A 114,262-nucleotide genomic window follows, 5' to 3' on the forward strand; every position below is an offset into this window, starting at 1 on the left:
AACATTATTATCAGTACGATAGCGCCATCGAGGTGCTTTTGGCGTTTCGGCCACATGCGCTCGGTGCTACGACTGTGCTACTTTTTGCAAGCCGTGCGCGAACTGGAAGCACTGTGGAAGCAGCCGCAATGACATCCCAAACCGAACCGACGCTCAAATAATAGCGTCCGTTCAACCGACTGTGCTGCCAGCACTGTCAGACAAACCCCAAAAACATATCTATGAAATCGTATAAGAGACCAAAGCCCAGCTAAAGATCGCGCAACAGACGCAAAATTGACGGCGTTGCCTTGGGCGCAGAGGTTGTCTCTAATTGCCAAGCGTAAAGGCGTTGGCTGTGCTTGTGATGGTCAAAACATCCGTTTAATTGGCGACGGTGCCCCTTCAAAGCTGAGTTTGATACGCCGGAAACCTATCGGTCAAAGTGTCAGCAAGAGTTAGAGTTGGGGGGTGCTGCCACTTCGCGTAGGGACGAACAAGCTCCACTATGTTTGATATCATGTGCTCCCCCCCCCTCTGTCTCGGTCCGGAGCCGCTTGGCTGCGGCACCTGGTGCTGTGCCCCAAACAGCGACCCAACGATAGAAGATCGGCGTCAGGAACAGCGTGAACACGGTCGCAAATCCCAGCCCGCCGACGATCACCCAGCCCACAGCGATGCGTGCCTCTGCGCCCGCGCCCGATGTCAGGATGAGGGGCAATCCGCCAAAGACCGTTGAGACCATCGTCATCATCACAGGTCGAATACGCAAACGCAGGGCGTTGCGGATGGCGCTGTCGATGTCTTCGCCGGCTTCCCGCAATTGGTTGGCAAATTCGACAATCAAGATGCCATTTTTTGCCATGACCCCAATGAGCATCACAAGACCAATCTGACTATAATAGTTCAGAGACCCACCCGTCAGCGAGATTGCCAACAAAGCGGCAGCAAGGCCGAATGGCACCGTCATCATGATGACAACTGCACTGGCAAAACTCTCGAATTGTGCGGCAAGCACCAAAAGAACGACAACTAAGGCAACGCCAAAGACAGCATACATACCAGCCGCTGTATCATCCAATGTTGCGGCCTCTCCGGTAAAAATAATGCCCATGCCGTCAGGCAACACCTCGTCGGCGATGACCAGCAATTGATCCATGGCGGTCGACAGGTCGACATTGTCGCCCAAATTGGCCTGCATCGATACCGCCAAAGCCCCGCCAAAGCGTTCGATCTGCGCTTCGCTGACGACCGTTTCTAGCGAAGCAACGGCGGACAACGGAATATAGGCGCCGCTGTCCAAACGTATAGACATAGAGGCAATGTCAGAGGGATCATCAATGGGTGGTCCGCCGGGAACAACATTGACGTCGATTTCAGTGTCGTCGGAAAAGACGCTAACGGCAACGTCGCCCTGCACCAAGGCGCGCACAAGGCTTGTGATGTCCGCGCTGTTCAATCCCATGTCGCTCGCAGCGATGTTATCCACAGTGACTTCCAATTGTGCATCAACGCTATCGTTGGACAGCTGCGGGTTCACAAAGGTGTCGTCTTGCGACATTGCCGCGACTAGGCTGTCGGCGGCCTCGGTCATGTTCGCAAGGTTTGTACCTGTGACGGCAAAGCCAAGCCCGCTACCTGCCCCGCGAATGTTGAGGCTGTTGGAGGATCGTGCGCTGACCTGCACACCGGGCACCGACGACAGCTGGCCGCTGATCTGTGCGACTAGTTCCTGTTGGCTAAAGTCGCGCTCGCCCCAATCGGGCAGACGTACGACAATAAACGCGCTGGTGCCGCCACCCACGCCAATAATGCTCTGCACTGCTTCGATCTGGCCGTTTTCCAGATAGGGCGCAAGGATATCTTCGACCAGTAAAACCTGCGTGTCGAGATAATCGACAGTCGTGTCCGATGCGCCCCGCGCTTGCACAAGGAAAAAGCCACGGTCTTCATCTGGCGTTACCGTTGAGGGCAACGTCATCGCCGCGCCGACGGCAATCATGGCAAAGCTAAGGGCAACGGTGAGAACGATGAGAGGCGTGCGAATAGCGGAATCCATCACATAGTCAAAACCACGGGCAAGACGGCTTGGCTTTGCGTCTTTGGTGTTGAGCTGTGATTTCCCTGGGTCGAGTAAAGCCGCCAATACCGGCGCAAGCGTTAACGCCGTGATCGAGGACAATGTCACGGCAAACGCCAGCACAAAACCAAACTCTGAAAACACCCCCCCCGCCTGTCCAGGCAAGAACGAGATAGGAATGAAAACAGCGGCCAATGTTGCTGTTGTCGAAATCACTGCAAAGAACACTTCGTTCGTGCCCGATGCAGCGGCGGCAAATGCCCCCATCCCCATCTTGCGTTTGCGTACGATGTTTTCAATCACAACAATCGCATCATCCACAACCATCCCCGTCGCGAGAACAAGTGCTAAAAGGCTGATGGTGTTGACCGAAAAACCGGTAATCCAAATCGCGGCAAGCGTGCCGATCAACGCCACAGGGATCGTGATGGCAGGGATCAGTGTCGCCCGTGGTGAACGCAGAAATAAGAAAATAACAGCGACCACAATCACAGTCGCCAGCAGGATTGATTTCACAACCTCGTTGATAGATCCTTCGATGAAAATCCCGTCGTCTGACGTCACGAGAAGCTGCACACCTTCGGGCAGTTGGGGGCGCAATTCTTCGACGGCGACGGCGACATCGCGCGAAATTTCAAGCGTATTACCAACCGATTGTCGCGTGATATCAAGGCCGACGGCTGTTTCACCATTCACCCGCGCATAAACACTCGTGTCTTCTGGGATCAGTTGAACAAAGGCAATGTCGGCCACCTGAGTCGTGTCATTAATTGGCAATTCATTGATCATCGCGACGGTGACCTGTTCGTTGCCAACCCGCAACGAGAGGGTCTGGGATTGCGTCGAGAGCGAGCCCAAAGCAGTGTCGTCGCGCAGCTGTTCCAATGCCGTGGAGACATCAAAGATCGTCAATCCTCGGCTTAACAACGACGGCATATTCACCGCCACGCGAAATTCGTTGGCCCGGTTACCGCGCACTGTGACTTCGGCAATACCATCGATCAGGGATAACCGTTCGTAGACTGCGCCTTCGGCAATCTGGGTGAGCTCGTCAAAACTGGCGTCCCCCAGCAAAGCAAGGCGGATAATCGCGTCCGAATTGCTGTCGCTTTTGCTTACGCTGGGATCATCGATATCATCAGGCAGGGACCGCAGAGTGTCCGATACGATTTCGCGTGCTTCATTGGCTGCAATGTCAACATCCGTCCCGTCAGATAGGTCAATCGTGATGCGGCTCGACCCTGTGCTAGACGTCGATTCAATATAGGACATGCCCTCAAGGGCGCTCAGCGCGTCCTCAAGAACTTGGGTGACTTCGGTGTCCACGGTTGCCGCCACCGCGCCATCATAAGAGGTGCGCACGGATAAAACGGGTTGGTCCACATCGGGCATTTCGCGAATATCAACACTGGTCAACGCCGCAAGACCGGCAATAATAATCAGAAGATTCAGAACAATACCAAGGATCGGTCGCGCGACGAAAACGTCGGCGAAACCCGCCTTATGCGCTCTCTTTTCAAAACTCATGCGCCTTGGCCCTCACCAGTTTGTCCTGTCGAGATTTGCGCACCGTCCCGCAATTTCGCGGCGCCCTCGATCACGATTTGCGCGCCCACAGGTGCATCCGTTTCAATCCAGACTTGATCGCCATCGCGATACCGAATGGTCACGGGGACACGACTTGCCTTACCATCCTGCGCGACCCAAATACCCGCGCCAGCGCGGTCCCATGTGATCGCGGTAGATGTCACGACGGGCAATGGATCGGTTTCTTCGGACATGCGGGTTGTAAAGGTCATACCCGATAGCAACAGGCCATCGGAATTGTCTATTTCGGCCTGCACCGTGGCGCTGCGCGTAACGCTGTCGAGACGGCTGTCAAATGCTTTGATACGGCCCTCGAATACGCGCCCAACATAGGTCGGAGTTGATACGAAAACTGGTTTGCCTTCAGCCAACAATCCGATCGAGCGTTCAGGGACTTCAAATTCTGCCAATAGGGTCGTGGACTCGTCAATCGTCACGATTATGTCTCCGCTGGACAATCGATCCCCGATGTCGACATCGCTCAACCCGAGGCGGCCAGAAATCGGTGCGACAATCGTACGGCTTTCCAGCGCGACCTCGGCCAACCCGACATTGGCCTGTGCCAACCGCAGCGCCACTTCGGCTTCGGAAAGAGCAACGTCAGTGATAACAGAGTTGCCTGTGTTGCGAAGCCCTTCGTAGCGCGTGACGGTGGCCTGCGCCAAGTCGCGGTTGGCTTGTGCGATTTCAAGGGACAGACGCTCAGTACGGTCATCCAGACGCAGAATAACATCACCCTTTTCAATCAGAGTGTTGGCATGCAGTGCAGCTTCGACAACCTCGCCAGTTTCCGTCGTAACCACATCGGCGCGGCGCAATGAAACTGCACTGCCGACCGTGCGCAAAACAAGCCTGTATGTACGTTCCTCAAGAGGTGCGAGAACAACAGTCGTCGCCCGGCCCTGCCCACGCGAGCCAGAAGTTTGGCCGCGCGCCGAGGCCGCATTCTCAGTTGGTGCGCTGCCCCATATCTGTGTGATCTGTTCGGGAACTCCGAAAACGATACCATAGGTGCCCGCAAGGACACCCAACGAGAGAGTAACAATGATCATTTTTTTCAAAGTCTTCTTAGCTCCTAAACTCGGATCGCCCTATGGGCCACATTCAGCGAGAAATCTGTATTCAGTCTATTGTGTCACATCATACGCTTAAGCACATCATCACGTTGGATGAAACGATGCCAAACAGTTGCCATGACAATATGCCCAAGCACCACAGCCGCGAGAATCCATCCCATTTCGCCATGCCATTCAGCAACAGCTTGTGTCCAAGCGATCGCCGCTTCCCGCACTGGAAAAACCGATATACCAAAGTAACTAAGCCCGCGCGCACCTCCTGCAGCAGCAATAATTCTGACAGCGGGTACGATGACCATAAAGACATATAGCGCGATATGTCCTGCCTTAGCTGCCTGCCCCATAAGACCCGCATCAGCGGGCCGCTTGCCGAGGTTCAAAAGCCCCCACGCGCCCCGCAGTAGGACTAACATGAACAGGGTCATACCTAGGTTTGCGTGATAACTCCAAAGCGTTTCGCGTAGGGGGTTTGCACGGGGCAAGGCCCAATGTGCCGCTGCAGAAAGGAATTGCAGGGCAAATAACACGGCCATGCTCCAGTGAAATACGCGACTAACGAGACCAAATCGGTCTGGAGTGTCTGATAAATTGGTCATGAAGATATCCCGCTCATGAATGTGTTCCTTTTCATACGGGCTCATCGGCTTATTCCGTCGCTTTTGTTTGAATTTTTTTGCAATGGCTGGACCGTCTGTCGACCGACGCCCAGAGTATCCCTGGGCTGGCTGTTGCAGGACTGTCTTCACATTGATCAGTGCCCCAAGGTTTCTCCAGCTTGTGTGGTGCCCTTGGGGTTAAATCTTTGACGTTTGGCGGCTACACGAAATACGCTTTACACGGCTCTGGCTGGCGGATGTTGGTCATCAAAATACCCGATAGCCTACGGCCTCTGAGTCACTGTGCGGTGTCTGGGAATTTATAGCCGAAGTTATCAAAATCGCGTTGATAGATACGCTCTACAAGCGCCCGAGATTCTGGGCAATAAAATGCGTCTAACGCCCTGTTTTTTGTCATATTTTGATAGGGTAGTTCAGTATAGGGAATATCCAATTCACTACACAGCTTACTGAAGCTGATATTCAGCATCTCAAATCTAAGTATTTGATCCACAAGCAATTTACCGGATCGATCCACGAGAAAACTTGATTGATCCATCGGTGTCGCATTATGTGCCCTATGCTCGAGGAACTGAACGAAGGTTAGGTCTGCCGTTCTCTTGTGGTGTCGGTGACCGGTGCGTTGACATAAAAAGCGGTAATACGATGCAGCATGTTCATAGGGGTTACGAACAACTGCGAATTTATACAGGTCTTCGAATTGTATGCGCCCGAGTTTTCGTCTGATATGCAGGGCAGTATCATGCTGGCGTAGATAAACTTTGTCTGCAGCTTCCGGAAACGGAATATGAGATGTAATTTTGCGGCTTAAAGGTTTGTTTTTTGGCAATGAATACGGCGCTAAGGTCGTCGTTATAGACGATCCAGCTGTTTTTGGCACATGTATGAACAAAAACTTTTTTTCGAGCGATAATAACATGCGCGCTCTATAGCAAAAGCCAAGCGCGTAAATCAACTGTTATGATCTGGGTGTTTCGATATGATGGTAGGCTTTGATTTTTTGATTTTTGCTGGCAACACGATACTTTAGCAGAGATAGTCTGCTGCGTGATTTTCGTGATGGGCACGTCACTAGAGTTTGAAGTTGGTGGGGGCGAGTGCTCAATGCAGGTACGCATTTTGCGGTCAAAGAATGATCCCGTCAGCTTTCAGTTTTTCAATCTCTATTGCGACGATGTCGGAAAACGCTTGACCAATCCGGCTTAGCACGCGTTCTTTGGGTACGAATTGCGCAATATCCCAGCTAATTGTAGGCAACAGTTGGTGATCGGAAATCGTATCTGGGTTGCACAGCAGGCGAGCCACAGGATCGACAATTGCGACACCCAATCCCGCCTCAACAAGCCCGACCACATTGTGCAAAGTGCGGCACTCGGCAGCGATATTGCGTTCGAATTCTATTGTTTGCATCAGATAATCAATCCGCATCCGCAGCGGGCTACCCGTTGACAGATCTATGAATGGCTCGTCGCGGATGCGTGGCAAAGGAATACCTCCAGGTGTACTGAGAGGATGCCCCTTTGGCAAAAGACAGCGCGCTTCGCAGGTCGCAAGACGTGTCACATGCGCGCCATAAGGGTCGGCGTCGAGTGTGATGCCAATCGCCATGTCACAGCTGCGCTCACTGATCATCCGCAACATTTCACTCATGCCAACATCTAGCAAACGGACACTGACACGAGGATGGGTTTTTCTAAACGTCTTCAAAGCACTGATTAAAAACGTATCGCAAAATATCGGTTGGGCCGCGATGACAAGGTGTCCGCGTTGATTGTTGGCAATCGCCCGTGCTTCTTCTGACAAAGCGCGGAAACTTGTTAGGCTTCGGATGACTGTTTGATGCAGTTGAAATGCCTCAGGTGTCGGCACCAAATTGTTGCGTTTGCGGAAAAATAGGGCGAACCCAACTTTTTCTTCAAGCGACGTCAGTAGTCGACTGATTGCGGGCTGACTCAAATCGTTTTCTTCAGCCGCACTTTTCATCGCGCCAAGGCGCATATAGGCGTCAAACGCCTCCATTTCACGGATTTTTATCATCTCTCAACCCTCAGTATGCGATTTATGCATACTAGAGTATTTTATTGTTAAAAATAGAATACTGTGAATTGTTGCAAATATTCCAACAGGTCTTCAGGACCAAAAACTAGAGGTTCTCAAAAATGAAAAAACTTATCTCTACACTCGCTATTGCAGCGTCTGTTGTCGTTGGCGCGGCGCAGGCTGATGGGACGTACCCAGACAGAGCAGTGACTTTGGTTATTCCATATGGTCCAGGTGGTGCATCTGATCTTGCTGGGCGTGCCTTGGCAGAATCCGCAAAGCCATTTCTTGGCCAGCCAATCACTGCGGTGAACAAACCCGGTGCTGGCGGTATGGTTGGTGCGCGGTCCGTTGTTGATGCAGACGCTGATGGTTACACTTTGTTGTTGGCACGCGTTGGCATGGCTTTGACGCCAGCCGTGAACCCACAGGCAACGGTCGACTGGGATTCTTACACTTTCGTGGCAGCGCTTGAAGCTTCACCTATGATTTTGGCTGTTAAGGGTGATGCGCCTTACGAGACAACCGAAGAGCTTTTGGCTGCGATCAAAGACAGCAATGGGGCGATGTCCTATGCTGCGTCTGGCGCGACTGCCATCGATGGGTTTTCCACACAGTCATTGCTGTCTGATGCCGGCTTAGACCCGCTCACGGCAGCGACACTCGTGCCCTACAAAGGCGGTGGTGCTTTGGCGACTGCGCTTTTGGGTGGGCATGTTGATTTCCTAGCGATTTCTGCTGGGTCTTTGATCCCGCACATCGAAAGCGGCGACATGAAAGCACTTATGGTTTTTGCTCCCGCGCGTATGGAAAAGCTTCCAGATGTGCCGACAGCAGCAGAGCTTGGCTATAAACAAGCTGGTCAAGTGACGGGTTGGAGCGCGCTATACGGTCCTAAAAATCTGCCTGAAGATGTACTTGCGAAATGGCAAAGTGTTCTGGCCGAAGTTGCGACTGATGAGACATGGTTGACACTCGCGGAACGTCGCGGATCGATTTCCACTGTCGGTAAAATCGATATGCCTGTGTATGCTCAAGAGCAATATGAGCTGTTCAATGGTCTTGCCAAAAAGTTTGGGTACCTACCAGCTGAATAATCTCCCGTTGAATTGTGGATCGCGGTCCTGAACGGTCGCGATCCATACATGAGGATTCCTGTCATGAAGCTTCCCTTAAATCGCGGTCCATTGTTGCAGGGCCTCGCGATTATAGCGTTTTTTACGTTCGTTGTTTTGGTTCTTATTCCGGCATATGTGCCACGCCCTGCGTTTATTCCCGGCTTCGCGCCTCCCCCGGATATGTGGCCACGCACCGTATCGATTATTGGTGCGGTGATTGGACTTATAACTGTGGTCGGGGCGTTGTTTGGTCGGGGTGTTCCTACTGAGCAAATCACCACAGATGGCGCATCGTCTAAGATTCATTTCCTGCGATTTCTTGCTGTACTGCTGTGTTTTGCAGGATTTCTCATTTTAGTGCCTTTGATCGGATTTTTGCTGTCGGCCGTTGTGCTGATTGGTGTCGCGATCTTTTTGGCGGGCGAACGCAAGCATTGGGTTTGGGCCGCAGGCATCACACTTGTAGGACCTTTTCTTCTGGTGAGCTTTTTCCATTCTGTGCTTGGAACGCAGTTCCCTGTGGGCGCACTGACCAAATCACTTGGCTTTTGATCGGACGATACAATGCTAAACGAAATTCTTTTCGCGCTTGAAGCCGTTGCTACGTGGCAAAACCTTCTCATCATGGCCGCAGGTATTTGGGGTGGGGTGATCGTTGGCGCGATCCCCGGCATGACAGGAACTATGGCAGTCACACTTGCACTGCCCTTTACATTTTATATGGCACCTGTGCCTTCGATCCTGTTGCTTGTCGCGCTTTACAAAGGGTCGACTTATGGCGGGTCTGTGTCTGCGATCTTGATCAAAACCCCTGGCACCGCATCTGCAGCTTGTACCGCACTGGATGGATATCCGTTGGCTCAACAAGGCAAGGCGGGCAAGGCGCTTAATATGGCGCTGTATTCATCCGTTACAGGGGATTTCATCTCCAATCTATCGTTGATTTTCTTGGCTGCCCCGCTGGCTGTTTTGGCGCTGCGCGTCGGGCCTCCAGAGTATTTCATGTTGATGCTTTTCGCCTTGTCGACCGTGGCAGGTGTGTCAGGCAATTCACTATTGCTTGGGTTAATCTCGGCTGCTTTGGGTCTTCTGCTCGCAACCGTCGGCGAGGATTTATACGGGTCATTCCGGTTTGCTTTTACCGACAATATGCAAGCAGGGCTGTCAGTCGCCCCTGTTTTGATCGGCTTGTTTGCACTGCCTGAACTGATAAAGCTTATTGTTTTCCGTGCCGCCAGTCGCGATATCGCGGCAAAGCTGGGGGATCAAAGTGTCACCCGCGCCGAATTTATGGGTTCGCTCAAATCCATCCTGCGCGGGTCAAGTATTGGTGTTGTCTTGGGGGCTATTCCTGGGATCGGGCCATCAGCCGCCGCGTTCTTTTCTTATGGTGAAGCGCAACGCAGCTCAAAGAATGGCGAAAACTTTGGTAAAGGCGAATTGGAAGGCATCGCAGCGTCCGAATCTGCCAACAACGGTGCTTGTGGTGCGACGATGATCCCGCTTTTGGCGCTGGGCGTGCCCGGTGATGTGATCACTGGCGTGATGCTTGGGGCGTTCATGATCCAAGGCCTGACGCCAGGGCCACTGTTGTTCCAGACCAATATTCACGAAGTTTACATGCTGTTTATCGGCATGTTGATGTCATCAGTTTTGTTGTTTGGGGCCGGGAAAATGACCATGCGCATGTTTTCCTATGTGTCGCATATTCCGCAAACGCTTTTGACGCCCGTGGTCTTGTTGCTGTGCTTGTTTGGGATTTATTCGATTTCCTCAAGCATGTTCGATGTTGCTATTTTGCTCATCATGGGCGTCGTGGGCTTTGGCATGTTCTTGATGAATATCCCCGCTGCGCCGTTCCTTATTGCCTTTATCCTTGGGCCGATGATCGAAGAAAATCTGCGCCGTGCTCTCGCGATTTCACGCGGAGACCCTGCGGTCTTGTTGTCTTCTCCAATCACATGGATTTTCGCTGTGCTGATTGTGTTTGTGATCGGGCTCACCGTCCGCCGCGAAATTCAAAAATCAAAAATTAGAAAGGCCTAATGAAATGAGCCTCCCTCTTGAAACCCCCACAGTCCACTCTGATTTGGGCACTGCCAAAGTGCATCTGGGGGCGTTGATCGGCTTTGACACAGTGTCGAAACATTCAAACCATGCGTTGATCGACCACATGGCAGCTCATTTTAATGCGCTTGGTGGAGACGTCACGATCTTGCTGGATGAAACAGGACAAAAATCCAACCTCGTTGCGCGGTTCGGCCCCGCAGATGTCCCAGGGGTGGTTTTGTCGGGGCATACGGATGTGGTGCCCGCTGATGAAGGCAGCTGGATCACGCCACCTTTTGAAATGGATGAACGCGACAATCGCCTTTACGGGCGTGGCACTTGTGACATGAAGGGGTTTGGGGCTTGCGTCATGACGGCGGCAGAAACATTTTCCCAGATGGATCTCAAGCGCCCTATTTGGCTGTGTTTTTCTCATGACGAAGAAGTTGGGTGTCTGGGTGCCCCTGCGATTGCGCATTATCTTGCAACACAACCTGCGCCACCCGAGTTGGCCATCATCGGTGAGCCGTCAAACATGCGATTGGTTACGGGGCAAAAAGGAAAAATTGCGATGCGTGCTCATGTCAAAGGTACGTCTGGTCATTCGTCCTTTGCCCCAGATCACGTGAATGCCGTGGAATATGCAGGCCGGATCATTGCCATGATTGCTGCGCGCGCGAAACGCTATGGCATTGAAGGGCCGTTTGATGCAGATTTTACTGTACCACATGCGACCATGCTCACCACGATGATCTCAGGAGGCGTTGCCACGAACGTGACACCTGATGCATGCCATTTTACCTTTGAGTTGCGGTCTATCAGCGGGATGGATCCCGAGGCAGATATGGCGGCACTTCTTGCAGAGATCGATACTGAAATTTCAGCAGAGATGACGGCAAAAACCGATTCTTGTGGCGTGGAATGGGAACGTATTTTTGCCTACCCTGCCATGGGTGACGCGCGCCATACAGCCGGTTTTGAACGTTATGCAGGTCTGATGCCGAACTGGGGTGGAAAAGTTTCTTATGGGTCTGAAGGAGGCGTTTTTGAGACCATTGGCCAAATACCGTCTGTCATCATTGGCCCAGGTTCGATTGATCAGGCACATAAGCCAAACGAATTTGTCGATTTGACACAGTTGTCGGACTGTCTGTCCTTTCTCGATCGTTTGTCTGAAGCCATGAGCACGGCCGCATAAAGGAGCAACGAACGAACAAGCCGAGCCAAACTTAGCGTTGCTCTAAGGCTCGGTTGCGGGCGCTAATGATATGTTTGCGCATCAATGTGGTGGTCTGGTCGCAATCGCGCGCTTCCAAAGCGTCGATAACGCGCATGTGTTCTTGCATTGTGGGCAGCAAAACGGACAGGCTTAGCTGGGTTTGTTCCTGTTTGATCAAGCGAATTTTGATCATGTTGACGCGGTACGCATCACTGATAATCCGGTTGCCTAGGGCATCAACGATTGTTGTGTGAAAGCCCCAGTCCACAGCTTGCGCTTGGGCAATTATGTCTTCGGGAATGTCTGAGGTGTTGGTGGGATCTTGGCATTGCTCAATGATAATTTGATGCTTGGCACGAATTTCTTCGATTTGGTCATTCGGGGCCTCTCGCGTAAATCTCGCGATGGCTTCCGTTTCTATACAGAGGCGAAATTCAAACGCATCGCGGATCAAATTGAGATCAACATGGGCAATCTGCATACCGCGTTTGGGGATGGTTTTGATCAAGCCTTCCGTTTCAAGACGCGGGATCAGCTCTCGGATTGCACTGAGGCCAAGCCCTGTCAGCTCAACCAATTCACGTTGCGAAACAAACTGACCGGGACGTAAAGTGTGAGCCAAAAGATGTTGGGTGAAACTGCCATACGCTTGCTCGCGCTGGCTGTCGGGCTTTGCCGCCTGCAAGGGTGTCTTTGGGTTTGTAAGTGGCATCCGTTGTCTCCAGCATTGTGAGGTTGCGGGTGATCCATGCGCATCGCGCCGCTACCTTGCTTGTTCAGATATGTCACAGCTGCATCAAACAAAAAAGTCTCTGACCACGCTTATAACATATATTGCGCGTGGTCAGAAAGCTGTGGTCGTATTGTTATGCAGAAGCCATCACTGCATCAAACGCTTCGATCAAAACCAAAGCATCTGCGTCAGGTAAAGGTATCAACGGCGGGCGTGGTGCTACAAAAGATGCATCGCCATTGACGTGCGCAGTGAGAACTTTGACCGCTGGAATGATCGGGCGAGATACGACCATTTCAACGATTTTGGTCACGGCTGCCCCATCGCTGCCACCATGGATGATATCGCGCAACAGGCTTGGCATAAAGTTGGCTGTGCCGCAGATCGATCCTTGGGCTCCATGCGCCATAGCACGTGGCAATTGGCGCTCGTCGCCAACCAAAATTGCGATATCACCGTGCGCTGCCAAATACGCTTCGGTCGAGCCCCAATCGCCTGAGCTATCTTTGATGCCTGTGACAATGCCAGGATATGCGGCGCGGATGCGGGACACCAAAGACACCGAAATCGGCACGGCAGTTTGACCGGGGATGTGGTACAAGATCACATCTTTCAAAGGCGTGCCAATTTTGTCGAAAACGGCGCTGAACCAATTGAACAGCCCGTCATCGCAGATGCCTTTCATAAAAAACGGTGGCGCCAACAAAAGACCACAGGCACCGTCTTCATAAGCTGCGCAGGCCAGTGCCGCGGCATCGTCAATGCCAGACGCGATGACGCCCGCATGGATGCGTGCGGTGTCAGGCAAAGCTTTGGCAACTTCTGTCATCATCGCACGACGATCTGAAAGACTAATCCCGTACCCTTCGCTGGTGGTGCCAAACAATGTGACGCCATCGCAGCCATTGGCCAGCATGGTTTTCGCGTGCTGAACGGTTTTCATAAGGTCGACATTGCCGTCTTTATCAAACGGCGTGACCATAGCGGCTGACAAACCAAAGATACTGGAAGTGTTTGTGGATGGCTGAGACATGTAAATGCTTTCTATAGCGATGGGGTTGGCGTTGCCGCGTGATTTGCGGCGTGACATGTGAAAATAAATTGGCAAAAGCACAGCCCGTGACAGGCTGGCTTGATCTATGCAAAAGGCGTCAAAGCGGGGTGCCACACCACGATACAAGGATGCCCAATTCAGCAGCAAGTGCCGCTTTGGTCAGGGCTGCATCGCGTGCGTCTTGCGGGGTGTTGGCGTAGGCAACTTGAATGTGGTTGGCTTTGTGGCGGGCCATCAATTGATCGCGGTCCACGCCGTGCAAAACCGCATGCATGATCGGCCATTGTGGCGTTGTGGCCTGACTGCGACGTTCGGTTTCGGCGTCGGGCAGCGCCACGACGGACCCCAATCCAATATCCATGCGCAACACATCTCCATCGACGAACAGCCGCGACCACACGATGTCGCCAGGTTTGGCGGTGCCTTTCAATGTACCGCCACCAAGTTTGAAATACATTTCAGGTTGGCGCAGACTTTCAGTGCCGCGCCATCCGTCGATGTGGTGTGCTGGCGGGGTCGCACCAGATATTTCAAATACCCAAACAAAGTCATCCACTGTGCCGCTGCGATCCATATCGCCCCAGCGAATGTCATGCAGCGTGGTTTCCACAGGTTGACCAAGCGCGCGGTGCACGCGGTTCGTCAAAATGCCATCAATACCAGCGCATTCATCGACTTCATTGAAATGCACAATGGCCTGACCCGAACGGATTGGAACACCCGAGCGGGACGGCGCATCAGGGCGGTCGTCATTGTTCAGCATGCCTTCGACCAAATCGGACGCTGGCAGTAAATCTTTGAGCCCTTGTTGGTACTGAATGCCAATCGCTTCGCAGTCGAAATCTTGGGCTAGGCGGCACGCTGCAATATACATGCGGCATTGGTCCAACACCTGCGCGCGGGTCAGTTCCGTGGCTGGATCGTTGCCGAAATGGAATGTCATGCCAGTATTTTCAAGCCACGCCAAAACGGTTTCAGCCTCAGCATCCGTGACTTGGGTGGTTTCATAATAAAGCGTTGATTGGGAGAGGCGTTCTTTGAACATCCCCAAAGGTGCCATCAAAGCATCGGGCACAATCGCGTTGTACATGCCCATGCACCCTTCGTCGAAAACGCCCAAGATCACTTTGTTACGGCGAATATCTGTGGCGATGTCTTTTGCCAATTTGCTTTGCGCCGCAGCTGTTGCCGGATCGAACTCTCGCACATGCGATGTGTCATGGGTGACTGTGCCTGTGGCAAGCCATTCATCGAGTTTGTCCAAAAAGAACGCGTCGTCAAAGTTTTCGCTCCACAGCGTTGAATACGGCACGCCAGCTTTTGTCAACGATCCGTTCAGGTTTAACATGCCGACCAAACCAGGCCACTGGCCAGACCAATTGGCCACGGTCAAAATCGGTCCGCGATGGTGCATTAAGCCGGGCAAAACATGGTGAGAGTATTGCCAGACCGCTTCGGACACAATCACTGGGGCATCGGGATCGATCCCTGCAAAGGCATTCATGCCCGCGCGCTGCGATGATAAAAAACCATGCTCGGACTCTGCATTATACGGGTGCGCACGGCGCAAAGTGCGACCCCGCGCTTCTACCGCTTTGGTCAGAGATTTTTCCAACTCAGCTTGCGCAGGCCAGCAGATTTTATTGGCGCTTTCACGCAGATCGCCACTGGCGAACAAGAGGATTTCTGGGGTGTTCATTTAAGTATCTCCTGCTGAAGTCATGAGTGTGCGATACGCGGCAAAATCCGCCTGCATTTTTAAAAAGACGGCATATTTGGCATCGTGATAACGCTGAACACCATCACTGCGCGGGGTAATCGTGGCGGCGGGGCCGCTCATGTCGCGCATGGCATCTTGTAGCGTGGTGAACTGCCCCGCAGCTGTGGCCCCCAACATGGCGCTGCCCAACAGCACAGGTTCCTGTGTGGCAGGTTGCAAGATTTTCAGCCCAGTCGCATCGGCATGTTCACGTAAATACAACGCATTGCGCGCAAGGCCGCCGCTGACAACGATTGTATCAATGTTAGCACCCTTGTCGTTCATCGCATCAATGATTTGCCGCGTGCCGTAGGCCAACGCTTGGATCGTTGCTAGATATTGCAGAGCCAGATCAAGCGTGCCGCATTCTTTGGATAGACCCGTGATTGCACCTTTGCGCGACGGATCCGCCAGCGGCGCTCGATTGCCGTGAAAATCGGGTTGTACATGTACGTGCCGCGTCAACGCGTGTGTGTCCGTGGCTCCACCTGCTTGCTCGATCAATACGTCTTCTAAAAGATCATAGATGGTCTTGTCTGTGGTTTTGGCTTGCAAACGCAAATCTGCGGTGGCGGAATGTCCATCCAACACGCGATCAATCAACGCACCAGCCATGGATTGGCCAGCTTCATTAACCCATTGCTGCGTGCCCATGACTGAAAAATATGGTCCCCATACACCAGAGACAAAAGTGGGCTCTTGGGTGACTGCAATGTGGCAGGCTGAGGTGCCGCTGATCAATGCTAAACGTGCGCTATTGTCGGATTGATTGGTGTCGACTGACGCAATGCCCAGCGTGCCCAAAGCACCCGCATAGGCGTCAATCATGCTCGCTGCAACTGGTGTGCCTTGCAGTAATCCCAATTCTGCCGCAGCGGCTTTTGTCAGACCTGCATCAATAGCGGCGCCAGGGGCTGCGAATTGATTGCCAATTTTGCCAGCATTGTTTTCCAGCAGGCTTCCAAGGCCGATGGAGTTAAAGAAACCATCATCCCAACCTTGGCCTTCGCAACCATTTTTGCCCTGATAGGTCCATTTGCATGTGGCGCTACACAAGGATCTGACTTTGCTGCCTGTCGCGCGGTGGACCAGCCAATCGGGCAGATCAAAGAAATGCGCCGCCTGGGCAAAAGCATCGGGCATGTTTTCTTTCAGCCACAACAGTTTCGGCACTTCCATTTCTGGTGATATAGTGCTGCCTGTAAACTGCAAAATGGGGTGCGCTTGTGCATCAATGCGCGCTGCCTGATCAATGGCGCGGTGATCCATCCAGACGATGATGTTACGCTCGTTTTGCCCTGAGGGGTTGACGGACACCGGCTGTAAATCACTATCCATCACAACCAGAGAACAGGTCGCATCAAAGCCGATGCCTTTGACCTGATTTGGTGTGATGTTACCTGCGCTCATGACAGCTTTGGTTGCCTCGCAAATAGCGGACCATATGTTAGATGAGGATTGTTCGACAAAATCCGGTTTCGGGTGGAATGTTTCGATTGCTACAGAATGGCTCGCGATCAGTGTGCCGTGTTGATCGAATGCGCCAGTGCGTGCGCTGCCTGTTCCCACATCGATTCCAAGGAATAATGGTTGCGTCATTGCGGTCCGCCCTAATTGTCAATATCTCTAACATGTTACCTAACATGTTACCTTGACAGTAGGCAATAAGTTTGTCAGTGTTTGGCTATCGATGTGCATCGCTTTGCTGCACGGTCTATGAAATACTAAGCCTGACATGGGCGTGATGCGTTACTCGGATGAGAGGACATTCAAGCGACTGAAAGCATTGTGCGCAGTCTTAAGAACACATAAGTGGAGGAACTTCAGTGATGATGAAAACAACCCGGCGCGCCTTTGGCGTCCTGACGGCGGCCTTGCTGGCAAGCACAGCATTCGCGGCTGACGACAAAGTGACCTTGCGCCTTTCGACGCCAGCGTCTGAAACAGATCAGCGCTCTATTGCGTTGGCAGAGGTGTTTGGCCCTGCGATTGCTGATTTCGCAACGTATGAGCCACATTACAATTCGTCCTTGATCGCACAGGGGGCTGAACTGGAATCCATCGCATCTGGCGATTTGGAAATGTCCATCACGTCAGCGCAAGAATTGGCGCAGTTTTTCCCCGAGTTTTCTATCTTTGCCACGGGTTATGTTCATCAAGATGCCGCGCATCAGGTCGCAGTCTTCAATGCACCTTTGATGGATAGCTTTAAAAACACTGTCGAATCTGAGCTGGACGTCAAATTGCTGTCCGTCATGTACTTGGGTCGTCGTCACGTGAACTTGCGTCAGTCTAAAGATGAGCTGACAGTCACCACACCTGCGGATTTGGCGGGCGTAAATTTGCGGATGCCAGGTACGGATGCGTGGCAGTTCCTTGGCAAAGCGCTGGGCGCAAATCCAACACCAATGGCATTCACCGAAGTCTACACAGCGCTTCAAACGGGTTCTGTTGATGGTCAAGACAACCCACTGCCCACTGTTGTTGACGCTAAATTCTACGAAGTGACCAAACAAATCGCGCTGACATCGCATCTGGTTGATCTCAACTATATCGCTCTGTCCAAATCCACTTGGGATGGGCTTTCAGCTGATCAACAAGCCACACTTCAAGCCGCAGCAGATGCCGCAGCAGAAGTGGCCCGCCAAGCTCAACTGGCGAAAGAAGACGATTTGGTCGCCTTTTTGACTGAAAAAGGTTTGGACATTTACGAGCCAGATTTGGCTGCATTCCGCAGTCACGTTCAAGAACAGTATGTCGGCACAGATTTCGCGGCCTCTTGGCCCGAGGGCGTGTTGGCTGACATCAACGCACTGGGCAACTAAGCTTCGTTTAAGTTGACTTTAGAAGGGGCAAGGGATTTCTCCCTGCCCCTGACATCTACCGCGCCATGGCGCACCCGTTGGAGCCACAACGATGAACCGTATCCCCAAGTTGTTCGCACATTTCACTCACGCCGTTGCTGCGGCGATGATTGCCGTGATGTTCTTGACGTTTCTTTTGCAGATTTTCATTCGCTACACGGCGCAATTGCCATGGCTGGCAGAAATGTTCCCAATCATTGAGCCATCGCGTTATGGTTGGACGTTGGAATTCTGTCTGTTTTTATGGGTGTGGCTCGTCTTTTGGGGCAATGCATTTATCGTCCGTCAAACAGATCATGTGACCTTTGATATTTTATATCTCTCTGTTCCCCCAAATGTGCGGCGGATCTTTTTTGTCACGTTTTGTTTGGCGATTGCCTTTGGGCTTTTGGCGTCATTAGAGCCGACGTGGTCCAAATTTCATGTGCTAAGACTTAAGAAAACTGCGACGCTGTCGGCCCTATTTGGGGATTGGGTGCGTATGCGCGACATTTATATTGTGTACGCGTTTTTCCTAGTGGCTGTACCGCTTAGATTTGCATGGCTGGCGTATCGCGCCATTCGCTATGGTGTTGATGACCCCTCTATCACGGGACCAATCGATTTAAGCGACGACGACACAGAATTGACCAGCCAAGCAATGGATCTGACCTCAAAATGACTTTAGAATTTTTACTCTGCCTCGTGGCAATTATTGCTCTTGCCGGAATCGGTGCGCCAATTGCTTACGCTATTTTGGTTGCTGCGTTGCTGTACTTATTTGCTGTGGGGCAGGGTATTGGTATTGCTGGCAAAGTTTTGATGGATGGGCTGTATCAAAGTTATATCTTGCTAGCCGTTCCGCTGTTTATTGTGGCCGCGAATATCATGAACGCTGGCACCATAAGTGACCGATTGCTTGGCTTTTGTGTCGCACTGGTCGGGCGGTTTCGCGGTGGGTTGGGGCACGTCAATGTTGTCGCATCTCTGATTTTCTCGGGCATGTCTGGGTCTGCCGTCGCGGATGCTGCCGGGATTGGCAAAATCATTATCGAAATGATGACCAAAAGCGGTCAATATACGCGCGGATATGCTGCCGCGATCACCGCTGCTTCGGCCACGATTGGGCCTATTATTCCACCATCCATTCCGATGGTTTTGTATGCGCTCGTGTCAAACACCTCGATTGGATACTTGTTTTTGGGTGGCATCGTACCGGGTCTATTTATGGGCGCGGTGTTGATGGCGATGAACATGTGGCTGTCAAAGCGCCGTGGGTTTGCTTTGGAAGAACCTGTTCCTTTGGCCCAATTGCCCAAGCGCACATTTGATGCTTTCCCAGCTTTGTTGATGCCCGCAATCTTGCTGTATGGGATATATGGCGGCGTCACCACACCGACCGAAGCCGCCGCTGTGGCCGCATTTTATGCATTGGTTCTGGCCGGAGTTTTCTATCGTGCCCTGTCGGTCAAGGCGATGTACCAGATTTTGGTTGAAAGTGCGCGATCCTCAGCTGCGATTGGGCTGGTGATTGGCGGAGCTTTGATCCTCAATTACATCGTGGCATCTGAGAATATCCCAAGTATCATGGCCAAGCATTTGGTCGGGCTCGATATGGATCCGTTGGTGTTTTTGCTTGGGATTAACCTCTTGCTGCTGTTGCTGGGGTGTCTGCTGGATGCGACCACGATCATCTTGGTGATCATCCCGTTGTTCATTCCGACCTGCCGCGAATTGGGGATTGATTTGGTCCACTTTGGCGTGGTGGCGATCGTCAATTGCATGATTGGCCTGATCACACCGCCTTATGGTATTTTGCTGTTTGTGATCACCGCCGTCACGCGCATTCCTCTGGCCGAGATCATCCATGAAATTTGGCCATTCTTGGGTGTGCTGCTATTGGCGTTGCTGTGTATGGTGCTGTGGCCTGGTCTGGTTCTGACTTTGCCTCGCATGTTTGGGTACGCGGGCTAGCGCATGATGTCTGGCAATATGCAAAGCGCTGCGCGTTGGCGCACCTTTGCGCAGGTTGTCATCATCACGTCAAATGGCTCTTGAACTTTTGGGTCGAACTCTATCTACCTAGCGCTGAAATCAAGCTCTAATTTGCCGGATCGCAGCACTATGTCAGACGGAAAACCGCAAGGCGCCTCCATCGTTTTTCAAGCGGTTGGAAAGGCATTTAACAAACCAGACGGCAAACAAGTTTCGGCTGTGTCCGATGCATCTTTAACGGTCGATTCTGGCGCGATTACTGGCATCATTGGTCGCTCAGGTGCAGGCAAGTCTACGATGTTGCGGATGGTCAACGGTTTGGAACGGCCTACGTCTGGGCAAGTTTTGGTTGGCGGGCAGGATGTCGGGGCCGCTCAAGGCGCTGCTTTGCGCGGCATTCGTCGTGACGTTGGCATGATCTTTCAGCATTTTAACCTTTTGTCGTCGCGTACTGTCGCGGGCAACATTGCTTTGCCGCTTGAGGTCGCTGGCGTGCCTGCAGCACAAATCAAAGCGCGGGTGGCAGATTTGATCGACCGTGTTGGCCTGAACGCGCAAAGCAACAACTATCCGGCGGAACTGTCTGGTGGGCAAAAACAGCGCGTTGGCATTGCCCGTGCTTTGGCCACAGAACCCAAGGTTTTGCTGTCTGATGAGGCGACCTCTGCGCTTGACCCCGAAACCACGCAAACTGTGCTGACGCTGTTGAAAGACATCAATCGCGATCTTGGTTTGACTATTCTTTTGATCACCCACGAGATGGCCGTGGTGCGCGATATCGCCAGCCACGTGGCGGTGATCGAAGGTGGTAAAATTGTTGAGGCGGGCAAAACTTATGATGTGTTCACTGCGCCGCAGCACCCAACAACGCGCTCTTTTCTATCTGGAGTGACCGGTGTGACGCTCCCAGCGTTCATCAAGGGCCGAATGCTTGAGACTCGCCCCAAAGGGGCCGCTAAAGAAGTCTTGCGCGTGACCTTTGCGGGCATGCACGCGACGGACCCAATGCTGGCGCTGTTGACCCGCGATTTGGGCATTGAGGTCAATATTCTAGCGGGCGCTGTGGAAGAAATTGGCACACAGCCATTTGGCAATTTGTTGATTTCTTTGGACGCGGATAAAGGCGTGGACGCGCGTGCCTATCTTGAACAGCACGGACTTTTGACGGAGGTGCTTGGCTATGTCAGCTAATTTGATCGGCTTACTTATGGAAGCAACGTGGCAGACGCTTTACATGGTTGCGGTTTCTGCCGTGCTTGGCGCTGCTTTTGGTTTGCCATTGGGGGTGTTCTTGGCGACGTCCCAACGGGGCGAACTTTTGTCGCGGCCTTTGGTCAATCGGGTGCTGGGGCTGGTGGTCAATGCTGCACGCTCTGTGCCGTTTATCATTCTTGTTGTCGCGATTATCCCCTTCACGCGTATGATTGCGGGCACGTCGATTGGCACAACGGCTGCCATTGTACCGCTGACCATCGCTGCGGTGCCCTTTATCGCGCGCCTGATTGAAAACGCCATTCGTGAAGTCGATAGCGGATTGATCGAGGCGGCGCGGGCCATGGGGGCCACGCCGCTGCAAATCATTCGCAAAGTTCTTATCCCCGAAGCGCTTCCTTCGATCACTCTTGGTCTTACGCTCGCTGCTGTCAGTCTTATCGGTTATTCTGCTATGGTTGGCGCTGTGGGGGGCGAAGGCTTAGGCGATCTTGGTATTCGTTACGGCTATCAGCGGTTCATGCCAGATGTCATGGCTGTGGTGGTTATTATTCTCATTGTCCTCGTTCAGCTTGTGCAATCCATCGGTGAATGGATCGCCGCCAAGGTCGACAAACGGGCCCCTAAGGGGCGCGGGCAATAAGCCCTCTCACTCTGTTTCGTATCAATCAGGAATATAAAATGTTACGCCTTACAACTCTCACGTCCGTTCTTGCACTTGCTGCAACGGCTCTTATGGCTGACGAAATCAAAGTCGGTGTAACCCCCGGCGTGCACGCTCAAATCATGGAAGAAGTCGCCAAAATCGCGGCGCCCATGGGGCTTGATATCGATATTGCCGAATTCTCTGACTATGTGATCCCAAACACAGCTTTGGCTGATGGCGACATCGAAGCGAACTCGTTTCAACACACGCCATATTTGGACAACCAAGTGAAAGACCGTGGGTTTGAATTGGTTGTTGTTGGCACGACCATCACCACCCCAATGGGTGTGTATTCAGACAAAGTCGGGGATGTATCCGAGCTAGAAAAAGGCGCAAAAGTTGCGATCCCGAACGATCCAACCAATGGCGGCCGCGCGCTGTTGTTGTTGCAAGATTTGGGCCTGCTCACTTTGGATGAAAGCGCAGGTTTACTTCCAAGCCCGTTGGATGTCGTAGACAACCCTAAGGGCTTGAAATTCCTTGAACTCGACGCCGCGCAATTGCCACGTACTTTGGCAGATGCGGACATCGCGGTCATCAATACCAACTACGCAAACGCTGCGGGCCTGAACACAAAAGAAGATTCCATTGCGATGGAAAAAGCGGATGGCCCTTATGTGAACGTCATCGTTGTGCGCAAAGGTGACGAAGACCAAGAGTGGGTTAAAACACTCGTTGAAGCGTATCACTCAGATGAAGTTAAAGCGTTCGTCGAAGACAATTTCGCCGGCTCTGTCATCACATCTTGGTAAATATCTGAGAGATAAATCACGTGTCTCATCGCTAAGTTTTGGCCCGTCTGACATCTGTTGGGCGGGCCTTTTTTAAGCTAAGTGCAGTTGAGAGGTTTCATATAGGTGTCCTAGTTCATAGATAATCTAAGCACCGCTCAAAGGACAGATTTCATGAAACGCACGTCACCACAGGCCACCAAGGCTGTGCATGCTCAAGCCGTGCAAGATAAGGTTGACGCCTTTGTGCGCAGTCACTTTCACTTTGTCGCATCTTTGCATTTGCACCGTGCCGCACTTGGTTGGGATGTGTTGCGTGCCCCAATTAATGTGGCCTTGGCGCCTGTCTTTTTGGTGTTCGGATTGGCAGGGGGATTTGCGCGTCTTATCGGACTTTCGCGTGTAAGCAACTGGTTGAAATCCCAACACGTGTTTTTGAAAACGTCTGTCGGTCAAGCGATTGAAACGAGCATCGCCACAGTTCTTTTGGAGGATGCCGTTTTAAGTCAGCGCAGCCGTGCGTTGATTCAGCAATACACCAGCGTGCGTGCGGCTGTCGCCGAAATCACCACGTCGGTGTTTGTGTTACTGGCGGGATTGATGATCTTTGGAACCGCCACGCCAGGTGTTGTCTCGCTGGCCCCAAAGGTATCTGGGTTCGTCGCGCATGCCAATGCAGTCGCTGATTTCCCGCTTGGGGCGCGCCTGGGCGGGCTTTGGTATGGGTTTTTTCCCGTTTCTATGTCCATTGGTTTTGTCGTGATGATCGGTGTGGCTCTGGCCATGGTGGCCTCAATCGTGACGACCTTTGCGGGTGTCATCGCTGATCCGATCCAAGCATTTCTTGGTATTCATAGACGGCGTTTGATGCGCTTGCTTGATAAGATCGCCAAGGTTGAAGAAGACGCATCAGGTCTGGCCCCCGAACACATTCTTTCGCGCCTTGCAGATTTGACAGATGCGGGTATGAGCCTTGTGCGGTTTTTCCGGTCTTAAACTGCGATGCCGTGATCAAGATGCATCTGACCAATTGGAAAGAGGATGCCCAAGCCTAAATCAAACGAGGCAGAGGCCGGTGTCGGGGGTACACAAAATTCACAATTCTTTTAAGAGGGTGTTATAGCTACCATCAGCTAATTCAAAAAAGAAACGATCCCCCATGCCATCTGATCAAAGCCTGATTATCGGAATTTTCGCCGTCCTGTTCGTTTTGCTTGTTTGGGGGCGTATTCGATATGATCTTGTCGCATTCGGTGCGTTGGTTTTGGCCGCCATTTTAGGACTGGTGCCCGCAGAGGATGTATTTTCAGGCTTCGGCCATTCCGCAGTTGCGATCATCGCTTTGGTACTGATCATCTCTCGCGGTCTCGTTGGGTCTGGCGCGATTGAAAAGCTTGCTGCACGCTTGTTAGATTCAGAGCGACCTTTGCCATTACATATCGCGGTGATGGCTGTTGTCGGGGCAGGATTGTCGGCGGTGATCAACAATGTCGCTGCTTTGGCGCTGTTGATGCCTTTGGATATAGACACGGCCACAAAAGCAAAACGCGGGGTGAGCCTGTCGTTGATGCCTCTGTCTTTTGCCACAATCCTTGGCGGGATGATCACGTTGATCGGGACACCGCCCAACATCGTTATCGCCGCTTACCGCCAAGATGTTTTGGGCACGCCCTTTGGCATGTTCGACTTTGCCCCCGTTGGTTTCACGGTTGCTGTGGTGGGTATTGCTTATGTGTCTTTGGTGGGGTGGCGATTGCTGCCCAAACGCGAAGGCGCATTGGAGCAAGGCTCTGCGTTTTCTGAGGGCCGCTATATTGCCGAGCTGCGCGTCAGTGAGAAAGCAACAGAAAGCACGGCAACGGTTTCTGATCTTTATCCTTTGGCTGATGATCACGATGTTCATATCTTGGGGCTTGTTCGGCGTGGAAAACGACTGCGTGGGTTTGCAGCGAAACAAGATATAAAAGCGGGTGATTTCATTGTCGTCGAAGGTGAACCCAAATCTATTGAAGCCTTTATGGGCCAAGCTGCGTTGGAATTCTCAGGACATGAGAAACACGCAGGCGGTGTCACATCTGGTGGTTTGACACTGACCGAAGCCATCGTTCCTGAGGGCGCGCGGATCGCAGGGCGCACGGCGCGCGGGCTAAAATTGCTGTACCAGCATTCGGTCACTTTGCTTGGCGTGTCGCGAAATGGACAACGCTTCACAGATCGGGTGCGGCTTTTGACCATCAAACCCGGTGACGTGCTTTTGTTGCTTGGGGACGCAGATCGCAATGCGGCAGCTGCATCATTTTTAGGGGTGCTTCCTCTAGAAGGGCGCGAGACGCCCGTTGTTCAGCGGTCAAAAGCAAGCCTGTCGATTGGGATATTCTTGGCTGCCATCGGCGCCGCTGTGGTGGGCTGGATCTCACTGCCAGTGGCGCTTTCTGCTGCGGTGATCGCATTGATCGCAGTGGGGTTGGTGTCTGGCCGCGAAGTCTACGACTCTATCGAATGGAAGGTGATTGTGCTTTTGGCGAGCCTTATTCCCCTTGCCGAAGCTTTCGCGCATTCTGGTGGGGCTGAACTGATCGCCACGCAAATTTTGTCTATTACCGATGGCTATCCTGCGTGGGTTTCTTTGCTTGCGCTGATGATTGTGACGATGACATTGTCAGACTTTCTCAACAACGTTGCCACAACCTTGATCGCGGCTCCGATTGCGATTGGGATGGCTGCGGCGACGGGCACCAATCCAGATGCTTGGCTGATGACTGTTGCTGTTGCTGCGTCCTGTGCATTTTTGACCCCGATCGGGCATAAGAACAACACCATTATCCTAGGACCAGGCGGCTATCGATTTGGCGATTATTGGAAAATGGGGCTTTTGCTTGAGGTGATCGTCGTCATCGTTGCTGTGCCTGCCATCCTTTTGGTTTGGCCGCTGTAAAGTCATTAGAGATCAGGAGATCGACGGTGCCCGAACCCAGAATATCTTGCTGGCCATTGTGAATTACCCGACTGCGGCGGGGCTTATACGTGATTTGCATAGCCTATTTGTAATTGGCATTGGTAGTTTGTGCCGGCCCCGTCCTAAGCTCACGGAATTCAGGAGAAAATACCTGACATCCGACAGAGAAGGACATGACATGAATACATTTATCCGCATTGCTGCGGCCAGTGCGATGACGGTCGCGCTTGGCGCAGCAGCCCATGCCGATATTTCGGTAAAAGTTGCTTACGATGCCGATCCCGTTTCACTTGATCCACATGAACAGCTTTCCGGTGGCACGCTTCAGTTGTCACATATGGTGTTCGATCCACTTGTGCGCTGGACGCCAGATTTCCAATTCGAGCCACGGTTGGCCGAGAGCTGGGAACAAATCGACCCCACAACAACACGCTTTCACATGCGCGATGGCGTGACATTCCATTCCGGTAATGCACTGACGGCTGCGGATGTGGATTGGACCTTTGATCGCTTGAAAGAAAGCCCCGATTTCAAAGGTGTCTTTAGTGTTTTCACAGATGTGAAAGTCATTGATGACTACACATTTGATCTGATTACATCCGAACCATACCCATTGGTTTTGCACACAGCGACATATATTTTCCCAATGGACAGCGCCTTTTACACAGGCACAACTGACGACGGAAAAGACAAAGCTGAACTGGTCAAACATGGTGACAGCTTTGCATCACGCAACGTATCCGGCACGGGCCCTTATGTTGTGTCCGAGCGCGAACAAGGCGTGAAAGTCGTGTTCGATCGTTTCGATGGCTACTGGGACACAGCATCCAAAGGCAACGTTGATCAGATCGTTTTGACCCCCATCAAAGAAGATCCAACACGCGTTGCTGCCCTTTTGGCGGGTGACGTTGATTTCATCGCCCCTGTGCCGCCAACTGACTTGGCTCGCGTTGATGAAAGCGAAGGTACAGATTTGATCACGATGGCTGGCACACGGATCATCACATTCCAAATGAACCAAGAGCGTGTTGAAGCATTCAAAGACGCGCGCGTGCGCAAAGCGATCGATTACGCTGTGAACAACGCTGGTATCGTGGACCGCATCATGCGCGGATTTGGTACTGTCGGCGCACAGGCAAGCCCTGCTGGATACCTTGGTCATGACGCGGCTTTGACTCCTCGTTTTGACGTTGAGATGGCGAAATCTTTGATGGCTGACGCTGGCTATGCTGACGGTTTTGAAATCACCATGATGGCACCAAACAACCGCTACGTGAATGACGACAAAATCGCTCAGGCTGTTGCGTCTATGCTGTCTAAAATCAACATCAAAGTCGATCTGCAAACTATGCCAAAAGCGCAATACTGGCCCAAATTTGACGAGCGCGCTGCAGACATGATGATGATCGGCTGGCACGCTGACACGGAAGACAGTGCGAACTTCCACCAGTTCTTGACTGCGTGTCCTGATGACGCGACTGGCAATGGTCAATACAACTCTGGCAACTACTGTAACCCTGAAGCAGACGCTTTGATGCTGGCTTCAAATACAGAAGTTGACCCTGCCAAACGTGCAGCCATGTTGCAAAAGCTCGAAGGCATTTTGTACGAAGAAGCGGCATTCATTCCGCTGCATTGGCAGAACCTTGCATGGGGCGCGCGTAGTGGTGTTGATGCTGCACCGATCCTGAACGCTATGGATTTCCCATACTTTGGTGATCTTGTCGTTTCTGAATAATCATCCCTGACATAACTTCCTTGGGCGCTTTGTTTTGTAAGCGCCCAAGGTTCCCTATCGATTTTTCTTTGTGCCCCCTTAGTGCGGTTTGCTCGCAAGAAAGGGGTATTAAAAACAGTCGAAACAGGTTGGACCCTATGCTCGCATACCTCGTAAAACGTATCTTTCAAGCCATCGGAGTGATGTTCGTCATCTCGCTGATCGGCTTTGCCATTCAAGACAACCTAGGGGACCCTTTGCGTGAATTGGTAGGCCAATCCGTGACCGAAGAAGTGCGCCAAGAATTGCGCGAAGAGTTGGGTCTAAACGATAGTTTTACCAAGCAATACACACGGTTTTTGGGCAATGCGTTGCATGGCGATCTGGGCACCAGCTACTTTTTCAAAGAGCCGGCTTTGGATGTGATCTTGAAAAAACTACCCGCCACGCTTGAGTTGGTGTTTGGTGCGACCTTGATCATCGTTTGCCTCTCTGTGCCGCTGGGCGTTATGACCGCCATCCGCCCCAACGCGATCTTAAGTAAGTTTATCATGGGAGCGTCGATTATCGGCATTTCCATTCCAGTTTTTTTAACAGCCATCTTGATGATCTATGTTTTTTCTGTCGGTTACGGATGGTTGCCTTCCTTCGGGCGCGGCGATGTTGTGCATGTGTTTGGCGATTGGGATACCAATTTTGCCAATGTGGACGGGTTGCGCCACATCATCATGCCCTCTTTCGCGTTGGCGTCGATCATGTTGCCGTTGTTCGTGCGCTTGATCCGCGCTGAGATGATGGAAGTGCTGCAAAGCGAGTATGTGAAATACGCCCGCGCCAAAGGCATTCGACCATGGCGCATCTATTTTGTTCACGCGCTAAAAAACACGTTGTTGCCCGTCATTACAGTGGGTGGGGTGCAGATTGGCACGATGGTTGCCTACACCATTTTGACCGAAACTGTGTTTCAGTGGCCGGGTATGGGGTTCATGTTTCTTGAGGCCGTGAACCGTGTCGATACGCCGTTGATCGTCGCTTATCTCATCGTTGTTGGTTTTATTTTCGTGGTCACCAACACCGTCGTCGATTTGATCTACGGATTGGTCAATCCAACCGTAAAACTTGCAAGGTTGGGCGCATGAGCATCCTGAACACGATCCCCGAACCCTCACGCTGGTCGCGCATCAAAAAATCCAAAATCGGCTACAGCTTTCGCAGTAATCCTGTCGCGGTTGTGTCGATGTGCATCTTTGTCTGCATCACTATTATGGCGCTTTTGGCCCCGTTGATTGCACCGTTTGATCCGTATGATCCGGCGCAAATCGATATCATGAACAGTGAATATCCACCGGTTTGGATCGATGGCGCTGACCCGCAATTCTTGTTTGGCACTGACGACCAAGGGCGGGATCTTTGGTCAACCATTCTGTACGGCACGCGTTTGTCTTTGATGATCGGCTTGTGCGCGGTCACTTTGCAGGCGGTGATAGGGATCAGCATCGGGTTGATTTCTGGGTATGTGGGCGGTCGCCTAGACAGTCTTTTGATGCGCTTGGCCGATATTCAATTGTCGTTTTCAACCTTGATGGTGGCTATCATTTTCTTAGCCGTGGCGCAGGCGATGTTTGGCTCTGAACTGTTCAGCCGCTATGCGATCTATTTCTTGATTGCCGTGATTGGCGTGTCTGAGTGGCCGCAATATGCGCGCACCGTGCGGGCCACAGTTTTGGCCGAAAAGAAAAAGGAATATGTGGATAGTGCGCGCGTGCTTGGCTTTGGGCCGCTGCGCATTATGGTGCGTCACATTTTGCCAAATTCTTTGTCGCCCATCTTTGTGATTTCCACTGTGCAAGTCGCCAATGCAATCATTTCAGAGGCGTCATTGTCGTTCTTGGGGCTTGGAATGCCGCCCAGCCAACCTTCGCTCGGGTCCCTCATTTCCTCAGGGTTCGACTATATCTTTTCAGGCAGTTGGTGGATCACCGCCATTCCGGGCGTCGTTTTGGTCGTGCTTGTGCTTGTTATAAATCTGTTGGGTGATTGGCTGCGTGACGTGCTAAACCCCAAACTTCACAAAGGATAATTGTTATGTCCCTTTTGTCCGTTCGTGACCTGACCGTCAAATTCGCCATGCGCGATGGCAATGTGACCGCCCTTAATCAAGTGTCTTTCGATCTTGCCAGAGGCGAACGCCTTGGCATTGTTGGGGAATCCGGCGCAGGGAAATCCATAACGGGGTTTTCCTTGATGAACTTGCTCAGCAGCCCCGGCTATATCGCTGACGGCACTATTCAGTTCCAAGGCCAAGACATCGTGAACCTGCCAGATGCTAAAATGCGCAACATTCGTGGCAATCGCATGGCAATGATTTTCCAAGATCCAATGGTGACGCTCAACCCTGTTTTGACCATCGGTCAGCAAATGGTCGAGACACTCAAAGCGCACCGCAGACTGAGCAAAGCTGAAGCAGAACAAATCGCTATCATGAAGCTGCGTCAGGTCTATATCCCGTCGCCAGAAGAGCGCTTGATGCAATATCCCCACGAGTTGTCAGGGGGGATGCGTCAACGTATCGTGATTGCTATTGTTTTGCTGTTGGACCCCGAATTGATCATCGCAGACGAGCCCACCACAGCTTTGGATGTGACGATCCAAGCCGACATTATGGAACTGCTTTTGGAGCTGTGCCAATCCGCCAAAGTGGGGCTAATTTTGATCACCCATGACCTTGGTGTGGTTAGCCAGATGACCGACCGCACGTTGGTTATGTATGCAGGGCGCATCATCGAAGCGGGCAGCACGCGCGAAATTATCAACGATCCGCAGCACCCCTACACACAAGGGCTGATCAACGCCTTGCCGCAACAAACCGCACCGGGCCAGCGCTTGAAGCAAATTCCAGGATCAATGCCATCTTTGACGGCTGTGCCCAAAGGTTGTCCTTTTGAGCCGCGCTGCGCCTTTGCGACAGATGTTTGTCGCAGCACCCCGCCCGAAATCGTGCGCCATGCCCATGTTGAGGTCGCCTGCCACGAAGTAAATCGCCTACACGCACCGCAGCAAGAGGGGCAATCCGCATGACGATGTCTGCCAATGAAACGCCCCTGTTGGAATTGCGTAAGCTTGAAAAACGGTTTGAACTTGATCAAGGGTTCTTGGAAACACTCAAATTTCGTGGTGGCAAATTTGTGCGCGAAAAGCGTGATGTGCATGCTGTCAATGGTGTATCTTTACAGGTCACGCGCGGCGAAGCACTGTGTGTGGTCGGCGAAAGTGGGTGTGGCAAATCCACAGTCGCGCGGCTCATCGCGGGTTTGTTGACGCCCAGTTCTGGCGAAATCCATTACGAAGGCACGCGTATTGATGATAAATCACGTCATGACCTTTTGCCGATGCGCAAAAAGATGCAGATGATTTTTCAAAATCCCTATGCCTCGCTGAATCCGCGTATGACGATCAAACAGGCGCTTGAAGAGCCTGTGCGCTATCACAATCGCGCGCTGTCACGTGGCGATGTTGAGGCGAAAGTGGCCGATGTGATGCAGTCCGTTGGCGTCGACCCGTCATGGATGGGGCGCTATCCGCACGAGTTCTCGGGCGGGCAACGCCAGCGTATTGCCATCGCGCGTGCTTTGACCGTGGACCCCGAATTTATCATCGCAGATGAACCTATTTCGGCGCTGGATGTGTCCATTCAAGCGCAGGTGTTGAACCTGATGCTAGAGGCCAAAGAACAGCGCGGCTTGACCTACTTGTTCATTACGCATGACCTAAGCGTGGTGCAGCATTTTGGCACCCGTGTTGCTGTGCTATATCTTGGCTCGGTCTGCGAATTGTCCGACACTGCGACGCTGTTTGAAAATCCAAAGCACCCCTACACAAAAGCACTTTTGTCAGCGGTGCCGCAGCTTAAAGACGACAAGCCCAGTCATATTCGGCTCAAAGGAGAAATCCCGACGCCCATCAACTTGCCGCAAGGGTGCCCCTTTCAAAGCCGCTGCGCACATGCCAATGCACGCTGCATGAGCGAGACACCACGCCCCCTGACACAGCCAGATGGGTCGATGGTGGCCTGTCATGGCGTTGAAGAGGATCGGCTGTTAAGCTGATCTGAGTGGCGGGAATGGAATCTCTAGATGGACATTGAATGGCTCAAAGACTTTGAGGCTTTGGTCGCGCAGAAAAACTTTTCGCGCGCGGCAGAAGAACGCAATGTCAGTCAACCTGCATTCTCGCGGCGCATTCGTGCGCTCGAAGAGGGTGTGGGCGTCAAGCTGATCAATCGCCAAACCTTGCCCTTGTCATTGACCCCAGCGGGCGACGTGTTTTTGTCGCAATCGCGGATCATGTTGCGCACTTATTACGAAACGATAGATCGGTGCCAAATTGTCAGCGCAGCGGGTGAGAACGTCATTCGGTTTGCAACCTCACAATCGCTGTATATGACCCATTACAAAACCCATATCGCGCCTCTGGTCCAGCAAGGCGGGCTTGACCTTGATCTCAATTCCACCAGTTGGGATGCGGATCAATTCGTCTCGGCGCTGCAACAGCGGTACTGCGATGTCATTTTGACCTATTGGCACCCGTCGATGGATTTTCTGGCACCTTTGGAACTCGGCAAATGCGAATACCTGACGCTATCCAAAGACGACTTTGTTTTGGTGTCAAAAGCGGTCAACGGTGTGCCTGTGCATGAATTTGACAAGGCCAATAAAAAGCCAGCATCTTTGCTGTCTTATGGTGTCGCCTCTGCATTGCACGCGGTGGTGGATCACATGCTGCGTAAAACCAGTGACAGTGGCAAAATGTTGACCGTGAATCGCAGCGCTTTGGCCATTTCCGTCAAAGCCATGATCATGGAAGGCTTTGGCATGGGCTGGCTGCCACGCGAGCTGTGCAAAGACGAACTTTCAGATGGGCGAATGATGATTTTAGGCGATGACAGTCATATCGCGCATCTCGAAGTGCGCCTGTATCGCGATAAAGAAAACAACAAACCCACTTTGCGCAGCCTGTGGAACAATATGCAGGCATTGACCCAAGACGGTCTCAGCTAGGCCCGGTACGCATGTCTTTTTAGCCGCACAAAGGTGCGGTTGTGGCATGCTGGCGCACAGTGCAAATCGATGCAGGTCTTATTTTTTCATAGTGCCTTTGGCAGGGCCAGGGGCAACAGCCGCCGTCTGTGACGCCTTTTCTTCTTTGGTCAACTTGGTGTTCCAAGCATTGTTGCTGATCCGCAGCTCATTTGGCATGGGCTTGGTTTTGCCCTTGCTGATGCTGCCACCTTTTTCCAAAAATTCACGGATCAGGGCGTCGTCGGTTGTTTCTTTGGGCACTTGTTTCATCGTCGAATGCGTCCTCAGCGACTGCAAAAGCAGGAAAAATAAAAGAGTGAAGTGTTCGTCTAGATGATCGATATGCCTACGATGTTACTGCGCAGGCATATCGATTCATAGGGCGAAACGTCCCCTTTTTCGCACAAAGACCAGTTTAGATCTCAGAAATGTCGCCCTCAAAAATTGGTTCATCCCCAGACATCAAGGCAGCATTACCGCCAGCCGCAGTCGTGTCGACGCACAAATGCCGCTCAAGCAAGACATGTGCCTCATCAGGCAGCGTGGTAATCAAAGGCAAAATCGGACCACTACGTTTGGCCAAAGCTTTGCCATAAGCTGTCGCATTTTGCCCCCAGTGCAGAACCCCTGAAAACCCAGTGAGGGCAGTCAGAGCGTCAGGTTGCAATGTACCGTTGACGGCCACCGCTACACCGCCATGTGCTTCTACCGCTTTGACCTGTTGCTGCACGGCTGTCTCACCTGGGCCAAGGCATAAAATAGGGGGGCGCGCACTTGCGGTGAGGGTGTTGGTCTCACCTGTTGGTCCTGCCATCACTTGGGTCTTAAGCGGGTCATGAGACATCGCTTTGGTCGCTGCGTTGATCTGTGATTGCACTGCGTCGACATTCGCGACATCTACCCATGTTTGCGATGTTGTCTGTGCTTCATTTTTACACATGCGCAACAAATAACGCGGTCCGCCAGCTTTCGGCCCTGTACCAGAAAGCCCTTCGCCGCCAAACGGTTGAGACCCAACAACGGCGCCGATTTGATTGCGGTTTACGTAAATGTTGCCTGCATGAATGCGATCTGAAATGGCTTGAACACGGCCATCGATCCGTGTGTGCAACCCAAAAGTCAGCCCATAGCCCGTCGCGTTGATATCACCAATTACCGTGTTGATCTGGTCTGTTTTGAACGTCGCAACGTGCAGCACAGGCCCAAACACTTCGCGTTCCAGCGCCGCTATGTTTTCGACCTTGATGAGTGTTGGGGCAATATACGTGCCTGTGACGGCATCTGGTACACTGAGACGGTGCAGCACTTGCCCCTTTGCATCTGCCGCATCGATATATTGGGCGATTTGGCGTTGGGCATCCGCATCAATCACAGGGCCAACATCCGTGGATAAATCCCAAGGATCGCCAAGGCTCAATTCATCCATGGCCCCTTGGATCATTTTGATCAGATTTGGCGCGATGTCTTCTTGGATGTACAAACACCGCAGGGCTGAGCATCGTTGACCTGCTGATTGAAACGCAGAGGCCACAATATCGCGTGCGGCCTGTTCTGGCAAAGCAGTGCTGTCGACGATCATCGCATTCAAACCACCGGTTTCGGCAATCAGCGGCGCTCCAGCGACAAGGTTTTGCGCCATGCTTGACCGGATTTTTAGCGCGGTGTCCGTTGATCCTGTAAAGACCACACCGCCGATGCGTGGATCAGATGTCAAAGCTGCGCCGACCGTGCCGCCAGAGCCGGTTACAAGCTGCAAGGCACTGCGCGGCACACCCGCTTGGTGCAACAGATCAACAGCCATCGCGGCCACAATAGGGGTTTGTTCCGCAGGTTTCGCCAACACGGCATTGCCGACAGCCAAAGCTGCACTGACTTGGCCCGAGAAAATCGCCAGTGGGAAGTTCCACGGTGAAATTGCAGTGACAATTCCAAGCGGCTGCGTGTTGTTTTGTGCTTCGGCTTCGTCTGCATAGTAGCGTAAAAAGTCCACAGCTTCGCGCAATTCGCCCACGGCATCGGGCAGTGTTTTGCCTGCTTCAAGTGCCAAGATAGCAAAGAAATCTCCGAAAGCTGATTCAAACAGATCCGCCGCTTTGCGCAGTACGGCTGCGCGTGCGCTTGCGGGGGCATCCCATGGGGTTGCCGTTTCGATTGCCGCTGAGACCATAGATGAATCAGTGTTCAAAATGGTGCCAATTGTTTCGCCTGTGGTCGGGTTTTTAATCTCAGTGGGCGTGCCACCTTTTGGACCAAACACAAGCGATGTTGACTGACAGATCGGTGCTGCGTTTCGTGCCGCTTCGATGTCTAGCAAGGTATTTTCATCGGTCAAATCAAACCCGCGAGAGTTACGGCGCTGCGGGCTAAAAATCTCGTTAGGTGCGAGCAGACCTGCAGGAGCTTTGGCCGTTTGAATGCTGGAAAATGGATCGCGGGCGATTTCCTCTGGCTTGACAGCTTCGTCAACGATTTGGTTCACAAATGATGAGTTCGCCCCGTTTTCAAGCAGGCGACGGACCAGATATGCCAGCAAATCTTGGTGTGCGCCCACCGGTGCGTAAATGCGACAATGGGTTTTACTATCGCGCAAAACGATATCGTGCAGACGTTCGCCCATCCCGTGTAAGCGCTGGAATTCATAGCCTATTTTTCCGCCCATATCTTTAGCCAATTCCAAAACGGCTGCGACCGTATGGGCGTTGTGTGTGGCAAATTGCGGATAGATACGATCCCCGTAGCCCAGCAGCTTTTTGGCATTGGCGATATAACTGACGTCCGTTGCGGTTTTTGACGTGAACAAAGTGAAATCTTGCAGACCTTCGACCTGCGCATGTTTCATTTCCGTGTCCCAATACGCGCCTTTGACCAACCGTACCATGATCTTGCGATCTAGGGTTTGCGCGGCCTCATACAGCCAGTCAATGACAGGTCCAGCGCGGCGCCCATAGGCTTGCACGACCACACCAAACCCATCCCATCCCGCAAGCTCAGGGTCTTGCAAAACAGCACGGATCACTTTGAGCGACAGCACCAAGCGATCTTGTTCTTCGGCATCAATGTTGAACCCCATGTCTGCGGCCCGCGCTTGACGCGCAAGGCCTTGCACAACTGGCACCAATTCTTGCATGACGCGCGCTTCATTGGCGACGTCATAACGGGGGTGCAATGCGGACAGTTTCACCGAGATACCCGGATTGGCTTGCACAGATCCTTTGGTACAGGCCGAAGCGATTGTGTGCATCGCGTTTTGGTATGACTGCGCATAGCGCTTGGCATCTGCAGCGGTCATCGCGGCCTCACCCAGCATGTCATAGCTGTAGGTGTAGCCTTTTTTCTCAAGGTCTTTGGCACGCCCAAGCGCTTTGTCGATGGTTTCTCCCAAAACAAATTGCCGGCCCATTTCTTTCATCGCGCGGCTGACAGCGGTGCGAATGACAGGTTCGCCCAAACGTTTGATGGCACCACGCAATGTGCCCGCGATCCCGGGTTTTTTGTCGTCCAAAACGCGCCCTGTCAGCATCAAGGCCCATGTGGACGCATTCACCATCGATGATGACGCTCCACCCAAATGCTTGCCCCAATCAGAGGGGGCGATTTTGTCTTCGATTAGGTCATCGATTGTCTCGCGATCTGGCACTCGCAGCATGGCTTCGGCCAAGCACATCAACGCCACGCCTTCGCGTGTGGACAGGCCGTACTCAGCCAGAAAGTGTTCCATCAAAGAGGGGGAATCTTCGCGTCGAATGCGGCGGATCAGATCGGCAGCCGTGGCTGAAATCTGCTGGCGCTGTTGTGCGGGCAAGTCCGCTTGCGCGATCAAATCACCCAACACATGTTGTTCAGGGCGATACTTTCCGTCGCAAAGGGCGAGGGGCAAAGGCAAAAAGGGAGAAGGTGTGAACATGTTGCGATTCCAAGGGTGAGTGGTCTGATTTCCTATAATATTTCATTTTATGTATTCGGTCTGGTTTATTTTGTGTAATATACAGGTCAATCGTGCTGAAATATTTAAGTTTGGTGGTATATATGAGCAAAGAGCTTGATAGCTATGATCGAAAAATCCTAGATGTGTTGACGGTCGATGCCCGCATTTCACTGACGCTTTTGAGCCAAAAAGTCGGCCTGTCGAAAACGCCTGTCGCGGCGCGGGTCAAGTATTTGGAAGACACAGGGCTGATCACAGGGTATCGGGCGATTTTGTCGACCAATCAATTGGGGCTCAGCCATATTGCATTTGTCGAGGTCAAGCTGGATGACACTCGCGAAAAGGCGCTTTTAGAATTCAACGCTGCGGTCAAAATCGTCCCAGAAGTCGCTGAATGTCATATGATCGCTGGCGGCTATGATTATTTGCTCAAGGTGCGCACCAGCAGCATCGAAGCGTACCGCGAAGCAATGGGGCAACGGATTTCCACTCTGCCGCATGTCCAATCTACCTCTACATTTGTGGCGATGGAAACCGTGGTCGAACAAACCAATCCGCGATTAAGTTCGCTGTAGGCACATCATCTGCGGTGCTGGGCGTAAATAGACCTTGCTATGTGGGTCTGTGGCTTGCGATGTATTGGGCATTGTCGCCGCAATAATACGTTTGGATCACTATGTCTTATTCCCAGTTTGCCCGTGCCTTTTGTCGCGCTGTTTTATGCGCTGGGCTGAGCATCTGCGTCATGGCCACGTCCGCGTGGGCCGACACGATCACCGTGTTCGCAGCCGCAAGTTTGAAAGCGTCTATGGATGATGTGACTGCTGCCTTTGAAGACAAATCAGACCATAAGGTGCAAACCTCTTATGCAGGTTCATCGGCCCTTGCACGGCAAATTGAACAGGGTGCGCCAGCGGATGTTTTCATAAGTGCCAACGTGGGTTGGATGGATCATTTAGAGGCCCAAGACCTGCTTGTCCCCAAGTCCCGCGTCGCGCTTTTGACCAATGCACTGGTGTTGATATCTCCTGTTGATATGGACGCCGACGTGGACCTGTCCCGAAATGCCAGCTTGATAGAGGCGCTTGGTGATACACCCTTGGCGATGGCCTTTGTCGATGCTGTGCCCGCGGGGATTTATGGCAAAGCGGTGCTGACATCGCTTGGTCTGTGGGATGCGGTGTCGCCAAAAGTGGCCCAAGCCGACAATGTGCGCGGGGCCTTGGCACTTGTTGCGCGGGGCGAGGCACGTCTTGGAATTGTTTACGCCACAGATGCCCGCGCAGAGCCACGCGTATCTGTCGTCGCAACGTTCCCCTCTGACAGCCATGCACCAATTGTATATCCCGTCGCGGAAATTGCGCCATCCTCACAAGGCGCGCAAGATTTTATGACCTATCTGGCGTCTTCTGAAGCACAGGCCATTTTTGAGTCCCATGGTTTTGGGTTGGTTCATTGATCGCCACACTGGGATTTTCTCCGACAGAGTGGCAAGCTATTGGCCTGTCGCTGAAAGTGGCCTGCATTGCCACTGTGTTTAGTTTGCCGTTCGGTATTTTTGTCGCTTACGCTTTGGTGCGGTGGAATTTTTACGGCAAACATTTCTTGAATGGTTTGGTGCATTTGCCGCTTGTTTTGCCGCCTGTTGTGACGGGATACATATTACTCGTCATTTTTGGAGTGCGCGGACCGATTGGCAGTTTTTTGCAAGATTGGGGTCTTGTTTTCGCCTTTCGTTGGACTGGTGCCGCACTGGCCGCTGCTATTATGGCGTTCCCTTTGATGGTGCGCGCTATTCGATTGTCACTTGAGGCGGTGGACCCAAAATTGGAACAGGCGGCCGCGACGCTAGGCGCATCTCGGTCTTGGGTGTTTTTGACCATCACGCTGCCCTTGGCTGTGCCGGGAATATTGGCGGGCGCGGTTTTGGCCTTTGCCAAGGCGCTGGGCGAATTCGGCGCGACGATCACCTTTGTGTCCAGCATTCCGGGCCAAACCCAAACCGTGCCTTCAGCGATTTATGCGTTGTTGCAAGTGCCGGGCCAAGAAGGCGCGGCACTGCGCCTTGTGGCGGTTTCTATCGTCTTGGCAATGGGGGCTTTGCTGTTTTCCGAAATCTTGGCGCGCCGCGCATCAAAACGGGTGGATGGCGCATGAGTCTTTTGATTTCAGTGCACCATAAATTTGGTGACTTCATCCTTGATGCAAAGTTCGAAGCGCCCAAAGGGCTGACGGTTTTGTATGGCCGTTCTGGTTCTGGAAAAAGTACCATCATCAATGCCGTCGCGGGCTTGTTGCGTCCGCAAAAGGCGCAGATCACCGTGGGATCGCAAGTGTTGCAAGACAGCGATGCACGCACTTGGGTGCCGCCGCACAAGCGCCGCCTTGGCTATATTTTCCAAGACAGTCGCTTGTTTCCACATCTGTCGGTTGCGGGCAATCTCGACTATGCAGCGCGCGCCTCAAGGCGCTCAATCGACACCGCTCACCGTGCGCAGGTGATTGATATGTTGGACATCGGCGCATTGCTGGCGCGCCGGCCTATAGCGCTTTCTGGCGGTGAAAAACAACGTGTCGCAATCGGGCGTGCGCTGCTGGCTGATCCGCAGGTGATCCTAGCGGATGAACCCTTGGCATCTTTGGACGGCGCGCGCAAAGCAGAAATTCTCCCTTATTTTGAACGTATCCGTGATGAAACGGACATTCCGATTCTCTATGTGACACATGCCGTCAACGAAGTTGCGCGCTTGGCCACAACCGTTATCGCGCTTGAAAAGGGCAAGGTCCTGCGCCAAGGCCCCGCGCGCGATGTTTTATCCGACCCACGTGCCCGCCCGATGGGATTGGGGGCCGTTGGCGCGGTTTTGGATGCTGTGATTAAAGCGCACCACGATGATGGGCTGACAGAACTTGACGCTGGCGGGGCTGCGTTTTTCTTGCCGCATGTGGCGCAGCCGATTGGTGCGAAAGTGCGCGTGCGCTTACCTGCTTCAGATGTGCTTTTGGCCCACCAACGCCCCTCGGGTCTGTCTGCACTAAATATTGTCTCAGGACAGGTTGAGGCGATACAAAACACATCCGAGTCTGGCGCGATTGTGACACTGTCGACCTGCGCGGGGCCAATTTTGGCACGTATCACCCAAAGGTCCGTGCGCGCCATGGATTTGCGTGTGGGCAACCCGTGTTGCGCCATCGTTAAAACGGTGGCGATTGCCTCTGATTTAGGCACTGATCTGGCTTAACGCGCACTGCCTTTTTTCAACAAATCCGCGACACTTGCCGCGCAAAACAACACTGCGGCAACGCAAACAATGGTCGGACCTGTGGGCGTGTCAAAATGAAACGCAAGTTGAATGCCCGCGAGCACTGACACCATGCCAATGCCCACAGCCAGCACGGCCATACGTTCGGGCGTGCGCGCGAAAGGCCGCGCTGCGGCGGCTGGGATCAACAGCATCGCAGCAATCAGCAAAACACCAACCACTTTGATCGCAACGGCAACCACCATCGCCAACGCGAGTGATAAAATCAGTTGTTCGCGGCGTGGTGAAATCCCCGCAGCCGAGGCCAGATCAGGGTTGAGCGTTGCAGTCAAAAGCGCGGACCAGCGAGTCAAAAGCAACAGCAGAACCAATGCTGCCCCACCCCAGATCACCAGCAAATCCATGCGCCCAACTGCCAAAATATCACCAAACAAATAGGCCATCAAATCAATGCGTACTCCGTCAATCAATGACACCGCCACAAGACCAAAAGCCAGTGAACTGTGTGCCATCACGCCCAGCAACGTGTCCATCGCATAGCCGCGACCGCCAAGCGCCGACACCGTCAGCGCCATGATCAAGGCGACAGATAAAACCCCGCCAAAAATCGACACGTTAAACGCCAATGCCAACGCCACACCTAAAATTGAGGCATGGGCCGTGGCATCACCAAAATAGGCCATGCGCCGCCAGACAACGAAACACCCCAAAGGCGCTGCAGCCATCACCACACCCAGACCGGCCAGCGTGGCGCGGATCATGAAATCATCAAGCAGGCTCATGGGTGTTCCTCATGCGCGATGGCATCATGTGAAGCGTCATCGTGTGATTGGTCATGATCGTGTGTGTGTTCATGCGCGCAGCTCTCATCATGGGTGTGGCTGTGTTGGTGACGATACAATGCCAGTGCGCCGTGCGTGCCCGAGCCAAACAACGCGCGGTATTCTGGGGCTGAGGCAACCGTTTCAGGGGCCCCTTCACAACAGATATGCCCGTTCAAACAAATCACTCGATCAGAGGCGGCCATCACCACATGTAATTCATGACTGACCATCAAAACAGCGCAGCCAAACTGTTGGCGTACCTGTTCAATCTGTGCATAAAAATCAGCAGACCCGGGTTGATCTAGACCTTGAGTGGCTTCGTCCAAGATCAAAATATGTGGGTTGTTCAGCAAGGCGCGGGCCAAAAGGACACGCTGAAATTGCCCGCCAGAAAGAGCGGTCATTTGCCGTTTGGCCAGATCACCCGCGCCCGCATCGGTTAGCGCTTTTGCCGCGACGGCATCGGTCACGCGGCGCGGCAGGCTTAGGAAACGGCGCACTGTTAAGGGCAGTGTCGGGTCGATGTGCAGCTTTTGTGGCACATATCCGATGCGCAAATTCGGCGCTTTCGTGATCGTGCCACCTGTTGGTTTGATCGCCCCCACAAGTGTGCGCAGCAACGTCGATTTTCCTGACCCGTTTGGTCCAACAATAGTGACGATTTCACCGGGCACCAAATCCAAGGTGACGTCATGCAGCGCAACTTTTGCGCCAATGTGAACGCAGACGTCTTTCAGCGATATAAGCGGTTGAGGCATGGTTTAGGCGCTCGCAGTTTCGGGGCGGCAATTGGGGCACAGCCCTTCGGCCTCAAGAATCGCACGTTCGATTTGGAAACCTGTTGAGTCTGCGATGCGCGCAATGCGACCTTGGGTCAGATCGGTTTCGGCCTCGGCAACTGAACTACAGACGCGACAAATCAAAAAGGCAGGTGTGTGTTCTTCGGCTGGATGAGCACAGGCAATAAATGCATTAAGGCGTTCAATTTTATGAACAAAGCCATGTTTTGTTAAAAAGTCTAAAGCGCGATAGGCAACGGGGGGTTGCGACCCAAGACCTTCTTCACGCAGGCGGTCCAGCACTTCGTAAGCTCCCAAAGCGCGGTGTTCTTCCAACAAGATTTCCAAGACGCGTTTACGCACCGGAGTGAATTGCAGACCTGCCGATATACAGTGCGCGTCAACGGTTGTGACGGTGTCTTTGATGCAGCTGTCGTGATCGTGGTGTGCGAATCCGATGGGGTCCATGACGTGTCCTTTATTCATTTGGGGGGTTGATATGTTATATTGTGACGTATATCAAGTGGTATGTTATAGTGTAACAGGATAAGCCCATGCCACGCATTCTCTCTACAATCACAGTTCTTACGTTTTGTGCATCTCCCGCGCTTGCCGAGGTGCCTTTAGTCGCTACAGATATCGCGCCGATCCATTCGTTGGTCTCGCAAGTTATGGGCGGGTTGGGGGAGCCCAGCCTGCTGATGTCCCAAGGTGCATCGCCCCATGATTACGCCCTACGCCCGTCTGACGCAAAGCATCTGCAGCAGGCTGATGTGGTGTTCTGGACGAGTGATAATCTGGCGCCGTGGTTGGGAAAAACGATCACGACTTTAGCGCCAAACGCGGTGTCGGTGCCTTTGGCCGAATCTGAAGCCAGCCTTAAAATTTCATTCCGCGAAGGCATGACGTTTGATGATCACGAGCATGGCACGGGCGAGGGTTATGTGGATCATGATGAAGAACATGACCACCATGACGCGGATGACGACGGCCATCACGATGCGGATGAGCATGACGAACACGGCGACGAACACGTGGATGCGCATGAGGAACATCACGATGAACACGGTGATGATCATGACGATCACGACGACGATAATGCCGAAGTGCACGATGAGCATGGTCACGATCACAGCGGCACCGATCCACATGCATGGCTTGACCCGCAAAACGCCATTATCTGGCTTGATCTGATTGCGCACACCCTGTCTGAAATCGACCCTGATAACGCCCAAACCTATGCCGACAATGCGGCCCTGTCTCATGTGGCACTCGAGGATATGATCAAGCGGATTGATACCCAATTGGCCGATGAGCATGATCTGAAATTCGTCGTCTTCCATGACGCGTATCATTACTTTGAGGCCCGCTTTGGCCTTTCTGCTATGGGTGCCATTTCTTTGGGCGATGCCGCCGCGCCAAGCCCGATGCGCATTGCCGAACTGCGTGACAAGATCACCGCACAAGGTGTCGATTGCGTTCTGTCCGAGCCACAATTCAACGCAGGACTGGTTGATACGCTTTTGGAAGGCACCTCAGCCGCGCGTGGCGTGATTGATCCTTTGGGTCAAAATATCGCCCTTGGGCCTGATTTTTACCCCGCTCTGATCCAAGGTGTCGCTGATAGTTTCGATGTGTGTAGATAATTCTGCGTAACGCTGCGCCGTGCCCTTGTTTGTAGGGCGCGGCGTCTTTACATCTCACCGTATGAAAAAATGGATCCCTTTTGTAAAATCGGCCCCGCGCGTTAGCGTGGTACGCCTAAATGGTGCAATCATGACCCGCCAAGGTGGGCTTAATGATCAATCTTTGGCCGCAGCGATCGAACGCGCCTTTAAGCGCGGTAAACCCGATGCTGTCGCCTTGTCGATCAATTCGCCCGGCGGCTCGCCTGTGCAATCGTCATTGATCGCAGCCCGCATTCGCCGTTTGGCCGATGAAAAAGAAATCCCTGTCTATGCTTTCGTCGAAGATGTGGCCGCCTCTGGGGGCTATTGGCTCGCTTGTGCAGCCGAAGAAATCTACGTCGATCCATGCTCTATTGTCGGCTCCATCGGAGTCATCTCGGCGGGGTTCGGGTTTGACAAACTGATCGAAAAACACGGCGTAGAACGGCGCGTTTACACGGCTGGAAAATCCAAAAGCCAGATGGACCCGTTCAAGCCTGAAAATGCGGCCGATGTGAAACGTATCAAATCACTGCAGGTCGAAATCCACGATGCCTTTGTCGCGCATGTGCAAGCCTCGCGTGGCACAAGATTGAGCACTGAAACCGAACTGTTCGATGGCTCGTTTTGGACCGGCACCAAAGGCGAATCCTTGGGGTTGGTTGATGGCATCGGCCATCTCATTCCAATGATGAAAGACATCTACGGCGATCAGGTTCAGTTTGCGGTCTATGGCCCTAAAAAACCAATATTTCAACGTTTTGGCGCACAGTTGAGTGCCGCGTTCACATCTTCAGTCGAAGAACATGCGCTTTGGGCGCGCTTTGGGCTTTGACATGATTTTTAAAATCATCACGTTGTTTCTTGTCGCCATGATGGTGCTGGCTCTGTTCGGAAAATTCCGATTTCCGGGACAAGACAAACTCAAAGCACTGACCTGCAAAAAATGCGGGCGGTATAAGATAGGTAAAGGCCCTTGTGCCTGTGAAAAGGGCAAGTTTTAATGGACTTTATTCTCGCGTGTGTTGGTTTGGTTGTGTTGCTTTTGGCGGGGGATGCTTTGGTGCGCGGGGCGGTCAATCTGTCTTTGCGGATCGGTATTCCTGCCTTGATCGTCAGTCTGACCATCGTCGCCTTTGGCACCTCTGCGCCAGAACTGCTTATTTCTGTTTCTGCCATCCGTGAGGGTGTGCCCGGCTTGGCGTTGGGCAATGTGATCGGGTCAAATACGGCGAATATTTTGCTGGTGCTGGGCATTCCTGCTTTGATCACCACGCTGCATGTGACTGACAATTCCACCCGTGCCAGTTATCTGCAAATGCTTGCGGGCACGGCACTGTTTATTGGATTGGCTAGCTTTGGGTCGTTCACTTGGGTGTCGGGTCTTGTGTTGCTGGCGGCCTTGGCAGCCATGTTGACCCACGCGGTCTACGAGGTGCGCTGCCACCGTCGCAATACGGCTATGGCCTGTCTTGAAACCATCGCAGCAGAAAGTGCAGTTGAAGATCTCGAAGGGGCTGATCCCGATCTACCATGGTGGAAAATCATCGTCTTTTTGATCGTGGGCCTCATCGGCCTGCCCATCGGCGCCGAGCTTTTGGTCAATGCGTCAACAAATATAGCCCGTGAACTTGGCGTGTCTGAAACCGTGATCGGCTTGACACTTGTGGCCATCGGCACCTCTTTGCCAGAACTTGCAACCACTGTCATGGCCGCTTTGCGCAAGCAGGCAGATGTGGCGTTTGGCAACGTAATTGGGTCGAATATGTTCAACCTTTTGGGTATCATTGGCGTGTCCAGTCTGATTGGCGAACTGCCCGTTGCCCCTGAATTAATGCGCTTTGATATTTGGATCATGCTGGCGGCATCGCTGTTGTTAGGTGTTTTCGTGCTCAAGAAAATAAATATCACGCGGGTCTGGGGAATTATCTTTACAGCACTCTATGTTGGCTATGTTGTGAGTGTCTTGCTCTAAGGGGGCAACATGATGCGAAATCAAAAAGCACTGGTGACAGGCGCGGGAAAACGTATCGGGCGTGCAATGGCGTTGTCACTTGGGCAACGCGGATTTGATGTCGCGGTGCATTTTTCCAATTCGCATGATGAGGCCAATGAGGTGGTCGACCTTTTGCACGCTATGGGCGTCAAAGCGGCAGCCATTCAGGCAGATTTGTTGATTGAGGCCGAGACCCAAACCTTGGTTGCGCGCGCGGCCGCCGCGTTGGGTGGCCCGCTGACATTGCTGGTCAACAACGCCTCTATCTTTGAAAATGACGCGTTGGGCACAGTCACCCGTGACAGTTGGGATCGTCACATCGAAAGCAACCTGCGCGCGCCTGTGGTGCTTACCCAAGCCTTTGCTGCGCAGGTGCCTGAACTGGGTTTCGATTCCCAAAAAGAACCTGTGGCCACAGGGCTGGTGATCAATATGGTTGATCAGCGTGTGAACAATTTGACCGCAGATTTCACCAGTTACACGATTGCCAAGATGGGGCTTTGGGCCTTTACGCAGACCGCTGCACGGGGCCTTGCGCCGCGTATTCGGGTCAATGCGATTGGCCCCGGTCCGACATTGCAAGGCGCGCATCAAACGCCGCAAGACTTTGCGCGTGAACGGGCAGAAACAGCGCTTGGGCGTGGGGCAAATACATCAGATATCACAGCCGCTTTGGACTATTTCATTGATGCTATTTCCGTCACAGGACAGCTTATTTGCACGGATGGGGGCCAGCATTTGGTGTAAAGCCCTGTGAGGGTTAAGGCCCTGAATAAGCGGCATATCGCGTCTGTGCGACAAAAGTTGTGCACCTAGCCCCTCAAATGGATTTGAATGTTACTAAAATGTAAACAAATTCAATGATTTGACGGAAGATTTTAAAAATACATAGAAAAATCAATGACTTGAAAATATGCCTAATTTTAAGGCATTTGCGTGAAATCGCTTAAAACAAAGGAAAAACGCACCTTCCAGGAGAGTTATCATCAGGGTTATCCACAGAAATGGTGGATTTGTTTCCTCTTGCTCTCCCTGCCATAAGGTTGCAGCTAACACGGGAATCACAGCAGAGTGCAGATGACGGACGACACCCAGCCAACAGCCGCTAAAGATGTTCCAAAAGGTCACAAAGTGATCGAGGGATATTTGCGTACGATCGATGGGTCGCCCGGCGTGTACCGGATGCTCGATCCTGAGCATAAGGTGCTGTATGTGGGCAAAGCGCGGCACCTGAAAAACCGTGTGTCCAGCTATGCGCGTCCGCATGGCCACTCTGCCCGCATCGCGCGGATGATCTCTGAAACCAGTCAGATGATGTTCCTCACCACGCGCACCGAAACCGAAGCGCTGTTGCTTGAGCAAAACCTGATCAAGCAACTCAAACCACGCTATAATGTGCTGTTGCGCGATGACAAAAGCTTTCCCAATATCATGGTCACCAAAGACCACGACTTTCCGCAGATCACCAAACATCGCGGTAAAAAAGCACGCAAGGCGGCCTATTACGGACCCTTCGCATCTGTGGGCGCGGTGAACCGGACGCTGCACCAACTTGAGCGCGTGTTCTTACTGCGCAACTGTTCCAACAGCGAATTCGAGGGTCGCACACGCCCGTGTTTGCAGTACCAAATCAAACGATGCACAGCGCCCTGCGTCGGCAAAATTTCCAAAGACGATTACATGGAAATGGTCAACGACGCTGAAAAGTTTTTGCAAGGCAAAGACAAAAGCGTGCAGCAACGCTTGGCCGCGCAAATGCAGGCGGCTTCTGACGCTATGGAATTTGAACGCGCGGCAGCCCTGCGTGACCGCATCAAAGCCATGACCCAAGTGCAAACAGCCCAAGGCATCAATCCGCGTACAGTGACCGAGGCCGATGTCATAGGTTTGCATATGGAAGGCGGGCAAGCCTGCGTTCAGGTGTTTTTCATTCGTGCCAATCAAAACTGGGGCAACCGCGATTTCTATCCGCGTATCGCCGCAGACAACAACGCCAGCGAAGTGCTGACCGCCTTTATCGGGCAGTTCTACGACCAAAAAGATCCACCAAAGCAGCTGATCTTGTCCCACGGCATCGAAGACATGGACTTGATGCAAGAGGCGCTGACAGAAAAGCTGGGCCAAAAGGTCGACATCATTCACCCGCAGCGGGGCGAAAAATCGGAACTTGTCACCTTTGCCCTGCGTAATGCTCGCGAAAGCTTGGGCCGTAAAGTGTCGGAAAGCGCCGCGCAAACCAAACTGCTCAAAGGTGTGGCCGAAGCTTTCGATCTGCCACAAATGCCGACCCGTATCGAAGCCTATGACAACTCGCATATCCAAGGGGCCCATGCCGTGGGCGCGATGGTTGTGGCGGGGCCTGATGGCTTTATCAAATCGCAGTACCGCAAGTTCAACATCAAAGATACCGATCTGACCCCCGGCGATGATTTCGGCATGATGAAAGAGGTGATGACACGCCGTTTCAAACGCCTGCTGAAAGAAGACCCCGAACGCAAAGGCGATACATGGCCAAGCTTGCTGTTGATCGATGGTGGTGCGGGGCAGGTGTCAGCGGTGCAAGAAATTATGGACGCGCTGGGCGTGGCTGACATTCCGATGGTCGGCGTGGCCAAAGGCGAGTTTCGCGATCACGGCAAAGAAGAATTCCACCGCACAGGCAAGCGTCCCATCGCCTTGCAACGCAACGATCCTGTGCTCTATTTCATCCAACGTATCCGCGACGAAGTGCACCGTTTTGCCATTGGCACCCACCGTGCAAAACGATCTAAAGCGCTGATTGCAAACCCGCTTGATGGTGTGCCTGGTGTGGGCGCGACCCGCAAACGCGCGCTCTTGGCACATTTCGGATCGGCAAAAGCTGTGGCGCGGGCCAATCTGGCAGACCTGAAAGCCGTCGACGGTATTTCAGGCACAGTGGCACAAACCATTTATGACTTCTTCCATGAAGGCGATTGAACAGGTAAAGAGAATACTATGACATGGAACATCCCAAATATTCTCACCGTCTTCAGGCTGCTTTGCGCGCCTGCAGTCGCGATCGCCTTTCTCGCTTTGCCGCATCCAATTTCTGATTGGGTCGCCCTGATTTTGTTCGGGGGGGCATCGCTCACCGATTGGTTCGATGGCTTTCTCGCACGCAAATGGAATCAGATGAGCAAATTCGGCACCATGCTTGATCCCATCGCGGATAAGGCCATGGTGATCACTGCAATTGCTGTTTTGGCGATGAATTTTGGCCCTTCACCGTTGATCATCGTGCCCGCCGTATTCATCTTGCTGCGCGAAACATTCGTGTCAGGCTTGCGTGAATTTTTGGGCGAAACAGCGGGGCTTTTAAAAGTCACCAAACTGGCCAAATGGAAAACCACGACCCAGATGGTCGCCATCGCGGTTCTGTTTTCGTATGGGCTGTTTGCGCATTATTTGGGCATGGGCACTTTCGGCATGGATGGCGCGACGATGAGCGCGATTTTGGCGGGTGAGATATCTGACGAAACGGGTCTGCGCCTAAGCTTTTATGGCGCAATGTTGTCTTATAATGGCGGTATCATTTTACTCTGGATCGCTGCGGTTTTGACCGTGATCACCGGAATTGATTATCTGCGCAAAGCCATGCCGTTTTTGACCGAGGACGCGTGATGATCGACGTGGTCTATTTCGCATGGGTGCGCGAACGCATCGGCGTGCCGCGCGAACAGATCGACACCACGGCTGCGACCGTGATGGACCTTGTGACCGAATTGACCGCGCGCGAAGACCGCTACGCTTTGGCCTTTAGCGACCTCGACAGTTTGCGGGTTGCTGTGGACCAAGAGTTGGTTGATTTCGATGCGCCACTGGTTGGCGTGCGCGAAGTCGCATTTTTCCCACCGATGACGGGCGGCTGATCATGCGAGTCTCTGTGCAATCCCAAGACTTTGATCTTGCGACCGCGTTGCATGGGTTCGGGACCGCCAAAAACACTGGCGCGACCGTTACCTTTACAGGGCTTGTGCGCGACGATACCGGTCAGTTGGATTACATGGAAATCGAACACTATCCGGGTATGTGCGAAAACGCGATTTTGAAGATTGCGCAAGACGCTGAGCAGCGCTGGGGGTTGACCGATTGCTTGGTCATTCACCGCTACGGCAAGCTGAACGTTGGCGCGCAAATCATGATGGTTGCCACAGCAGGGCGTCACCGTGTGGACGCTTTTGACGCTGCCACATTTTTGATGGATTATCTAAAATCCAGAGCGCCGTTTTGGAAAAAAGAAGTCAGTCTGGGGGGCGCATCGTCAGAATGGGTGTCCGCCAAAGACAGCGATGAGACCGCGCTTAAACGTTGGTAATCATTGCCTAGGGACAAGCGCATTTAGGTGGATTTGAAACCTGCCATACAAATGTCCGACACATAGCTGACAGATATCAGACGCCCAGCATACGGTTTGCAGACGTCATTTTCCGCTGTTTATTCGGCGTTTTGACGCTCAACATAGGTGCGCAATTCTTCGGCTTCGTGGCGGGCTTCACGTAGGCCTTCCATAGCGGCGCGCAGCTCTGCTTCGGTTTGGGTTTGCTGGTTGCTCATCTCGGCTTCGCGTTGCTGATAATAGGTGATCGCTTGGTCGCGTTGCTCTTCGGCTTCGTGCAATTGCTGGGCCATTGTATCGAGATCAGACATGTCGCCATTGCCCACGCGAACAAAGCGGTGGATCATCCAATGTGTGAACCAACCCATTAAAAAGGCTATGAAAAGAACGATCGCCGTTGCGATGATGAGTTCTATTCTATTCATTGTTTTCCCCGTTCGTGTCTTGTGTGGCCGTGTCGCTTGTTTGTGTATCTGTTTGGGCGGCGTCATCCAAGAGTTTAAAGGTAATGCGGCGGTTGGCTTCGCGACCTTCTTCGGTGTCATTGTCCGCGATAGGTTCCTCTTCGCCGTAGCCTTTGGCGGTAAATTTAACCCCGATGACACGGCGCCCCAACAAGGCATCCAGCACGGCATTTGCGCGTGCTTGGCTCAACTGTTGGTTCATGGTTTCGCGCCCTTGAGAATCGGTGTGACCGCCGATTTCCATTTGCATATCTTCGCAGTCTTTCAGCGCTTTCGCGAGGCGATCGAGTGTATCATCTGCCGATGAATCTACATCTGTAGAGCCCGGCGCAAAAACGATTTTCCCATTTGAAATAATGCTGTTAGCGGAATCGACGCATTCTTGCGGTGTCGGCAAATTCAAAATTGGATCGAGCTTTCGAATGTATTTGACCGTGATGTCATACTCTTGCGCATCGCCAAGTCGCGAGGACAACAAACGGGTGATTTCAGCGTTTGCAGTTGGGTCGCCAGATTCGCCGCGCACATAGATTTGGTCGTCGTGTACCGTGACAGATCCTTGGTTCAAATGGCTGAGCACATCGACTGATGTCATCACTCGGGTTGACCAGTCGCGTGGTAAATCAGCATCGATGCGCATGGCTGAATAGATTGCTTGTGATCCAAAAGCTGCACCTGCAAGGGCTTCTGTGGCAATACGGCTGCGGTCGTCTGGTACGCGCCCACGCAGTTGCACTTGCCCCTCAGGGGACCGCAGAGCGACGAATTCGTTTATGTCTTCCTTGGCCACCTCATCAGTGCTGACAGGCAGGGTGGTGTGCAGAGAAAACGTGTCTGGGAGCGCGGCTTCTAAGTCGCCTGCAACGCGGTCCAAAACCGCTTCACTGGTGCCTTCCGCTGCGATCAAAGATACGTCCGCATCCGAAAATGTGATAGAGCCGCCGCCGAGTTGTTGGACGGCACGCATCCCTGATTCGACTGCATTTGCCCAAGAGGTCGAGGGCGCACCAAGACCAACAATACAGTTTGGATCATCGATCCCCATCGCTTTGGCTGCAGCCAATAAACGCGCATGTCCTTGAGGTGTTTCTGCTGTGCAAGCATCAAACCGTGCACCGTCTTCGTCGATCAAAAAGCGCGCTGTGAAAGGCGTAATGACAGGGCGTGGTGATGTGATATTGATCAAGGCAACCACACCGCTTGGCGCGTTGGCTTGCAAGTCGCGTTCGAAATTGGCTTTTTGTTCTTTGCTGTCGGCGAGCGCAGTAATATCGATCCGGTCCGCAGCCAGAGATATTTTGGATCGCTGCAAAAGTTTGATCGCTTCAACGCCAAACCTTGTGACCTCGGCCCAGTGCTCGGGTTCATCATAGTCCGCATGCTCAAGCAAATCTGCGACGGAACCTGTGCCGCCAGCTTTTTTGAGCGTTTCGATAAAGCGCTCACGATCCCAAGAGGTTGGCACCAAACCGATCAAGGAAATCCCTTGGTCATTGCGCAAAATTTCAATTGAAAAATGTGGAGGGGGTGTGACCTCTTGTTCGGCTATGCCCATCACATTCATAACGCGCGCGGCATCAACAACATGGCCAGCGGCGCGTTGGGCTGCCAATTGCGCCGCTTCATTTGGCGCATTGCCGGTCAAAATAACCTGAAGCCCATCGGCATCGACCGTGACCCATTCGAACCCTGCAAGTTCCATTTGAGCGGCGACCGCACTTTGCGATGTGCGCTGAATGGTGTTTGCTCCAATGGAGGCTGCCCCAAGGGACAAAATAGCTGCAGCGCAAAACGCGCCAAGTACGGGTAGTAGAGAGGAAAGGCGCATGAGGGCTTCTGTCCGTTTTTTCGCTTGTACTGAACGTCTTAGGGGGTCTGGCCGCGCGCTGCAATCACACGAAGACAGAGATGGCAAGAAACAGCGCAGCCAACAGGCCTGCATTGCGGTTTGAGCGGAACAACATGAGACAATTGTCAGGGTTATCGATGTCGAGTTTGCTGAGCTGCCATGTCATGTGCCACCCCATAGCCCACGCCCCGCCAAGTGCTAGGATCAGTGACAACATAGATCCGGTGATCAATGCTTCAATCACAGCCGCGGCGAACAAAATGATTGAGATAATCAAGAATCGTTTCAGCCAACGCGCAGTGCCGATTCCAAACAATCGTGCCGTAGATTTTATGCCGATCAGGGCGTCATCATCTTTGTCTTGATGGGCATAAATGGTGTCATAAAATAGCGTCCATGCGATGCCAGACAGGTACAAAAACACAGGGGCCGCGCTGAGATCGCCTGCGACAGCGGCATAAGCCAACAAGGCGCCCCAGTTGAATGCGAGACCCAAAAATACTTGCGGCCACCACGTAAAGCGCTTGGCAAACGGGTAAACCGCAACTGGAATGAGCGACACAAACCCAAGCACAATAGCCAGTTGACCAAAGCTGATCAAAATACAAAAGGCGATCAGGCATTGGATCGCCATCCACAAGGCAGCTTGTTTGGTAGTGATTTGACCTGATGGCAGAGGCCGGCTTTTGGTACGTGCGACTTGTGCGTCAAATTTGCGATCTGTGATATCGTTCCATGTACAGCCCGCTCCGCGCATCAGCCACGCGCCAAATGCGCAGCCGACCATGATCCAAACAGTGCGCAGTGTCAGCTCTTGTGCCACTGAGGCCGCCAAAAGCGCGCCCCACCAACACGGCAATAACAAAAGCCATGTTCCAATCGGTCGATCAGCCCGCGACAGGCGCAAATAGGGCCGCGTCCAAGCAGGGGCACGTGTGTCCACCCAGTTGTCTTTGACAGCATCGGCGACTTGACCTGTTAAAACTTCATCTTGCAGGTCTGGCGCTTGGCGTTTGTCGGTCATATGTATTGTCCATGGTTCAAGCTAAAGTCAGACTCTTTGTAGATCACCCACTGTCCCAAGGGCAAACTGTTCCCCTTGATAAGGACCAGTCAAATTACCTTTTTGCCGTGATGCGGCTGAAAGAGGGCGCATTTGTCGCGCTGTTCAATGGGCGTGATGGTGAATATCAGGCCGAAATCACCGTGGCCAACAAGCGTGGCGGTGAACTTGTGTGTCATGCGCAAAGCAAACCTTTGCTAATGCCGCCCGATCTTTGGCTTATGTTCGCGCCGATTAAAAAAGCGCGCACTGATTTTATCGTTGAAAAAGCTGCCGAAATGGGGGCAGCCAAAATTCTGCCCATCAATACTGATTACACCAATTCCGACCGTATTCGCCAAGATCGCTTGCAGGCCCACGCGCTTGAAGCGGCTGAACAATGTGGTGGCACCTATGTGCCCGAAGTGACGGAGTTGCAAAAACTCGACCGGCTTTTGGCTGATTGGGACCAGACGCGCCAGATCATGTTTTGTGACGAAGCTCTGGTGGGCGCGGCCGAGGTGCTTGGGGCTGTCAAAGGCGACAAATGGGCCATTTTAATCGGGCCTGAAGGCGGGTTTTCCGCTGCGGAACGGCAAAAGTTACATGATCTGCCATTCGCACACCCTGTTTCATTGGGGCCGCGTATCTTGCGCGCAGACACCGCTGCAGTGGCCGCAATGACGGTTTGGCAGCAGCATTTGGGAGATTGGTCATGATCCGTACCGAAGTGCGTGCAGCAGCGTGGCGTCTACGCGAGGTCATTTTGGCCGTTGGTTTTATGATCTTGTTTGCGTGGTGGGCCATGGCCAGCTTTGGTTTCATTCGGTGGCTGGCTTTTGGCCTAGTGGCGATATGTGTCATCATCGCTTTCGCTGCCTTTCAACGGGCGCGGTTTGCGTCGCACGGGCAGGGTGTTGGTGTGGTTGAAGTCGATGAAGGCGTCGTGAGCTATTTGACTGCGTACACTGGCGGTCAGGTGGAAATTGAAGCGTTGACCTCAGTGATCCTGATTCCTGCACACAGGGGGGCTGCGCACTGGCAGCTTGAAGCACCGGGGCAAATCCCACTGAATATCCCGCTGGACGCTGTGGATGCCGAAAAGTTGTTTGATGTTTTTGTGTCTCTTGATGGGATCGAAACTGAACGCATGCTAAGGCAAATTAAAGAGACGCCAAAATCGCCAGTGGTGATATGGCGAAAACGCACACTCGCTCTGCATTGACTTCGCAGGGCGCTTGGCACAACTGTAAAAGCCTTATTTAACTCCACCGGAGATCTGACATGTCCATTCCACAATCCGGCGGCGGCCAGATCGATAGCTTCGACGACTTGGTCACTTATTTTGCCAAGGGTAATAAGCCCAAGCAAGATTGGAAAGTCGGCACAGAGCACGAAAAGTTCGGCTATTGCAAAGACACGCTGCGCCCGATTCCCTATGAGGGCGAGCGCTCGATCAAAGCCATCTTGGAAGGCTTGCAATATCGCTATGCATGGGACCCTGTGTTTGAGGGCGAATACCTGATTGGTCTCACCAAAGAGGGCGCGAATGTGTCGCTTGAGCCGGGCGGACAACTTGAATTGTCTGGCGCGCCGTTGGACAACATCCACCAAACCTGTGACGAAGTTCACGTGCATCTGCGCGAAGTCCAAAGTGTTGCGGATGAAATCGGAGCTAAATTTATAGGGCTTGGCGCCGCGCCCCACTGGTCACATGACGACATGCCGTTGATGCCCAAAGGCCGTTATAAGTTGATGGATGCCTATATGGGCACTGTCGGCACGGCTGGTACGCAGATGATGCGCCGCACCTGTACGGTGCAAGTAAATCTCGATTTCGCGTCTGAATCTGACATGGTGCAAAAGTTCCGCGTCGCCTTAGCGTTGCAACCTGTGGCGACTGCGCTTTTCGCCAATTCACCATTTTTTGAGGGGAAGCTCAACGGTCACAAATCGTGGCGCTCACGTATTTGGCGTCATTTGGATGACAGCCGCACAGGCATGTTGCCGTTTGTGTTTGAAGACGGCATGAGCTTTGAACGCTACGCTGATTTCGCTCTCGATGTGCCAATGTATTTCGTCTACCGCGATGGCAAGTATATCAACGCGTTGGGCATGTCGTTCCGTGATTTTCTAAAAGGCGAATTGCCTGCTTTGCCCGGTGAAAAGCCTACGATGTCTGATTGGGCCGACCATTTAACCACGATTTTCCCCGAAGCACGGATCAAACAATACATGGAAATGCGCGGCGCGGATGGTGGCCCTTGGCGTCGCCTGTGCGCTTTGCCTGCATACTGGGTTGGCATGATGTACGATCAATCTGCGCTGGATGCTGCATGGGATATTGCCAAAGATTGGACGCCGGAGTTCCGCGAAGAATTGCGCGTTGCCGCGTCAGTCGATGGCCTGCAAGCCAAAGTACAGGGCGTCAAAATGATGGATCTGGCTCGTGAAACCATCGCAATATCCGAAAGTGGCCTTGTGGCGCGTGCCCGCGAAGGTGCGGGTGGCTTGGTTCCAGATGAAACGCATTTCTTAAACGCGCTCAAAGACAGTCTTGAGTCGGGCCAAGCTCCCGCAGATGAACTGATCGCCAAATTCAATGGCGAATGGAACGGTGACGTCACCCGCGTGTTTGATGAATATTCTTACTGATCTACTGTGATCCAGGCATGAAAAAGCCCCGCTCATTTGGCGGGGCTTTTTGCATTTCTAATGACATGGTTTAGTTTGCTACGCCAAAATCTCTGACAGGTTTTAAATGCCGTTTGAATATCAATTGGACCCACTTATTTTTTACCAATTTTTGTTTCTTCACCTGCGCGCAGTCGCGTGATGTTCTCGCGGTGTTTATAAAAGATAAGCGCTGATAAAACGGCCACTAAAATTGCACCATGCAGGTGGTAGAACACGATCGTATAAATCGGCGCAAGCAGGGCTGCGACCAAGGCAGACAGGCTGGAATAGCGTGTGACAACGGCCACCAAAAGCCATGTTGCACAGGCGGCCAAGCCCACTGGAAATGAAAGCGCCAAAAGCGTGCCAAGGAATGTCGCAACGCCTTTTCCGCCTTTGAATTTCAAAAATACAGGATAAAGATGTCCGAGCATCGCACAAAGTGCTGCAACACCAGCACCGTCTTCGCCGACCAAAACGCGGGCGATTAAAACAGCGGCGGCACCTTTGCCACTATCGCCAAGCAACGTCAAAAAGGCTGCCAGCTTATTGCCCGTGCGCAAAACATTCGTGGCACCGATGTTGCCCGATCCGATATTGCGCAAATCCCCAAGCCCAAAGGCCCGCGCCATCACAATACCAAAGGGAATAGACCCAAGCAGATAGGCCAACACAGCAGTTAAAATTAGCATCATATCGTGCCCCTTTGGGTCAATTTAAGTTGCATCGAACACGCGGATGCCAGCCACCCAAGTGCCTTTGATCTTACCTTGCATCCGCGCGCCATCAAACGGTGTGTTTTTCGACTTCGAGTGCAGTTTTGAACGGTCCATCACGAAAGGTGCTTCGGGATCGAAAAGTACGAAATCTGCGGGGGCGCCAACGCTTAAGCGGCCGCAATCTAACCCAAGCCGTTTGGCGGGGTTAAGTGACATCGCACGGAACAAGGCTGGTAAGGTAATTTGCTCGGCATGCACCAATCGCATCGCGGCAGGCAAAAGCGTTTCAAGCGCCACAGCACCAGATGCGGCTTCCTCAAACGGCAAGCGTTTGCTTTCTTCGTCTTGTGGCGTGTGCATTGATGAAATGATATCAATCAGGCCCGACGCTACAGCATCTACCATCGCCAAACGGTCATCTTCTGAGCGCAGCGGCGGTTTGACTTTGAAGAACGTGCGGTAGTCGCCAACATCATATTCATTTAGCGTCAAATGGTGAATCGATACGCCTGCTGTGACATCAAGCCCATTTGCCTTGGCCCGCTCAAGTGCAGGCAGCGCGCGTGCGGTGGACAGTTGATCAAAGTGATATTTCACCCCAGTCATTTCCACCAATGCAATGTCGCGGTCTACGGCCATGCGTTCGGCCATGGGTGACACAGCGGGTAGGCCGCGCAACGACGCGAATTTCCCCGATGTCACGGCGGCACCTTTGCTTAAGGTTGGTTCTTGTGGGTGACCGATCACGAGCACGCCTAGCGATCGTGCGTAGGTCATGCAGCGTTGCAAAACTTTGGTATTTTCTACCACGTGATCGCAGTCAGTAAAGGCGACTGCGCCTGCGTCTTTCATAAAACCGATTTCGACCATCTCGTGGCCCGCACGGTCTTTGGTCAGGGCTGACATGTGCTTCACATGCACGATGGCATCGGTAGCGGCGCGGCGTTCTACGAATTCCAATACCTCTGGTGTGTCGATCGCATTCAACGTATCGGGGCGCGTCACAATTGTGGTCACACCGCCCGCTGCGGCAGCGCGCCCTGCAGATGCAAAGCTTTCTTTGTGCCGCTCGCCAGGTTCCGAGACTTTCACGCCCAAATCGACAATGCCGGGTGCCAAGCATTTACCACCGCAATCGATGATGTCGCCTTTGGGTGGTGTGCCCGTGCCAGTTTCGGCGATGACACCGTTTTCAACGCGCAACCATCCAAATGTGTCCGTCAGGGTTTCTGGATCAATTAAGCGGGCATTGATGAACACACTCATGGGCGGCCTCTTTGGCTAAAACGAATTGAAACGTGACTTGAAGCGCGACGGGCTGGGCAGGGCATTATCCACCTATCCAAACAAACAGGGCGACGAAAACCGCAAGGAAGATCAACACAAATGTTGCCACCATACCGCCAATACGTGCGTCAGATTTTGCGGGTTTGCCTTGGGGCAATTCGCCTGCTGCGGATGTGCTTTCCAGTGCCTCATGTGCGGGCGTTGTCTGGGGCTGATTGTAGCGCGCAACAAAGCTGAGCGGCGCACTGGGCGCGAACTTGCTCTGGCCGTTTTCCAAGCCCTGCGAGAATACCAACAAAATATGACCCGCCAAATTATCTAACATTTGTGCATCGTCGTTGATGTCCAAGCCGTTGCCTTCGGTCAAATAATTGGAAAACCCATAGGCCTTGAGCGCTTCTAGATCTAAGACCTCAACGAAATCATGATCTGGAAAGGGCTGTACGCCTAAAGCTGTCCCTAAAGGCCAGATTTGCGCATCATCGTTGATGATTTCATGAGAAAACCAGTCGATTTCATCTTCGGGTAAATCGATTTTAAACAGCCACACCGAACGATATGGGGCGTTGCTGATATCAAGCAACGCACTCATGCCATGACACCGGTGTTGGCAGCGGCTTTTTCAGCACGCAAATTGCGCGCCAACAAATCCATCGCGGCCATGCGCACGGCAACGCCCATTTCGACTTGCTCTTGGATCACCGATCGATTGATGTCATCTGCGATGGTTCCATCAATTTCAACGCCACGGTTCATCGGGCCAGGGTGCATCACAATCGCATCATCTTTGGCGTGGGCAAGCTTGGCGGCATCTAATCCATAGCGGTGAAAGTATTCGCGCTCGGACGGAATAAATCCGCCATCCATCCGCTCTTTTTGCAAACGCAGCATCATGACGACATCAACGTCTTTCAGCCCCTCTTCCATGTCTTCATAGACTTCGCAGCCCAGCTCATTCATGCCCGCAGGGATCAAAGTCGGCGGTCCGACTAGCCGTACACGGTTTTCCATTTTGCCCAAAAGAATCAAGTTCGAGCGGGCCACACGCGAATGCGCTATGTCGCCACAAATAGCGATGGACAAGCGGTGCAAGCGCCCTTTGGCGCGACGTATGGTCAAAGCGTCCAGCAAGGCTTGGGTCGGGTGCTCGTGGCGTCCGTCGCCTGCATTTAACACAGCGCAATTCACTTTTTGGGCCAGTAAATCAACGGCACCCGAATGAGGGTGACGTACAACCAAAAGATCGGGGTGCATGGCATTCAGCGTCAACGCGGTATCAATCAGCGTTTCGCCTTTTTTGATTGATGAGGCCTGCATCGCCATATTCATCACGTCCGCGCCCAAACGTTTGCCCGCCAGCTCAAATGAGCTTTGCGTGCGTGTGGAGTTTTCAAAAAACATGTTGATTTGCGTCATGCCCGCCAAAGCGTCAGAGTGTTTATTGGCTTGGCGATTGAGGTCGACATAGCTGTCAGCCACATCCAAAATTGTGGTAATTTCTGTGGGATGCAGGGGCTCGATGCCGAGAAGGTGTTTTTGCCGAAATGCCATAGAGCCCCCTTTGCGCCGCACAGGTTTGCGGCATCTTTGATCTGCTTATAGAAACTCGGGCGCTGTGCGGCAATGCTGCGTGGGTGCTTTCTTATGATTTACCTTCTTGAGATAGACGCGTACCGTGCCCGAATGGAGACTCAGATTGATTATTGGGATGCGCATGCGCTTTTAGAGTGGCAAGTCGAGCTTGGCGTTAGCGAAGCTATCGGCGAAACTCCTGTGAATCGTTATGAGATCCCTGCGGTTGCGCCCAAGCCCGCTGCTGTTGCTGTATCTGATGCGCCACCCGCACCAGTGAAAGCCCCAGAAATTGATGCTGTCGATGTTGCACAAAAGGCTGTGGCTGGTGTGACCTCAATCGAGGCGCTGTGCGCGGTATTGGAATCGTTTGAACTATGTGACTTGCGGCGTGGCGCGCGCAATATTGTATTTCAAGACGGCATCATTGGCGCGCGCGTCATGGTCATTGGCGATGCGCCCAACCGCGAGGATGATATTGCAGGTACGCCATTTACGGGAACTGCGGGCGCTTTGTTTGACAAAATGTTCGGGGCGATTGACCTAAGCCGCACAGCGCAAGATGTGGCACAGGGACTATACGTCACAACCGCGCTGCCGTGGAGACCACCGGAAAATCGCGACCCAAGCGCCGCTGAAATTGCAATGCTGAGGCCATTTTTGCTTAAGCACATCGAATTGGCCAATCCTGATGTGATCGTTTTGATGGGCAATTGGGCCTGCACTGCTGTGCTGGGACGCGCAGGAATCACGCGGCTGCGCGGGTCTTGGCAAACAGTGCAGGGTAAGCCAGCTCTGCCGATGGTGTCGCCACATGACCTTTTACGCACTCCGAGTGCCAAACGCGATGCATGGGCCGATCTTTTGGACCTGCGGGCGCGGCTGTTGAATTTGAATTAATCCAAACTTGAGGCACGATTGAGCATGTCTACCATCGACGACACAAAAGAATTTATTCCAGTTAGAATTGCGGTTTTGACAGTGTCTGACACGCGCAGCCTTGAGGACGATAAGTCAGGCGATACTTTGGTGCGTTTGATCCAAGACGCGGATCACTTGGTCGTTGAGCGTGCGATTGTCACGGATGATCGTGCTTTGATTCGCGATCATTTAAAGACTTGGGTCGCGCGTGCAGATATTGATGTTGTGATTTCCACAGGCGGTACTGGGCTGACGGGGCGCGATGTCACGGTTGAGGCGCATAGAGATGTCTATGAAAAAGAAATCGATGCGTTTTCTACCGTTTTCACTATCGTTTCCATGCAAAAAATAGGCACGTCTGCTGTACAAAGTCGGGCTACGGGCGGCGTGGCGAATGGCACGTATCTTTTTGCTCTGCCTGGATCTACAGGGGCCTGTAAAGATGCGTGGAATGAGATTTTAAAATATCAGCTTGATTACCGTCATATGCCCTGCAATTTCGTGCAAATTTTGCCACGCTTGGATGAACACAAGCGCCGCAAGTGACCTGAAACAACTATAATTCAATTTTCTTCAAAAATGCGACAGAAAATTTATGCTGGACCGTAGAACTGGTACGATGGACTGTGTGTGTCTGCGCGCTACCTCTTTTGTGATGACTTTAATCAAGGCTTCCCTATGAAATTCCTTCGCCGCTCTCTTTTCGGATTGTTTCTTGTCGCCTCATGCGCAGCACTTGTTTTTGTGGCGGGCTATCGCATGTACACATCTGTCCAAGAAAAAGCGGCACAAGACAGTTTTAGCCCCCCCGCCCGCGAACGACAATTTGCAGTGAATGTTGTCACGGTTGAATTGGCGGATATCGCACCAGAGCTGTCAACTTTTGGCGAAGTGCGTGCGCGCAGAACTCTAGAACTTCGGGCCGCTCAAGGCGGTGAAATCATCGAGTTGGCCAGTACCTTTGAAGAAGGCGGGGTAGTCAAGGCTGGTGATATGCTGTTGCGTGTGGATCAAACCGATGCCCAAGCCAATGTCCGTGTGGCGCAAGCTGATTTGCAAGAAGCCGAAGCTGAGTTGAATGATGCGGAACGTGGGCTTGAGATCGCTGAAGATGATCTTGCAGCTGCCCGTGCGCAACTGGTCTTGCGGACCGCAGCATTGACGCGCCAGCGCAATCTTGCAGATCGCGGTGTTGGCACCGAATCTTCGGTCGAAGACGCAGCTTTGTCGGAAGCTGCAGCACAGCAATCCGTTTTGTCCAAACGCCAATCGCTTGCTACGGCGAAAGCACGGGTTGATCAAAGTAAGAACGGCGTGCTGCGTGCCGAAATCAATATGTCAGAAACAGAGCGCAGCTTGGCTGAAACAACCGTTGTGGCCGCATTTGATGGCACCTTGTCTGATGTGTCGGTGGCGCTGGGCGCACTGATCAACGCCAATGAACAAATAGGGTCACTTATCGACCCAAATGATCTTGAAATTGCCTTTCGTGTTTCAACACAGCAATACTCTAATTTAACCTCTGCTGAGGGTGGTTTGCCGACCTTGCCTGTGATCGCGTCGATGAATTTAGCTGATTTTGACGTGACGGCGCAGGGGCAGATCACCCGTGAAAGCGCCGCCGTGGGCACCGGACAAACGGGCCGTTTGTTGTTTGCGCGTCTGGACTCATCTTTGGGGTTGCGACCCGGTGATTTTGTCACTGTTCGCATCCAAGAACCTGTGTTGAAAAATGTCGCGCGTATTCCTGCGGCAGCTGTTGATGCGGCGAACACTGTGCTGGCGGTGACATCTGACTCGCGCCTTGAAATAGTATCGACATCGGTTCTGCGCCGCGTTGGGGACGACGTTATTGTTGATGCGACGGACCTTGCGGGGCGCGTTATCGTTGCCGAGCGCTCTCCACTATTGGGCGCGGGCATTCGCGTTAAAATAATAGGAACCGCAGACCAGAGCGATGCGACACCTCGCGGTGAAGGGTTGCCTGCCGCACCAGAGCTATCTGAGAATATTGAGTTAACGCCAGAACGCCGTGAAAAACTTTTGGCGTTTGTACAAAACAACACGCGGATGTCAGAAGATGTGCGCAACCGCATGGCAGAGCAATTGCAAGCCAAACACGTCTCGGCCGATCTGATTGCGCGGCTGGAAAGTCGGATGGGAGGCTGATCATGGCATCGCACACGAAAGCGCCCAAAAACTTGCAAACGCCCCCGACAGGCATTTTGTCGTACTTCACGCGCCACCAGACCATCGCCAATTTGTTGTTGGTGTTGCTGCTGGGCGCAGGTTTGTGGGCCGTGCCCAATATGCGCGCGCAATTTTTCCCCGATGTTGTCGTCGATACGGTGACGGTATCTGTCAGCTGGTCAGGCGCGGGTGCCGAAGACGTGGACGCGGCAGTGGTGCAAGTTCTTGAACCAACCTTGCTTGCCGTCGAAGGTGTGGCCCAAAGCACTGCAACCTCGACAGAGGGGCGCGGTTCTATCCGGCTTGAATTTGAACCGGGTTGGGATATTCAACGCGGGGCGGATGACATCAAAGCCGCAATTGACACAGTGTCGAGCCTGCCTGATGGCGCAGATGATGCGACGGTGCGTTGGGGCGGTTGGTCTGATACAGTGACCGAAGTTGTGATTACGGGCCCTGTTGGCATTGACCAGCTTGCCCGCTTTGCGGATGAATTGGTGATCCGCCTGTTCAGCGAAGGCGTGACGCGTACTTCTATTTCGGGTGTTGCTGCCCCTGAAACCATTGTCGAAGTTTCGACGCTTAATCTTATTCAATATGATGTCTCAATGTCTGATATCGCCGCTGCCATTGGCGCTGAAACTGACGCAAGTCCAGCAGGGGATGTGGGAAGTGGTACATCTCGTGTGCGCGCGGGGGTTGCCAAACGATCAGCTGTGCAAATTTCCGGCATCGTTTTGCGTACAAACGATGATGGGTCCAAGCTAACAGTAGGTGATGTCGCGGACGTTTATGTTGAAGGCGTTGACCGAGATCGTGCATTCTATGTGGGGCAAAATCCCGCGGTGTCCGTGAACGTCAGTCGCTCTGATCTAGGGGATGCGATTGGTATTCAAAGCACAGTTCAACAGGTGACGGATGCGATGGAATTAACCTTGCCGCAGGGCGTGACGCTTGATCTGTTTCGCACCCGCGCAGAGGCAATTCAAGCGCGACTTGATTTGTTGAAAATCAATGGGCTTATGGGGCTTGGTCTTGTTGCGCTGCTGCTGTTTTTGTTTCTCAACGCCCGCACTGCGTTGATGGTGGCCGCGGGTATTCCCGTTGCAATGCTGTCCGCGATTGCACTGATGTATGCGGCAGGTTTGACCTTTAATATGATATCTTTGTTTGCTCTGATCATCACGCTTGGCATCGTCGTTGATGATGCCATCGTTGTGGGCGAGCATGCTGATTTTCGCGTGCGTAAACTGGGTGAGGGCCCAGTTGAGGCCGCCGAAAACGCAGCGCGTAGAATGTTTGCGCCGGTGTTTTCTTCGACGGTGACAACGATCATAGCATTTTTCGGGCTGATGGCCATTTCGGGGCGGTTTGGCGATTTGATAGCTGATATTCCTTTTACCGTTATTGTTGTGCTGTTGGCCTCACTGGCTGAATGCTTTTTGATTTTGCCGAACCACCTCAGCCATTCCATCGGATCGACAGGTAAACTGCACTGGTATGATTGGCCGTCACGTCAGGTGAACAAAGGCTTTCGTGTGGTCCGTGACAAACTGTTTCGGCCTTTCATGGTGGGTGTCATTAAGCTGCGGTATCCCGTGATGGCATTGGCGCTGTTTATGTTGTCTTGGCAGCTGTCCCTTTTGGTGACGGGTGAGGTCCCATGGCGATTTTTTAACTCACCTGAGCGGTCCACTGTGTCTGGCAATTTTGCGATGGCCCCGGGTGCCACACGCGAAGATTCACTTGCCATGATGCGTGAAATGCAGCGCGCGACCGAGCAGGCCGGAAAAGAATACGAAGAAAAGCATGGCACCAATCCTGTCGCTTATGTTGTGGCACAAATTGGTGGAGGGGCAGGGCGTGGCCTGTCTGGTTCTGACACCAAAGAAACTTTCCAACTTGGTGGCATTTCGATCGAATTGATTGATGCCGATTTACGTCTGTATTCATCAGGCGAATTTGTGACCGAACTGCAAAGCTTGGTGGTCAACCATCCGTTGGCAGAAACCGTATCGTTCCGAGGTGGGCGGTTTGGACCGGGTGGAGATGCCATTGACGTGCAGTTGTTTGGTGCAGATTCACAAACCCTCAAAGCAGCTGCAGAAAGTTTAAAATCCAAGTTATCGCAATATTCTGAAGTGTCGGCGTTGGAAGATGATTTGGCTTATGACAAAGAAGAATTGGTTTTGGAATTGACGGCACAGGGCGAGGCGTTGGGCTTTACAATCGAAACATTGGGACGTGTTTTGTCGAACCGTCTTGGCGGCATCGAAGCTGCGACATTTCCAGATGGCACGCGGACGGCCACGGTGACGGTTCAACTGCCCAGCGATGAATTGAAATCGGATTTCTTGGACCAAACTCAGATGCGTACACCGCTGGGGCAGTATGTCCCTTTGTCTGATATTGTATCTGTAACGCGCCAATCTGGGTTTTCGACTGTGCGCCGTGAGAACGGGTTGCGGGTTGTGACGGTGTCGGGCGATTTAAACGAAGACGATGCTGCTCGTGCAGTAGAAATTCAAGCAACTTTAAATGATGAAATTTTACCAGAAATCGAAGAAAACTTTGGCGTGACACAACGGGTTGCGGGCCTTGCAGAGCAAGAAAACCAATTCTTGAAAGACGCCATATTTGGTCTATCTGCCGCGCTTTTGGGTATCTATCTGACTTTGGCTTGGATTTTCTCAAGCTGGTCACGGCCCATCGTGGTAATGGCTGTGATCCCATTTGGGTTGATCGGAGCCATTTATGGTCACGCCTATTGGGATGTGCCGCTGTCGATGTTTTCAGTCGTGGGTTTGATCGGAATGACGGGAATTATCATCAACGATTCTATAGTTTTGGTGACGACCATTGATGAGTATGCCGAAAATCGTGGGATATTCCCTGCAATCATTGATGCCACCACAGATCGATTGCGGCCTGTGATGTTGACCACGGCAACTACGGTTCTGGGGCTTGCACCGTTGTTATTTGAACGCTCTGCCGATGCGCAATTTTTGAAGCCGACCGTGATCACGCTGGTGTATGGCCTTGGGTTCGGCATGGTGATTGTATTGCTGATGGTGCCTGCCATTTTGTCTATGCAGGTCGATGTGGCGCGCTACTTTACATCGCTGCGCCGCGCAGTTCAAAAACCGCAACGCTTTGGGCGGGCGACTTTCGTGCTTTGGGGGGCGATGTGTCTTGCGCTTGCTTGGTTCGCTGCAACGATTGGGTTTGTTGTCGTCACGGGGGTCTTGCCGCAAATCTTGGGTGGGGGTGGCATTTGGGTTGCTGCGTTGGTGTTTTTGGTTGGTTTGGCTACGGGATTGGTCGCGATATATTTGAGCGTGAGCATGGTTTTACACATGCGCCACCGCGCTTAAAGTGCACAGATTACGAGCCTGAGCACCCTTGTGCTTCATAGGCTCTTCCGCCAGTACCGATCATCGTGATGCGCAATTTCGAGCGATCAACAAAAAACGGCGCTGCATGTTGAGGCACCATGTCACTTTGCACGCTGACAGTACGCCCTTTGCGGCTGGAACTGGCTTCTGACACCCAAATGTTGGTATCAGGGTGCTCCATGACGGCAACTTCCATAGCGCCGAGTTTGGGTACATTTAATGTCGCAGTCACTTTCATGCCGTCTTCAATCGGCTGCGCTGTGCAGCGCGCGCCAGATACAAGTTTGGGTTTTTGCTTGAGTGCGGATGTGATTTTATGCTTATTTTCAGCAGGAGCAGAGGTGTCAAATGTGCCTTGAAAGACAGCTGTATAGGGCATGCAAACATCATCGCAGACGCCCATCATGATCTCGCCATTTACCATTAAATTGCCTGCGCCGTTTGGCGTGAATTCAATCGGCAACACCAATTCGGTTTCATAGCCTAAAAAACTCATCCCATTTTGTTCATAGATTTCTGGCACGGGCCAATGAAACTGTGCGCCTGATATGTTGCGCGAACCTGACCAATTGAATTGCGGCGGGATACCTGCCGCACCCGGCGCGCGCCAATAGGTGTGCCAACCTGGCGCTAGTTTGACCTGAAGGGCGGCCATATAGTGACCATTTTCCATGGCCCAACCTTGCAGCAACGACACCTCGGCCATCGTTCCAATTGGATCATCGGCTTTGGCCACAGTGGGGGCCGCGGCCAGTCCGGCGAGCAACGCGAGTGCGACTACAGACCGCGCGCAAAAAGAAGGTGCCATGATTTTTTTCATTCGCTTGATATAGCGGTGCTGGCGCTGACACAAAACTCACTTTTGAGCGAGAAGCATGTGACAGGGCAATTTAGCAGGTTTTACAGTTGCGCTCTTGAACCTTGGCGCAGGATGGGGTGAGTTGGGAGTATGGTTCAGCAAACATCCCAAACTCTGACAGGAAAGCTCCTGATCGCAATGCCCGGCATGGGCGACTCTCGTTTTGACGGCGGTGTTATCTATATGTGTGCCCATTCTGATGAAGGCTCTATGGGGTTGATTATCAACAAAGTGTCCAAAGAGATCGCTGCGGATGATGTGTTTGAACAGTTGGAGATCAACCAAGTCGATACAATGCCAAAGTTAGATGTGTGCTATGGCGGCCCCGTCGAAATGGCGCGTGGCTTTGTCTTGCACAGCACGGATTACACCGATGGTGATGCGTCCTTGCCCGTGGATGACGGCTTTGCCATGACCGCATCCCGCGATATTTTGCGTGATATTGCTCAGGGGACTGGTCCAAAAGAACGGCTTTTGTGTCTTGGCTACGCCGGCTGGTCACCGGGGCAGTTGGATGATGAAATCGCGCAGAACGCTTGGTTGACCTGCGACGCAACGCGAGACATCGTGTTTCATTCCCGTAGTTCAGAAAAGTGGTCGGCAGCCCTAAAAACGCTTGGCGTCAGTGCCGCACTTTTGTCAGCGCAGGCTGGGCGCGCTTAAGTTATCTATGACGTAGCGTTCAGTTTGGTCACGGGGCGCGGGTTGGATACACGTAGATGCAGCACAAATTTATCCCGCCCTCGTAACTTACCAAATGCAGCCAATTTGGGCTGGGGCACTGCAGGAGACAGCCAATGCCATATCACGCACCCGCTAACGACTTTCAGTTTATTCTTGAGCATATTGTGGACTACAGTCGCGTGATGCAAACAAAGCGCTTTTCGGACGTTGATATAGACGTTGTCGCCGCGATTTTAGCTGAGGCCGCAAAGCTATCGAGTGATGTCATCGCGCCGTTGAACAAGGGCAGCGACACAAACGGGGCCACATTGAGCAACGGTATCGTGACGACATCGCCCGGCTTTGCTCAGGCATTTGCCCAGATCGCAGAAGGCGGCTGGATTGGCATGTTGGCTGATCCTGACCACGGCGGCATGGGCTTGCCTTTGTCTGTTGCGACTGCGGTGAATGAAATGATGGCGGGTGCTTGTTTGTCTTTGTCGCTCAACCCTTTGATGAGCCAAGGCCAGATTGAAGCGCTGGAACATCATGCGAGTGATGAAATCAAATCGTTGTATTTGCCTCATTTGTTGTCTGGGGCATGGCAAGGGACGATGAACCTGACCGAATCTGGGGCTGGGTCAGATGTTGGCGCTTTGCGGACCAAAGCAGAACGCAACGCTGATGGCACTTATATTATCACTGGCCAAAAGATTTTTATCACATGGGGCGATAATGATTTTGGGGGCAATATTTGTCATTTGGTTTTGGCGCGATTGCCCGATGGTGCGCCTGGCACCAAAGGTATTTCGCTCTTTATGGTGCCAAAGTTTATCCCGAATGCAGACGGTAGCCTTGGTGAGCCAAACACCTTAAGCGTTGTGAGCCTTGAGCATAAGCTTGGCATCCACGGCTCGCCCACCTGTGTAATGGATTACAACAACGCCAAAGGTTGGCTTGTGGGCGGCGAACATGAGGGCATGAAATGCATGTTCACCATGATGAACAACGCGCGTTTGGGCGTGGCCGTTCAAGGGGTGGGTATTGCTGAGGCCGCCACGCAAAGCGCGCTGGCCTATGCGCTTGATCGCACTCAGGGTCGCTCACCGATTGAAGGGGGCAGTGGCACCATTGCGGACCATGCCGATGTGCGCCGGATGTTGGCAACGATGCGGGCCGATACCTTTGTGGCGCGTTCCATTGCGTTGGCTTGCGGGATCGCGCTGGATCTTGGACACGAAGATGCAGGGCAAAAGGCACTAGGGTCATTCTTGATTCCAATCGCGAAAGCTTTCGGCACAGACACAGGCCACGATGTCGCGCAGATGGGCGTTCAGGTGCATGGTGGTATGGGATATATCGAAGAAACGGGCGCCGCTCAATTTGCTCGTGATGCGCGGATCACGTCGATTTACGAAGGTACAAATGGCATTCAAGCAATGGATTTGGTGTCACGCAAATTGATGGACGACGGCGAAGCGGCTTTTGCCCTTTTGGATGAAATTGAAACCTTTGCCGAAGCAGCAAGGGCGCAAAGACCTGAGTTGGCGAAACAGGTTTGGGACGCAGCCGAAACTCTGCGCGAAGGTGTTGAGGCCGTGATTGCTTTGCCATTAAATGATCGTTTTGCAGGCGCTGTGCCGTTTTTGCGCGCTTTTGCGCGGGTGCTTGGTGGACATTATCACCTGAAAGCGGCATTGGCCGAAGGGCGTGACAGCAAGCGTGCAAAATTGGCAGCGTTCTACATTCAACGTTTGTTGCCAGAGCACGGCCCACTTTTGGCGCAAGCCCGACTTGGGGCTTCGGGCCTTTATGACCTATCAACGGATGATTTAACCGCTCTATGACCTTCGCAATGGCGACATCTTTCACCCCACCAGCGCACGGCACGGTGACTGAATTGGCACGTGGCGTCTTTTGGGCCCGCATGCCTTTGCCAATCGCGTTAGACCATGTGAACGTCTATGTTCTGGACGGTGGCGATGGCTGGACTGTGGTGGACACAGGTGTCGATACGAAACTATCACGCCGCCTGTGGCAGCAACTTTTGGATGGCCCACTAAAAGCCAAGCCTGTCAGGCGCGTAATTGTTACGCATCATCACTTGGATCACGTTGGTTTGGCTGGATGGTTTGTGTCGAACCATGGCGCAGAGCTTGTGATGACCCGCACGGCCTACTTGATGGCGCGCATGTTGCAACTTGATGTGCAAGAAGAGCCAACGCCGGAAATGGTCGCTTTTTGGCGGTCTTGCGGGATGGCACCTGATGTTTTGGAAACACGATTGTCCGAGCGCCCATTTAATACGGCGGATGCAGTGGGGCCACTGCCCTTGGGCTATACGCGGATCAAATGCGGCGATGAAATTTCTATCGGTGGGCGACTTTGGGATGTGCGCTGCGGAGATGGGCACGCACCCGAGCACGCTACATTTTGGTCACGTGATGGCGATCTTGTTTTGGGGGGGGATCAGCTTTTGGGCTCTATCTCGCCCAATCTAGGAGTTTCCGCCACCGAACCTTTTGCCGATCCGGTTGGGGAATGGATGCAGTCGTGTCTGAAATTCCAAGACTATGCGTTGGACAGTCAGCTTGTGCTTACGGGGCATAAATTGCCTTACTATGGTCTGCCTGCGCGCTTGAGCCAGTTGATTAAAAACCATCACCGCGCCTTAGATCGCTTGCTTGAATATTTGTCCCAACCCCATGCCGCTTGTGATTGCTTTATACCGCTGTTCAAACGAGATATTCGTGGGGCTGAATATGGTTTGGCGATGGTCGAAGCTATGGCACATTGCGTGCACTTGTATCACAATGGGCTTGTCACCCGTGCATTGCGCGAAGATGGTGCATTGATATGGCAACGCAAGGATCAGCAATGAACGAGACCGATCAAATTCAAACAACTGCCGAAGCCGTTGAGGCTGCTGCCATGCCTCACGCACGGGTTGTGCATTCAGATCCAAACGCCCCCCAGTCGCCCGAACAAAAACCGTTGCCTGCTGCCCTGTGCCGAAAACCTGTGAGCCAAAAAGGCCCCGCAGAATGGGCCTATGAGCGTCTCGTTTTGTACATCAAGAATTTCGAAGAACAACTTGATGCAGAACACGAGATTGCCATGGGGTTTACTGGTTCAAGTACAGGTGCTTTGCGGATTGAAGGGATGGGGTTTTTCGACCCTGATATCGTGACGTTTTATGGCTCTGATGACAGCGGTACAAAGACGCAGTTGATCCAACATGTGAGCCAGTTGAACGTCATGTTGCGCGCTCTTCCAAAGCAAGCTCCAGAACGCGAAGCGATGCGTATAGGGTTTAAGCTTGTTGATGAGTTGGAAAGCAACACTGAGACATAACTTGGGCTGCGTCACGAAGAGCAGGTGACAGGCCCGCCCAAATCCTTTAATTCAGAGCAAAATCAGCGCTAAGGAGCACATAGCATGTCCGAACACAAACACGGCGAAATGGATATTTCTGTTCAAGAACAGTCTTTTGAAGGCTTCATGAAATGGTCAACACGGGTCGCTGTCTTTTCGATTCTCGTCTTGGTTTTTCTCGCGATTTTTAGAACCTAAACGTGGTTGATCACGAGGCGCGCGGGGCTTTGAGCCGTATTCGACTTGGACTGTTGCTTTTGGCGGCAGTCGTTTTGACAGCTTGTGGCGCGGCAGAGCCAACTTGGGCACCAGATGCCGAAGTTTCTCGGTCAGTCTACCAGCATGATGGCCCAACTGCGATTACGCTTTTCACGGTTGTTGGGGCCAAAAGGGGCACTGGCGCGCATTCTGGATTGTTGATCAACGCCCCGTCTCAGCGGGCCATGTTCGATCCTGCAGGGACGTTTTATCATCCCCATTTGCCTGAGCGAAACGATGTGCATTTTGGCATGTCGGATGCGGCTGTTGCATTCTACATCGATTATCATGCGCGCGTGACGTACGATGTCATTGAGCAAACCGTTTTGGTCAGCCCGCAAGTGGCTGAACTGGCGTTGGCGCGTGTTCAGGCATATGGCGCGGTGGCCAAGGCACATTGTGCCGACAGCATCACAGATATTTTGCGAGATTTACCTGGCTTTGAAGATGCTCCAAATAGCATGTTCCCCAAAAAAGTCATGAAATGGTTTGGGGAATTGTCTGGTGTCACGACACAGTTCCATAGCGACGATTCACCGGATGACAACGGACGCCTTGTCAATGCGCCGATCTTGTTGCTGAACTGATTAGCCTAAGAGCGCACCAAGCCCAAAAAACAGACCGAGACCCGCGATGATTGCGTAAAGCACATTGCGGGTTATCAAGCCGACAACCAGAGTTGCTAGGGCGCAGCTGAGTCGGAGCGGGTCCATGCTTTCAGCGCCCGACCCCATGAGCATGGGGGCCACGACGCCGGGCAGAACTGCGACAGGGGTAAATCTAAGCATTCTGAGCAGCCAGCTAGGCAATGGACGATTGCCAATAAGTCCTAAGAACGAAAACCGAATGATATAAGTCCCAAGACCCATCGCGATGATAATGATCCAGATCTGTGTTGTACTGGCTTCTATCATTGGGTTTTCCTTTGTTTTTCGGTCCAAATTTCGACCAATGCCCCGACAACCAATGCGATCACGGCTGCCACCAATAGGCCGGTGCCATAGGGCATAAAGCTGAAAACTAGGACAAGAACAACGGATGTTGCGGCGGCGGCGACATGCGCCAAAGATTTCAACATAGGCGCCACGACAGCCAAAAATGTTACCGGAACAGCGAAATCCACCCCAAGATCGGATGGGATTTTTTCACCCAGAATAGCTCCTAAAAAGGTAGCGATGTACCAAAATAAGCCAAGGGGAACGCCTGCTCCTAAAAAGTAGGTAAGCTTGTCGCGGGGGCTGCGATCTGGGCGCTTTTCAAATTCCACGGTCGCCAGAGCAAAAGGCTGATCGTACAGGCAATAGGCAGCTAGGGCGCGTTTCCACAAGGGATTGGCCCCAAGATGTGGGGTCAATGAGGCTGAATACATTGCCATACGCATGTTCACGGCCAGGGCTGTGACGATGACGACAACTGTTGGGGCGTTGTCGATCAGCAGTTGCAGCGCTGTCAGCTGGGATGCCCCAGCGATAACCAAAATGGAAAACCCCATAACTTGCGCGATGTTCATGCCTGCTTCGGTGGCAATGACGCCGAACAAAGCACCAAACGGCACGATCACGATGAAGAATGGAAGGCTGTCCAAGGCCCCGTGGACAAAAGGGTGGCGCGTGCGCGGTGTGGGCATAATCAAGCTTTCAGAAGGTCACGGACCGAAGGTATAGAGGTGCTGCGCAGGGCGCAAATGCATAAACTGCAAAGGGCCTGTGGGGGAACAAGACAGGTCTTTTGCATACTCGGTTGTGGGTAGTGTTGCTCAGTCGAATGTGCCCGCAACGCGGCCAAGCAGCATAAAGGCGCGTGCCGTGCGTGAATCTGACAGGGCGGAAATTTCTTCGTCTGTTGCGGTTGCTTCGAATTCCGCGAATGTTTTGTCGAATTTGCGCAAGAAATGGTGCACCGCATCACGGAAAATAGCATCTTGTTTCATACGACCAGATGCCAACGCTAAACTGGATCGATCGCGCACGCCGCCAAGAGGCGCAACACTGCCGCCGCGCTCTCCTTTTGCGAAGTGACGCCAAACTTCGGGCTTGGCGCGGTCTGGGCGCAGATCATCCATGTAAATGCCATCTTGGCTGAGCAAGGTGAGAATATCTTGAGCGGCGTGAATGAGTTGGCTGACTTTGCGGTCCGTCAACGCACGGCGCAGGGCGCGAAAGCCCTCTTTGTCTTCGGCAGTTTCTGGGAAATTCATTGCACGAATGAAATCCGCAACGGAAAGCGGCGGAGCAAGAACATCGGCCGGTGTGCCAAGCGCCAAAGAGGCTTGGTCTTGCGCCAAAGCGGGGGACGCAATCGCGAGCCTGTCTTCGGGCGGCGTTTCTTGTGGTCGGATTGACGTGAATGTCGTCAGCGTTGTGTGCGTCTTGCGTTGAGCTGCAACGATTTCTTCCAACTTCTTTTCTACAGAAGCGGACGATCCATTGGTTTGCCCAGACATATAGCTTTGGCGCATGGCGGAAATTGCGGCCTGAAGTCTGCGACTTTCTTCGCGCATGGTGCGTGATGCGCGCACAGCCAGCGCGCCGACCCAAATCATTGCAATGGGCATGAAAATGGCAATCAGGATCATCACAAAACGGATGCTGTCAAAATCAGAAGGGCCATCGCCGCCATCCACAACAATGAAAAATCCAGCCGTCATCGCAAGCCAAACAATGGACAATGCGCCAGCAATGATTTCAGTCGCGGTGATCCGCGCCTCTTCTTCAGGGCGTTGATACACGCCAAGTTCGATGGTTGTTTTGCCGTCTTGAGCCAAAGTGGCCTCCCTGCGCAATGTTTTGAGCGGGCAATCCGAGTGGATTAAATGTAGGCGACCTTGAGGATCTCGTAACTTTTCAGCCCGCCTGGGGTACGCACTTCAACACTATCGCCTTCTTCTTTGGCGATCAAAGCACGCGCAATAGGCGACTTAATGTTGAGAAGACCACGTTCAATATCGGCTTCGTGTTCGCCGACGATCTGATACGTTTTCTCTTCGTCAGTATCTTCGTCGACAATCGTGACGGTCGCCGAAAACTTAACCGCACCAGACAGCGTTTTAGGGTCAATGATCTGGGATAAAGACAAAATGCCTTCCAGTTCTTTGACGCGGCCTTCGATGAAGCTATGTTTCTCGCGCGCAGAGTGATATTCGGCGTTTTCCGACAAATCCCCATGTTCACGCGCTTCCGCAATCGCTTGGATGATTGCAGGGCGTTCAACCGATGTGAAGTTTTTGAGCTCGGCGCTCAGCGCGGCATGGCCGGCGCGGGTCATTAGAATTTTTTCCATAGTCATCATTCGCACGAAAACGGCGTCGCATCAAAAACTGGTGCGCGCCTTATTGTTGATTTGTCCAACTACCAGACCCTGAACGCGCTCAGAATGCAAGAGCAGACACAGCGCACATGACTTTAGTGGCATAAAAAGCGGGTACAGATTTTGAAAATTGCGCCGTATTAAAAGATAATACTCTGGGCGATCATAAATAACCCTGCGTGAGTCAAAATTAAATAGCTGTTTTTGCTAGGTTTCTCTTTCTATATCTTGTTCTACCATCGAGGCGGCGGTTGTGATCTATGGATATCGATTGCGGGCGGTTTGACGCTTTATGCTGCTTTGCGGCATTATTTTACAAAGAATGACATAGATACGTTACGAAACACTGTTCCAGAAATTGACCCAGCCCACTCTTAAAGGGTAGGAAGACGCAGCAAACGCCACACCTAGGGAGTAACTTCATGTCAAGCATTGAACGCGAAGCGATGGAATATGACGTTGTCATTGTTGGCGCAGGTCCCGCAGGGTTGTCTGCCGCAATTCGGTTGAAGCAACTTGATGCTGATTTGAACGTTGTTGTGCTTGAAAAAGGTTCTGAAGTTGGTGCGCATATTTTGTCGGGTGCTGTACTTGACCCATGCGGTCTTGACGCGCTTATCCCAGATTGGAAAGCCAAAGGTGCGCCGCTGAACACCCCTGTAAAAGCTGATAATTTCTATGTTTTGGGTGAAGCTGGTCAAATCCGGATACCAAATTTCCCGATGCCGCCTTTGATGAACAATCATGGCAATTACATCGTTTCGATGGGCAATGTGTGTCGTTGGATGGCAGAGCAAGCCGAAGAAATGGGCGTCGAAATTTTCCCCGGTATGTCATGCTCTGAGCTGATCTATGGCGACAAAGGCGAAGTTAAAGGCGTTGTGGCGGGTGTGTTTGGCTTGGAGGCTGATGGCTCCATTGGCCCTGACACGGAACCGGGCATGGAGTTGCTCGGCAAATACGTGTTGTTGTCGGAAGGCGTGCGCGGGTCTTTGTCGAAAGAAGTCATTGAAAAGTTCGATCTGTCCGCAGGCCGCGAGCCGCAAAAGTTTGGCTTGGGCATGAAAGAAATTTGGGAAATTGATCCCGAAAAACATAAAGAAGGCACCGTGACCCACACAATGGGCTGGCCTTTGAATAGCAAAGCGGGCGGGGGTGCATTTGTGTACCACGCAGAAAACAATCAGGTTTTCATCGGTTTTGTTGTGCACTTGAACTACAAAAATCCCAATGTGTTCCCGTATATGGAATTCCAGCAGTTCAAACATCATCCGATGATTGAAGGGCTGCTCAAAGGTGGCAAACGCGTGGCGTATGGCGCGCGGGCCATTTCAGAGGGCGGCTATCAATCTATGCCCAAAGCGGCCTTTCCCGGTGGGGCACTTTTGGGCTGTTCGGTTGGTTTGGTGAATGTGCCGCGCATCAAAGGCAATCACAACGCGATGTTGTCTGGCAAAGCCGCGGCAGAAGCGGTCAACGATGCGCTACAAGCGGGCCGGTCCGGTGATACGCTTGATGCTTACGAGGCTGAACTACGATCTGGCGCTGTCGGCGCTGATCTGAAAAAGGTGCGCAACGTTAAACCGCTGTGGTCAAAATTGGGCTTATACCCTTCGCTGGCTTTGGGCGGATTCGACATGTGGTGCAACACCGTGTTTGGCGCGTCCTTGTTTGGCACTGTGAAACACGGCAAAACTGACGCGGCGAGCACGGGAAAGGCAAGTGATTATCCGATGATCACCTATCCAAAGCCCGATGGTGTTTTGTCTTTTGATCGATTGACCAACGTCTCTTTTGCGGCGACCAACCACGAAGAAAGTCAGCCAAGCCATTTGCATCTTGCTGATCCCGCTGTCGCCGTGACGGTGGATTACGCGGTATATGGTGGACCTTCTGCGCGCTACTGCCCCGCAGGCGTGTACGAATATTTGACCGAAGAGGGCCAAGACCCAAAGTTTGTTGTCAATTTCCAAAACTGTGTGCATTGCAAGACGTGTGACATCAAAGAACCCAGCCAAAATATAACGTGGACGGTGCCGCAGGGTGGTGATGGGCCAAATTATCCTAATATGTAAGCACGTTGATCAAATGTGAGTGTTTTGAAGTGTTTGGGGGGCCTTTGTGGTCCCCCATTGCATTGCAGCCCTGCAACGAGCGCGCTAGGCTTGCACCAACTTATAGGGAGATGCGTGTGAAACAGTCTTTGACTTCAAAACTTGTCGCTGTCGGATTTTCAGTTGGCCTGATGATGCTTTCATCGACTGCGAGCTTTGCTGATGCTGGCGCGTATTTGGCGACACGTCAGGCTTTGATTGACGGAGATTATCAAGAACAGGCACATTACGCCGCGAAATCTTTGGTGTCCGATCCACGTAATCCCGCTTTGCTTGAAACATTGATCAGCGCCAAGATATCACTCGGCCAGTTCGAAGACGCCGTCGGCTATGCCACGATGCTTAAAGACATCGAACCGCAAAACCAAACGGCTGCTATGATATTGCTCACCAAATATGTGCAGGACGAAGATTGGGATAAACTCTTGGCCGCTTTGGATGCTGGCGCAGGGATTTCTCCGATTGTTGACGGTTTGGCGCGCGCTTGGGCCTATGTTGGCAAAGGCGAAATGGGGGAAGCGATACGTCTTTTCGAAGAGTTTGAAATCGGTGCCGATGGGTTCAATATGTTCGGGCCCTACAGTCATGCACTTGCTTTGGCGATGGTTGGGGACTTTGAAGGTGGGGTGGCCATCTTGGACGCGCCCACAATGATGAAAACTGGCGGTGTCGTGTATGCTCAAGCTCAAATGTTGAGCCAACTTGAGCGTAATGATGAAGCGCTTACATTGATTCGTGATACATTTGGGCCAACGTCTGATCCGCAAATCCATGCATTTGAGGCGCAGCTGGAGGCAGGTGAAAGCGTGCCCTTTACGATTGTGACTAACGCGCAAGACGGCATTGCTGAAATATTTTTCTCGGTTGCAGATGCTGTGAATGGCGAATTGGGCGATGGCTATACGCTTTTGTATTCCCGTATTGCACTTGAGTTACGCCCAATGAAAACCCATTTTGCGCTTACGGTCGCCAGCATTCTAGAACGTATGCAGCATTATGATTTGGCAACGCAAGTTTATGATTCCATTGACCACGATGCCCCTGCGTATTTTGTGGGTGAGCTTGGCCGTGCTGCAGCTTTACAAGCCGAGGGGAAAGCCGACGCCGAGCTTGAGGTCCTGCGTGCACTGTCCAAAACGCACAGTGATCTGCCTATTGTGTTCACCACTTTGGGCGATGCGCTGCGGCGTGAGGCACTGTATGATGATGCCATTACGGCCTACACGACAGCTTTAGAAAAAACCCCAACCCTTACTGAGGCACAATGGCCCGTATTGTTCACCCGTGGGATTGCTTATGAGCGCAACGGTGATTGGGATAAGGCCGAGGCCGATTTGCGCAAAGCGCTTGAATTGCAACCAGGGCAACCTCAGGTTCTCAATTATATGGGATATTCGTTTCTAGAAATGAATAAAAACCTTGAGGAAGCGATGACCATGATCCGTGCCGCTGTCGCTGCGCGCCCCAATGATGGCTACATCACCGATAGTTTGGCGTGGGGGCTCTTTCGTTTGCGCGCCTATGAAGATGCGGTGGCTCCTATGGAAAAAGCTGCCTCGCTTATGCCTGTAGATCCAATTATCAACGATCACTTGGGTGATGTGTATTGGGCTGTTGGCAGAACCCGCGAAGCGCGTTTCCAGTGGGCGCGTGCGTTGTCTTTTGACCCAGAAGAAAAAGAAGCGGTGCGCATTCGTCAAAAAATGTCGATAGGGTTGGACCGCGTTTTGATCGAAGAAGGCTTGGAGCCAACAAGAGAACCACACGATGGTTAAAGTTTTTGCGCCGGCGAAAATCAACCTGACACTCCATGTGACAGGGCTGCGCGATGATGGCTATCATTTGCTCGACAGTCTTGTGGCTTTTGTGGATGTCGGGGATCAAATCATTGCCGAACCTGCGCCTGATATCAGTCTGTCGGTGACGGGGCCCTTTGCCCAAGGTGTGCCGACAGATGAACAAAACCTAGCATTCAAAGCGGCCATTATCAGCGGCTATCCCATGGCTCTGACGCTTGATAAACGTCTACCGCCATCCTCGGGAATTGGTGGTGGGTCCGCTGATGCCGCCGCGACATTGCGCGCGGCTATGCGACTTGGCGGGCCACAAATGACGACGGAACACGCCTTGCTTTTAGGGGCTGATGTACCTGTGTGTCTTGGGTCCAAGCCTACAAGGCTTCAAGGGATCGGTGATATGTTAACTCCCGTACAGCTGCCTGCGCTGCACATGGTGTTGGTAAATCCAAAAGTTGAAATTTCAACGCCAAAGGTCTTTGCGCGGCTTGAACGTAAAGACAATCATGCCATGCCAGAAACCTTGCCGCAGTGGCCAGACAGTTTGGCGTTTACGGATTGGCTTGGCAGTCAGCGCAATGATTTACAGGAGCCTGCAGCAAAAATTGCCCCCGAAATAGCGGCAGTTTTGGTGTCACTAGCCTTGTCACCCGATGTTTTATTGGCACGTATGTCAGGATCAGGCGCAACTTGTTTCGCGATTTATCCCGATCGTCTGACAGCCGAGATTGCTGCAGCTCAACTCGCGCAAGCCAATCCATGGTGGTGGATTAAAACCGCCAGCACGTTGCCGAATTAGAATCGCAATCAGCGCAAGCGGGCAACAACATAGTCCGCAATTTCGCTAAGCATTTGACGGATATCTGTGTCTGGCAAAGATGTGAGCGCGGCTTTGGCTTTTTCGGCCCAATCCAGTGCTTCTACACGCGTTTCAGTTAGAGCATCGTGTTTTTTCAACAGCGCAATCGCGTGCTCTAGATCACCGTCGTCTTGCTTGCCTTTTTCAATGGTTTTCACCCAAAAGGCGCGTTCCGCGTCGTCTGCTTTGGCCACAGCTTTGATGACGGGCAGGGTCAGTTTTCGTTCGCGGAAGTCATCGCCAACATTTTTGCCAGTCTCGCCTGTGCCCTCGTAATCTAGCAAATCATCTACGATTTGAAAGGACACCCCAAGCGCATCGCCGTAGTCATGCAGCGCTTGTACAATTTTCGGGTCTGCTCCAGCAATCACGCCGCCAACTTTTGTCGCCGCTGAAAACAGCGCTGCAGTTTTGCCACGCACCACTTGCAGATAGATGGCTTCGTCTGTGGCCAAATCTTGTGCGGCGGTCAGTTGCAACACTTCGCCCTCAGCAATCGTGGCCGAGGCCCCAGACAAAATATGCATCACCTGCATGGAATTGCATTCGGTCATCAACTGAAATGAGCGCGCGAACAGATAGTCGCCCACAAGCACCGAAGATTTATTGTCCCACAACAGATTCGCAGTCGGGCGACCACGGCGCTTGGCGCTTTCGTCAACAACATCGTCATGCAACAGCGTTGCTGTATGGATGAACTCAACAGTCGCAGCCAAGTGAATGTGATAAGGGCCGTCGTATCCGCAGGCTTTCGCAGCCGCCAAAGTCAGCATTGGGCGCAAACGTTTGCCCCCAGCTTCCACCAAATGCGCGGTCACCTCAGGGATGCGCGGTGCGTGTTTTGACGCCATACGTTCACGGATCAACGTGTTTACAGCGGTCAGTTCCGGCGCCAAAGCGGTTGCCAATTTCTCGTGCGGTTTAACAGTTACGTTATCAAGGCCCATCTGGCGGCGTCCTTCACTCGACAAACACGTGGGTCTGCCGTTAAATCGGAATCATGAAACAACTCTTACGCACAAACGACCCCACAAAGATCATCTATGCCAAAGCGTTACTCTCGTCAGAGGATATAAACTGCTTTGAAATGGACGTCCATATGAGCGTGCTGGAAGGTTCGGTTGGCATATTGCCACGACGCCTTATGGTTCTTGATGGCGATCTGACCCAAGCGCGCCGTATTTTGACTGAAAATGACTTTGAGCTGGAACCTGAGTGACCGCCAGACCCGAAACATGTGACGCATTTTTGATGGGTCGTGTTCAGTTGCACCAACCTGAACGGGGATACCGAGCAGGGGTTGATCCTGTTTTGTTGGCTGCAGCGACCCCTGCGGAACAAGGCGAAACCGTTTTAGAATTAGGGTGCGGGGCAGGTGCTGCGTCTTTATGTCTGAACGCCCGCGTTGCGGGGCTTGAATTCGTTGGTGTCGAATTACAGCCCTATTACGCAGACCTTGCCCGCCGTAATGCTGCTGAAAATGCGGCCAATATGGATGTAGTTCAATCTGACATTCGTAATATGCCGCTGACTGTGCGTGACCGCAGATTTAATCATGTTATTGCCAATCCGCCTTATTATCTCAAAGAAAAGTCTACTGCCTCGGTGGATGCGGGGCGCGATGTTGCCGTGAGTGGTGAAACGCCGCTTGAAACGTGGATCGATATAGCTTCACGTCGGTTGGCTCCGCGTGGCGTTTTTACCATGATCCAAAAGGCAGATCGTTTACTTGATATTCTAAGTGCGCTTGAGGGGCGTTTAGGATCTGTTCGTGTGCGACCCATTCAAGCACGCTCTGGGCGCGCAGCACGTTTGGTTGTCGTACAAGCCCGTAAACTTGGACGCGCGGATTTCGTGCTCGAAGCACCCTTGCGTATGCATGATGGTCCACGTCATGAGCGAGACGGCGATAGTTACAGTGACAAAGCTTTGGCTATTTTGCGAAATTCCGCCGCTTTGGACTGGGGCAATTAACAAATTGGCAAGACTTTGCGTGTCAGGGTCGCCCTATACGAAAGTTTCACAACAGATACGTGACAAGACTCAAAAAATATGCTGCACTCGTTTTGTGGCTTGTAACATGAGTCACTCAACACAGAGAGGATATGCTATGACATTAAGTTCCCACATCCACGAGTTGAAGAAGAAACACCAAACCCTTGCCGCAGCTGTCGAAGACGCTCAACGTTCACCGAGTACCGATGCCCTTCGTATCGTGGCTCTGAAAAAACAAAAACTCCGTCTCAAAGAAGAAATCACACGCCTCAGCGCGTAACTTTCTTTATTTATCGGTTTGGCGGCTCGCATATGCTGCCAAGCCGGCGCCCGCGGCTATTAAAAGTGCCGCCGCAATAAGTGACAGGCGTGGTTCAACAACGCCTGCCGCAATCAAAGCTAACGTCGACAACAGCGGGGCCGCATAGGATGCTGTGCCCAAAAGCTGAATATTGCCGCGTTTGACCCCAATATCCCAAACATAAAAGGCAGCACCAACTGGCCCCAATCCAAGAGCTAAAATGGACAGCCACCCAATTGGGGCTGTCGGCCAAGCTGTCGTTTCCAAAAATGCATGTGCCGTGGCTGAAAAAACTGCGGTTGCTAGGCAAAATATGGCAACTGAGGCTGTTGGAATGTCACCCAATCTACGCGACATCACAGAGTAGCCAGACCAAGTAAATGCACAGGCCAGCGCGAGCCCGTACCCGAATAAGCTTGCGCGTTCGAACTGCGCACCTGCGGCAACGATAAGACTTGCGCCAGCAAAGGAAACCATAGCACCAAAGATGTGCAATTTGCGCAATCGTTCCCCCGGCAGAAGTCCTGAGAAAAGCACGATCAAAAGCGGCCACAAATAAGCGATCAGCCCAGCTTCTGCTGGCGGCGCTGCGCGCAATGCCGAAAAATACAAAAAGTGATATCCAAAAAGCCCCAATGTGCCAAAACCGTATACAGACAGCGGCACAGCTTTAAGGTCAGCCCAGCTTTTGGTCCACCCAATCCAGCCAAGGCCAATCAGCCCGCCAATTGAAAAGCACATGGCATTCAATTGAAACGGCGGTACCGGATAGGTGCCCACGGTGAAAAGAGCCAGAAGAGCCCAAAGTACAACGGCTATAAAGCCGATCAGCGTTGCAGATTTTTGTGTCATGCCGTGGTTTAATGCAATCAGCATGGACTGTTCAATGAAAAGGGCCGCCTAAAGGCGACCCTCAATGATAAAAATACAAATCGCAGCTAGACGAAAAACTGTGCGCCATTTGCAGTGATGGTTGAGCCATTCATGAATCCTGCGTCGTCGCTGGCCAAGAATGCAACGCAGCGTGCAATTTCTTCGGGTTCGCCAAGCCGACCAGCTGGAATGCCTGCGATGATTTTTTCGCGAACTTCTTCAGGAATAGCCATGACCATTTCTGTTGCGATGTAGCCGGGGCAAATTGCATTGGCCGTAATGCCCGCGCGCGCGCCCTCTTGTGCGAGTGATTTTACGATACCAAGATCACCTGCTTTGGTCGCGGCATAGTTGACTTGCGCGAACTGGCCTTTTTGGCCGTTGATTGATGAAATCACAATGACACGTCCAAATTTACGCGTGCGCATCCCAGGCCAGATGGGGTGTACTGTGTTGAAAACACCGGTGAGGTTGGTGTCGATCACCTCGTGCCATTGTTGTGGCGTCATTTTATGAAAGGGAGCATCGCGTGTAATACCTGCATTGGCGACGACAACCTCGATCGGCCCGAGGTCGGCTTCAACAGTCTCGATGCCCGCTTTCGAGGCTTCATAGTCTGCAACATTCCATTTGAATGTTTTGATGCCTGTCTCATCCGTGAATTTTGCAGCAGCCGCATCGTTACCTGCGTAGCTTGCCGCGACGGTGTAGCCATCAGCTTTCAACTTTTTTGAAATGGCAGCCCCAATTCCACGGGTGCCCCCTGTTACAAGTGCAACTCTTCCCATCATACCCTCCTCTAGTGCAAAAAATTATCGAATTATATGAATACTCTCTGCGCAATGTGACAGCGCAGAGAGTTGCGCGTTAGTCGCGCTCTATGCAAATCGCAACGCCCATGCCGCCGCCAATACACAGTGTCGCGAGACCCTTTTTTGCGTCGCGTCGCTGCATTTCAAACAGCAATGTGTTCAGGATACGCGCGCCTGATGCGCCAATCGGGTGGCCAATTGCAATTGCCCCACCGTTGACATTCACCACATCTGGGTTCCAGCCCATGTCTTTGTTCACGGCACAAGCTTGAGCTGCAAAGGCTTCGTTTGCTTCGACAAGATCAAGATCTTCCGCTTTCCAACCGGCTTTTTCCAACGCCTTTTTCGATGCGTAGATTGGTCCCGCGCCCATAATCGACGGGTCTAAGCCTACCGTTGCATAAGATGCGATGCGGGCAAGTGGTTTGATGCCACGTTTCAAAGCGTTTTCAGCGGACATTAAAAGGACCCCTGCAGCGCCGTCGTTGAGGCCTGATGCATTGCCCGCCGTCACAGATCCTTCGCGATCAAAGGCTGGGCGTAGTTTTTGCATGCTCTCTAATGTCGCCCCGTGGCGGATGTATTCATCGGCATCGACGACTGTTTCGCTGCGGCGTGTTTTCACCGTGAATGGAATGATTTCATCGGCAAACTTGCCAGCAAGTTGTGCTGCCTCGGCTTTGTTTTGTGACGCGAGCGCAAAGGCATCTTGCATCTCACGGGTAATGCCCCATTTGTTGGCAACGTTTTCGGCCGTTATGCCCATGTGATAGTCGTTAAACGCATCCCACAGGCCGTCTTTTATCATCGAGTCGACGAAGCTCATGTCACCCATTTTGTGACCTGCACGCAGGTTGGCGACATGCGGAGACAGTGACATATTTTCTTGCCCACCCGCGCACACGATGTCAGCATCACCTAGAATAATGTGCTGCGTGGCCAGTGCCACTGTGCGCAAACCAGAACCACAGACTTGGTTGATGCTCCATGCAGATGATTCTTGTGGAAGGCCAGCCGTAATGTGGGCTTGGCGCGCTGGGTTTTGGCCTTGGCCTGCAGTCAATACTTGCCCAAGAATTGTTTCTGACACTTCGCTTTTTTCTATGCCCGCACGAGACACTAAAGCTTCAAGAACAGCGGCTCCAAGTTCATGAGCGGGGGTATTGGCGAACGATCCGGCAAAGCTGCCAACGGCAGTGCGGGCGGCAGAGGCGATTACAACATTGGTCATGATAGTGCTATCTCTCCTAAAAAATTATGGGGAGATTGCCCGTTAGGCACACATTTCGCAACAAAGTTGCTTGCTCCCCTAGGGAAGCCTATGCCGCACGTGCGGCATAATCAATGGGCAGGATGTCTCACTTCTCAAAATAATCGTCTTTAGATTGCAATTTTTTGCGCAACCTTTTCTTTCCAAAACGGGTTGATTGTGGCTGCGCCGAAATAGTGGCCTTGCATGCAATCTATCCCAATAGATGCAAGGTAGTCGGCGTCTTCTTTCGTTTCGACAAATTCGGCGACTGTATACATGTCAAAATGTTTGGCGATTGAAACCAGTGCCTGTGTCAGCACTTGGTTGTCAGGAGTTCGCGCGATGCCTCGAATAAAAGAGCCATCGATTTTGACCATATCGAAATAGAAATCCTTAAAGTACCGAAAGGCAGTATAGCCTGCACCAAAGTCATCTAGTGCGAATGAGATGCCCATTTTTTGTAGATCTGTCATGAAGAAGCTGACTAGATCTGGCATAAGCATGGCCGAGCTTTCCGTGATTTCAAGTATCAAACGTTCCGCGATAGTTTGATCTTTGGCGAGCCCTCGCATGAGCGTTTCTTTCCAAAGAGGATACCCAATTGAGCGTGCAGACATGTTGATCGATAGGCGGAGTGAGGGGTGTTGGAACAGAGTATCGAGGCCCGCTTCAATGGCGAGGCAATCTAGTTCGCGCCCGATTCCTGACATTTCTACAACTTCAATAAATTCACGCGCTGGAATGACACGACCACTGCTATCAAGCACGCGCATCAGAGCTTCGTGAAAAGCGGGGCGGTCCGGCCGCAAGGTTTGAAAGATAGGTTGATAGGCCAACTTGACTTGTTTGTTTTTAATGGCGTCGCGCACAATTTGAATGGTGCTGCGGTCGCGTTCCGTCACCGCAGCTGAAAGAGGGCTGTCAAAGCCACCTTGTGTTGATATTGAATCGGTCATTCCAGCTCCTTCGCCATCCCGTGATCGTCGTTGAACAGCATCAGCGAGAGTGGATAACGACAAGTGAATTCGCTAGTTTTACCAATTTTTACAATGAATTTTCACTCAATTTGCAAGGCTTTGATATGGGCCATGTTTTTGTACGCGGTGTGGGAATTCCCTAGATTATTAGAACATTTAGATAGATTTTTCTCAATTTTATAAGTGCATGAGGCTTCGTTTTTTAATGCCAGTGTGTGGAAACGTAAGATTGAACTGCACAACATTAATCATATCGAAAGGTAGAATGGGTTGTATGTAGCTGCAGTGTAATTTTGGACAAGATATGACATTTCAACGTAAAAGCTCGGCGTTTCAAGTCAACCTCAATGAGGTTCAATTCGATTATGATGAATTGCTCTTTTCTTGCACAGATGACCGCGGAGTTATCAGTTCGGGAAATGATGTTTTCCAACAGGTTTCGGGGTTTAATTGGGAAGAGCTTTCAGGTGCTCCGCATAAAATCGTACGCCATCCCGAAATGCCAAAAGGCATCTTCCATATTATGTGGGAGCGTATTCAAAATGGATTGCCAACAGGTGCCTATATTTTGAACCGCCGTAAAGACGGCGTGCCATATTGGGTTTTCGCGGTTATTGCGCCCATAAATGGTGGATACCTCTCAGTCAGATTAAAACCATCGTCAATGCTATTTGACCAAGTTCGTGATTTTTACAAAGAGATTTTGGTGCAAGAGGAAGAGGGGCTATCCGCTGAAGAAAGTGCAGCCCTTATTTTGACAGGCCTTACAAAGATGGGGTTTGAGGACTACTTTTCCTTCGGCACGCAGGCGCTTACACTTGAAATGAAAGCCCGAGATGAGGTCCTTAAACGCGCCCGCCACAAGCTCCCCGTGGCACTTGAGGCGATGTCAGCACAGCTTGTTGAGTTGGGTGATGAGCAAGAACGGCTCTTTAATTTCTTCGAAGCCATTCGCGGAATTCCATCTAATATGCGTATCGTCGCATCTCGCTTGGAGCCTGCAGGTGGTCCAATTTCGGCAATTTCTCAAAACTATAGGCTCATGACTGATGAAGTTCAGCGCCACCTAAACGGGCTTAAGGTGAGTCGTGGTTCTGAAACAATTTCCGCGACCGTTTCTCAAAGCGTAGATTCTGTACTTTTTTTGGTGTCGACATCGCAGCTTTTAAAAGAACTGAAGGGATTGAATACCCTACCTGGCTTGAAAACTGGTGATGCAAATGACACGGAAAGTGGTGGCGATTTGCGTGAGGCATTACTTTTGCAGTACTCACGCGATTCTGGTAAAGCCTTGACTGATGTCAGCAATCAAGTCGTTGGCCTTGCGCGATCATCGAAAGATCTCAGGCAGCTTGTTGCTGGATTAGACTCTATTCGCGTTTTGTGCCGCGTAGAAGCAGGGCGCCTTAAGGCCAATTCCGCGGCGTTGACGCCTGTCATCGATCAATTGGACAAGTTTCACAAAGAAATTGATCAGTCACTTAAGCGGATATTGATGCATGCTGATAAGATTTCGGTGCAACTTGAAGTCGCTTTGGCGAATTCATCAATCTCCCTTGATAAGCGCCGCGTCAGGTAGGCCCTCGACCAATGCATTGAAGAATATGTTTGCTTCGGGGGAGTTCCATTCAGCATCGCCTTTGAGGCGTGCAATCTCGATGCCTTCGGGGGAAAGCAAAACTGTGATGGGCAGGAATAAAACGTCCATATCACGAGAAAATACGCCTTTAAGGTCCAAAAACATTGGCAACGCATCCAAAGTGTTTTCTTGGTAGAACTTTTTAATTGCCGGCAGGGGGTTGTGCCCTGACGCAACTGTTACGACCTGAAGGCCTTTTCCAGAAAATGTTTTGGAAAGGCCGTTCAAGTCGGGCATTTCTTTCCTGCAGGGCACGCACCATGTCGCCCAAAAATTCAACAACACATACTGACCTTTAAAGTCTGACAATTGAAATTCAGTACCATCAGGTGTGGTGAACGGGATTTGCGAAACGGGCTTTGGCTCAGTATGAAACACCAGTTTTCGCAGAGAGCCTTCGCGCAGAGTCTCAAGTTCCGACAAATCTAAGCCATGTGCAGCAATTGCAGTAAAGCTCAGGGCCGTGTAGAGGAGGGCAACAATTAGCTTATTTAACATTTGGGTGCGTCCATGACCGACAAAAAATCCAACGCAATGTGGGGCGGGCGGTTCGCCGCAGGTCCAGACGCAATCATGGAAGCAATCAATGCTTCGATTGGGTACGACAAACGACTGGCCTTCCAAGACATTACAGGTTCGCGTGCTCACGCTGCAATGCTTGCAGCTCAAGGTATTATCAGTGATACCGATGCGCAGACCATTCGGGAAGGGCTTCTCACGGTTTTGTCAGAGATCGAGAGCGGAAACTTTGAGTTTTCGACGGCTCTTGAAGACATCCATATGAATGTTGAAGCACGTTTGAAAGAAATCGTCGGCGAACCCGCGGGTCGTTTGCACACGGCACGGTCGCGCAATGATCAAGTGGCGACAGATTTCAAACTTTGGACCCGCGACCAAATGGATGCGGTTGTCATGGGGCTTGAAGCATTGATCAATGCCCTCTTAGATCAAGCCGAAGCTGGCGCAGATTGGGTTATGCCCGGGTTCACGCACCTACAAACAGCACAGCCTGTCACATGGGGGCATCACATGATGGCTTATGTGGAAATGCTTGGGCGGGATATGTCTCGCTTTAAAGATGCGCGTGCACGGATGAATGAAAACCCCCTTGGCTCAGCCGCTTTGGCTGGCACAGGGTTTCCAATTGATCGCCATATGACGGCAGAGGCGCTGGGGTTTGATCGTCCAACCGCCAATTCGCTTGATGCTGTGGCGGATCGTGACTTTGCGTTGGAATTTCTGTCCTGTGCCTCGATCACCGCGATGCACCTGTCGCGCTTTGCCGAAGAACTGGTGATCTGGTCTTCAGCGCAGTTCCGCTTCGTGACGCTGTCTGATCGGTTTTCAACAGGCTCATCCATCATGCCGCAAAAGAAAAATCCAGATGCCGCTGAGTTGATTCGCGCCAAGGTGGGACGCATCATGGGGGCAATGGTTGCTTTGTTCACTGTGATGAAAGGGCTGCCGCTCGCCTATTCCAAAGACATGCAAGAAGATAAAGAACAAGTCTTCGATGCCGCTGATAATTTGATGCTCGCAGTGGCTGCGATGACTGGCATGGTGTCTGACATGACCGCAAATGTGGACAGTCTACGCGCCGCCGCTGCATCTGGATTTTCCACGGCAACAGATTTAGCCGATTGGCTGGTACGTGAGGCAGGCTTGCCGTTCCGTGATGCGCATCATGTGACGGGTGCTCTTGTGGCTTTGGCCGAATCCAAAGGTTGTGACCTACCAGATCTGAGCCTTGATGAGATGAAATCCGCTCATGAATCGATCACGGACGGGGTGTATACGGTCTTGACGGTTGAAAACTCAGTCGCTTCTCGGACAAGCTATGGAGGTACGGCGCCCACGCAAGTGCGTGCGCAAATCGCCCGTTGGAGAGAGGTTCTTAAATGATACGCAGCTTTATTGCATTGGCAGCTTTAATTGTTTTGGCGTCTTGCGGCGCAGATGGCCCGCCTACACCGCCTACGGTGAGTGGCAATACATCTGTGTCGATGAATTCTAATAGTGGCGTTAGTACTTCCGCGACTGTTGGAATTCACTTTGGTTCAAATTGAGTTTGATCTAGACTTTTAAAGGTTGCTGTTTAGTCGCGCCCTTTTTGTATTGCCTTGGGCGGCCCACTCTTTCCATGCTGAGTAAATTCCAGTATCTCCAGCGCGACTTCAGTTTGAAAGGCGCGGCCCATGGATCATTTTCTTTATCGCGACGGCGTTTTACACGCCGAAGATGTTGCGTTGACTGATATAGCAGCCTCAGTTGGAACACCGTTTTATTGCTATTCAACGGCAACTTTGACGCGTCATTTTACACTTTTTGACGAGGCGCTCCACGGGATGGATCATCTTGTGTGCTTTGCTATGAAATCGAACTCTAATCTTGCCGTGCTCAAACTAATTGGTGATTTGGGGGCTGGTATCGATGTGGTGTCGATGGGCGAATATCTTAAAGCGCGGGCCGCCGGTGTGCCGGGAGAACGCATTGTATTTTCTGGTGTTGGCAAAACGCGCGAAGAAATGCGCACCGCACTCAAAGGTGGCATTCGTCAGTTTAACGTCGAATCTGAACCAGAGCTTGAAGCGCTAAACGAGGTTGCTATCGCGATGGGCGTCAAAGCCCCGATTGCAATTCGCGTGAACCCCGATGTTGATGCTAAAACGCATGCCAAAATCGCGACAGGCAAAAGCGAAAACAAATTTGGCATTCCGATTGCAGGGGCGCGTGATGTTTACGCGCGTGCGGCCAAAATGGACGGGATTGATGTCGTAGGGATTGATGTGCACATCGGGTCGCAATTGATCCAACTGGACCCATTTGAACAGGCGTTCACTAAAGTTGCCGAATTGACAGAAGCGCTGCGGGCCGATGGCATCAATATCCGACGCCTCGATTTGGGCGGAGGGCTTGGTATTCCTTATGAACGGTCGAATGAAGCTCCACCCTTGCCGATGGAATATGGGGATGTAATCCGTCAAACCGTTGGCCATTTGGGCTGTGAAATTGAAATTGAACCAGGGCGTTTGATTTCAGGCAACGCGGGCGTGATGGTGTCGTCGGTGATCTATTTGAAACACGGCGAAGGGCGTGACTTTTTGATCATTGATGCCGCGATGAATGATCTTATTCGTCCATCAATGTATGACGCACATCATGATATCGTTCCTGTTGTCGAAGCTGTCGCTGGTGCTGAAAAATCTGCCTATGACATTGTTGGTCCTGTTTGTGAAACAGGGGATACCTTTGCCAAGGCGCGTGAAATGACTGCACTTGGTCCAGATGATTTAGTCGCGTTTCGATCTGCAGGTGCTTACGGTGCCGTGATGGCATCGGAATACAATTCACGCCCACTTATTCCAGAAGTGTTGGTGAACGGTGATCAATTCGCTGTCATTCGGGCACGTCCGACCTATGAGGAAATGATAAACCGCGATACGATTCCTGAATGGCTTTGATGCGCGGTCCATTATGGCCCGCTATTTTGCAACGACGGGGCACAAGGATATGGACACAGACACGCCAATCTCGCGCCCTTTAGCGCGCCACATTCAACGCACGGTGCGGATAACCTTTGCGGGGCTTGTGTTTGAGCGATGCGTGCAAGCGTTTTTATGGTTTGGCGTTGTCGTTTGCTTGGCCATTAGTGCTGTGCTTTTGGGAGTCTTTTCGAACCTTTCTGGTTTGATGTGGAATATTGTGGCGGGCTGTCTTGCTGTTGGGTTTGTCGCAACCTTTGGTCTTGGTGTCGCAAGATTTCATATGCCTACATTGGGCGAGGCGCGTGGTCGCGTTGATGGCGCGCTTCCCAATAGCCCCCTTCAAGCGCTCCAAGATTTAAATGCAACAGGGCAAGTTGCGGCGCAAATCCACCCACTTTGGGTCGCGCATCAAATGCGGATGGCGCAACAAGCCTCAAAGGCGCACGTTATAGCACCAAAAATTCGCCTGTCTGAACAAGACCCTTTTGCGATACGATTGCTGGCATTGACGGCTTTGATCATGGGACTTTTGTTCGGTTCAGGAGGGGCAAGCACAGGCGCAATTCCTACGTCATTAGGTCTTGAAAGCGGTCTCGCTTGGGAGGGTTGGATTGATCCGCCCCAACATACCGGCAAGCCTACGCTGTACTTGGCGGACCTGTCGACGTCATTTACGGCCCCCAAAAATTCTAAAGTGACCATTCGATTTTATGACACAGGCGATGCGGTGCAGATGCGGCAAACTGTGTCTGAGGTGGCGCTTGATAGCGGGGCTTTGACCCAAGATTTTCGCCTTGAGAAAAACGGCGAAATTGAAATAGATGGCCCAATGGGGCGGGTTTGGGATGTTGCGTTACTGCCTGACACCGCGCCTGTGGCCGAATTGATAGGCGATATGACCCGCGCTGCGTCAGGTGAGTTACGCCAGTCTTTTCGGGTGTTCGATGATTTTGGTGTCGTCCGTGCTCAGCTAAAACTCGAACTGGATAGGCCAGCTATTGTGCCTCGCTACGGATTTTCTGTGCTGCCAGAGCCGCGCGATGCTGTGACCCTATCCATCCCTTTGCCGCGTAGCCGTGAACGCACCGATATTGTTGGCGTAGTGGCTGAAAATCTGTCACGCCATCCTTATTCCGGTTTGCCTGTTCGCGTGAGTTTACGCGCTTGGGATGCGGCTGGGAATGAAAGCGTGGCCGCGCAAAGTGCTGCGATTCTACCGGGACGAAAGTTTTTTGATCCGCTGGCTGCCGCTTTGATTGATGTGCGCAGAGAATTGCTTTGGAGCCGGAAAAACGCCATTCGATCTGCGCAGATCATTCGTGCCGTAAGCTATGCTCAAGATGGTGCACATGGCGGCAATCACAAACTATTTTTACGTTTAAGATCAATTGCGGGCGGGCTTGAAGCGCGCGGAGCGCAGATGTCGCGTGACGCTTGGAATGAAATTGCAGAATCGATCTGGGACATCGCGGTAGAACTGGAAGATGGAGATTTGTCTGAAGCGCTCGAACGGCTTCAGCGTGCGCAAGAGCGTTTGTTGCAAGCCATGCGGGATGGCGCGACCCCTGAGGAAATCGCAAAATTGATGCAGGATCTGAGAGACGCCACACAAGCCTATATCAAAAAACTTGCCGAACAGCAGGATCAGAGTGACCAAGCCGATGCGCAAAGCGGTGAGACGCTTGAGATGTCTGCGAACCAACTGCAAGAGTTGATGGACCGTATTCAAAAGTTGATGGAGCAAGGCCGAATGGCTGAAGCACAGCAACTTATGGATTTTTTGAATGAACTTTTGCAAAACATACAGGTGTCACCAAGCCAAGGCCAGAGTGGGCAAGCCATTGAAGGGCTACAAGATCTCTCGCGCGAACAGCAGCAATTGAACGATGAAACCTTTACTGATTTGCAAGAGCAGTTTGGTGGTCAGGGTCGTGAGCTGCCTGAGCAGGGCGAGGGGCCAGATGCCTTGGCCGACAGCCAAGGGGCCTTGCGCGATGCATTGCGAAGTCAAAAACAAAACTTACCAGCAGATGGATCAAGCGGACAAGCTGATGAAAATCTGGATGAGGCTGAGCAATCTATGGCTGAGGCCGAAGACGCGTTGCGAGAAGGTGATTTTGCAAGTGCATTGGAAAAACAAGCTCGTGCGATGGAGGCATTGCGTGAAGGGATGCGACAGCTCGCACAATCAGATGATGCGGGCGACGCAGATCGTGGAGAATCGCAAGCACAGCAATCAGGTCCTAATGGCAGCGATCCACTAGGCCGTACTGCTGACGGGCCCAGCGTTGGCAACGGCGATATACCTGCTGAAGATGAGGCATATGAACAGGCGCAGGATCTGTTGGATGAAATACGCCGTCGCTCAGCGCAAAGAGAGCGCGCGGATAAAGAACGTGATTACCTAAACCGTCTTTTGGATCGCTTTTAAAGCACATCCTTTTGTCAGTTAGGAACCGCCATTCAACTGCCCAAGCAGGGCATTCATGCGCGCGCTTGTGGAGGTCATCAAAGTGTCTAGCCATGTTCTAAAATCATTAGCACCAGCGACGAAGCCATCTAGAACTCCAGCGAGTGCGGGGACCTTTTGCGCCAACATCGGAGCGAAAATGTATGCTAAAATCAATAAAATGACGAGCAGGATTAAGGCCAAAAACGTTGTTCTAAATCCCGTTTTGCGCGACCGTTCTTTGCGTGTGTCATCGTCTTGAACCGTGCCATCGTCATTGCGCTCTGATGCGGCACTGAGTGTCGAATTGATTTCGTCAATATTGGGCAACAAATCACGGCGCTTGGCAGATTGAACAGGGGTCTGTTCGACTGAGTCAGCTGACGGGCTGAGACCGCGCAAGCGCGCCATACGGTCGCGCAGGCCTTTTTGGTCTTTGGTCGACGCGCCTTGGAGGCCAAGGTCAGGTTGCGTTTCCAAGGCATCAGGTTCTGCTGGGCGGTTGTTTTGGTTGTATTCGACTTCTGCACGCAAGATGTCTCGAACACTGTCGGACACAGCAGAGCGTTGAACCGGCGCGTTTGCTTTTGTGGTAGCGTTGTTGTGACCATCTTTATCTGTGTCGTGTACGTCAAAGATTTGCGGGAGTGGCTGGTCAACTTGTGTTGTGTCAATTGATGGTTCTGGCGCTGCATCATCTACGGGCAGTTCAAATCCCAATTCGTCTGCGAGATCAGAATCAACCTCTGCTGACTGCTGAAACCATGTATGACCACAATTTGAACACTGAACATCACGTCCAGATTCAGGTATTACTTTTGCATCAACTTCGTATTGAGCACCGCAATTGGGACAAATGAGCCGCATATCTTCCCCTGCCACGCGTTTTGTGTGGTTTAACTGCTTTGTTTCCTCGAATTGTTACCGTTGGAGACAGGATTGTCCATGTTTTTGCGACAGTTGGATTGAATCGCATTCATCTGTGAGGCAAAACTGTCGCGACCGAAGGTGAGGAACCGCGTGTGATTGAGTTTAACAATGTTGCCTACGGATATGGTGGTCAGGATCTTTTGACAGAGATGACTTTGTCGCTTGCTCCAGGATCATTTCACTTTTTGACTGGGCCATCTGGCGCGGGCAAGACTACATTTCTGAAATTGTGCTATTGCGAACTGCAGGCGACGGCAGGGCGTGTGCATCTTTTGGGGCAAGATACACGTGACATTGCACGTGATCAGGTCGCTGATTTGCGACGCAAGATTGGTGTTGTCCATCAAGATTGCCGGTTCTTGGATCACTTGAGTGTTGCAGAAAATATTGCGCTGCCGCTCGCTGTTGCAGGTAAATCTCGCGATGATACCAATCTAAATGAGCTGATGTCTTGGGTCGGTTTAGCCGAACGCGCAGATGCATTGCCTGCGGAGCTTTCTGGCGGAGAGCGTCAACGTGCCGCTTTGGCGCGTGCGGTGATTATGTCGCCCGATGTGATCATTGCTGATGAGCCAACGGGAAATGTCGATTGGGATATGTCTTTGCGGTTGTTGCAGCTTTTGGTCGAGTTGAACCACATGGGTAAAACCGTGATCATCGCGACTCATGATATGCACTTGATCAGGCAGGCCAAATCACATGTTCAAGCTAGAGTATTGCGCATTGCCAATCGGCGGATTTTGCAGGCGGGGGCGGATTTGTAATGGCTTTTCTGTTGCCCTTTTTGAAAATCGATAAAGCGGTTCAAGATCGCATCGTGCCGCCCTCTGGATACACGGCGCAGCTTACAGTTTTGACCTCTGCCGCGATGGCATTTTTGGCGGTTTTCGCACTTACACTGTCACTTGCGACGGGGCGACTTGCAGATCGCTGGGGCGATGAATTGGCGCGTTCTTCGACGGTGCGCATTTCTGCCCCTCTTTCGCAAGTTGCTGCACAAACAAAAGCTGCTTTAGCGGTTTTGACGACAACGCCCGGTGTGCGCGATGCGCGTGCTTTGAGCGTGGACGAGCAGCGCGCGCTTTTGGAACCGTGGTTTGGGCCGTCGCTGCCCATCGAAAGCCTGCCTTTGCCTGTGCTGATTGAGGTTTTAGAAACCGACGAAGGTTATGATGCCGAAGGCCTTAGGCTTAGGCTGGCTGGAGAGGCCCCTGGAGCTGTGCTTGATGATCATACGCGCTGGCGGCGTCCGTTGATTGCAGCGGCAAGCCGTTTACGGCTTTTGGGACTGCTGTGTTTGATCTTGATTGGGGGCGTGACAGCCGCGATGATTACGCTGGCGGCCAATGCTGCATTGTCTGCCAATGGGCAGGTTATTCGCGTGCTGCGTTTGGTCGGCGCAAAAGATGATTATATTGCGTCCGCCTTTGTACGTCAGTTCACTTTGCGTGGCTTCAGCGGCGCGACGTTTGGTGCGGTTTTAGGGACAGTTGCAGTTGCTTTATTGCCCCGTGCACAAACCACAGGTGGCTTTTTGACGGGACTTGGGTTTCAAGGAATTGAATGGCTTTGGCCATGTGTGATCCCGCCCTTTGCTGCTGCTGTCGCTTACGGCGCCACGAGGTTCGCTGCGAAACAAACATTAAAAAGGCTTATGTAATGCCCTATCCGATTCAATGGATTTTGTCCTTGTTCTTTATCATTCAGATGTATGTGGCGATGGCGATCATCGGGCTTATATTTACGCCGTTGGCTGTGTTTGACCGTAAACATGCCTTCACTGCGATCCATATTTTTTGCCATTGGGTTCGGTTTTCGGCACATATGATTTGCGGCCTAAAATCTGAAGTACGCGGGACGCCCCCTACCGGTGAGGTTATCATTGCTTCAAAGCATCAAAGCTTTTTTGACATCATATTGATTGTGTCAGCCGTACCTCGGCCAAAATTCATCATGAAGAAGTCACTCGAAAAGATGCCGATTGTGAGTTTTTACGCAGAGCGATGTGGCTGTATTGGGGTGGATCGCGGCAAGGGCGGTATGGCGGTTAAAAAAATGGTTGCCGATGTCAAAGCTGGCAATAAACACCCAGGTCAGTTGATTATTTTCCCGCAAGGCACGCGTGTCGCAGCCGGTGTAAAAAAGGAATACAAAGTTGGTACTGGGGTTTTGTATACTCAAGTCAAACAGGCCGTGGTCCCCGCCGCAACCAACGTGGGTGTTTTTTGGAAACGCCAAGGTATTTACCGTGGACGAGGGACGGCTGTGGTTGAATTTTTGCCGGTTATTGAAGCTGGCCTGCCTTTGAAGGAATTTATGGTCACTCTAGAAAATACCGTGGAAACAGCGTCGGATCGTTTGATGCGTGATGCAGGGTTTGAAATCCCTAAAGCGTAAGCGTTGTAGAATTAGAAAATCAAAATGGCCGCAAATTGCGGCCATTTTTTATGATCAAATGACGTTTAAGACTGACTTATGCCGCCAAACCCTTTGAGCCGATGTCCAAAAATTTCTTACGGCGTGCTTTGATCAGCGCCTCAGGCGTTTGGGATGACAGTGGCGCAAGCATTTGTGCGATGGCTTTGCCTACAGATGCGATCGCTGCCTCGCGGCCACGTTGTGCACCGCCTTGGGGTTCTGGAATAATCTGGTCAATCACAGCAAGCTCTTTCAGATCTTGCGCGGTGAGGCGCATAGCTTCTGCAGCTTCGCGCATTTTGCTAGCGTCTTTCCAAAGAATAGAGGCACAGCCCTCAGGCGTGATCACCGAGTAAATAGAGTGTTCCAACATCGCCACTTTATTGGCCGCAGCAAATGCAACCGCGCCGCCAGAGCCGCCTTCGCCGATAATCACGGCAATGAGTGGCACCGACAACTGCAAACATTTTTGGGTTGAGCGTGCGATGGCCTCGGACTGCCCGCGCTCTTCGGCGCCCTTGCCGGGATAGGCGCCGGGGGTGTCGACGAGTGTGATCACTGGGATGCCAAATTTATCAGCAAGTTCCATCAAACGGATCGCTTTACGGTAGCCTTCTGGGCGGGCCATGCCGAAATTACGCTCGATGCGCGATGTGGTATCGTTGCCCTTTTCATGGCCAATAACCATCACAGGCTGATCGTTGAAGCGCGCAAGGCCCCCCATGATCGCGTGATCGTCAGCAAAATTCCGGTCGCCCGCAAGTGGCGTATATTCTGTGAACAAAGTCTCGATGTATTCCGCGCAATGGGGGCGATTAGGATGGCGTGCCACCTGACATTTGCGCCAAGGCGTGAGATTTTTGTATATATCTGTGAGCATGGTGGCCGCTTTGGCATCCAAAGCAGCGGCTTCTTTTTCGACGTCCATATCTTCGTTGGCCCGCGCCATAGCACGCAGTTCTTCTGCTTTGCCTTCGATTTCCGCCAAGGGTTTTTCGAATTCCAGATAGTGGGTCATATTACACTCCGATACGGTATACCTAGCCTGTATATGGCGATTTTTTTCGGCGTGTGCAACTTAGCAAGATTTGTGATTTCCCTTTGTGCCACTCAAAGGGGGCAGCAAGCAAAGGAACGCTCAGATGAACACCCCTTATGAGGCGCGATTGATGCGCGTTTTAGATTATGTTTACGCCAATCTTGATGGGGATTTATCGCTTGATACGCTTGCGGATGTCGCAGCTTTGTCACGATTCCATTTTCACCGCGTCTTTACGGGGATGACAGGGGAAACCGTGGCCGCTTTTACGCGCCGTGTACGGTTGTTTCGAGCATCCATGGCGCTGGTGCAAGGCGATGATTCGATTGAACGGATCGCTGGCTATTGCGGTTATGGCAATCCGCGAAGTTTTGTACGGGCCTTTCAAAACGCTTATGGGATGACACCAGAAGCGTTTCGAAAACGTGGCGTTCCACAGCCTGAGTTGCAGTTTAATGAACGTGGAGCTTATGAAATGTATGATGTAAAACTTGAAACCCGCGCTGATATTCGTTTGGCGGTGATCCCACATATTGGGAATTATATGAACGTCGGAGAAGCCTTTGAAATGGCTTACACCACTTTGGCCACGCGCGGGTTTAGTCCGCAAATCGGTCAGATGATTGGTGTTTATCTAGATGACCCCGCAGCCGTGCCCGAGGCCGAGCTGCGTAGTTTTGCAGGGGCGGAAATCATTGGGCATGCCGACATCGTCTCTCCCTTGCAAGAGGTGCAAATCCAAGGCGGGAAGTTTGCCATATTGACCTATCAAGGACATTATATGGGGTTGGCCAAAGCCTATGCCTATTTGTTCGGGGATTGGTTGCCGCAGTCTGGTGAGGTGCCGCGTGATTCGCCGCCCTTTGAGGTGTATTTGAATACGCCACAAGACACCGCAGCCGAAGATTTGATCACTTTGATCTGTGCCCCCTTGCAATAACAAGGGCTTAGAAAACACAGACGCCTCGAGATTCGCATCTCGAGGCGTCGCCCTCAACATTCAGACTCCTCCTTCTGAATGGAGTTACTCTACGTTAGCGATCAATTCGGATTGCGCAACGATAACTTCTGCCTGTTTGATTGACGCGATGTCGACAAGGCGCCCTTTGTAAACTGTTGCGCCTTCGCCATTGGCTTTGGCTTGATCCATTGCTGCTAGAATGGCGCGGGCTTCTGCCACGGCGTCCTTTGACGGGGTGAACACTTCGTTGGCGAGCGCGATTTGTTTTGGGTGGATGGCCCATTTGCCAACCATCCCAAGCGTGGCCGAGCGGCGAGCTTGGGCACGGTAACCTTCGTCATCAGAAAAATCGCCAAATGGTCCATCGACGGGCAAAATACCATGGGTGCGGCAGGCGGCTACGATTGCGGTTTGGGCCCAATGCCAAGGGTCAGAATAGTGCCGTGTTTCCCCGTGCAGCATATAATAGTTTTCCTGTGTACCGCCGATGCCAGTGGTTTGCATCCCCATCGAGGCTGCGAAATCAGCGGCCCCTAGGCTCATCGCTTCAAGACGAGGTGAGCTTTGTGCAATCTCTTCGACATGGGCAAGACCTGCTGCGGATTCGATAATCACTTCGAATGCGATTCTTTTTGTACGGCCTTTGGCGTGTTCAATCGCGGTGACAAGCGCGTCAACGGCATAGACATCTGCGGCGCAGCCCACTTTGGGGATCATAATTTGATCAAGCCTATCCCCTGTCTGTTCCAGCAAATCCACCACATCGCGATACCAATAAGGCGTATCAAGCGAATTGATCCGCACGGCCAGCACTTTGGTGCCCCAATCAATGGTGTTGATTGCCTCAATAATATTACTGCGGGCTGTGTCTTTGTCTGAGGGCGCGACGCTGTCTTCAAGATCAAGGTTGATCACATCCGCGTTTGAGGCTGCCATTTTGGGAAAGAGCTTGATGTTTGATCCTGGCCCAAACAGTTGGCAACGGTTGGGGCGGGCAGGGGCGGGCGGTTGCAAGCGAAAGGACATGGTGATTCCGTTATGTAATTATATTCCGGTATTATTATTTTTTTTGATATTATGTTGCTGTATAAATATCAAGAAGAGTTTTGCACCTGCAGAAAATCAGTGATTGTCGCAGTACAGGGTCGTGATGGAATAGGTTCAAATTCGTAAGTTTGATTCGTGATATCCAAACTGTATCGGGATATATTTAGCTATTTATGTTATTTATCGGTTTTTTGTCCCAAATTTGATATGTCGATAAAGAAAATTGCAAACATATCTCAGGCAGGTCTGTCATTATGACCTAAATCAATCTGGAGAGCTGCCATGATCCAAACACCTTACCTTTTGTTCCTCGGTGATGCGCCAGATGCGCTTGCCGCTAAAGTTGCCCAAGGCATCAAAGACTGGCGTCCTGAGTTTGCCATCGGTCAATTGCGCATGGAAAACTGTAAAGCCGACATGGGGCTGACGGATATGACCTTGGTTGAAGCCAAGGCCGCGGGCGCAAAAACGCTTGTCATTGGTGTGGCCAACCGTGGTGGTGTGATTTCGCCTGCGTGGAAAAAAATTCTGATCGCTGCGCTGGAAGAGGGCTTTGATCTGGCTTCTGGTTTGCATAATTTGTTGCGCGACGAAGATGATCTTGTTGCCGTTGCAAAAGCTTGCGGACGTGAGTTGCATGACGTGCGCGTTCCATCTGTAGAGTACCCAATCGCAACGGGCGTAAAGCGCACGGGCAAACGTTGTTTGGCTGTTGGAACAGATTGTTCTGTTGGCAAAATGTACACAGCTTTGGCGATGGATGCGTCCATGCGCGAGCGCGGCCTGAAATCGACATTCCGTGCAACAGGTCAAACAGGTATTTTGATCACGGGCAATGGCGTGCCTTTGGATGCTGTTGTGGCTGATTTCATGGCTGGCGCTGTGGAATACATTTCACCTGACAATGATGCGGACCACTGGGATTTGATCGAGGGCCAAGGCAGCTTGTTCCACGTGTCTTATTCTGGCGTGACCATGGCGCTTGTTCATGGTGGTCAGCCTGATGCGTTGATCTTGTGCCACGAACCAACACGGGAACACATGCGCGGTCTTCCGGGGTATTCTTTGCCATCGTTGCAAGCCTTGCGCGATACGGCGCTGCCATTGGCGCGTGTGGCCAATCCTGCCTGTGTCGTTGTTGGCATCTCGGTCAACACGCAGCACTTGTCCGAAGCTGAAGCTTTGACATATCTTGCAAGTGTTGAGGCTGAAATGGGTCTGCCTGCTGTCGATCCTTTCCGCCAAGGCGCAGGACGTTTGGTTGACGCTTTGGTCAAATTGGACGAAACCGTCAGCGCCTGAACGCTAAAAATAAGACCCTAATCCAAGGATATACCATGACTTTGACTGTGACTGCCGAGGCGTTTCGCCTTGCCGAAGCTTTTGTGATTTCACGCGGATCACGCACCGAGGCTAAGGTCATCACAGTCAAAGCGTCGGATGGGGCGCACTTGGGTTGGGGCGAATGTGTGCCATATGCGCGTTACGGGGAAAGTTTGGAAAGTGTCGCGGCACAAATTCAGGCTTTACCAGCAGATATTACACGCACCGCATTACAAGAGGCACTTGAACCAGGTGCAGCGCGTAATGCCGTCGATTGCGCCTTGTGGGATTTGGAAGCAAAACAAGCGGGCAAACGCGTTTGGCAATTGCTAGATCTGCCTGCGCCAACCCCCTGCATCACGGCTTACACCCTGTCTTTAGGCACGCCGGAGTCTATGCAGGCGGCTGCTGCTAAAAATGCATTCCGACCATTGTTGAAAATCAAACTTGGCACCCCCGATGATATGGCACGACTTGAGGCCGTACGCCGTGGTGCGCCAAAATCACGTATCATCGTGGATGCGAATGAAGGATGGAGCGCTGAGGTCTATGCAGATCTTGCGCCACATCTGGTGCGGATGGGGGTTGATCTGGTGGAACAACCGATGCCCGCAGGACAAGATGATATGTTGGCAGAAATGGAACGTCCCCTTCCTGTTTGTGCCGACGAATCCTGTCATGACCGCGCCAGCCTCGCTGGTCTCAAGGGCAAATACGATATGATCAATATCAAGCTCGACAAGACTGGCGGCCTGACTGAAGCCCTCGCTTTGCGTCTGCAAGCGCAAGCCGAGGGCTTTGGTATTATGGTGGGCTGTATGGTGGGCACTTCGCTTGCTATGGCACCTGCGGTGCTGTTGGCGCAGGGCGCGCGCGTAACAGACCTTGACGGGCCGCTGCTTCTGGCCGAAGACCGTGTCAACGCATTGCAATATGACGCCAAAGGGGTGCATCCGCCCGTTACGGCGCTTTGGGGATAATCCCGCTACCAAGGAGACCAGCATGAGCCAGATCGTTTACGTTAACGGAGACTTTGTTCCCGCAGCTGAGGCCAAAGTTTCAGTTTTTGATCGTGGATTTTTGATGGCTGATGCCGTGTATGAGGTGACATCGGTCATCGGCGGCAAGATCATCGATTTTGACGGTCACGCGACACGTTTACAGCGCTCTATGTCTGAGCTTGAAATGGTGTCCCCTGTGACCATGGACGAGCTTTTGCAAATCCACCGCGATATCATCGAAAAAAACAATCTTGTTGAAGGTGGTATTTATCTGCAAATCACCCGAGGTGCGCCAGATGTGCGCGATTTTGCATGGCCTGATCCTGAAGAGGTGCCTTGCGGTATCGTGCTTTTCACCTTTGATAAACCGCTTGTCGACAGCAAGGTGATGGACGAAGGTATTAAAGTCATATCAATCGCTGATGAACGTTGGGGGCGCCGCGATATCAAAACCACGCAGCTTTTGTATCCGTCTTTCGCCAAAATGCAGGCCAAGAAAAAAGGCTGCCAAGATGCTTGGCTTGTGGAAGATGGTTTCGTGACCGAAGGTACCGCGAACAACGCCTACATTGTGAAAAACGGTACGATTATCACGCGTCAGCTTGGCAATGACATCTTGCATGGTATCACCCGTGCCGCGATTTTGCGTTTTGCCCTTGAGGCCCAGATGAAGGTCGAAGAGCGGCCTTTCACAATTGCAGAAGCTCAAGAGGCCGATGAAGCCTTTGTGACCTCGGCCACAGGGTTTGCCCAGCCTGTGATTGAAATTGATGGCGCGCAAATTGGCACGGGTATTCCTGGCGATATCTCAAAACGTTTGCGTGAGATTTATACAGAAGAGATGATCAAAGCTGCGATCTAAGCGCGCTTTATAATCCAGAAAAAGCAAAAAGGCCTGCAGGATATGCGGGCCTTTTTGTTGTTTACGTGTCACGTGGGTCTCATAAAAGACTACGTAAATTCAGCAGTGTAGAGCGTGATGTTCGCCCCTGTGACTTGGCCGCTATTCACATTGGCAAGAAACGCCAGATCAACGCCATCATAGCTAAGCATAACACCACCGTTTTCGTCGGTATATTCAAGCGCGGGATCTGCGACCAAAGCGCCGCCTGTCCAGATCAGTTCAAGACTGTCTTCTTCAGGGGCAAAGTCTGTGACTGTTACAACATCGTCGTCTTCTGATTCAAAGCGTAAGATGACGATATCGTCCGCATTCGCGCCGCCAGATACGGTGTCGCCATCGTCCACCAAGATACTGTCCGCACCATAACCACCATAAACCGTGTCAGCAGTGCCTGTATCACCGATATCGAGAGTTATGATTCTATCAGCACCCTCATCACCATGCACAGTGTTGGACCCCAACGTGTCGATGATTATGTCATTGCCTGCGCCGCCACGGATGAAATCATCGCCTTCTTGGCGATACAGCGCGCCGGCTGCATTGGAAAGATCCGCGAGAGTTTCGGCTTCTTCAAGGATGGCCTCTAGTGTATCAAGCCCTGCGGTCCCGTCGTTGCCGTCGCCTAGCCCTGCGGTCCCGTAGGTGTCGTTGCCGTCGCCTAGGAACACCCTGTCATCGCCATAACCGCCTTCGGCTTGGTCATCACCGGCACCAGCATAGATCGTGTCATCCCCGCCGTTGCCCAGCAAAGTGTCATAGCCGTCACCGCCATTGAGTGTGTCATCTTGAAATCCGCCATCCAATACATCATCACCAAGACCGCCAATGAGTGTATCTTTTCCAGTACCGCCATCCAATTGGTCGTTGCCGTCTGCGCCATTAATAATGTCATTACCCGCAGCGCCAGAAATGATATTGTCTGCATCGTCGCCTAGAAGATTGTCAGCGCCTTCGGTTCCTGTGTAGGCTTCGGTCCCTGAGACATTTTGTTGTTCGACTTCGTCATCGTCGTCATTCCCCCAGAAGTCAAAAACATATGAAAGCCCCAATAGGGCAGGGAGTGCTGTAAGCAAAAGCAGCATGATGTGGCCTTTCAAAATAACTTTAAGGAATTATTAACGACTCTACATAAGGATGTCTCGAAATATAGTCTTTGGGATATGAAATTTATCACTTTAGTACACAGCTTTTAACTACAATTTATAGCCTTGCCCTGCATTGTTTCCGAGTAAGTGTGCCCCTTTAAGAATTAGGCCCCAAAGTGGATCAAAGCAAATGCTGATTCTGCCCCCAGTTTATGGTGTTTTGAGTGGGCCTACATTTGCCTCAAACGCCTGTTTGAACGCATCTTGAGTCTCAGGCGATGCCTCTGTTTGGTTTTGTGCTTTCCATTCGGAAAACGGCATTCCGTAGTAGATTTCACGTGCTTCGTCTTTGGTCATCTCAATGTTGCGCGCATTGGCGGCTTCTTGGTACCAACGTGACAAACAGTTGCGGCAAAATCCGGCGAGGTTCATCATGTCGATGTTTTGTACATCCGCGCGCTTGTTCATTAAATGATCTCGTAGGGTGCGAAAGGCGGCAGCTTCTATTTCGATACGAGTTTGGTCGTCCATTGTCGTCTCCAATCAAAGAGCGTTGTCTGTTAGCGTTTGGGCCAGAATGGGCGCAAGTAAAGCGGCCCAGCGGCGTTGGGTTTCAGGTGTCTCAATCAAATCCGAGCGCAGTTCGATTAATACGTTTAAGCGCCCATGTTTGATCGCGTGGGTTTCAATCGCATCGCCTGGGAATTGCCCGATGTAAGGTTCATTGTCCCCGATACATAGCTTTTCACCGAGATTTTCAGCTTCACGTTGCAATGCTGGGGCTGTTTGCAATGCGTTGATAAGCGGAGCAGTTACTCGTTTGTCTGCTGCTGATAGAATGCCGATTTGCCATGGGCGGCGCGGACGACTTTTCAACTGTGGGGTGAAACTGTGCACGGCACAGATGACAGTGTCATGGCGCGCAGAGGCATGTGCTGCGCAGGCGGCATGATACGGGTGGTAATAGGTTTCAAGGCGGCGCGCTATTTCGGTGTCATCCACATGTCGATTGGCGGGCACAATGGTCCCGTCATACAATTTTCGGACCAAAGTTGGGTCTTGTGGTCCGCGATTGGGATCTATGACAAGACGTGAAAAATTGGCGCAAATGGCAGGGCTGTCCAAAAGATGCGCCAATTCGACAGTGACGCCTTTGGCTCCGATATCATAGGCAATGTGGCGCGACATGTCTGCGGGGGGCAGACCAAGATTTCGGTCAAACTCTTGGGGGATTAGGTTTGTGGCGTGATCGCAGGTGACGACCCAACGCCCTGTACGCGCCGTGCCGATCTGTTCAAAGGGTGAAAAAACGTTCATTTTACCGTCATCTTATGCTGTCATGTACCAATAAGACCTTTGAACGCAAAGGGCCAGTTGTGCCTCAGTCCGCTTTGCGGCATATATGAAGTTGGCCCACCGCGAATTGAAATAATAAAAGGATGTAAGGCAACTATGAGACGCCTTCGCAATGTAAAGATCGTGGCCACTTTGGGCCCAGCTTCGAATGACTATGACATGATCCGCGCGCTTACAGAAGCGGGCGCGAACGTGTTTCGCTTGAATATGAGCCATGGGGAACATGGTGAAATTCGCGAACGTCACGCAATGATCCGTAAAGTTGAAACAGATTTGGGTCGCCCGATTGCGATCCTGGCTGACCTTCAGGGACCAAAGCTGCGTGTCGGTAAATTTGCCGAGGATTCATATGATCTTGAGGTCGGTGCAAAATTCCGCCTTGATCTGGATGCCGCACTTGGCGACATGAATCGTGTGCAACTGCCACACCCAGAAATTTTTGCCGCTCTTGAAGTTGGCTCAAATCTTTTGGTCAACGATGGTAAGATTCGCCTGCAAGTTGAAGATTGCGGTAAAGATTATGCCAACTGTGTTGTGACTGTTGGTGGCGCGATTTCAAACCGTAAAGGCGTGAACGTGCCAGACGTTGTGTTGCCCTTGGCGGCCCTGTCAGAAAAAGACCTTAAAGATCTTGAATTTGTTTGCGAGCTGGGTGTTGATTGGCTGGCACTGTCCTTTGTGCAGCGCCCCGAAGACGTGATCCAAGCCAGAGAATTGGCGAAAGGTCGTGCTTTCATTTTGTCCAAAATCGAAAAGCCATCTGCCGTCACTGACTTTGACGCGATCTTGGCTGTGTCCGATGGCATCATGGTAGCGCGTGGCGACTTGGGTGTTGAATTGCCTGTGCACGCTGTGCCGCCCATTCAAAAACGTCTGATCCGCAAATGTCGCGCGGCTGCTAAGCCTGTGATCGTTGCAACTCAGATGCTTGAATCGATGATCGAAAGCCCAATGCCAACACGCGCCGAAGTGTCTGATGTCGCAACCGCGATTTATGAAGGCGCTGATGCGATCATGTTGTCTGCGGAATCCGCGGCCGGTGATTTCCCTATTGAAGCCGTGACCACAATGAACAACGTCGCGATGGAGGTCGAAAACGATCCCGTCTACCTTGATGTTATGGATGCGTCGCGTGCGGGTAAAAAGCAAACGATTGCGGATGCTATCGTATCTGCGGCGCGTGAAATTGCTGAGACAACTGACATTAAGGCCATCGTTTGTTACTCTGAAAGTGGCACGACTGCCGCTTTGACAGCGCGCGAACGTCCGCATGTACCGATTATTGCGATGACCTCGCGTGACCGGACTGCGCGCAAGCTTTGCCTGTACTGGGGCATGCACTGCATGGTTACTGGCGAAGTCGATCGCTTTAAAATGGCAGTGGTCAATGCTGCACGCGCAGCACGGACATTCGGGTTTGCGACAGAGACCGATAATATCGTTGTGACAGCTGGTGTTCCGTTTAATCAACCTGGGTCTACGAATATCTTGCGCGTCGCACCTTGTGATGAACGCTTGATTTTTAACACAGATCCTGAATGATAGGCGTATTCTTGATATAAGGTGACGCGGGATGGATACAGATCTTTTTCTGGTGATCGGGGTGGCATTGCTTGTCTTGGCTCTGCCAACCATGATCGGGGCTTTCTCTGAAAGCCGTCCACCCCGCGTTGCGGCTGTTCTTGTTGTTATCGGCGGGGGCATGATAGTTTGGGCCGTCACTCAGAAAACGGGTGGCTATGCTTGGGACGATATTCCGCAAGCTTTGGTCCGCGTGATTGGGCGTTATTTCTAAAGCACCCGATTTTCGACCTTTACCTCTTGCCAACCCCCAACCTCTACGTTAATTGCACGACCTCATGGTGCGCGTCCGGCGATCTGGCATGCCGAGTCGCGCGTATAACCATCCGAACACTCGAAAAAGGAGATGGAAATGCCTAAGATGAAGACAAAGTCTGGCGCGAAGAAGCGCTTTAAAATGTCCGCGACTGGTAAAGTCATGGCAGGTCAAGCTGGCAAACGCCACGGCATGATCAAACGTTCAAACAAATTTCTACGTAACGCACGTGGCACGACGACGCTTTCCGCACCTGATGCGAAAATCGTTAAGTCGTACATGCCGTACAACCGCTAATAGGAGGCTCAGAATATGTCCCGTGTTAAAGGTGGTACAGTCACTCACGCTCGTCACAAAAAAGTCATCAAAGCCGCAAAAGGTTACTACGGAGCGCGTTCGCGTCTTTTCCGTACAGCCACGCAGGCCGTTGACAAGGCGAACCAATACGCAACTCGCGACCGTAAAAACCGCAAGCGCAACTTCCGCGCTTTGTGGATCCAGCGTATCAACGCTGCGGTGCGCTCACACGATGAATCTTTCACATACTCAAAGTTCATCAATGGTCTCGCATTGGCCGGTATCGAAGTAGACCGTAAAGTTCTCGCCGATCTTGCCGTGCACGAACCAGAAGCGTTTACAGCCATCGTCGAAAAGGCGAAGGCCGCGCTCGCGTAAATCTTTTCCTTCGGGAATTGAGAACTCATTTAGAAGCCGCGGACCCTTATAGGGGCTCGCGGCTTCTTGTCTTTTAGGCCCGCCATGTTACCAAGCGGGGACAAAACTTTTAAGGTGCCGACATGGATGATCTGAAAAACAAATACCTCACCGCGATCAATGAAGCTGGTGACGAGGCGACACTCGAAGACATCCGTCTGCAAGCTGTGGGCAAAAAGGGCGAAGTGTCCCTGAAAATGCGCGAGCTGGGCAAAATGACGCCTGATGAGCGCCAAGTGGCTGGCCCGAAATTGAATGCGTTGAAAGACGAGATTAATTCCGCGATTGCCGCCAAAAAGGTTGCCTTGGAAGATGTTGCTTTAAACAAGCGTTTGTCCGAAGAATGGCTTGATGTGACATTGCCCGCGCGCCCACAGCGCCAAGGGTCTATTCATCCTATTTCGCGCGTGTCCGAGGAAATCTACGCGATTTTCGCCGACCTTGGATTTGCCGTGGCCGAGGGCCCGCAGGTCGAAGACGATTGGCACAATTTCGATGCGCTCAACATTCCGCCGCATCACCCCGCGCGCCAAGAGCACGACACATTCTATATGCACCGCGACGAGGGCGACAATCGTCCACCGCATGTTTTGCGCACGCACACGTCGCCGGTTCAAATCCGTACATTGCTCGACCAAGGCGCGCCGATCCGTATCATCGCGCCGGGCCGAGTGTACCGCTGTGACTACGACCAAACACACACACCGATGTTCCACCAAGTCGAAGGTCTGTGCATCGGCAAAGACGTTTCCATGGCGAACCTCAAGTGGGTGTTGGAAGAATTCTTTACCGCGTTCTTTGGCACCGAAGTCAAAACCCGTTTCCGCGCCTCGCACTTTCCATTCACTGAACCGTCCGCCGAAGTGGACATTCAGTGCAAATGGGAAAACGGCACCGTCAAAGTGGGCGAGGGCGATGATTGGCTCGAAGTTTTGGGTTCAGGTATGGTTCACCCGAATGTGTTGAAAGCGGGCGGCATCGACCCTGACGAATGGCAAGGATTTGCCTTTGGCATGGGCATCGACCGTTTGGCGATGTTGAAATACGGCATCCCAGATTTGCGTGCCTTCTTTGATTCCGACCTGCGTTGGTTGAAGCACTACGGGTTTAACCCGCTCAGCGTGCCTACGCTGGCTGGGGGGATTAACGGGTGAGTAACATTGTCTCAGATTTTGAGAAAAATGTTGGGGATCGCTATCCAAATTTGTTCAGATACCAAAAGTTGCATGCTGAAGTGGAGGCGATGAAGCCAGCGGGAATTTTAGCCGTGGTTGGATCGTTTGGGGCTGTTTTGACCGGTGGAGATTTAAATTCAAACAGGCTGCTAATCAGTGTGGCAGTGGTTTGGGCTGTACGCTGGGGTTACATCAAATGGCAACAGAAGAAATTTGATGACCTTGTTTACATTGAATTGGTTCGTGTGACGGAAAACAAAGCGAGAGATATTGATGCATGCGGCCAAGATTCTAACTGATTGGAGAAGCTTCAAATGACCGATAACAACGACTCAATGGAAGACCTACAAGTCACGTACCCCGGCGCGGGGATGTTCCAACTGGCGAGCAATCGCACGCGCTGTGAGCAGCTCAATGAGCTGGTGGCGGAGGGTAAAAAAACCGCGACTTGTATGCCGTGGTCCGAATTCGAAAATGACGAAGGCGCTTTGCCGGTCGCAGGCCGCGTTGACATCATCGCGGATTGGGACGGTAACCCCGCTTTGATCGTGCGCACGCTCGAAGTGGAAAAAGTGAAATTCCGCAATGTGACCCCAACGATGGCGCTGCGCGAAGGCGAAGACAGCGACATCGAAGGCTGGCGCAAACGCATGACCAAAAAGTTCGGCACCCAAGGTAAACTGGACCGTGACGCGCTTTTGGTATTTGAAACTTTCGAATTGGTTGAGGATTTGGGCGTCCGCTAGGCGCCAGATAAATATGAAACTGTTTGACACAAACTTCCACGAGATGAGCGACGACAGCCGTCGTATCTATGCGCTCTACGAGATGGCCCACACGCTGGTCGATCTCGCAGCGGCGCTGTGTTTTATTGTTGGTTCGGTGTTTTTCTTTTCCGAAGAACTGCAATACGCGGGCACGTGGCTTTTTGTGATTGGCTCAATTCTATTTGCCGTAAAACCGACACTGCGCTTTGCGCGCGAACTGAAATTATTGAGTCTTGGCCGGCTCAAAGCCGCCGATCAGCCCGCTGACGACGAGAAGGACATCCGATGAAATTCACTTTTTCTTGGCTCAAAGAGCATTTGGAAACAGACGCCACGCTTGACGAGGTTCTATACGCTTTGACCGATCTCGGTCTTGAGGTCGAAGGCGTCACAAACCCTGCGGATGTGTTCAAAGACTTTGAAATCGCGAAAATCACCCATGCGGAACAGCACCCAGACGCAGACAAATTGCGCGTGTGTAAAGTGCAAGCGGGCGCTGGCGAAACCCAGATCGTTTGTGGTGCGCCGAATGCCCGCGAAGGCATCACAGTCGTCTTGGCGAAACCGGGCACTTATATTCCGGGTTTGGATATCACGATTTCTGTCGGTAAAATTCGCGGCGTTGAAAGCTTTGGCATGATGGCTTCTGAAAAAGAGCTGGAATTGTCGGACGAGCACAACGGTATTATCGAGCTGCCTAGTGGTGAAATCGGTCAGTCGTTTGCAGATTATTTGTCTGAGACTGATCCTTCCAAGGTTGATCCCGTTATCGAGATTGCCATCACACCAAACCGCCCCGACGCTTTGGGCGTGCGCGGTATCGCACGTGATTTGGCCGCACGGGGTTTGGGCACGTTGAAAGCGCGTAAAGCCGACAAGGTGTCTGGCACGTTCGCAAATCCAATTTCAATCACGATTGAAAACAGCGCAGCAGAGACGTGCAATGTCTTCGCTGGTCGCCTGATCAAAGGCGTCAAAAACGGCCCGTCACCACAGTGGTTGCAAGACCGTCTAAAGGCCATCGGGTTGCGCCCGATTTCCAAATTGGTCGATGTGACGAATTTCTTCACATACGATGTGAACCGCCCCTTGCACGTATTCGATGCGGCTAAGGTGAGCGGCGGGTTGAGCATTCACACCTCAAAAGGTGGCGAGACGCTGAAAGCGCTGGATGAAAAAGAATACACCTTGCCAGCGGGCGTGACGGTGATTTCATCTGGCGGTAAAGTCGAAAGCATCGCGGGCATCATGGGCGGTTTGGACGCAGGGTGCACTGACGAGACCACTGACGTGTTTTTGGAAGCTGCCTTTTGGGACACTATCGCGATTGCCAAAGGCGGGCGTGCGCTAAAAATCAATTCCGATGCGCGCTACCGCAATGAACGCGGCATTGATCCAGCCTACAATATGCAAGCGATCGAGGATGCCACTCAAATGATCCTTGATCTGTGTGGCGGCGAAGCATCTGAGGTGACTGTCGCGGGCGAGGTGCCCGATGTGTCGCGCGCCTACAAGTTGGATACTGACCGCGTGCAAAGCCTTGTCGGTATGGAAATTCTGCCCGAAACTCAAATCGCAACGTTGACTGCGCTTGGGTTTGTGATGGACGGCGATATGGCGCAAGTGCCGTCTTGGCGTCCTGATGTTTTAGGCTCTGCCGATTTGGTTGAAGAAGTAGCACGCATTGCGTCGTTGACCTCATTGGAGCCAAAGCCGTTGTCGCGCCCGATTGGCATTGCCAAGCAAATTCAAACGCCGATGCAGGTGCGTGAAAGCATGGCGCGTCATACGGCTGCTGCTTTGGGCTACAACGAATGTGTTACGTACTCTTTTGTTGATGAAAAATCCGCGAAATTGTTTGATGGCGGCACTGATGCTGTGAAGCTTGAAAACCCTATTTCATCTGAGATGAGCCATATGCGGCCCGATCTTTTGGTTGGTTTGTTGCAAGCGGCGTCGCGCAATCAAGCGCGTGGGTTCAATGATTTTGCCTTGTTCGAAGTGGGCGCTGCGTTCCATGGCGGTGAGCCGGGCGAGCAGCACGTGCAAATCGGCGGTATCTTGGTGGGGGCCAGTGGGCCAAAAGACGTTCATGGCGCGCGCCGCGATGTAGATGTGTTCGACGCCAAAGCGGATGCTGAGGCGATTTTGAATGCAATCGGTGCGCCTGCAAAAGCGCAAATCTTGCGCGATACACCGTCTTGGTTCCACCCCGGTCGCTCTGGCAAAATTTGTCTTGGCCCCAAAAAGATTTTGGCACAGTTCGGCGAAGTGCACCCTAAAACTCTTAAAGAAATGGGTGTCAAAGGACCGGCGGTGGCCTTTACCATCTTCCTTGAACAACCGCCTTTTCCACGTGGTGGCAAGGTGGCGCGCCCTGCGTTCTTCACCAATGATCTGCAAGCAGTTGAGCGCGATTTTGCTTTTGTCGTCGATAAAGATGTCGCTGCTCTGTCTGTCGTCAATGCAGCCTTTGGTGCGGATAAAAACTTAATCGAAGACGTGCGTGTGTTCGATGAATTCATCGGTGGCAGCCTTGGCGAAGGTAAAAAATCACTCGCCATCACGGTCCGGTTGCAGCCAGCCGAGGTGACGTTGAAGGAAAAAGACATCGAAGAGGTGTCCGCCAAAATCATCGCCAAAGTTGAAAAAGCCACTAAGGCTGTTTTGCGCGGTTGATCTGACGTAGTACGGTCTTAAGTTTGAAAAGGGCGCCGCTTTTGCCGCGCCCTTTTTCATTGCTCACAACCTAAGGGATTTCCTATGAAACCGTCGAACACTGGCCCTTGGGATTCAGTTACAGGGGCTTTGTCTGCGCTTGATGAGGCGGGGCGGCCCATGGCTCCAGCGCTTGAAGGCGGTGGAGCGTATGCGCGCAAAAACGGTCGCCGTTTGGCGGTCATTCACCGAATGCATTTGCGCGATATTGTGACGGCGCGCCAGCTTTTGGAAAAAATAGAACACGGGGGCGAAGGTGCTGCAGCTTTGGTCAAAGCGATTCCTGCGATGACGATGACGAAAAATTACCGGACCTTTGGCAATCTGTGCGGACGTGAATGTATGGTGTTGAACATGCATCACAACATCGAAGAGCAAGACATGTTTCCGCGATTGGAAAGCGGTGGCAATGCGGGAATTTCTGCGGTTGTGGCCAAGCTGCGCGAAGAGCATCGTGTCGTGCATGCGCTGATAGAACGCCTGTATGAGGCGGCGGTGACTTTGGTTGAAGGGCCTGCACCTAATGCTTATGCAGAGGCGCGGTCAGTGTTCGAGCAACTTGAAGCTGTGGTCAAATCGCACTTTAAATACGAAGAAACAGAACTTGAAGAGGCGCTGGGGCTGTTCGGCGCGATCTAAACCACAAGGACTTGAGCTTATGAAAGTTTACCTATCCGGCGAAATTCACACAGATTGGCGCGATCAAATCACCCAAGGTGCACAGCATCTGGCGGTGGAATTTTCTGTACCTGTGACGGACCACGGGGCCTCGGATGATTGCGGCGTTGCTATTTTGGGGGCTGAACCAGATAAGTTTTGGCACGACCACAAAGGTGCCAAACTGAACGCGATCCGCACGCGGACTGCGATTGAGGCCGCCGATGTTGTTGTCGTGCGTTTTGGCGATAAATACAAACAGTGGAATGCCGCTTTTGATGCGGGCTATGCAGCTGCGCTTGGCAAATCTTTGATTGTGATGCATGGGGCCGATCATCAGCATGCATTGAAAGAAGTAGATGCTGCGGCGTTGGCCGTCTGCGAAACGCCGCAGCAGGTTGTCGATATGCTGAATTATGTTTTAACCGGTGCGTTGCCCAAATAGGGTTTGGCAAAAGGGGGCAGAATACCGCCCCCTTTTTGGTACTTGAATTAATCGTGGCCAGGCACCGGCGGAATGTTTTTGGCTTTTTGCACCGCAGGGCGGGCATAGAAACGGTCCACATAGGCCGGCACGTTTTTCAAATCGTGATAGCCCACCACGTCTTTGGCGCCGTAAAATTCCAAGGCATTGAGCCAAGGCGCAATCATCATGTCGGCGATGGAATAATCGCCCACGATCCACTCTTGGCCATCAAGCTGCTTTTCAACGACAGCCAAAAGACGTTTGGCTTCGCCAATGTAGCGGTCGCGCGCTGTCGGATCTTCCATAGCGGCCCCTGCAAATTTGTAGAAGAACCCAAGCTGCCCCAGCATTGGACCAAGTCCGCCCATTTGGAACATCACCCATTGCAAGGTTTTGTAACGCTTTTGGGGATCTGCAGACAGAAACTGGCCGGATTTCTCGGCAAGGTAGATTAAGATCGCACCAGATTCGAACAGCTCTATCTGTGTGCCATTGGGACCGTTTGGGTCGATGATCGCAGGGATTTTGTTGTTGGGGTTGAGCGCCAAGAATTCAGGGCTTTTGACGTCTACATCGGTCAGGCCTACCAAATGTGCCTCGTAAGGAATGCCCATTTCTTCTAAAGCGATGGACACTTTGACACCATTTGGCGTTGGGAATGAGTATAGTTGCAGTTTGCTGGGGTCTTGTGCGGGCCAGCGGGTGTTGATTGGGTGGTGTGTCACAGAAGTCATAAGGCTGTCCTTTGTTTGTCTTCGATAAATATGGGGACCTTTTACGTTAGATTAACCCCGTCGTATCGTGCGCAATTGTGCTATGTAATGTGTGGATACGCGTAAAATGACGTGTCTTAACAAAATGAGGGACGATATGCTCAAAGAATTCAAAGACTTCATCGCCAAGGGCAATGTCATGGACATGGCTGTTGGTATCATCATCGGTGCCGCGTTCACCGCTATTGTTAAATCCTTGGTCGCTGACCTGATCAATCCGATCATCGGTCTGTTCACTGGCGGCATGGATTTTACCAACAAATTCGCAGTCCTATCTGGCGATGTAGCTGCGGGCGCAAGCCTTGAAGCGGCGCGTGAAGCGGGCGCATCTGTATTTGCCTACGGGTCATTCATCATGGCGATCATCAACTTCTTGATCATTGCATTCGTGGTCTTCATGCTTGTGCGCTACGTCAACAAAGTCAAAGCTGCGACTGAGACACCGGTTGAAGAAGCACCAGCTGCACCAGCAGGTCCAACTGAGATTGACGTTCTTTTGGAAATTCGCGATTCTTTGAAAAAATAAGATCGCACCATGAGACGACATAAAGGCCCGCAAGTTTTGCTTGCGGGCCTTTTGCGTGACACGAAATAGCATCACGT

General features: G+C 52.2%; 111 protein-coding genes. 72 read left to right on the forward strand and 39 right to left on the reverse strand.

Annotated features, from left to right (window positions below; genetic code table 11):
• Positions 1–427 precede the first annotated feature (427 nt).
• The 5 genes from BM025_RS14910 to BM025_RS14930 all read right to left on the reverse strand — a co-directional run bounded on the left by BM025_RS14910 (position 428) and on the right by BM025_RS14930 (position 7,376).
• Positions 428–3,586 carry an efflux RND transporter permease subunit gene (locus tag BM025_RS14910; protein ID WP_085850333.1) on the reverse strand — a complete coding sequence of 1,053 codons (3,159 nt, stop codon included), beginning with the start codon at positions 3,584–3,586 and terminating at the stop codon, positions 428–430.
• Complete coding sequence (locus BM025_RS14915) at positions 3,583–4,698, reverse strand: efflux RND transporter periplasmic adaptor subunit (protein WP_244515829.1); 1,116 nt, start codon at positions 4,696–4,698, stop codon at positions 3,583–3,585. The genes BM025_RS14910 and BM025_RS14915 overlap by 4 nt, the downstream gene beginning before the upstream one ends.
• 83 nt (positions 4,699–4,781) lie before the next feature.
• A complete protein-coding gene (locus tag BM025_RS14920; RefSeq protein WP_085850439.1) occupies positions 4,782–5,318 on the reverse strand; it encodes a cytochrome b in 537 nt (178 codons plus the stop codon).
• A gap of 298 nt (positions 5,319–5,616) precedes the next feature.
• Positions 5,617–6,258 (reverse strand): sulfotransferase family 2 domain-containing protein, encoded by a 642-nt coding sequence (locus BM025_RS14925; RefSeq protein WP_085850335.1) that lies wholly within the window; start codon positions 6,256–6,258, stop codon positions 5,617–5,619.
• Between the two features lie 206 nt (positions 6,259–6,464).
• Positions 6,465–7,376 (reverse strand): LysR family transcriptional regulator, encoded by a 912-nt coding sequence (locus BM025_RS14930; RefSeq protein ID WP_085850336.1) that lies wholly within the window; start codon positions 7,374–7,376, stop codon positions 6,465–6,467.
• A gap of 122 nt (positions 7,377–7,498) precedes the next feature.
• Here BM025_RS14930 and BM025_RS14935 point away from each other — a divergent pair, with 122 nt between their 5' ends.
• The 4 genes from BM025_RS14935 (at position 7,499) to argE (ending at position 11,744) form a co-directional block, all read left to right on the forward strand.
• A complete protein-coding gene (locus tag BM025_RS14935) occupies positions 7,499–8,476 on the forward strand; it encodes a Bug family tripartite tricarboxylate transporter substrate binding protein (RefSeq protein ID WP_085850337.1) in 978 nt (325 codons plus the stop codon).
• A 63-nt stretch (positions 8,477–8,539) separates the two neighbouring features.
• Complete coding sequence (locus BM025_RS14940) at positions 8,540–9,049, forward strand: tripartite tricarboxylate transporter TctB family protein (RefSeq protein ID WP_090875412.1); 510 nt, start codon at positions 8,540–8,542, stop codon at positions 9,047–9,049.
• A gap of 12 nt (positions 9,050–9,061) precedes the next feature.
• Positions 9,062–10,543 carry a tripartite tricarboxylate transporter permease gene (locus BM025_RS14945; protein WP_085850339.1) on the forward strand — a complete coding sequence of 494 codons (1,482 nt, stop codon included), beginning with the start codon at positions 9,062–9,064 and terminating at the stop codon, positions 10,541–10,543.
• 4 nt (positions 10,544–10,547) lie between these two features.
• Positions 10,548–11,744: an acetylornithine deacetylase gene (gene argE / locus BM025_RS14950; RefSeq protein WP_085850340.1), complete on the forward strand. Its 1,197-nt coding sequence runs from the start codon at positions 10,548–10,550 to the stop codon at positions 11,742–11,744.
• Positions 11,745–11,775: 31 nt separating this feature from the next.
• Here the strand turns inward: argE and BM025_RS14955 are convergent, their stop codons facing one another.
• The 4 genes from BM025_RS14955 to BM025_RS14970 all read right to left on the reverse strand — a co-directional run bounded on the left by BM025_RS14955 (position 11,776) and on the right by BM025_RS14970 (position 16,910).
• Positions 11,776–12,477: a GntR family transcriptional regulator gene (locus tag BM025_RS14955; protein WP_085850341.1), complete on the reverse strand. Its 702-nt coding sequence runs from the start codon at positions 12,475–12,477 to the stop codon at positions 11,776–11,778.
• A 154-nt stretch (positions 12,478–12,631) separates the two neighbouring features.
• Entirely contained in the window at positions 12,632–13,531 is a 900-nt protein-coding gene (locus tag BM025_RS14960) for a dihydrodipicolinate synthase family protein (RefSeq protein WP_085850440.1), read from the reverse strand.
• Positions 13,532–13,649: 118 nt separating this feature from the next.
• On the reverse strand, positions 13,650–15,251 hold the full coding sequence (locus BM025_RS14965; protein ID WP_085850342.1) for a fucose isomerase: 1,602 nt from the start codon (positions 15,249–15,251) through the stop codon (positions 13,650–13,652).
• Entirely contained in the window at positions 15,252–16,910 is a 1,659-nt protein-coding gene (locus tag BM025_RS14970; protein ID WP_085850343.1) for an FGGY-family carbohydrate kinase, read from the reverse strand.
• Positions 16,911–17,140: 230 nt separating this feature from the next.
• Here BM025_RS14970 and dctP point away from each other — a divergent pair, with 230 nt between their 5' ends.
• From dctP to BM025_RS15040, 14 genes are all read left to right on the forward strand, one after another.
• Positions 17,141–18,136: a TRAP transporter substrate-binding protein DctP gene (gene dctP, locus BM025_RS14975; RefSeq protein ID WP_085850344.1), complete on the forward strand. Its 996-nt coding sequence runs from the start codon at positions 17,141–17,143 to the stop codon at positions 18,134–18,136.
• Positions 18,137–18,227: 91 nt separating this feature from the next.
• Positions 18,228–18,836 (forward strand): TRAP transporter small permease, encoded by a 609-nt coding sequence (locus tag BM025_RS14980; protein WP_085850345.1) that lies wholly within the window; start codon positions 18,228–18,230, stop codon positions 18,834–18,836.
• Complete coding sequence (locus tag BM025_RS14985) at positions 18,833–20,128, forward strand: TRAP transporter large permease (protein WP_085850346.1); 1,296 nt, start codon at positions 18,833–18,835, stop codon at positions 20,126–20,128. Before BM025_RS14980 ends, BM025_RS14985 begins: the two co-directional genes overlap by 4 nt.
• 150 nt (positions 20,129–20,278) lie before the next feature.
• The gene (locus BM025_RS14990; protein WP_085850347.1) at positions 20,279–21,340 is read left to right on the forward strand and encodes a methionine ABC transporter ATP-binding protein; all 1,062 of its coding nucleotides are present in this window, start codon (positions 20,279–20,281) and stop codon (positions 21,338–21,340) included.
• Positions 21,330–22,004: a methionine ABC transporter permease gene (locus tag BM025_RS14995; RefSeq protein ID WP_085850348.1), complete on the forward strand. Its 675-nt coding sequence runs from the start codon at positions 21,330–21,332 to the stop codon at positions 22,002–22,004. Before BM025_RS14990 ends, BM025_RS14995 begins: the two co-directional genes overlap by 11 nt.
• Positions 22,005–22,042: 38 nt before the next feature.
• Entirely contained in the window at positions 22,043–22,819 is a 777-nt protein-coding gene (locus BM025_RS15000; protein ID WP_085850349.1) for a MetQ/NlpA family ABC transporter substrate-binding protein, read from the forward strand.
• Positions 22,820–22,972: 153 nt separating this feature from the next.
• Complete coding sequence (locus tag BM025_RS15005) at positions 22,973–23,794, forward strand: DUF6635 family protein (protein ID WP_085850350.1); 822 nt, start codon at positions 22,973–22,975, stop codon at positions 23,792–23,794.
• 163 nt (positions 23,795–23,957) lie between these two features.
• Positions 23,958–25,733, forward strand: a complete 1,776-nt coding sequence (locus tag BM025_RS15010; RefSeq protein ID WP_085850351.1) for an SLC13 family permease — start codon at positions 23,958–23,960, stop codon at positions 25,731–25,733.
• A gap of 199 nt (positions 25,734–25,932) precedes the next feature.
• Positions 25,933–27,492, forward strand: coding sequence for an ABC transporter substrate-binding protein (locus BM025_RS15015; protein WP_085850352.1), 1,560 nt, complete (start codon positions 25,933–25,935; stop codon positions 27,490–27,492).
• Between the two features lie 137 nt (positions 27,493–27,629).
• Complete coding sequence (locus BM025_RS15020; RefSeq protein ID WP_085850353.1) at positions 27,630–28,610, forward strand: ABC transporter permease; 981 nt, start codon at positions 27,630–27,632, stop codon at positions 28,608–28,610.
• The gene (locus BM025_RS15025; protein ID WP_085850354.1) at positions 28,607–29,551 is read left to right on the forward strand and encodes an ABC transporter permease; all 945 of its coding nucleotides are present in this window, start codon (positions 28,607–28,609) and stop codon (positions 29,549–29,551) included. The genes BM025_RS15020 and BM025_RS15025 overlap by 4 nt, the downstream gene beginning before the upstream one ends.
• 5 nt (positions 29,552–29,556) lie before the next feature.
• The gene (locus tag BM025_RS15030) at positions 29,557–30,549 is read left to right on the forward strand and encodes an ABC transporter ATP-binding protein (RefSeq protein WP_085850355.1); all 993 of its coding nucleotides are present in this window, start codon (positions 29,557–29,559) and stop codon (positions 30,547–30,549) included.
• A complete protein-coding gene (locus BM025_RS15035; RefSeq protein ID WP_085850356.1) occupies positions 30,546–31,577 on the forward strand; it encodes an ABC transporter ATP-binding protein in 1,032 nt (343 codons plus the stop codon). The genes BM025_RS15030 and BM025_RS15035 overlap by 4 nt, the downstream gene beginning before the upstream one ends.
• A gap of 27 nt (positions 31,578–31,604) precedes the next feature.
• Positions 31,605–32,528, forward strand: coding sequence for a LysR family transcriptional regulator (locus BM025_RS15040; RefSeq protein ID WP_085850357.1), 924 nt, complete (start codon positions 31,605–31,607; stop codon positions 32,526–32,528).
• A 78-nt stretch (positions 32,529–32,606) separates the two neighbouring features.
• Here BM025_RS15040 and BM025_RS15045 read toward each other — a convergent pair whose 3' ends face one another.
• Both BM025_RS15045 and putA read right to left on the reverse strand, forming a co-directional pair.
• Positions 32,607–32,819, reverse strand: a complete 213-nt coding sequence (locus BM025_RS15045; protein WP_085850358.1) for a hypothetical protein — start codon at positions 32,817–32,819, stop codon at positions 32,607–32,609.
• Positions 32,820–32,964: 145 nt separating this feature from the next.
• Positions 32,965–36,453 (reverse strand): bifunctional proline dehydrogenase/L-glutamate gamma-semialdehyde dehydrogenase PutA, encoded by a 3,489-nt coding sequence (gene putA / locus BM025_RS15050; protein ID WP_085850359.1) that lies wholly within the window; start codon positions 36,451–36,453, stop codon positions 32,965–32,967.
• Between the two features lie 122 nt (positions 36,454–36,575).
• On the opposite strand from putA, the gene BM025_RS15055 reads away from it, so the two are divergent.
• From BM025_RS15055 to modC, 4 genes are all read left to right on the forward strand, one after another.
• Positions 36,576–37,049 (forward strand): Lrp/AsnC family transcriptional regulator, encoded by a 474-nt coding sequence (locus BM025_RS15055; RefSeq protein WP_085850360.1) that lies wholly within the window; start codon positions 36,576–36,578, stop codon positions 37,047–37,049.
• 101 nt (positions 37,050–37,150) lie between these two features.
• Complete coding sequence (gene modA / locus BM025_RS15060) at positions 37,151–37,933, forward strand: molybdate ABC transporter substrate-binding protein (RefSeq protein ID WP_085850361.1); 783 nt, start codon at positions 37,151–37,153, stop codon at positions 37,931–37,933.
• Complete coding sequence (gene modB / locus BM025_RS15065) at positions 37,930–38,631, forward strand: molybdate ABC transporter permease subunit (protein WP_370738067.1); 702 nt, start codon at positions 37,930–37,932, stop codon at positions 38,629–38,631. Before modA ends, modB begins: the two co-directional genes overlap by 4 nt.
• Entirely contained in the window at positions 38,628–39,716 is a 1,089-nt protein-coding gene (gene modC, locus BM025_RS15070; RefSeq protein WP_085850362.1) for a molybdenum ABC transporter ATP-binding protein, read from the forward strand. The genes modB and modC overlap by 4 nt, the downstream gene beginning before the upstream one ends.
• On the opposite strand, the gene BM025_RS15075 is transcribed toward modC, so the two are convergent.
• From BM025_RS15075 to BM025_RS15085, 3 genes are read right to left on the reverse strand one after another with little or no spacing between them, the layout of a single operon-like run.
• On the reverse strand, positions 39,713–40,519 hold the full coding sequence (locus BM025_RS15075) for a metal ABC transporter permease (protein ID WP_085850363.1): 807 nt from the start codon (positions 40,517–40,519) through the stop codon (positions 39,713–39,715). The genes modC and BM025_RS15075 overlap by 4 nt on opposite strands.
• Positions 40,516–41,319, reverse strand: coding sequence for an ATP-binding cassette domain-containing protein (locus BM025_RS15080; RefSeq protein ID WP_085850364.1), 804 nt, complete (start codon positions 41,317–41,319; stop codon positions 40,516–40,518). Before BM025_RS15080 ends, BM025_RS15075 begins: the two co-directional genes overlap by 4 nt.
• A gap of 3 nt (positions 41,320–41,322) precedes the next feature.
• A complete protein-coding gene (locus BM025_RS15085; protein WP_085850365.1) occupies positions 41,323–41,808 on the reverse strand; it encodes a Fur family transcriptional regulator in 486 nt (161 codons plus the stop codon).
• Between the two features lie 86 nt (positions 41,809–41,894).
• Between BM025_RS15085 and BM025_RS15090 the strand changes: the two genes are divergently transcribed.
• From BM025_RS15090 to BM025_RS15125, 8 genes are all read left to right on the forward strand, one after another.
• Positions 41,895–42,986, forward strand: coding sequence for a zinc ABC transporter substrate-binding protein (locus BM025_RS15090; protein WP_085850366.1), 1,092 nt, complete (start codon positions 41,895–41,897; stop codon positions 42,984–42,986).
• A gap of 61 nt (positions 42,987–43,047) precedes the next feature.
• On the forward strand, positions 43,048–43,842 hold the full coding sequence (locus tag BM025_RS15095; RefSeq protein WP_085850367.1) for a S49 family peptidase: 795 nt from the start codon (positions 43,048–43,050) through the stop codon (positions 43,840–43,842).
• A 168-nt stretch (positions 43,843–44,010) separates the two neighbouring features.
• Entirely contained in the window at positions 44,011–44,982 is a 972-nt protein-coding gene (locus BM025_RS15100) for a calcium/sodium antiporter (RefSeq protein ID WP_085850368.1), read from the forward strand.
• Between the two features lie 9 nt (positions 44,983–44,991).
• Entirely contained in the window at positions 44,992–45,750 is a 759-nt protein-coding gene (locus BM025_RS15105; RefSeq protein WP_085850369.1) for an SDR family oxidoreductase, read from the forward strand.
• Positions 45,751–46,080: 330 nt separating this feature from the next.
• Positions 46,081–47,961, forward strand: a complete 1,881-nt coding sequence (gene uvrC / locus BM025_RS15110) for an excinuclease ABC subunit UvrC (RefSeq protein WP_085850370.1) — start codon at positions 46,081–46,083, stop codon at positions 47,959–47,961.
• Positions 47,962–47,979: 18 nt separating this feature from the next.
• Positions 47,980–48,645, forward strand: coding sequence for a CDP-diacylglycerol--glycerol-3-phosphate 3-phosphatidyltransferase (pgsA, locus tag BM025_RS15115; RefSeq protein ID WP_085850371.1), 666 nt, complete (start codon positions 47,980–47,982; stop codon positions 48,643–48,645).
• Positions 48,645–48,893 (forward strand): molybdopterin converting factor subunit 1, encoded by a 249-nt coding sequence (gene moaD, locus BM025_RS15120; RefSeq protein WP_170842203.1) that lies wholly within the window; start codon positions 48,645–48,647, stop codon positions 48,891–48,893. Before pgsA ends, moaD begins: the two co-directional genes overlap by 1 nt.
• 2 nt (positions 48,894–48,895) lie before the next feature.
• Entirely contained in the window at positions 48,896–49,339 is a 444-nt protein-coding gene (locus BM025_RS15125; protein WP_085850372.1) for a molybdenum cofactor biosynthesis protein MoaE, read from the forward strand.
• A 119-nt stretch (positions 49,340–49,458) separates the two neighbouring features.
• Here BM025_RS15125 and BM025_RS15130 read toward each other — a convergent pair whose 3' ends face one another.
• The 3 genes from BM025_RS15130 to ubiA all read right to left on the reverse strand — a co-directional run bounded on the left by BM025_RS15130 (position 49,459) and on the right by ubiA (position 52,697).
• Positions 49,459–49,785 carry a hypothetical protein gene (locus BM025_RS15130; protein WP_085850373.1) on the reverse strand — a complete coding sequence of 109 codons (327 nt, stop codon included), beginning with the start codon at positions 49,783–49,785 and terminating at the stop codon, positions 49,459–49,461.
• A complete protein-coding gene (locus BM025_RS15135; RefSeq protein ID WP_170842204.1) occupies positions 49,778–51,652 on the reverse strand; it encodes an OmpA family protein in 1,875 nt (624 codons plus the stop codon). The genes BM025_RS15130 and BM025_RS15135 overlap by 8 nt, the downstream gene beginning before the upstream one ends.
• A gap of 64 nt (positions 51,653–51,716) precedes the next feature.
• Entirely contained in the window at positions 51,717–52,697 is a 981-nt protein-coding gene (gene ubiA / locus BM025_RS15140; RefSeq protein ID WP_085850375.1) for a 4-hydroxybenzoate octaprenyltransferase, read from the reverse strand.
• An 11-nt stretch (positions 52,698–52,708) separates the two neighbouring features.
• Here ubiA and BM025_RS15145 point away from each other — a divergent pair, with 11 nt between their 5' ends.
• Genes BM025_RS15145 through BM025_RS15155 form a run of 3 tightly spaced genes read left to right on the forward strand, consistent with a single transcriptional unit; the run spans position 52,709 to position 55,370 of the window.
• Positions 52,709–53,434, forward strand: a complete 726-nt coding sequence (locus BM025_RS15145) for a 16S rRNA (uracil(1498)-N(3))-methyltransferase (protein WP_085850376.1) — start codon at positions 52,709–52,711, stop codon at positions 53,432–53,434.
• A complete protein-coding gene (locus tag BM025_RS15150; RefSeq protein WP_085850377.1) occupies positions 53,431–53,940 on the forward strand; it encodes a hypothetical protein in 510 nt (169 codons plus the stop codon). Before BM025_RS15145 ends, BM025_RS15150 begins: the two co-directional genes overlap by 4 nt.
• 59 nt (positions 53,941–53,999) lie before the next feature.
• Entirely contained in the window at positions 54,000–55,370 is a 1,371-nt protein-coding gene (locus BM025_RS15155; RefSeq protein WP_085850378.1) for a glutamate--cysteine ligase, read from the forward strand.
• A gap of 134 nt (positions 55,371–55,504) precedes the next feature.
• On the opposite strand, the gene plsY is transcribed toward BM025_RS15155, so the two are convergent.
• The 4 genes from plsY to BM025_RS15175 all read right to left on the reverse strand — a co-directional run bounded on the left by plsY (position 55,505) and on the right by BM025_RS15175 (position 58,948).
• Positions 55,505–56,086, reverse strand: coding sequence for a glycerol-3-phosphate 1-O-acyltransferase PlsY (gene plsY / locus BM025_RS15160; RefSeq protein ID WP_085850379.1), 582 nt, complete (start codon positions 56,084–56,086; stop codon positions 55,505–55,507).
• Positions 56,087–56,107: 21 nt separating this feature from the next.
• Positions 56,108–57,376, reverse strand: coding sequence for a dihydroorotase (gene pyrC, locus BM025_RS15165; protein ID WP_085850380.1), 1,269 nt, complete (start codon positions 57,374–57,376; stop codon positions 56,108–56,110).
• Between the two features lie 64 nt (positions 57,377–57,440).
• Positions 57,441–57,989: a hypothetical protein gene (locus tag BM025_RS15170; protein WP_085850381.1), complete on the reverse strand. Its 549-nt coding sequence runs from the start codon at positions 57,987–57,989 to the stop codon at positions 57,441–57,443.
• A complete protein-coding gene (locus tag BM025_RS15175) occupies positions 57,986–58,948 on the reverse strand; it encodes an aspartate carbamoyltransferase catalytic subunit (RefSeq protein WP_085850382.1) in 963 nt (320 codons plus the stop codon). Before BM025_RS15175 ends, BM025_RS15170 begins: the two co-directional genes overlap by 4 nt.
• 132 nt (positions 58,949–59,080) lie before the next feature.
• On the opposite strand from BM025_RS15175, the gene BM025_RS15180 reads away from it, so the two are divergent.
• The 4 genes from BM025_RS15180 to BM025_RS15195 all read left to right on the forward strand — a co-directional run bounded on the left by BM025_RS15180 (position 59,081) and on the right by BM025_RS15195 (position 65,454).
• Positions 59,081–59,869: a uracil-DNA glycosylase gene (locus BM025_RS15180; protein ID WP_085850383.1), complete on the forward strand. Its 789-nt coding sequence runs from the start codon at positions 59,081–59,083 to the stop codon at positions 59,867–59,869.
• 24 nt (positions 59,870–59,893) lie between these two features.
• Positions 59,894–60,436, forward strand: a complete 543-nt coding sequence (gene moaB, locus BM025_RS15185) for a molybdenum cofactor biosynthesis protein B (protein ID WP_085850384.1) — start codon at positions 59,894–59,896, stop codon at positions 60,434–60,436.
• 132 nt (positions 60,437–60,568) lie between these two features.
• Positions 60,569–62,059, forward strand: coding sequence for an efflux RND transporter periplasmic adaptor subunit (locus BM025_RS15190; protein WP_085850385.1), 1,491 nt, complete (start codon positions 60,569–60,571; stop codon positions 62,057–62,059).
• Between the two features lie 2 nt (positions 62,060–62,061).
• Positions 62,062–65,454 carry an efflux RND transporter permease subunit gene (locus tag BM025_RS15195; RefSeq protein WP_085850386.1) on the forward strand — a complete coding sequence of 1,131 codons (3,393 nt, stop codon included), beginning with the start codon at positions 62,062–62,064 and terminating at the stop codon, positions 65,452–65,454.
• Positions 65,455–65,464: 10 nt separating this feature from the next.
• On the opposite strand, the gene BM025_RS15200 is transcribed toward BM025_RS15195, so the two are convergent.
• Entirely contained in the window at positions 65,465–66,283 is an 819-nt protein-coding gene (locus BM025_RS15200; protein WP_170842205.1) for a protein-disulfide reductase DsbD domain-containing protein, read from the reverse strand.
• A gap of 141 nt (positions 66,284–66,424) precedes the next feature.
• On the opposite strand from BM025_RS15200, the gene BM025_RS15205 reads away from it, so the two are divergent.
• The 6 genes from BM025_RS15205 to BM025_RS15230 all read left to right on the forward strand — a co-directional run bounded on the left by BM025_RS15205 (position 66,425) and on the right by BM025_RS15230 (position 71,217).
• Entirely contained in the window at positions 66,425–66,997 is a 573-nt protein-coding gene (locus BM025_RS15205; protein WP_085850388.1) for a YqgE/AlgH family protein, read from the forward strand.
• A 134-nt stretch (positions 66,998–67,131) separates the two neighbouring features.
• On the forward strand, positions 67,132–68,844 hold the full coding sequence (locus BM025_RS15210) for an acyl-CoA dehydrogenase family protein (RefSeq protein WP_085850389.1): 1,713 nt from the start codon (positions 67,132–67,134) through the stop codon (positions 68,842–68,844).
• An 8-nt stretch (positions 68,845–68,852) separates the two neighbouring features.
• Positions 68,853–69,878 (forward strand): MBL fold metallo-hydrolase, encoded by a 1,026-nt coding sequence (locus BM025_RS15215; protein WP_244515842.1) that lies wholly within the window; start codon positions 68,853–68,855, stop codon positions 69,876–69,878.
• Positions 69,875–70,351 (forward strand): DUF6173 family protein, encoded by a 477-nt coding sequence (locus BM025_RS15220; protein WP_085850391.1) that lies wholly within the window; start codon positions 69,875–69,877, stop codon positions 70,349–70,351. The genes BM025_RS15215 and BM025_RS15220 overlap by 4 nt, the downstream gene beginning before the upstream one ends.
• A gap of 84 nt (positions 70,352–70,435) precedes the next feature.
• Positions 70,436–70,570, forward strand: a complete 135-nt coding sequence (locus tag BM025_RS15225; protein WP_085850392.1) for an aa3-type cytochrome c oxidase subunit IV — start codon at positions 70,436–70,438, stop codon at positions 70,568–70,570.
• A 2-nt stretch (positions 70,571–70,572) separates the two neighbouring features.
• Entirely contained in the window at positions 70,573–71,217 is a 645-nt protein-coding gene (locus BM025_RS15230; RefSeq protein ID WP_244515844.1) for a hypothetical protein, read from the forward strand.
• Here the strand turns inward: BM025_RS15230 and BM025_RS15235 are convergent, their stop codons facing one another.
• From BM025_RS15235 to greA, 4 genes are all read right to left on the reverse strand, one after another.
• Positions 71,218–71,544: an AzlD domain-containing protein gene (locus BM025_RS15235; RefSeq protein WP_085850393.1), complete on the reverse strand. Its 327-nt coding sequence runs from the start codon at positions 71,542–71,544 to the stop codon at positions 71,218–71,220.
• Complete coding sequence (locus tag BM025_RS15240) at positions 71,541–72,257, reverse strand: AzlC family ABC transporter permease (RefSeq protein WP_085850394.1); 717 nt, start codon at positions 72,255–72,257, stop codon at positions 71,541–71,543. Before BM025_RS15240 ends, BM025_RS15235 begins: the two co-directional genes overlap by 4 nt.
• A 129-nt stretch (positions 72,258–72,386) precedes the next feature.
• Positions 72,387–73,394 (reverse strand): hypothetical protein, encoded by a 1,008-nt coding sequence (locus BM025_RS15245; RefSeq protein WP_244515847.1) that lies wholly within the window; start codon positions 73,392–73,394, stop codon positions 72,387–72,389.
• A gap of 44 nt (positions 73,395–73,438) precedes the next feature.
• Positions 73,439–73,909 (reverse strand): transcription elongation factor GreA, encoded by a 471-nt coding sequence (greA, locus tag BM025_RS15250; RefSeq protein ID WP_085850396.1) that lies wholly within the window; start codon positions 73,907–73,909, stop codon positions 73,439–73,441.
• Between the two features lie 449 nt (positions 73,910–74,358).
• Between greA and BM025_RS15255 the strand changes: the two genes are divergently transcribed.
• The 3 genes from BM025_RS15255 (at position 74,359) to BM025_RS15265 (ending at position 78,645) form a co-directional block, all read left to right on the forward strand.
• Positions 74,359–76,011, forward strand: coding sequence for an electron transfer flavoprotein-ubiquinone oxidoreductase (locus BM025_RS15255; protein ID WP_085850397.1), 1,653 nt, complete (start codon positions 74,359–74,361; stop codon positions 76,009–76,011).
• A gap of 116 nt (positions 76,012–76,127) precedes the next feature.
• Positions 76,128–77,825: a tetratricopeptide repeat protein gene (locus BM025_RS15260; RefSeq protein WP_244515850.1), complete on the forward strand. Its 1,698-nt coding sequence runs from the start codon at positions 76,128–76,130 to the stop codon at positions 77,823–77,825.
• A complete protein-coding gene (locus tag BM025_RS15265) occupies positions 77,818–78,645 on the forward strand; it encodes a 4-(cytidine 5'-diphospho)-2-C-methyl-D-erythritol kinase (RefSeq protein ID WP_085850399.1) in 828 nt (275 codons plus the stop codon). Before BM025_RS15260 ends, BM025_RS15265 begins: the two co-directional genes overlap by 8 nt.
• Before the next feature lie 8 nt (positions 78,646–78,653).
• Here BM025_RS15265 and BM025_RS15270 read toward each other — a convergent pair whose 3' ends face one another.
• A complete protein-coding gene (locus BM025_RS15270; RefSeq protein WP_085850400.1) occupies positions 78,654–79,652 on the reverse strand; it encodes a polyprenyl synthetase family protein in 999 nt (332 codons plus the stop codon).
• A 53-nt stretch (positions 79,653–79,705) separates the two neighbouring features.
• Here BM025_RS15270 and BM025_RS15275 point away from each other — a divergent pair, with 53 nt between their 5' ends.
• The 3 genes from BM025_RS15275 to BM025_RS15285 all read left to right on the forward strand — a co-directional run bounded on the left by BM025_RS15275 (position 79,706) and on the right by BM025_RS15285 (position 80,980).
• Entirely contained in the window at positions 79,706–79,924 is a 219-nt protein-coding gene (locus BM025_RS15275; RefSeq protein ID WP_085850401.1) for a putative signal transducing protein, read from the forward strand.
• Positions 79,921–80,679: a tRNA1(Val) (adenine(37)-N6)-methyltransferase gene (locus BM025_RS15280; RefSeq protein WP_244515853.1), complete on the forward strand. Its 759-nt coding sequence runs from the start codon at positions 79,921–79,923 to the stop codon at positions 80,677–80,679. Before BM025_RS15275 ends, BM025_RS15280 begins: the two co-directional genes overlap by 4 nt.
• A gap of 136 nt (positions 80,680–80,815) precedes the next feature.
• The gene (locus BM025_RS15285; protein ID WP_085850402.1) at positions 80,816–80,980 is read left to right on the forward strand and encodes a YdcH family protein; all 165 of its coding nucleotides are present in this window, start codon (positions 80,816–80,818) and stop codon (positions 80,978–80,980) included.
• A 6-nt stretch (positions 80,981–80,986) separates the two neighbouring features.
• Here the strand turns inward: BM025_RS15285 and yddG are convergent, their stop codons facing one another.
• The 4 genes from yddG to BM025_RS15305 form a co-directional block, all read right to left on the reverse strand.
• Positions 80,987–81,853 carry an aromatic amino acid exporter YddG gene (gene yddG / locus BM025_RS15290; RefSeq protein WP_085850445.1) on the reverse strand — a complete coding sequence of 289 codons (867 nt, stop codon included), beginning with the start codon at positions 81,851–81,853 and terminating at the stop codon, positions 80,987–80,989.
• Positions 81,854–81,939: 86 nt separating this feature from the next.
• Positions 81,940–82,662, reverse strand: coding sequence for an acetoacetyl-CoA reductase (gene phbB, locus BM025_RS15295; RefSeq protein ID WP_085850403.1), 723 nt, complete (start codon positions 82,660–82,662; stop codon positions 81,940–81,942).
• Positions 82,663–82,741: 79 nt separating this feature from the next.
• Positions 82,742–83,917, reverse strand: coding sequence for an acetyl-CoA C-acetyltransferase (locus tag BM025_RS15300; protein WP_085850404.1), 1,176 nt, complete (start codon positions 83,915–83,917; stop codon positions 82,742–82,744).
• A 149-nt stretch (positions 83,918–84,066) separates the two neighbouring features.
• Positions 84,067–84,894 carry an EAL domain-containing protein gene (locus BM025_RS15305; protein WP_085850405.1) on the reverse strand — a complete coding sequence of 276 codons (828 nt, stop codon included), beginning with the start codon at positions 84,892–84,894 and terminating at the stop codon, positions 84,067–84,069.
• A 325-nt stretch (positions 84,895–85,219) separates the two neighbouring features.
• Between BM025_RS15305 and BM025_RS15310 the strand changes: the two genes are divergently transcribed.
• Positions 85,220–86,494: a PAS domain-containing protein gene (locus BM025_RS15310; RefSeq protein WP_085850406.1), complete on the forward strand. Its 1,275-nt coding sequence runs from the start codon at positions 85,220–85,222 to the stop codon at positions 86,492–86,494.
• Here the strand turns inward: BM025_RS15310 and BM025_RS15315 are convergent.
• The gene (locus BM025_RS15315) at positions 86,462–87,052 is read right to left on the reverse strand and encodes a TlpA disulfide reductase family protein (RefSeq protein ID WP_085850407.1); all 591 of its coding nucleotides are present in this window, start codon (positions 87,050–87,052) and stop codon (positions 86,462–86,464) included. The genes BM025_RS15310 and BM025_RS15315 overlap by 33 nt on opposite strands.
• Before the next feature lie 12 nt (positions 87,053–87,064).
• Here BM025_RS15315 and argH point away from each other — a divergent pair, with 12 nt between their 5' ends.
• The 3 genes from argH (at position 87,065) to BM025_RS15330 (ending at position 92,470) form a co-directional block, all read left to right on the forward strand.
• Entirely contained in the window at positions 87,065–88,456 is a 1,392-nt protein-coding gene (gene argH, locus BM025_RS15320) for an argininosuccinate lyase (RefSeq protein WP_085850408.1), read from the forward strand.
• Between the two features lie 293 nt (positions 88,457–88,749).
• The gene (gene lysA, locus BM025_RS15325) at positions 88,750–90,015 is read left to right on the forward strand and encodes a diaminopimelate decarboxylase (protein ID WP_085850409.1); all 1,266 of its coding nucleotides are present in this window, start codon (positions 88,750–88,752) and stop codon (positions 90,013–90,015) included.
• A 13-nt stretch (positions 90,016–90,028) separates the two neighbouring features.
• Positions 90,029–92,470, forward strand: coding sequence for a DUF4175 domain-containing protein (locus BM025_RS15330; RefSeq protein WP_085850410.1), 2,442 nt, complete (start codon positions 90,029–90,031; stop codon positions 92,468–92,470).
• Between the two features lie 18 nt (positions 92,471–92,488).
• Here the strand turns inward: BM025_RS15330 and BM025_RS15335 are convergent, their stop codons facing one another.
• Positions 92,489–93,355 (reverse strand): zinc-ribbon domain-containing protein, encoded by an 867-nt coding sequence (locus BM025_RS15335; RefSeq protein ID WP_085850411.1) that lies wholly within the window; start codon positions 93,353–93,355, stop codon positions 92,489–92,491.
• Between the two features lie 155 nt (positions 93,356–93,510).
• Here BM025_RS15335 and BM025_RS15340 point away from each other — a divergent pair, with 155 nt between their 5' ends.
• The 3 genes from BM025_RS15340 to BM025_RS15350 are packed head-to-tail and all read left to right on the forward strand — an operon-like array spanning position 93,511 to position 95,815.
• Entirely contained in the window at positions 93,511–94,182 is a 672-nt protein-coding gene (locus BM025_RS15340; protein WP_085850412.1) for a cell division ATP-binding protein FtsE, read from the forward strand.
• Entirely contained in the window at positions 94,182–95,078 is an 897-nt protein-coding gene (locus tag BM025_RS15345) for a cell division protein FtsX (protein ID WP_085850413.1), read from the forward strand. Before BM025_RS15340 ends, BM025_RS15345 begins: the two co-directional genes overlap by 1 nt.
• Positions 95,078–95,815, forward strand: a complete 738-nt coding sequence (locus tag BM025_RS15350; protein ID WP_085850414.1) for a lysophospholipid acyltransferase family protein — start codon at positions 95,078–95,080, stop codon at positions 95,813–95,815. The genes BM025_RS15345 and BM025_RS15350 overlap by 1 nt, the downstream gene beginning before the upstream one ends.
• A 76-nt stretch (positions 95,816–95,891) precedes the next feature.
• On the opposite strand, the gene BM025_RS15355 is transcribed toward BM025_RS15350, so the two are convergent.
• Positions 95,892–96,854 carry an acetyl-CoA carboxylase carboxyltransferase subunit alpha gene (locus BM025_RS15355; protein ID WP_085850415.1) on the reverse strand — a complete coding sequence of 321 codons (963 nt, stop codon included), beginning with the start codon at positions 96,852–96,854 and terminating at the stop codon, positions 95,892–95,894.
• Between the two features lie 124 nt (positions 96,855–96,978).
• Here BM025_RS15355 and BM025_RS15360 point away from each other — a divergent pair, with 124 nt between their 5' ends.
• Positions 96,979–97,815, forward strand: a complete 837-nt coding sequence (locus BM025_RS15360) for an AraC family transcriptional regulator (RefSeq protein ID WP_085850416.1) — start codon at positions 96,979–96,981, stop codon at positions 97,813–97,815.
• A gap of 84 nt (positions 97,816–97,899) precedes the next feature.
• Here BM025_RS15360 and BM025_RS15365 read toward each other — a convergent pair whose 3' ends face one another.
• Complete coding sequence (locus BM025_RS15365; RefSeq protein ID WP_085850417.1) at positions 97,900–98,862, reverse strand: L-malyl-CoA/beta-methylmalyl-CoA lyase; 963 nt, start codon at positions 98,860–98,862, stop codon at positions 97,900–97,902.
• Between the two features lie 303 nt (positions 98,863–99,165).
• On the opposite strand from BM025_RS15365, the gene dgcN reads away from it, so the two are divergent.
• From dgcN to BM025_RS15380, 3 genes are read left to right on the forward strand one after another with little or no spacing between them, the layout of a single operon-like run.
• Entirely contained in the window at positions 99,166–100,185 is a 1,020-nt protein-coding gene (gene dgcN, locus BM025_RS15370; RefSeq protein ID WP_085850418.1) for an N-acetyltransferase DgcN, read from the forward strand.
• 35 nt (positions 100,186–100,220) lie between these two features.
• Positions 100,221–101,186 carry an N-acetyl-D-Glu racemase DgcA gene (dgcA, locus tag BM025_RS15375; RefSeq protein ID WP_085850419.1) on the forward strand — a complete coding sequence of 322 codons (966 nt, stop codon included), beginning with the start codon at positions 100,221–100,223 and terminating at the stop codon, positions 101,184–101,186.
• 22 nt (positions 101,187–101,208) lie between these two features.
• Positions 101,209–102,069, forward strand: a complete 861-nt coding sequence (locus tag BM025_RS15380; protein WP_085850420.1) for a D-amino-acid transaminase — start codon at positions 101,209–101,211, stop codon at positions 102,067–102,069.
• A gap of 89 nt (positions 102,070–102,158) precedes the next feature.
• Here BM025_RS15380 and BM025_RS15385 read toward each other — a convergent pair whose 3' ends face one another.
• The 3 genes from BM025_RS15385 to BM025_RS15395 form a co-directional block, all read right to left on the reverse strand.
• A complete protein-coding gene (locus tag BM025_RS15385; RefSeq protein ID WP_085850421.1) occupies positions 102,159–103,193 on the reverse strand; it encodes a calcium-binding protein in 1,035 nt (344 codons plus the stop codon).
• 213 nt (positions 103,194–103,406) lie between these two features.
• On the reverse strand, positions 103,407–103,727 hold the full coding sequence (locus BM025_RS15390; RefSeq protein ID WP_085850422.1) for a DUF1244 domain-containing protein: 321 nt from the start codon (positions 103,725–103,727) through the stop codon (positions 103,407–103,409).
• A 12-nt stretch (positions 103,728–103,739) separates the two neighbouring features.
• The gene (locus BM025_RS15395) at positions 103,740–104,513 is read right to left on the reverse strand and encodes an N-formylglutamate amidohydrolase (protein WP_085850423.1); all 774 of its coding nucleotides are present in this window, start codon (positions 104,511–104,513) and stop codon (positions 103,740–103,742) included.
• A gap of 135 nt (positions 104,514–104,648) precedes the next feature.
• Between BM025_RS15395 and pyk the strand changes: the two genes are divergently transcribed.
• The 11 genes from pyk (at position 104,649) to BM025_RS15450 (ending at position 112,865) form a co-directional block, all read left to right on the forward strand.
• The gene (pyk, locus tag BM025_RS15400) at positions 104,649–106,094 is read left to right on the forward strand and encodes a pyruvate kinase (RefSeq protein WP_085850424.1); all 1,446 of its coding nucleotides are present in this window, start codon (positions 104,649–104,651) and stop codon (positions 106,092–106,094) included.
• A 31-nt stretch (positions 106,095–106,125) separates the two neighbouring features.
• A complete protein-coding gene (locus BM025_RS15405; RefSeq protein WP_085850425.1) occupies positions 106,126–106,347 on the forward strand; it encodes a hypothetical protein in 222 nt (73 codons plus the stop codon).
• 138 nt (positions 106,348–106,485) lie between these two features.
• On the forward strand, positions 106,486–106,686 hold the full coding sequence (gene rpmI, locus BM025_RS15410; protein WP_085850426.1) for a 50S ribosomal protein L35: 201 nt from the start codon (positions 106,486–106,488) through the stop codon (positions 106,684–106,686).
• Between the two features lie 15 nt (positions 106,687–106,701).
• Complete coding sequence (gene rplT, locus BM025_RS15415; protein WP_085850427.1) at positions 106,702–107,064, forward strand: 50S ribosomal protein L20; 363 nt, start codon at positions 106,702–106,704, stop codon at positions 107,062–107,064.
• 122 nt (positions 107,065–107,186) lie between these two features.
• Positions 107,187–108,257 carry a phenylalanine--tRNA ligase subunit alpha gene (gene pheS, locus BM025_RS15420; protein WP_085850428.1) on the forward strand — a complete coding sequence of 357 codons (1,071 nt, stop codon included), beginning with the start codon at positions 107,187–107,189 and terminating at the stop codon, positions 108,255–108,257.
• A complete protein-coding gene (locus tag BM025_RS15425; RefSeq protein WP_085850429.1) occupies positions 108,254–108,577 on the forward strand; it encodes a hypothetical protein in 324 nt (107 codons plus the stop codon). Before pheS ends, BM025_RS15425 begins: the two co-directional genes overlap by 4 nt.
• Positions 108,578–108,592: 15 nt before the next feature.
• The gene (locus BM025_RS15430) at positions 108,593–109,024 is read left to right on the forward strand and encodes an ASCH domain-containing protein (protein ID WP_085850430.1); all 432 of its coding nucleotides are present in this window, start codon (positions 108,593–108,595) and stop codon (positions 109,022–109,024) included.
• Positions 109,025–109,037: 13 nt separating this feature from the next.
• On the forward strand, positions 109,038–109,334 hold the full coding sequence (locus BM025_RS15435) for a YrhK family protein (RefSeq protein ID WP_085850431.1): 297 nt from the start codon (positions 109,038–109,040) through the stop codon (positions 109,332–109,334).
• Positions 109,331–111,724 (forward strand): phenylalanine--tRNA ligase subunit beta, encoded by a 2,394-nt coding sequence (gene pheT / locus BM025_RS15440; protein ID WP_085850432.1) that lies wholly within the window; start codon positions 109,331–109,333, stop codon positions 111,722–111,724. Before BM025_RS15435 ends, pheT begins: the two co-directional genes overlap by 4 nt.
• Positions 111,725–111,808: 84 nt before the next feature.
• On the forward strand, positions 111,809–112,402 hold the full coding sequence (locus BM025_RS15445) for a hemerythrin domain-containing protein (protein ID WP_085850433.1): 594 nt from the start codon (positions 111,809–111,811) through the stop codon (positions 112,400–112,402).
• A gap of 19 nt (positions 112,403–112,421) precedes the next feature.
• Positions 112,422–112,865 (forward strand): YtoQ family protein, encoded by a 444-nt coding sequence (locus tag BM025_RS15450; protein WP_085850434.1) that lies wholly within the window; start codon positions 112,422–112,424, stop codon positions 112,863–112,865.
• A gap of 47 nt (positions 112,866–112,912) precedes the next feature.
• On the opposite strand, the gene BM025_RS15455 is transcribed toward BM025_RS15450, so the two are convergent.
• Positions 112,913–113,620: a glutathione S-transferase family protein gene (locus tag BM025_RS15455; protein WP_085850435.1), complete on the reverse strand. Its 708-nt coding sequence runs from the start codon at positions 113,618–113,620 to the stop codon at positions 112,913–112,915.
• A gap of 136 nt (positions 113,621–113,756) precedes the next feature.
• Here BM025_RS15455 and mscL point away from each other — a divergent pair, with 136 nt between their 5' ends.
• Positions 113,757–114,185, forward strand: a complete 429-nt coding sequence (gene mscL, locus BM025_RS15460) for a large conductance mechanosensitive channel protein MscL (protein ID WP_085850436.1) — start codon at positions 113,757–113,759, stop codon at positions 114,183–114,185.
• Positions 114,186–114,262: the final 77 nt, after the last annotated feature.

Source organism: Pacificibacter marinus (assembly GCF_900109555.1).
Lineage (GTDB): Bacteria > Pseudomonadota > Alphaproteobacteria > Rhodobacterales > Rhodobacteraceae > Celeribacter > Celeribacter marinus_C.

Coding starts and splice junctions, on each gene's coding strand:
- modA (WP_085850361.1), top strand. CDS start 37,151: ATGTCTTATTCCCAGTTTGCCCGTGCCTTTTGTCGCGCTGTTTTATGC.
- BM025_RS15055 (WP_085850360.1), top strand. CDS start 36,576: ATGAGCAAAGAGCTTGATAGCTATGATCGAAAAATCCTAGATGTGTTG.
- BM025_RS15360 (WP_085850416.1), top strand. CDS start 96,979: ATGAACACCCCTTATGAGGCGCGATTGATGCGCGTTTTAGATTATGTT.
- BM025_RS15040 (WP_085850357.1), top strand. CDS start 31,605: ATGGACATTGAATGGCTCAAAGACTTTGAGGCTTTGGTCGCGCAGAAA.
- BM025_RS14995 (WP_085850348.1), top strand. CDS start 21,330: ATGTCAGCTAATTTGATCGGCTTACTTATGGAAGCAACGTGGCAGACG.
- BM025_RS15330 (WP_085850410.1), top strand. CDS start 90,029: ATGGCCCGCTATTTTGCAACGACGGGGCACAAGGATATGGACACAGAC.
- dgcN (WP_085850418.1), top strand. CDS start 99,166: ATGATCCAAACACCTTACCTTTTGTTCCTCGGTGATGCGCCAGATGCG.
- BM025_RS14940 (WP_090875412.1), top strand. CDS start 8,540: ATGAAGCTTCCCTTAAATCGCGGTCCATTGTTGCAGGGCCTCGCGATT.
- BM025_RS15175 (WP_085850382.1), bottom strand. CDS start 58,948: ATGGCATTTCGGCAAAAACACCTTCTCGGCATCGAGCCCCTGCATCCC.
- BM025_RS15445 (WP_085850433.1), top strand. CDS start 111,809: ATGAAACCGTCGAACACTGGCCCTTGGGATTCAGTTACAGGGGCTTTG.
- BM025_RS15125 (WP_085850372.1), top strand. CDS start 48,896: ATGCGAGTCTCTGTGCAATCCCAAGACTTTGATCTTGCGACCGCGTTG.
- BM025_RS15240 (WP_085850394.1), bottom strand. CDS start 72,257: ATGCCCACACCGCGCACGCGCCACCCTTTTGTCCACGGGGCCTTGGAC.
- BM025_RS15085 (WP_085850365.1), bottom strand. CDS start 41,808: ATGGACCCCATCGGATTCGCACACCACGATCACGACAGCTGCATCAAA.
- BM025_RS14915 (WP_244515829.1), bottom strand. CDS start 4,698: ATGATCATTGTTACTCTCTCGTTGGGTGTCCTTGCGGGCACCTATGGT.
- BM025_RS15270 (WP_085850400.1), bottom strand. CDS start 79,652: ATGGGCCTTGATAACGTAACTGTTAAACCGCACGAGAAATTGGCAACC.
- rplT (WP_085850427.1), top strand. CDS start 106,702: ATGTCCCGTGTTAAAGGTGGTACAGTCACTCACGCTCGTCACAAAAAA.
- greA (WP_085850396.1), bottom strand. CDS start 73,909: ATGGAAAAAATTCTAATGACCCGCGCCGGCCATGCCGCGCTGAGCGCC.
- BM025_RS14985 (WP_085850346.1), top strand. CDS start 18,833: ATGACTTTAGAATTTTTACTCTGCCTCGTGGCAATTATTGCTCTTGCC.
- mscL (WP_085850436.1), top strand. CDS start 113,757: ATGCTCAAAGAATTCAAAGACTTCATCGCCAAGGGCAATGTCATGGAC.
- argH (WP_085850408.1), top strand. CDS start 87,065: ATGACCGACAAAAAATCCAACGCAATGTGGGGCGGGCGGTTCGCCGCA.
- BM025_RS15350 (WP_085850414.1), top strand. CDS start 95,078: ATGCCCTATCCGATTCAATGGATTTTGTCCTTGTTCTTTATCATTCAG.
- BM025_RS15215 (WP_244515842.1), top strand. CDS start 68,853: ATGGCGACATCTTTCACCCCACCAGCGCACGGCACGGTGACTGAATTG.
- BM025_RS15080 (WP_085850364.1), bottom strand. CDS start 41,319: ATGCCTCAACCGCTTATATCGCTGAAAGACGTCTGCGTTCACATTGGC.
- BM025_RS15300 (WP_085850404.1), bottom strand. CDS start 83,917: ATGACCAATGTTGTAATCGCCTCTGCCGCCCGCACTGCCGTTGGCAGC.
- BM025_RS15310 (WP_085850406.1), top strand. CDS start 85,220: ATGACATTTCAACGTAAAAGCTCGGCGTTTCAAGTCAACCTCAATGAG.
- rpmI (WP_085850426.1), top strand. CDS start 106,486: ATGCCTAAGATGAAGACAAAGTCTGGCGCGAAGAAGCGCTTTAAAATG.
- pyk (WP_085850424.1), top strand. CDS start 104,649: ATGAGACGCCTTCGCAATGTAAAGATCGTGGCCACTTTGGGCCCAGCT.
- BM025_RS15150 (WP_085850377.1), top strand. CDS start 53,431: ATGATCCGTACCGAAGTGCGTGCAGCAGCGTGGCGTCTACGCGAGGTC.
- BM025_RS15220 (WP_085850391.1), top strand. CDS start 69,875: ATGAACGAGACCGATCAAATTCAAACAACTGCCGAAGCCGTTGAGGCT.
- putA (WP_085850359.1), bottom strand. CDS start 36,453: ATGTTCACACCTTCTCCCTTTTTGCCTTTGCCCCTCGCCCTTTGCGAC.
- plsY (WP_085850379.1), bottom strand. CDS start 56,086: ATGATGCTAATTTTAACTGCTGTGTTGGCCTATCTGCTTGGGTCTATT.
- pgsA (WP_085850371.1), top strand. CDS start 47,980: ATGACATGGAACATCCCAAATATTCTCACCGTCTTCAGGCTGCTTTGC.
- BM025_RS15305 (WP_085850405.1), bottom strand. CDS start 84,894: ATGACCGATTCAATATCAACACAAGGTGGCTTTGACAGCCCTCTTTCA.
- BM025_RS15130 (WP_085850373.1), bottom strand. CDS start 49,785: ATGAATAGAATAGAACTCATCATCGCAACGGCGATCGTTCTTTTCATA.
- BM025_RS15075 (WP_085850363.1), bottom strand. CDS start 40,519: ATGAGCCTGCTTGATGATTTCATGATCCGCGCCACGCTGGCCGGTCTG.
- BM025_RS14930 (WP_085850336.1), bottom strand. CDS start 7,376: ATGATAAAAATCCGTGAAATGGAGGCGTTTGACGCCTATATGCGCCTT.
- BM025_RS15105 (WP_085850369.1), top strand. CDS start 44,992: ATGATGCGAAATCAAAAAGCACTGGTGACAGGCGCGGGAAAACGTATC.
- BM025_RS15275 (WP_085850401.1), top strand. CDS start 79,706: ATGAAACAACTCTTACGCACAAACGACCCCACAAAGATCATCTATGCC.
- BM025_RS15285 (WP_085850402.1), top strand. CDS start 80,816: ATGACATTAAGTTCCCACATCCACGAGTTGAAGAAGAAACACCAAACC.
- BM025_RS15005 (WP_085850350.1), top strand. CDS start 22,973: ATGAAACGCACGTCACCACAGGCCACCAAGGCTGTGCATGCTCAAGCC.
- BM025_RS15095 (WP_085850367.1), top strand. CDS start 43,048: ATGAAAAAATGGATCCCTTTTGTAAAATCGGCCCCGCGCGTTAGCGTG.
- BM025_RS15225 (WP_085850392.1), top strand. CDS start 70,436: ATGTCCGAACACAAACACGGCGAAATGGATATTTCTGTTCAAGAACAG.
- BM025_RS14920 (WP_085850439.1), bottom strand. CDS start 5,318: ATGACCAATTTATCAGACACTCCAGACCGATTTGGTCTCGTTAGTCGC.
- BM025_RS15025 (WP_085850354.1), top strand. CDS start 28,607: ATGAGCATCCTGAACACGATCCCCGAACCCTCACGCTGGTCGCGCATC.
- BM025_RS15455 (WP_085850435.1), bottom strand. CDS start 113,620: ATGACTTCTGTGACACACCACCCAATCAACACCCGCTGGCCCGCACAA.
- BM025_RS15355 (WP_085850415.1), bottom strand. CDS start 96,854: ATGACCCACTATCTGGAATTCGAAAAACCCTTGGCGGAAATCGAAGGC.
- BM025_RS15030 (WP_085850355.1), top strand. CDS start 29,557: ATGTCCCTTTTGTCCGTTCGTGACCTGACCGTCAAATTCGCCATGCGC.
- BM025_RS15035 (WP_085850356.1), top strand. CDS start 30,546: ATGACGATGTCTGCCAATGAAACGCCCCTGTTGGAATTGCGTAAGCTT.
- pyrC (WP_085850380.1), bottom strand. CDS start 57,376: ATGAGTGTGTTCATCAATGCCCGCTTAATTGATCCAGAAACCCTGACG.
- BM025_RS15195 (WP_085850386.1), top strand. CDS start 62,062: ATGGCATCGCACACGAAAGCGCCCAAAAACTTGCAAACGCCCCCGACA.
- argE (WP_085850340.1), top strand. CDS start 10,548: ATGAGCCTCCCTCTTGAAACCCCCACAGTCCACTCTGATTTGGGCACT.
- BM025_RS15390 (WP_085850422.1), bottom strand. CDS start 103,727: ATGGACGACCAAACTCGTATCGAAATAGAAGCTGCCGCCTTTCGCACC.
- modC (WP_085850362.1), top strand. CDS start 38,628: ATGAGTCTTTTGATTTCAGTGCACCATAAATTTGGTGACTTCATCCTT.
- BM025_RS15045 (WP_085850358.1), bottom strand. CDS start 32,819: ATGAAACAAGTGCCCAAAGAAACAACCGACGACGCCCTGATCCGTGAA.
- BM025_RS14955 (WP_085850341.1), bottom strand. CDS start 12,477: ATGCCACTTACAAACCCAAAGACACCCTTGCAGGCGGCAAAGCCCGAC.
- BM025_RS15205 (WP_085850388.1), top strand. CDS start 66,425: ATGGTTCAGCAAACATCCCAAACTCTGACAGGAAAGCTCCTGATCGCA.
- BM025_RS15145 (WP_085850376.1), top strand. CDS start 52,709: ATGGTTCAAGCTAAAGTCAGACTCTTTGTAGATCACCCACTGTCCCAA.
- BM025_RS15265 (WP_085850399.1), top strand. CDS start 77,818: ATGGTTAAAGTTTTTGCGCCGGCGAAAATCAACCTGACACTCCATGTG.
- uvrC (WP_085850370.1), top strand. CDS start 46,081: ATGACGGACGACACCCAGCCAACAGCCGCTAAAGATGTTCCAAAAGGT.
- BM025_RS15010 (WP_085850351.1), top strand. CDS start 23,958: ATGCCATCTGATCAAAGCCTGATTATCGGAATTTTCGCCGTCCTGTTC.
- BM025_RS14970 (WP_085850343.1), bottom strand. CDS start 16,910: ATGACGCAACCATTATTCCTTGGAATCGATGTGGGAACAGGCAGCGCA.
- BM025_RS14910 (WP_085850333.1), bottom strand. CDS start 3,586: ATGAGTTTTGAAAAGAGAGCGCATAAGGCGGGTTTCGCCGACGTTTTC.
- BM025_RS15315 (WP_085850407.1), bottom strand. CDS start 87,052: ATGTTAAATAAGCTAATTGTTGCCCTCCTCTACACGGCCCTGAGCTTT.
- BM025_RS15255 (WP_085850397.1), top strand. CDS start 74,359: ATGTCAAGCATTGAACGCGAAGCGATGGAATATGACGTTGTCATTGTT.
- BM025_RS15100 (WP_085850368.1), top strand. CDS start 44,011: ATGGACTTTATTCTCGCGTGTGTTGGTTTGGTTGTGTTGCTTTTGGCG.
- moaD (WP_170842203.1), top strand. CDS start 48,645: ATGATCGACGTGGTCTATTTCGCATGGGTGCGCGAACGCATCGGCGTG.
- BM025_RS15405 (WP_085850425.1), top strand. CDS start 106,126: ATGGATACAGATCTTTTTCTGGTGATCGGGGTGGCATTGCTTGTCTTG.
- BM025_RS15020 (WP_085850353.1), top strand. CDS start 27,630: ATGCTCGCATACCTCGTAAAACGTATCTTTCAAGCCATCGGAGTGATG.
- BM025_RS15395 (WP_085850423.1), bottom strand. CDS start 104,513: ATGAACGTTTTTTCACCCTTTGAACAGATCGGCACGGCGCGTACAGGG.
- dgcA (WP_085850419.1), top strand. CDS start 100,221: ATGACTTTGACTGTGACTGCCGAGGCGTTTCGCCTTGCCGAAGCTTTT.
- BM025_RS14925 (WP_085850335.1), bottom strand. CDS start 6,258: ATGTTATTATCGCTCGAAAAAAAGTTTTTGTTCATACATGTGCCAAAA.
- BM025_RS15235 (WP_085850393.1), bottom strand. CDS start 71,544: ATGATAGAAGCCAGTACAACACAGATCTGGATCATTATCATCGCGATG.
- ubiA (WP_085850375.1), bottom strand. CDS start 52,697: ATGACCGACAAACGCCAAGCGCCAGACCTGCAAGATGAAGTTTTAACA.
- BM025_RS15015 (WP_085850352.1), top strand. CDS start 25,933: ATGAATACATTTATCCGCATTGCTGCGGCCAGTGCGATGACGGTCGCG.
- BM025_RS14990 (WP_085850347.1), top strand. CDS start 20,279: ATGTCAGACGGAAAACCGCAAGGCGCCTCCATCGTTTTTCAAGCGGTT.
- moaB (WP_085850384.1), top strand. CDS start 59,894: ATGTCTACCATCGACGACACAAAAGAATTTATTCCAGTTAGAATTGCG.
- BM025_RS15430 (WP_085850430.1), top strand. CDS start 108,593: ATGACCGATAACAACGACTCAATGGAAGACCTACAAGTCACGTACCCC.
- BM025_RS15190 (WP_085850385.1), top strand. CDS start 60,569: ATGAAATTCCTTCGCCGCTCTCTTTTCGGATTGTTTCTTGTCGCCTCA.
- BM025_RS15450 (WP_085850434.1), top strand. CDS start 112,422: ATGAAAGTTTACCTATCCGGCGAAATTCACACAGATTGGCGCGATCAA.
- phbB (WP_085850403.1), bottom strand. CDS start 82,662: ATGGGAAGAGTTGCACTTGTAACAGGGGGCACCCGTGGAATTGGGGCT.
- dctP (WP_085850344.1), top strand. CDS start 17,141: ATGATGAAAACAACCCGGCGCGCCTTTGGCGTCCTGACGGCGGCCTTG.
- BM025_RS14980 (WP_085850345.1), top strand. CDS start 18,228: ATGAACCGTATCCCCAAGTTGTTCGCACATTTCACTCACGCCGTTGCT.
- BM025_RS15385 (WP_085850421.1), bottom strand. CDS start 103,193: ATGCTGCTTTTGCTTACAGCACTCCCTGCCCTATTGGGGCTTTCATAT.
- BM025_RS15000 (WP_085850349.1), top strand. CDS start 22,043: ATGTTACGCCTTACAACTCTCACGTCCGTTCTTGCACTTGCTGCAACG.
- lysA (WP_085850409.1), top strand. CDS start 88,750: ATGGATCATTTTCTTTATCGCGACGGCGTTTTACACGCCGAAGATGTT.
- BM025_RS15345 (WP_085850413.1), top strand. CDS start 94,182: ATGGCTTTTCTGTTGCCCTTTTTGAAAATCGATAAAGCGGTTCAAGAT.
- BM025_RS15435 (WP_085850431.1), top strand. CDS start 109,038: ATGAAACTGTTTGACACAAACTTCCACGAGATGAGCGACGACAGCCGT.
- BM025_RS15155 (WP_085850378.1), top strand. CDS start 54,000: ATGTCCATTCCACAATCCGGCGGCGGCCAGATCGATAGCTTCGACGAC.
- BM025_RS15380 (WP_085850420.1), top strand. CDS start 101,209: ATGAGCCAGATCGTTTACGTTAACGGAGACTTTGTTCCCGCAGCTGAG.
- pheT (WP_085850432.1), top strand. CDS start 109,331: ATGAAATTCACTTTTTCTTGGCTCAAAGAGCATTTGGAAACAGACGCC.
- BM025_RS15135 (WP_170842204.1), bottom strand. CDS start 51,652: ATGCGCCTTTCCTCTCTACTACCCGTACTTGGCGCGTTTTGCGCTGCA.
- BM025_RS14935 (WP_085850337.1), top strand. CDS start 7,499: ATGAAAAAACTTATCTCTACACTCGCTATTGCAGCGTCTGTTGTCGTT.
- BM025_RS15200 (WP_170842205.1), bottom strand. CDS start 66,283: ATGGCACCTTCTTTTTGCGCGCGGTCTGTAGTCGCACTCGCGTTGCTC.
- BM025_RS15170 (WP_085850381.1), bottom strand. CDS start 57,989: ATGAGTGCGTTGCTTGATATCAGCAACGCCCCATATCGTTCGGTGTGG.
- pheS (WP_085850428.1), top strand. CDS start 107,187: ATGGATGATCTGAAAAACAAATACCTCACCGCGATCAATGAAGCTGGT.
- BM025_RS15335 (WP_085850411.1), bottom strand. CDS start 93,355: ATGCGGCTCATTTGTCCCAATTGCGGTGCTCAATACGAAGTTGATGCA.
- yddG (WP_085850445.1), bottom strand. CDS start 81,853: ATGACACAAAAATCTGCAACGCTGATCGGCTTTATAGCCGTTGTACTT.
- BM025_RS15210 (WP_085850389.1), top strand. CDS start 67,132: ATGCCATATCACGCACCCGCTAACGACTTTCAGTTTATTCTTGAGCAT.
- BM025_RS15180 (WP_085850383.1), top strand. CDS start 59,081: ATGGAGACTCAGATTGATTATTGGGATGCGCATGCGCTTTTAGAGTGG.
- BM025_RS15365 (WP_085850417.1), bottom strand. CDS start 98,862: ATGTCCTTTCGCTTGCAACCGCCCGCCCCTGCCCGCCCCAACCGTTGC.
- BM025_RS14960 (WP_085850440.1), bottom strand. CDS start 13,531: ATGTCTCAGCCATCCACAAACACTTCCAGTATCTTTGGTTTGTCAGCC.
- BM025_RS15090 (WP_085850366.1), top strand. CDS start 41,895: ATGCCACGCATTCTCTCTACAATCACAGTTCTTACGTTTTGTGCATCT.
- BM025_RS14945 (WP_085850339.1), top strand. CDS start 9,062: ATGCTAAACGAAATTCTTTTCGCGCTTGAAGCCGTTGCTACGTGGCAA.
- BM025_RS14965 (WP_085850342.1), bottom strand. CDS start 15,251: ATGAACACCCCAGAAATCCTCTTGTTCGCCAGTGGCGATCTGCGTGAA.